The organism is Nocardioides panacisoli, from assembly GCF_019448235.1.
GTDB lineage: Bacteria > Actinomycetota > Actinomycetes > Propionibacteriales > Nocardioidaceae > Nocardioides > Nocardioides panacisoli_A.
The window spans coordinates 2,485,126-2,600,025 of sequence record NZ_CP080409.1 but is presented as its reverse complement, the minus strand read 5'-3'; the positions used below and the strand labels follow the sequence as shown (position 1 = coordinate 2,600,025).

Sequence of the window (114,900 nt, the reverse complement as noted above, 5' to 3'; positions counted from 1 at the left end):
GGCGTGGGCGACCTCGAGGCCGCCACCCGGGAGGCCGTGGCCGAGGCGGCGCGGACGCTGCCGGGCACGGTGGGCATCGTCGTCCCCGCCTCGCGTCGCGTGGAGGTCAACGGCTGGCTGGCCTCGTGGCCCGAGCTCGCCGACGACGCACCCAGCGCGGCACGGGCCGCGGCCGACCCCACGCTGGCGCCGTCGGGCGACGACCGCGTCGTCGTGCTGACCGGCCTGGACACCAAGGGACTCGAGTTCGACGGCATCGTGGTCGTGCGGCCCGAGGAGATCGAGGGGGAGTCGACCACCGGTCGCGCCACCCTCTACGTCGTCCTCACCCGTGCGACGCAGACGCTGACCACCATCAGCTGAGCCCGGCAGCCGAAGGCGGGGCCGTCGGTCGTCGAGCCGGTCGGGACCGCCGGCCGCCGGGAACATTAGGCTGCGCGCATGACCGCGACCACCTCCGCCCGGGACGCCATCGCCGCGATCCAGGAGTACGGCGCCTGGTCGATCATCCGCCGCTCCACCCGCGCCGGTGAGCGCGACACCGTCGGCGTGATCGGCGGCCGCCCGTGGGAGGCGGCCTCCCTGATGGACGTCCCGCTCGAGGACGGCGTACCCGATCCCGGCCGGCAGGCCGACCGCCTCGTCGCGGTGCCCTTCCGCCAGATCGCCGAGCGCGGCTTCGAGGTGCACGACGACGGCACGCCGCTGACGGTCGTCGACATCGACGAGGAGCACGAGTTCTCGGTGAGCGAGGTGATCGAGGCCATCGACCCGGTCGAGGTCGACTTCACCGACCGCGGCGGGTTCGACACCGACGACTCCGACTACGCCGAGGTCGTCGAGCGCATCATCCGCGACGAGATCGGTCAGGGCGAGGGCGCCAACCTCGTCATCGGCCGCACCTACCGCGCCGTCGTCGCCGACTGGAGCGCCGCCCGCGCGCTCGCGGTCTACCGGCGCCTGCTCGAGCGCGAGCGCGGCGCCTACTGGACCTTCCTGTTCTTCACCGGCGACCGCTACCTGATCGGCGCCAGCCCCGAGCGGCACGTCAGCGTCCGCGGCGGCGCGGTGCGGATGAACCCCATCTCCGGCACCTTCCGCGTCCGCCCGCCCGAGGGCGACGACCGGGCACTGGAGACGCGCCTGACCGAGTTCCTCGGCGACCAGAAGGAGATCTACGAGCTCTTCATGGTCGTCGACGAGGAGCTGAAGATGATGTGCGACATCTGCGACGAGGGCGGTCAGGTGCTCGGACCCTTCCTCAAGCCGATGACGCACCTGGTGCACACCGAGTACCTCCTCGCCGGCCGCACGCACCGCGACGTCCGCGAGGTGCTGCGCGACACGATGTACGCCGCCACCGTCACCGGCTCCCCGGTCGAGAACGCCTGCCGCCTCATCAAGGCCTACGAGCCCGAGGGCCGCGGCTACTACGCCTCCGCGCTGGCCCTCTTCGGCCGCGACGAGTCCGGCCAGCAGGTCGTCGACAGCCCCATCGTCATCCGCACCGCCGACGTCGACCTCGAGGGGCGGCTCAAGGTCACCGCCGGGGCGACGCTGGTGCGCGACTCCGACCCGGCGTACGAGGTGGCCGAGACCCACGCCAAGGCCGGCGGCATCCTCTCCGCGTTCGGGCTGGTGCCCCCGGCGCCCGCCCCCGAGGTCGACCTCGCCGCGCTCGCCGCCGACGAGGACGTGCTGGTCGCGCTCAACGCCCGCAACCAGCGGCTGAGCAGCTTCTGGCTCACCGACCAGGCGGGCACCCCGCCCGACCCTCGGCTGGCGGGGCTGAGCGCGGTGATCCTCGACGGCGAGGACGACTTCGTCAACATGCTGCGCCACCTCCTCGGTGTGCTGGGCATGACCAGCGAGGTCGTCCGCTACTCCGAGTACGCCGCCCGCGGCGCCGAGAGCATCGCTGGCCACGACCTGGTCATCGTCGGCCCCGGTCCCGGCGACCCCCGCGACGACACCGACCCCAAGATGCAGGCGCTGCGCTCGGCCATCGACGGGCTGCTCGCCGAGCAGCGGCCCTTCCTCGCCGTCTGCCTGGGCCACCAGGCACTGTGCCACCAGCTCGGCATCCCGCTGGCCTACAAGGACATCGTCTTCCAGGGCACCCAGTCCGCCGTCACCGTGGGCGGTCGCACCGAGCGCGTCGGGTTCTACAACACCTTCGTCGGCCGGGTGGCCGACGCGACCGGGGTCCCGACGCAGCTCCCCGACGGCGTCACCGTCGAGGCCGACCGGGAGACCGGCGACGTCAACGCCCTCGCCGGCCCGCACTACCGCGGGGTGCAGTTCCACGCCGAGTCGATCCTGACGCAGAACGGCTACGACATCGTCCACGACCTCGTCTGCGACGTGCTGCTCCCGAGCTGACCGGGACGGCACCGGGCTGATGGCGCGCACACCGGACGTCGTGGTCGTCGACCACCACGACTCCTACACCGGCAACCTGGTCCACCTCGTCGCCGGCGTCAGCGGCCGCCTGCCCACCGTGCTGCAGCACGACGAGTGCGAACCGGCCGACGTCCTCGCCCACGAGTACGTCGTCCTCTCACCCGGCCCCGGCCACCCCGCCGACCCGGACGACTTCGCCGTCGGGCGCGAGGTCATCCGCGACGGCAGCCGACCCCTGCTCGGGGTGTGCCTGGGCCTGCAGGGCCTCGTGACGGCGTACGGCGGCCGCGTGGAGCGGGTGCGTCCCGGCCACGGCGTGGACGCGGTCGTCGACCACGACGGCGCGGGGCTGTTCGCGGGGCTGCCGGCGGGCTTCCGGGCCGTGCGCTACCACTCGCTGGCGGCGGTGGCGCTGCCCGCGGAGCTGCGGCGTACCGCGACGGACCGGCTGAGCGGGCTGACGATGGGCGTCGCGCACGTCGACCGGCCCCAGGTGGGGGTGCAGTTCCATCCCGAGTCGATCCTCTCCGAGCACGGCGCGGCGCTGGTGGCGAACTTCCTGGGGGTGGCGGCATGAGCGACGTCGTCGAGGAGTTCACCCGCGTCGCGGCTCGGCACGAGCGCTGCTTCTGGCTCGACGGCGGTGGCGCTCGCGAGTGGTCCCGCCGGCGTTCGATCATCGGGTGGCTCGAGCCCGACGACGTGTCCCTCACCTACGACGCCGCCCGTCGCGAGGTCACTCGCCATGCGAGTGGCCGGGCCGAGGTGGTCGGCGACGACCCCTTCGCCGTGCTCGAGGCCGAGCTCGCCGCCGGCAGCCCCGACGACCAGTGGTTCGGCTACTTCGGCTACGCCGCTCGCCCCGACCTCCCGGCCGAGTCCGATCCCCACCTCCCCGACGCGGTCTGGATGCGCCCGAGCCATGTGAGGAGCTTCGGGGAGAGGGGTGGCGGGGATGCGGGGTCCCGCCCGGACACCCCTACGGTCGCAGAGCCCCTGCGCCACGCACGGCGCGAGGGTTCGGGGTCCGTGGCCGGTGGCGCGCCGCGCGTGTCTCCGGCGATGCTCCCCGGGGTGTCCGGGCGGGACCCCGCATCCCCGCCACGCGCCTACACCTCCGCCTTCGCCGCCGTCCAGGAGCACCTCCACGCGGGCAACTCCTACGAGGTGAACCTGACGCACCGGCTCGCCGTCGCGAGCGACCTGGCGCCGGCCGAGGCGTACCTGCGGCTGCGGGCGATCAACCCCGCGCCGTACGCCGGCTACCTCCAGCACGACGTGCCGGGCGCGCGGGCCCACCTGCTCAGCTCGAGTCCGGAGCGCTACGCGCTCGTCACCGCGGACCGGGAGCTGGAGACCAAGCCGATCAAGGGCACGACGCCGCGTGGTGCCACCGAGGCCGAGGACGCGGCGGCGCGGGACCGGCTCGCGACCGATCCGAAGTTCCGCTCGGAGAACCTGATGATCGTCGACCTGCTGCGCAACGACCTCTCCGTCGTCTGCGAGGTCGGGTCGGTGGCGGTGCCCTCGCTGATGCAGGTCGAGTCCTACGCCTCGGTGCATCAGCTCGTCTCCACGGTGCGTGGGCGGTTGCGCGGCGACGTCTCCACGGTGGCGGCGCTGCGGTCGCTCTTCCCGGCCGGGTCGATGACCGGAGCGCCCAAGCTGCGCACCATGCAGATCATCGGCGAGGTCGAGGACTCCCCGCGCGGGGCGTACGCCGGTGCGTTCGGCTGGGTGGCCGGCGACGGCCGCGCCGATCTCGGCGTAGTGATCCGCAGCCTGATGACCACCGGCGACGGGACCTACCTGCTGGGCACCGGGGGCGGGATCACCGTCGACTCCGACGCCGCCGAGGAGTACGCGGAGACCCGCTGGAAGGCCGACCGGCTGCTGCGGGCGATCGGCTGATCAGCTGACCCCGGCGTCGGTCGCGTGCTCGGAGAGCACCTCCAGCATGCGGCGTACGCCCTGCTGGAGCTCGTCGGCCCGGTAGGGCGCGGGGTCGACGACGTTGACGATCTGGATCAGGTCGCCGTTCTCGACGAAGCCGGTCAGCGACAGGTTCTGCCGGGTGCGGTCGACCACGATGCGGGCGTCGTCGGCGCCGGCCACCTCGGGCGTGCGGACGTCGGCGTCGTCGCCGGGCGCCATCTGCTCCCACGCCTCGTCCAGGGTGCCGCCGAACTGGAGGTACTCGGCGGTGATGACGGCATCGCCGTCGGTGTCGGGGCGGAAGCGACACTCGGGCTGGGTGGGCGTGCCGTTCTGCTCGGTCGTGCGCACCCCGAACTCCTGCTCCACCCAGTCGGCGTCGAGGGCGTCGCAGGGGTTCCACAGCGCGGGCTCCTCGGAGCTGGAGAAGTCCGGCTTGTCGCCGAGGTCCTCGCCGCAGCCGGCCAGCACGAAGGCCGCCGGGAGCAGCGCCCCGGCCAGGATCCGCCGCCTCATTCGGTTTCCCTCCCGGGCAGCCGCAGGACGAGCCGGGCGCCGCCGGCGGAGTTCTCCATCGCCTGGACCGTGCCGGAGTGCCGGTCGGCCACCTGCCGCACGATCGCCAGTCCCAGCCCCGAGCCCGGCAGCGTGCGGGAGTCGTCGGAGCGCCAGAACCGGTCGAAGATCCGCACCCGGTCGGCCTCCTCGATGCCGGGGCCCTGGTCGTCGATGGTGAGTACGCCGTCACTGAGGCGGGCGGTCACGGTGCCTCCTTCGGGGCTCCACTTCGCTGCGTTGTCCAGCAGGTTGGTCACGGCACGTTCCAGTGCCCACGCCTCGCCCACGACCCACCAGGACCGGGTGAAGACCTCGATCACGACGCCGGGGGCGCGGCGGCGTACGCGCTCGGCGGCGTGCGCCACGATGTCGGCCAGGTCGAGGGTCTCGACCTGGGCGCGGGCGGGCTCGTCGCGCGCCAGCTCGGTCAGGTCGCCGATGAGGCCGGTGAGCTCCTCTGCCTGGGCGCGGATGTCCTCCAGCAGGTCGGCGCGAGCCTGGGCCGGCAGCCGGTCGTCGTCGAGGGACATGGTGAGCAGGTCGATGTTGGTGCGCAGCGAGGTGAGCGGCGTGCGCAGCTCGTGGGAGGCGTCGGCGACCAGCTGGCGCTGCCGCACCCGCGAGGCGTCCAGGGCGGTCAGCATCTGGTTGAAGGCCGCGGCGAGGCGGGCGATCTCGTCGTCACCCTCCACGGGCAGCGCCCGCAGGTCCTCGGTCTGCGCGATCTCCTCGACCGAGGTGGTCAGGTTGCGCACGGGGCGCAGGCCGTTGCGGGCGACGGCCCAGCCGGCGAGGCCGGCGACGAAGACGCCGAGCACGCCGAAGGCGATGGTGACCCAGCCCAGCCGGGCGAGCACGCGGTCCTGGTCGCTGAGCGGTTCGGCCAGCACGAGGGCGAGGCCGTCGGCCTGCAGCGGGACGGCGGCCACGCGGTGGCGCTCGGAGGAGATGACGACGGTGCGGATGCTGACGTCGTCGTCTCCGCGCGCGACGGCGATCTCGGGTTCGCCGAGCTCCATCGTGGGGCCGCCGTCGAGCACCCGGGCCCGCCGGTCGGCGGTCACCACGGCGACGCGGAGGTCGGAGGCGCCCATCGACCACAGCTGCGGCACGCGGATTCCCGACACCGAGCTGACGCGTGAGGCGGACTCGGCGCGCTCGACGAGGGAGTCGTCGAGGCTGTCCTGCATCTGCACGCGGGCGGTGAAATAGGCGCCCACCGCGACCATGGCGACCGTCACGCCGACGGCGAGCGTGGTGAGGAGGATGACCCGGCTCGCCAGCGAGCGCCGGAAGGGCCACCCGGCGGTCCGTGGCCCGGCCGGACCGGCCGGCCCCGTCATGTCGAACTGGTCCGCAGCACGTAGCCCACGCCGCGCACGGTGTGGATCAGGCGCGGCTCGTCCTCGGCCTCGGTCTTGCGCCGCAGGTAGCCGACGTAGACCTCGAGGGAGTTGGCGGTGGTGGGGAAGTCGTACCCCCACACCTCCTCGAGGATGAAGGAGCGCTCCAGCACGCGCCGCGGCCGTCGGAGGAACATCTCCAGCAGCGTGAACTCGGTGCGGGTGAGCTCCATGGCGCGGTCGGCGCGGCGTACCTCGCGGGTGGCGGTGTTCATCGTCAGGTCGGCGAACTCGAGGACCTCCTCGTCCTCCTCGCCGGGAGCGACCCGCCGCAGCAGGGCGCGCAGTCGGGCCAGCAGCTCCTGCAGGGCGAAGGGCTTGGTGAGGTAGTCGTCCGCGCCGGCGTCGAGCCCGTCCACCCGGTCGCCCACGGCGTCGCGCGCGGTCAGCACCAGGATCGGTACGTCGCTGCCGGCCGTGCGCAGCGCCCGCGTCGCCTCGAGGCCACCCAGTCGCGGCATCATCACGTCCATCACGACCACGTCCGGCGCGATCGCGCCGATGCCCGCCAGCGCCTCGGCGCCGTCGTTGGCCAGGTGCACGTCGTAGCCGTTGAACTCCAGTGAGCGGCGCAGCGAGTCGCGGACGGCGCGGTCGTCGTCGACCACCAGGACGCGCGGCTGCTCACTCATGTCCCCATCATGACCGACGCGACTGAGGAACTCCTGAAGCGGCCGCGTCGCGCCCGGTGCCCGGTACGTCCGCTGCTGCAGCAGCGGTCAGAGGTAGCGCTCGGCGACGGTGGCGGCGCGGGCGGCGTACCCGCCGCCGAAGAGGCAGGCGTGGACCAGCAGCGGGAAGAGCTGGTGCAGGCCCAGGCGGTCCTCCCAGCCCTCGGCGAGCGGCGCGGCCTCGTCGTACGCCGCCACGACCTGCGGCAGCTGGGGGAGCCCGAACAGTGTGAGCATCGCGAGGTCGGCCTCGCGGTGGCCAGCATGGGCGGCGGGGTCGATGACGTGGACCCGGTCCTCGGTGCCCCACAGCACGTTGCCGTTCCACAGGTCGCCGTGCAGCCGGGCGGGCGGCTCCTCGGGCACGAGGTCGCCGACGCGCGCCGCGGCCCGCTCGATGGCGTCGGCGTGGGAGGCCGAGATCAGCTCCTTGTCGCGCAGCACCCGCAGGTAGGGCGCGATCCGCCGCTCGTTGTAGAACTCCGCCCACGTCGGCAACGGCTTGTTGTACAGCGGCAGCCGCGCGATGAAGCCGTCGGCCTCACCGCCGAAGGAGGCGGCGCCGGCGCCGTGCATCCGGGCGAGGGCGCGGCCGAAGCCGGCGGCCGCGTCGGCGGATGGGCGCGTCGTCTCGACCCACTCGATGACCAGCATCTCCGGGTCCACCGCCAGCACCTCGGGCACGGCGACACCGTCGGCCTCGGCGAGCCAACGCAGGCCGGCGGCCTCGCGCTCGAAGAAACCGGCCGGCGGGTGCGCGATGGTCTTCAGGAACGCGGTGCGGCCGTTGGAGAGCCGCAGCCGGAAGGCCGTCGCGACGTCACCGCCGGCGACGGGGGCAGTGGCGATGACCGAGGTCCCGAGCAACTGCTCGGCACGGTCGGCGACCACGGCTTGCCGAGCCAACTGGGACCTCCCGAGTGAGTCGGACTAGTTGGTGCTGGTGGAGCCCTTGAGGGCCTTGGGGACCTTGCGCCCGGTCTCGATGGTCTTCTCCGGGCCCTTGATCTGCTTCAGTTTACGGATCCCGAGCAACACCAGCAGACCGGTGATGAGCAGGTAGAACCCGGCCACGATCAGGAAGGCCCAGTGCAGGCTCAGGCCGTCGCCGTTCCAGTGGATGAAGTAGGCGGCGGCCACCGAGAGGATGATGATCATCAGCACCGCGAAGAACGCGGCGGCCAGCAGGAACACCGTGCCCATGCCACCCGCGGTCGCGCTGAACTTGAGCTCGGCCTTGGCCAGCTCGATCTCCTTGCGCATGAGGGTGGAGAGGTCGGTCTGCGCGTCCTTGATCAGCCGGCCGATCGTCGGCTCGTCGTCCTGCAGCCCGTTCGGGTTCGGTGCGGTCTGCTCAGCCATGGGTCCTCACGTGCTCACGCGTAGTGTCGTATGTCTCCTCGTGACCCTACAGAACCCGGGGCCCGCACGCCTGCGTCGGGCAGTCTGGGGTGCGATGCCCTAGGGTTTCTCCAGGAGCGCCGGGAAGTCTGGTCGGCAGTACGACGTCACGACCCATGAGAATTCAAGGAGCCTGATCCGTGCAGCCACCGACCCGATTCTCCGGCTCACTCTCCGCGCTGTGGAACCGCGGGCCCATCTGGACCGAGAGCAATCGCCCCTCCGCGCGGCTGATCGCCCGGCCGCTGCGCGAGTTCCTCCGCATCGAGGCATCGGGTTCGATCCTGCTGCTCATCGCCGCCGCGGTGGCGCTGCTGTGGGCGAACTCGCCGTGGGCGAGTGCCTATGACGACTTCTGGCACCTGAAGCTGTCGGTGGACGCGGGCAGCTTCCACATCGAGGAGTCGCTGCAGCACTGGGTCAACGACGGCCTGATGGTGATCTTCTTCTTCGTCGTCGGCCTCGAGATCAAGCACGAGTTGGTCCACGGCGACCTGCGTGACCCCAAGACCGCCTCGCTGCCGATCGTCGCGGCGATCGGCGGCATGGTGCTGCCGGCGCTGCTCTACATCGCGATCACCGGCGGCACCGACGCCAGCTCGGGCTGGGGCATCCCGATGGCCACCGACATCGCCTTCGCGGTCGGCGTGCTCGGCCTGCTCGGCCGGCGCATCCCCTCCGCGGCCCGCGTCTTCATGCTCACCTTGGCGATCGTCGACGACATCGGCGCGATCCTGGTGATCGCGGTCTTCTACACCGACGACCTCTCCATGCAGTGGCTCGCCATCGCCGGCGCCCTGCTCGCCCTGATCGTCCTGATGCGGATGATGAAGATCTGGGCCGTCCCGGCGTACGTCGTCGTCGGCGTCGCGCTGTGGTTCGCGGTGCTGGAGTCGGGCGTGCACGCCACGCTGGCCGGTGTCGCGCTGGGCCTGCTCACCCCCGCGACGGCGCTCCTCAACGAGTCGGTGGCCCGTGACTACGCCCAGCAGGCGCTGCGCGACCGCCATCTCAATGCCGACGAGCTGCACCGGCTGCGGTTCCTCCTCGGTGAGTCGGTGCCGATGGTCGAGCGGCTGCAGAACCGGCTGCACCCGCTGTCGTCGTACTTCGTGCTCCCCGTCTTCGCGCTCGCCAACGCCGGCGTGCAGCTCGGTGGCCTCGGCGAGGCGCTGTCCTCGGCCGTGGCGCTCGGCATCGGCGCCGGCCTGGTGATCGGCAAGCCGGTCGGCATCGTGCTGGCCTGCTTCATCGCCATCCGGCTCGGACTCGGCACGCTCCCGCGCCACACCACGTGGGCGCAGGTCGTGGGCCTCGGCTTCGTCGCCGGCATCGGCTTCACCGTGTCGCTGTTCATCGCGGGCCTGTCCTTCGGTTCGGACGACCTGACCGACAATGCCAAGATCGGCATCCTGTTCGCATCGGCCATCGCGGCCGTCGCGGGCACCGTCCTGCTGGCGACGATGTCGCCGCAGCCGCCGGAGCACGAGGAGGACGAGGACGATTCCGATGACCCAGCAGGCAGCACCGACCAGGAGCAGTCCCAGCCGAGCTGAGGACCCGGTACGCCGCGCCGTCGTGCGCGGCGGCGCCGTCGCGGTGGCGATGGTGCTCCTGCTGGTCGCTGCCGTGGTCGTCCTCCACTTCCTGGAGGAGGAACCCGACACCAGCTACGGGCTGACCGAGCTCGAGGAGCACCTCGCCCAGCACCCCGGGGTGCCGATCGAGCTCCCCGAGGCGTTGCCGCCCGCCTACGAGTGGCGTGGTGTGCAGGACTGGACCAAGCGCCGCGGTCGGGTGACCCAGCGCAGCTCGCAGTTCGCGCCGATCGACGCCGGGTCGGCGGCGCCGCTGGTGCAGGTGTGCGTGGAGCGCTCCAGGGCGGCGGGCCAGTGCCCGGTCGACGACGAGGGCATCCAGCGCTCCGACGGCGGGCGTCGCGTCATGATCACGTTCGCCGGCGGTGAGCCGAACGCCGACCAGCTGGAGTTCTGGCAGCGGGTGCCGCTGACCGCCGACCCCGCCGAGGTCGACTGGCTGGAGTGAGGGTCTCGACAGGCTCGACCACCGGGAGTGCGGCTCGACCACCGGGACCGCGGCTCGACCACCGGTCAGCCGTCGAGCACCGGGAACGACGAAGGGGCGCACCCGGGTGGGTGCGCCCCTTCGTGTCTCGTTGGTGCCCGTCAGGGCGTCAGTCGTCCGAGCCGCCCTTCATGCCGGTCTGGATCAGGTCCATGACCGAGCTGTCGGCGAGCGTGGTCACGTCACCCACCTCGCGGTTCTCGGCGACGTCGCGCAGCAGGCGGCGCATGATCTTGCCCGACCGGGTCTTGGGCAGCTCCGGCACCACCATGACCTGGCGCGGCGTGGCGATCGGACCGATCTCCTTGCGCACGTGGCCGCGGAGCTCCTTGACGATGTCGTCACCGCCGTCGCCGGCGGACTCCTTGAGGATCACGAACGCGCACACGGCCTGGCCGGTGTCCTCGTCCTTGGCGCCCACCACGGCCGCCTCGGCGACCTTGGGGTGCGAGACGAGGGCGGACTCGATCTCGGTGGTCGAGAGCCGGTGGCCGGAGACGTTCATGACGTCGTCGACACGACCCAGCACCCAGATGTGGCCGTCCTCGTCCCGCTTCGCGCCGTCACCGGCGAAGTAGTAGCCCTGCTTGGCGAAGCGCGACCAGTAGGTGTCGGCGAACCGCTCGTCGTCACCCCAGATGGTGCGCAGCATCGACGGCCACGGCGAGGTCACCACGAGGTAGCCGCCGCCACCGTTGCCCACCGGCTTGCCGTCCTCGTCGACGACGTCGGCCTCGATGCCGGGGATCGGCGTCATCGCCGAACCGGGCTTGCCGTCGGTCACGCCGGGCAGCGGGCTGATCAGCACCGACCCGGTCTCGGTCTGCCACCAGGTGTCGACGATCGGCGTACGGCCGCCGCCCACGATCTCGCGGTACCAGATGTAGGCATCGGGGTTGATCGGCTCACCGACCGACCCGAGGATGCGCAGGCTCGACAGGTCGTGGGCCTGCGGGATCTCCTCGCCCTGCTTCATGAAGGAGCGGATCGCCGTCGGCGCGGTGTAGAACAGCGTCACGCCGTACTGCTCGACGATCTTCCACCAGCGGCCGCGCTCGGGGCTGTCGGGCGTGCCCTCGTAGACGACCTGCGTCACGCCGTTGGCCATCGGGCCGTAGACGATGTAGCTGTGCCCGGTCACCCAGCCGATGTCGGCGGTGCACCAGTAGACGTCGGTCTCCGGCTTGGCGTCGAAGATCGCGGCGTGGGTGTAGGCGCAGCCGGTCAGGTAGCCACCGGTGGTGTGCAGGATGCCCTTGGGCTTGCCGGTCGTGCCGGAGGTGTACATGACGTAGAGCGGGTGCTCGGAGTCGAACGCCTCGGGGGTGTGGTCGGTCGAGGCGTTGCCGACCGCGTCGTGCCACCACACGTCCACCGACTCGTCCCACTCCACGTCCTGCCCGGTGCGCTGCACGACCAGCACCTTCTCGACCATGTCGGTCTTGGTGCGGGCCTCGTCGACGGCGGGCTTGAGCGAGGACGGCGAGCCGCGACGGTAGCCGCCGTCGGCGGTGATGACGACCTTGGCGCCGCAGTCCTCGATGCGCGAGGCCAGCGCGTCGGCGGAGAACCCGCCGAACACGACCGTGTGCGGGGCGCCGAGCCGTGCGCAGGCGAGCATCGCGACGACGGCCTCGGGGATCATCGGCAGGTAGATCGCCACCCGGTCGCCGGTCTTGACGCCGAGCTCGGTCAGCGCGTTGGCGGCCTGCGACACCTCGTCCTTCATCTGGCTGTAGGTGATGTCACGGGTGTCGCCCTCGGGCTCGCCGACCCAGTGGATGGCGACCTGGTCGCCCTTGCCGTTCTCCACGTGCCGGTCGACGCAGTTGTACGCCGCGTTGAGCTTGCCGCCCACGAACCACTTCGCGTGGGGCTTGCCGCTCCAGTCCAGCACCTGGTCCCATTTGGTGTCCCAGGTCAGGCGCTCGGCCTGCTCGGCCCAGAAGCCCTCACGGTCGGCCGCGGCGGCGTCGTACGCCTCGGCGGTGACGTTGGCGTTGGCGGCGAGGTCGGCCGGCGGTGGGAACCGACGGTCCTCGTGCATCAGGTTCTCGAGGGTCTCGGACTTGTCGCTCACTTCTCACTCCTGGCTCGTCGTGATGGTGGATGTGGTGCTCCGGGGGCGCCGGAGGTGGGTCCGTGGGTGCTGCTCGCGATCGTGTGGCCACGATGCGTAACAGTCCTCACACTAGGGGTCTCGAGGTTGGGCCACCACGGGTTGCATCGGGGTTGCCGTCCCGGCGCCGCCCGGCGGTTCCGGTGGGGGCCCGACATGCCGCTCGTCCCCCGGCGGCCTCCTCGACGACGGGGCCGTCGCGGAGAGGACCGCACGAGGGACGAGCAGCGGATGTCGGCGACTCCCCCGACTAGTCGGTGTCCTCCTTGGTGATGTCCTCGCCGGCGGCGTGCTTGGCCACCAGGTCGGTGTGGCCCGGGTAGCGGACCTCCTCGACCAGCTCCTGCATCGCCAGGGACGGCTTGGGCGTGAACTGCGAGACCACGATCGTGACCGCGAAGTTCACCAGCATTCCGAAGAAGCCGAAGCCGACCGGTGCGATGTCCAGGATCGGGTCGTTGCCCAGGAAGATCGGCGCGGAGGTCGAGGGCAGCGTCCAGATGAAGTAGAGCACCGTGATGCCGATACCGGTGGCCATACCGGCCGCCGCACCGGCTGCGGTGCACTTCTTCCAGAAGATGCCCAGCACGAGCGTCGGGAAGAAGCTCGCCGCGCCGAGTCCGAAGGCCAGGGCCACCACCTCACCGGCGAAGGCGGGCGGGTTGATGCCCAGGTAGCCGGCGAAGACCACCGCGACACCCATCGTGATCCGGGCGACGAGGAGCTGCTGCTTCTCGTCGGCCTTCGGGTTGATCCGCTTGTGGTAGACGTCGTTGGCCACCGAGGACGAGATCACCAGCAGCAGGCCGGACGCCGTCGAGAGCGCCGCAGCCAGACCACCGGCCGCCACCAGGCCCACGATCGGGGCCGGCAGGCCACCGATCTCCGGCGAGGCCAGCACGAGGATGTCGTTGTTGATCACGGCCTCGTTGCCACCGCCACCGAGGAAGTCGATGGCGCCGTTGCCGTTGGCATCGGCCACCGTGCCGCCGTCGGGACCGGTGATCAGCCCGACCTCTTCCCAGGTGTCGAACCACGACTGGTCGGCGAGGGTGCCGGCCTGGGAGGAGCTGAGGATGTTGAACTTCGCGAACGCTGCGACCGTCGGGGCGGTCGTGTAGAGCAGCGCGATGAAGAACAGCGCCCACAGCGCCGAGTAGCGGGCGGCGCGGACGTTCTTGGCGGTGTAGAACCGCACGATCACGTGCGGCAGGCCCGCCGTACCGAACATCAGCGTCGCCGTCAGCAGGAACATGTTGAGCTGGCTGCTGCCGGTCAGTGCAGCGGTGTACTCGGAGAACCCGAGCTCGGCCTGCAGCGCCTCGAGCTCGGCCAGGATCTGGCCGAAACCGATCTGCGGCAGGGGGTTGTCGGTCAGCTTCGCCGAGATCGCCACCGCCGGGATGATGTAGGCGATGATCAGGACCGTGTACTGGCACACCTGGGTCCAGGTGATGCCCTTCATGCCGCCGAGCACGGCGTAGAAGAACACGATCGCCATGCCGATCAGCACACCGATGGTCGTGTCGACCTTCAGGAAGCGACCGAACACCACGCCGACGCCGGCCATCTGGCCGGTGACGTAGGTGATCGAGACGACGATCGCGCAGACCACCGCGATCAGTCGCGCCGTCTCGTTGTAGCGGTCACCGACGAAGTCCGGCACGGTGAACTTGCCGAACTTGCGCAGGTACGGCGCCAGCAGCATCGCCAGCAGCACGTAGCCACCGGTCCAGCCCATCAGGAACGCCGACCCGTTGTAGCCGTTGTAGGCGAGTGCGATGAGGCCCGCCATGGAGATGAACGACGCCGCGCTCATCCAGTCCGCAGCGACCGCGGCACCGTTGGCCGGGGCGGGGATGCCGCCGCCGGCGACGTAGAAGCCCTTGGTGTCCGACACCCGGCTCGCGTAGGCGACGTAGATGTAGACGCCGAAGGTGAGGACGACGAAGACGAGCGTCCATGCTTGGATCTCGGTCACGACCCGCGCACCTCCTCCTCGTACTCCTCGACGCCGTACTTCGCGTCGAGCTTGTCCATGCGCCACACGTAGATGGCGATGAGGGCCAAGAAGACCAGGATCGAGCCCTGTTGCGAGAACCAGAACCCGAGCGGGAAGCCGCCGATCTCGACCCCGTTGAGGGCATCGGCGAAGAAGATCCCGGCCCCGAAGGAGACCAGGGCCCAGATTGTGAGTAGCACCGCCATCAAGGTCAGGTTGTGGCGCCAGTACTCCCGGCGCGCTTGCTCATCCATCGCATCCTCCGTGGGTGTCGGGTGAGCCGGGCAGGCGTCACGCGGACGTCCGCTCGGGTGAGACGAGATGAGCGAAACAAGGTGGCGCACGTCACGGCAAGGGGTGGGAGTGGTGCCGGTCACATCCTGCGCCGAGCGGCGTGGAGCATTCGCCGAATGGCCCGAACGGGTCGCATGACACGCGACATCCGGCCGTATCCGGCCGTTCGTCGCGCGTGACCGACCGTTGGGCGCGCCCCGAGGCGCGTCGGCGTACGACGAACGGCGCGGCGAGCGTGCCGACGGGCTCCCGCGGGGCCGTGATTCCGGTTACGGTCGCTGCATGAGCAGCCCCGCCGCCTCGAGCCGCCGCGTGAACCTCGCCGGGTCCGACCGGACCCGTCCCGCGTGGCACCCCGCCCGCAAGCGACTCATCGGCGCGGTGGTGCTGGTGATGCTGGGCTCCTTCCTGCCGTGGGTTTACCTGGTCGGGATTCCGGTTTCTGGGGCCGGGGGCCCCGGGTTGTGGACCTTCTACACCGGCACCCTCGGTCTCGCTGCTGTGTTGATGCCGTGGCCTCGCGTGGCTGCCGGTCATGCCGCGGTGATGTCGGCGGTGTGTCTTGTCCTGCCCTCGTGGCAGATCGGACACGTGTTGCAGTACGGCTTCGGCGGCTGGATGCCGGGACCGGGCCTGGTGATGGTGTTCTTCGGGGGGGTCGTTGCATTGCAATGTGCGTGGCGGCTGTTTCGGGGATCCGATTCTGAGTGAATCGTTCATTGACACCCACCTGCTCTGCCCTTAGTGTTTGTCCGCGATCGTGGTTGCCGACCCCGTGCGTTTCTTGGAGTCCGTGAGGCTGCGATTCTCAAATGCGCACTCGGGGAAGGAACTCGCATGGGGTCGGTACGGTTTGGAACGCGTATCGGGATTGCCGGGATCGCTGTTGCAGTTTCTGCACATGCTGCGCCGGCCATGGCTGAGCAGGACGCAGCGCGCCCGGCGGGTGATCCGTCGATCAAATCTGCCGTGGCGGCAACGTTCTCTCAAGCCCAAGTCGCGCGTGCACTGCGTCCGGCTGAGGCCGGCGTGAGCGGCTTGGAGCGAGCCGCGGTGGAACGCGAGATCGGTTATCAAGCCTTGACCCACGCCAAGCACGTGGGCCGGCGCGACCTCAGAGTCGGAACCGTCACTGATGGTGATCTGCAGGCGGTGGTGGTCGTACCCGATTCGAACGTCAAGGTGCAGTCCGTAACGGTGGGCGCTGGCGGAAGCTCTGGGCTGGGCGAGAAGTCGCCAAGGGAGATCGTCGCCTCCGTCGAGATGGCTGATGACCCCGCGAGGGTCCCGGCGTCGCAGTCCGGCCCCGGGATGGGATCGTGGCCACGTTGGGACAACAGTTTTCACTCCAGTGTGCGACTGCGGGTCTATTTCCGTGGCAACTACCTGGGCGACGGTGTATTTCAGACGTACCGCCGCAAGATGAAGGGCGAAACGAAACCCGTCGACTATTGGCAGATCTCGCGCCACGCAGTCGGTCGACCTCGAACGAGCGATGGATGGGGGTCGCCTCGGATCAAGAAATTGTGGGTTTCTCAGAACCTGACCGACGGCGCCCATAAATGGGCTCGTGAGTGGCTGTGGAAGCGCACCAAGCCCAAACAAGGTTGGAGTTCGTGCCGCGACGGTGTCGGTATTTCCGTCGGGCCTTTCACTTTCACTCCACGCGAGTGCAGTGAGTACGACGTGTGGACCGGACGCATCGGACACCAGCGAATTTCCTTCGATCAGGGCCGCCTCGTGCGGAAAGGGCAATATCACGCTGCCTACGTGTCGGGCTTCACGATGAGGGACGGGCACTTCCCGAACATGACCTGGTACGAATTCGTGACGATTCAAGAAGGCTACGACCAGAACTATTTCATCTGGAAGTGCAGGTCGAAGGAGCGAGGGCCCCAGAACAAGACCGCAACCAGGGATTGCCGATTCACCCGCGACGAGTGGGGTGGGCAGGTATCTAAGTGGGCCAGCTGATCGTAACGCAGCGGTGAGAATTTTCGCGGCGAACGGCCAACGCGCAGGGTCTCTTGGACTTGTGACGGAGGAGCTCTGATGCGGCGGTGGCCGCGCCGTGTAGCGCGGGTCGGGACCATCGCGATGGTGGTGTTGGCCGGGCCTGCGCTGTGGGCAGGCACTCAGGTCTTGGATGCTGACCGTCCGGCGCAGACTGAGCCCGCAACGGGCGGGCCGGCGTTCGGCGTTGCTCCCGAACGTTCGGTGTCCCAGTGGTGCGAGTCGCGTGTCGAGTCGGTGACGTGTTTGGCGAGCGAGCAAGGCGCGCAGGCGGTTGTCATTCACCCCCAGCGGAACTCTCGAGGCCTTGTCGTGTGGGATCCAGGTGGTCCGGGCCTTGGCCTACCGGATGCAGACGTGCCGCTCGACCTGATTGTGCCCGCGGCGATTCAAGATTTCGACGTATTGCTGATGGTTGAGCCCTGGGTGTATCGACCCCCGAGCACGCCGTGTCGCCGTGTCGCCTTCGACGGGAACCCGCGCGATGCGTGTGCGCTCGAACTCTTGGCCACCCGTGAGGAGGCGGTGACGTCGGCGATCCGGCTCGCCGAGGCTCAGCTCGACACGGATCTGGTAGGGGCATACCTACAGTCATTTGGCGCCACTCGTATGCAGGGTCTGCTCATGCCCGGCGGTGCAGTGCAGCCCGACTGGGCGGTGGTGCAATCACCCGCTCCGCCCAGGGGGACCTCGGCGCTTTCCCTGCTCAGGCAACGATCCGATGCGACTGTGGGAACACTCACGCGAGGGTGCGCGACGCCAGCGTGCAGGACGGATCGAGAGCGGGTACTGGATCGATGGACTCGCAACGGCATCGGAACCGAGGCCACCGGTCGGGAGATTGCACTCGGCGTGATTGCTCTGTCCACCTTGCCGAGCGACAACCGACAGGTACTCGACGAGGTTGGTGCGGCCTTGGATAGCGGGCAGATCTCGAGGTCGCTGGCGGGCCGGCTGCGACGTCTTGGACGCACCTACGAGCTGCGAGGCGCGAACGAGGTGAACCCGTCGCTCGTCGCAATCTGGGCTGATACGTGCCCCTGGTACACGAGTTGGCGCAAGGTCGCCGATCAGCGGGAGCCGCTCATGCGGGCATTCGCATGGGTGTTCCGCGGGTGCTCGGACGGACGTGCTCCCCTGCGGGGAGATGCGCGAATCACCATGCCGATGCTGGTCTTGAACAGCACCGACGATGCTGTGGCGCCGTCAGAGCTCCAGCAACGCTGGCTTGACCTCGCGACTCGCGCCGTTGAGATTGAGGGGCGGGGACACTTGTGGCGAGATCCCCAACGAGCAGCCCAAGTTGCACGATGGGTTGCCGACCAAGGCCCCGGCGAGGAGAGCCCGTAGGCGGGTCCGGAACGATTCCGGCATGCCCCGGCGGACAACGGACTGATCCGTCGCAGTGAAGTCGTGAGGACAAGTTGACCTCGGGGCCACGCGCACCGACCCCGGGGCGAAACGACCGGCTCCCACGATCGGACCATCCGATCCGTTCGAGGAGCCCCGATGACGACCACGACCACCCCGACCACCGAGTCCGCCGGGTCCACCGCGACCGCCGGCCCCGGAGCCGTGCCGCCCGGCGGCACCTGGCTCACGGACTGGCGTCCGGAGGACGAGGATTTCTGGCAGCGGACGGGGCGCCGCGTCGCCCGGCGCAACCTGGTCTGGTCGATCTTCGCCGAGCACGTCGGGTTCTCGATCTGGCTGTTCTGGTCGATCAGCGCGGCGCTGCTGGCCAGCGCCGGGTTCGACTTCAGCGCCGAGCAGCTCTTCTACCTCGTCGCGGTGCCCAACGCGGTGGGTGCCTTCATGCGACTGCCCTACACCTTCGCCGTCCCCGTGTTCGGGGGCCGCAACTGGACCGTGATCAGTGCGCTGCTGCTGCTCGTGCCGACCGTCCTGTACGCGGTCGCGGTGCAGAACCCGGACACGCCGTACTGGGCGTTCGTGGTGATCGCTGCCACCGCCGGCGTCGGTGGCGGGAACTTCTCCTCCTCGATGGCCAACATCAACGCCTTCTACCCAGCGCGCGCCAAGGGTCTCGCGCTCGGCATCAACGCCGCGGGCGGCAACATCGGCGCGGCCGTCATCCAGCTCGGACTACCGGTCATCGTCGGCGCGGGTGGCCTCTTCGGCATGGTGCGGGCAAGCGAGGGCGGCGTCCACCTCGAGACGGTCGCCTACCTCTACGCCCTGCTGGCCCTGGTCGGCGCCGCCGGTGCCCACTTCTTCATGAACAACCTCGCCGGTGCCCGGTCCACGGTGCGCCAGACCGCGGCCGTCGTACGCCAGCACCACACGCTGGTCATGTCGGTCCTCTACATCGGCACCTTCGGCTCCTTCATCGGCTACGCCTCGGCCATGCCCCTGGTGATCAAGCTGAACTTCTCCGTGGTCGACGACGGCGTCCTCACCGGCATCAACTTCGCCTGGTTCGCCTTCCTCGGCGCCACGGTCGGCTCGCTGATCCGGCCGCTCGGCGGCTGGCTCGCCGACCGGTACGGCGGCGCCCGGGTCAGCTTCTGCAACTTCCTGCTGCAGGCTGCCGGCACCCTGGGCATCCTCTGGTCGCTCTCCCGCCTGACGCCCAACCCGACCGCCGACCCGCAGGTCGCGATCGACAACGAGCAGTACTTCCCCGTCTTCCTGGCCATGTTCCTGCTGGTTTTCGCCTTCACCGGGATCGGCAACGGCTCGACGTTCAAGATGATCCCCGCCATCTGGCGCGCCGGCGCCACCGCCCGCACCGCGCCGGGGACCCCGGAGCGGGACGCCGCGGTGGCCCGCGCCACCGTGGAGTCCTCGGCCGTGGTGGGCATCGTCGCCGCGGTCGGGGCCTTCGGCGGCTTCCTGGTGCCGATGATGTTCGCCGCACCCTGGGTCGACGACAAGGTCGCCGCGATCAGCACGGCGTTCTGGATCTTCACCGTCTTCTACGTCGCCTGTGCCGCACTGACCTGGGCGATCTACCTGCGGCCCCGTTCCGCGATCGTCCGGGCGGCCGAGACGCGGATCTGACCGGCGGACGTCGACCTGTGAGGCGGTGAGGAGACCGTGACATCGCGGTCGTCGCCGACGGCCGGAACCGGAAATGCGGACCACGGAGCATGAGGACATGACCAGCGACGACACCGGTGCGACGACGACGCACTGCCCCTACTGCAGCCTGCAGTGCGGGATGAAGGTCGCGCCCGGCCGTCGCGGCGCGATCACGGTGCAGTCGTGGGAGGAGTTCCCCGTCAACGCCGGCGCACTGTGCCGCAAGGGCTGGACCGCCGGCGGCCTCGACCGGCGCGAGCGGCTCACCCAGCCCCTGGTCCGCGACCGACGGACCGGGGCCCTGCGCGCCGCCGACTGGGACGAGGCCCTCGACCTCGTCGCCGGGCGGATCCGCGCCCTGCAGGCGGCCCACGGGGCCGACGCCGTGGCGGTCTTCGGTGGTGGCGGCCTCACCAACGAGAAGGCCTACCAGCTCGGCAAGTTCGCCCGCGTCGCCCTGGGCACCTCCCAGATCGACTACAACGGCCGGTGGTGCATGAGCTCGGCGGCCAGCGCGAGCAACCAGGCGTTCGGCATCGACCGTGGCCTGCCGTTCCCCCTCGTCGACATCGAGCAGGCCGACACGGTCGTCCTCGTCGGCTCCAACCTCGCCGAGACCATGCCGCCGGCCGCCCGGCACCTCGACCGGCTCCGCGAGGCGGGGGGCCGGCTGGTCGTCGTCGACCCGCGCCGGACGCCGACCGCCGAACGGGCCGACCTCCACCTCCAACCCGTGCCCGGCACCGACCTCGCGCTCGCGCTCGGCGTGCTCCACCTGCTCGACGCGCGCGGGCTCGTCGACGAGGAGTACGTCGCGCGGCGTACCACCGGGTGGGAGGACGTACGCCGGTCGGCGACCTCGTGGTGGCCCGAGCGCGTCGAGCGCGTCACCGGCATCCACACCGCCGAGCTCGACGCCCTGGTCGACGTGCTCGCCGCGGACCGCGTGGTGGTGCTGACCGCGCGAGGCGCGGAGCAGCACGCCCAGGGCACCGCCACCGTGCTCGGCTGGATCAACGTCGCGCTCGCACTCGGCATGCCCGGCACCGAGCACGCCGGCTACGGCTGCCTCACCGGCCAGGGCAACGGGCAGGGCGGCCGCGAGCACGGCCAGAAGGCCGACCAGCTGCCCGGCTACCGGATGATCGACGACCCCGACGCCCGCGCCCACGTCGCCCGGGTGTGGGGCGTCGCGCCGGAGACGCTGCCCGGCAGGGGACGGTCGGCGTACGAGCTGTTGGACGCGCTCGGGCAGGACGACGGACCCCGTGCCCTGCTGGTCTTCGGCTCCAACATCGTGGTCTCCGCACCGCGGGCCGGCCACGTCACCGGCCGGCTCGAGGCCCTGGACCTGCTCGTGGTGTGCGACCTGGTAATGAGCGAGACGGCGGCGCTCGCGGACGTCGTCCTCCCGGTCACCCAGTGGGCCGAGGAGACCGGCACCATGACCAACCTCGAGGGCCGGGTCGTGCTGCGCCAGCAGGCGACCGCGCCGCCGGCGGGCGTCCGCAGCGACCTGGAGGTGGTCGCCGCGCTGGCCGAGCGGCTGGACGCGCCGGTCGCGTTCGGCACCGAGCCCGAGGAGGTCTTCGCCGAGCTCGGTCGGGCCTCAGCCGGCGGGCGGGCCGACTACTCCGGCATCGACTATGACGCCATCCGCGAGCGCGGCGGGGTCTTCTGGCCCTGCCCCGAGGGCAGCGAGGGCACGCCGCGGATGTTCGCCGAGCGGTTCCCCACCGCGACCGGCCGCGCGCGCTTCCTCCCCGTCGAGCACGGCGGTCCGGCCGAGCCGACCGACGCGACGTACCCGCTGCACCTCACGACCGGGCGGGTGTTGGCGCAGTACCAGTCCGGCGCCCAGACGCGCCGCGTGCGGGACCTGCCCGACACCGGCCCGTTCGTCGAGGTCCACCCGCTGCTCGCGCGCCGGCTGTCGGTCCGCGACGGCGACGACGTACGGATCGCGACCCGGCGGGGGGAGCTGGTCGCGCCCGCGCGCGTGGTCACCACCATCCGCCCCGACACGGCGTTCGTCCCGTTCCACTGGATCGGCGCCAATCGGCTGACCAACGACGCCCTCGACCCCTCCTCGCGGATGCCGGAGTTCAAGGTGTGCGCCGCGAGCGTCGAGGCCGCCGAGGGGGTCGCGCCATGACCCGCCACGTCGTCGTCATCGGCGCCGGGATGGCAGCCGTCCGACTGGTCGAGGAGCTGCGCGCCCGCGGGTCCCGGGACCCGATCACGCTCATCGGCGCCGAGGAGCACGCGCCGTACAACCGCATCCTGCTCTCGGCCGTGCTGGAGGGGACGCACCGTGCCGAGGCGCTGGCGCTGCGGCCCGAGGAGTGGTACGCCGAGCACGACGTCGACCTGCGGCGCGGCACCCGCGTGGTGCGGATCGACTGCGACCGCCGCGCCGTGGAGCTGGCCGACGGCTCCGAGGTCGCCTACGACGCGCTGGTGCTGGCCACGGGCGCCATCCCGACCCTCCCGCCGATCCGCGGGCTGGTCGACGCCGACGGGGGGCTGCACCCGGCGGTGCACGCCTTCCGCTCCCTCGACGACTGCCACCGGCTCGACGCCGCGGTCACCGAGAGGTTGAGTGCTCACTTCTTCCCGGTCGAGTCAGCAGTTGTTCCCGCCGGGCGGGGGGATGTGCCGACTCGACCGACGACAAGTGAGCACTCGACCGACGACAAGTGCCGACTCAACCCGCGCGCGGTCGTCGTCGGCGGCGGACTGCTGGGGCTGCAGGTCGCCCGGGCGCTCGCGGTCCGGGGGCTCGCGGTGGAGGTCGTCGAGGGCGGGGAGCACCTGCTGCGCAGCCAGGTCGGCCCCGACGCCGGCCGGGTGCTCGCCCGCAGCCTCGCCCGGCTCGGGACCGAGGTCTACACCGGGGCCCGCGTCGTACGGCTCCACGACCACGGCGAGGCGTCGGCCCGGCGCATCGGTGCCGAGCTCGACAACGGCCACACCCTCGACGCGGACCTGGTGGTGCTCACCGCCGGCGGTCGGCCCGCGACCGGGCTCGCCCGCGCCGCCGGGCTGGCAGTCGGCCGCGGCGTCGTCGTCGACGACCGCCTCACCAGCGTCAGCGACGACCACGTCCACGCGATCGGCGACTGCGCCGAGCACGCCGGGCACGTCCACGGCTTCGTGCCGCCCGCCTGGGAGCAGGCCACGGTCCTCGCCGACGTCCTCACCGGCGACCCGACGACGTACGACGGCTCGCGGATCGTGGCCCGGCTGCGCGCCACCGACCTCGACGTCGCCGTCCTCGGCGACCCCGAGCGCGAGGCACGCGCCGGCGGCGAGGTCGTGGAGGTCTCCAACCCCTTCCGCGGGTCCCACCGACGTCTCGTCGTCCGGGACGGCCGCATCGTGGCCGGCACGCTCGTCGGCGACCTGCGCCACGTCGGCCTCATCACCCAGCACTACGACCGCCGCACCGTGCTCGCCCCCGACGAGCCCGGCGACCTCCTGCTCCCACCGCCGCCCCCGACGGACGCCGCCCCCCTCGTGGACCTCCCCGACGACGCGGAGGTCTGCACCTGCGCCGGCGTGAGCGCCGGCGCCGTCCGGGCCTGCTCGGACGTCGAGCAGGCCCGGACCACCACCCGTGCGACCACCGGCTGCGGCGGGTGCACGGCCACCGTCCGCCAGCTCCTGGCCCAGCGCTGATCCCCACCGAGAGGAACCCCATGAGTCACCGCAAGCACCTGGTCGTGGTCGGCCACGGCATGGTCGGCCACCGGTTCGTGCAGGCAGCCATCGAGCGCGGCCTGACCGACACCCACGACATCACCGTCCTCGGCGAGGAGCCCCGCGCGGCCTACGACCGGGTCGGGCTGACGTCGTACTTCGAGGTGGGCGCGGAGGCGCTCTCCCTGCTCCCCGGTGGCGCGTACGACGACCCCCGGGTGACGCTGCGCCTCGGCACCGAGGTCGTCGCGATCTCCCCGCGGCAGCGGATCGTCACCCTCGCCAGCGGTGACGACGTCCCCTACGACGAGCTCGTCCTCGCCACCGGCGCCGCGCCGTTCGTCCCGCCGGTGCCCGGCCACGACCTCGACAACTGCTTCGTCTACCGCACCATCGAGGACCTCGAGGCCATCCGCGAGGCGTCGAAGCGGGCGCGCGTCGGCGCCGTGATCGGCGGTGGCCTGCTCGGGCTGGAGGCCGCGAACGCGTTGCTCCAGCTCGACGTCGAGACCCACGTCGTCGAGCTCGCGCCGCGGCTGATGGCGGTCCAGGTCGACGACGTCGGCGGCCGCACGCTCAGCCGGCACATCGACCAGCTCGGCCTCACCGTGCACACCGGTGCCATGACCGAGGCCGTCCTGGGACGGGGACGCGTGGAGCGCCTCGCGCTCAAGGACCGCAACCCGCTCGAGGTCGACCTCGTGGTGTTCTCCGCCGGCATCCGGCCGCGGGACGCACTCGCCCGCGCGGCCGGCCTGGAGGTGGCCGAGCGCGGCGGCGTGCTGGTCGACGAGACGCTGCAGACCTCCCAGCCCCACATCCACGCCATCGGCGAGTGCGCGGCCGTGCAGGGCACGATGTACGGCCTGGTCGCCCCCGGCTACGACATGGCCGAGGTGCTGGTCGACCGGCTGGTCGGCGGGGAGGGCCGCTTCACCGGCGCCGACATGTCGACCAAGCTGAAGCTGCTCGGGGTCGACGTCGCCTCCTTCGGCGACGCCCACGGCGAGACCGAGGGCGCCGTCGACCTGGTCTTCGCCGACGCCGTCGCCGGCGTCTACAAGAAGCTCGTCGTCAGCGAGGACGGCAAGCACCTCCTCGGTGGCGTCCTCGTCGGCGACGCGAGCCAGTACGGCGTCCTGCGCCCGATGGTGGCCGGGGACGGCCGCGACGGCATCGAGCTGCCCGAGAACCCCGAGGAGCTGATCCTGCCCGCCGGCCGCGGCGGCGCCGAGGTCGAGATGCCCGACAGCGCGCAGGTGTGCTCGTGCAACGACGTCACCAAGGGCGAGATCATCGCGGCGGTCGCCGAGGACGCGACCACCCATGACGGGGGACCCTGCACCGACGCGGGCTGCGTGACGGCCTGCACGCGTGCCGGCGCGACCTGCGGCTCCTGCAAGCCGACGGTGAAGAAGCTCGTCGAGGACCACTTCGCCGCCCTGGGGCGCACCGTCGACCGCTCCCTGTGCGAGCACTTCCCGCTCAGCCGGCAGGAGCTCTTCGAGGTCGTCCTGGTGCACGGCCACCGCAGCTTCGACGCCGTCATCGAGGCCCACGGCACCGGCCGGGGCTGCGACGTCTGCAAGCCGACCGTCGCCTCGATCCTGGCCAGCCAGCTCAACCACCATGTCCTCGACCGCGGCAACGACGTCCTGCAGGACACCAACGACGCCTACCTGGCCAACCTGCAGCGCAACGGCACCTACTCGGTCGTGCCGCGGGTGCCCGGCGGTGAGATCACCCCGGACAAGCTGATCGTGATCGGTGAGGTCGCCCAGGAGTTCGGGCTCTACACCAAGATCACCGGAGGTCAGCGCATCGACCTCTTCGGCGCCCGGATGGAGGACCTGCCCGCGATCTGGCGGCGCCTGGTCGACGCCGGCATGGAGTCCGGCCACGCCTACGGCAAGGCGCTGCGCACCGTGAAGTCGTGCGTCGGCTCGACGTGGTGCCGCTACGGCGTACAGGACTCGGTCGGCCTCGCGATCGAGCTCGAGCTGCGCTACCGGGGGCTGCGCTCACCGCACAAGCTCAAGGGCGGGGTGTCGGGCTGTGCCCGCGAGTGCGCCGAGGCCCGGAGCAAGGACTTCGGCATCATCGCCACCGAGAAGGGGTGGAACCTCTACGTCTGCGGCAACGGCGGGGCCACGCCGGCCCACGCCCAGCTGCTCGCCGGGGACCTGGACAAGGACACTCTCATCACCTACCTCGACCGGTTCCTGATGTACTACGTCCGCACCGCCGACCGGCTCGAGCGCACCGCGCGCTGGCGCGACTCCCTCGACGGCGGCCTGGACCGGATCCGGGAGGTCGTCGTCGAGGACGCCCTCGGGCTCGGCTCGGAGCTGGACGCGGCCATGGCCCGGCACGTGGACTCCTACTTCGACGAGTGGCGCGCCACGCTGGCCGATCCCGAGAAGCTGCAGCGCTTCGTGTCGTTCGTGAACGCGCCGGGCACGCCGGACCCCAACATCAGCTTCCGCGACGAGCGTGGGCAGATCGCCCCGGAGGAGTCCGACGGACCCGTGCTGCTGGGCTCCACCATCGCGGTGGGGGAGCCCCGATGACCGGCCCGTCGACGAGCGACGTCACCGCGCGGGCCGATCGGGTGCCGGAGGGCTGGGTGACCGTGTGCCCGTTGGACCGGATCCCGGTCGAGGGGGGCGTCACGGCGCTCGTCGACGGTGCCGCCGTGGCCGTGTTCCGCACCCACGACGACACCGTCCACGCACTGTCGAACTACGACCCATTCGGGAAGGCCTCGGTGCTGTCGCGTGGCATCGTGGGTACCCGCACCGTCGACGGGGAGGAGGTCGCGTTCGTGGCGAGCCCGCTGCTCAAACAGGCCTTCGACCTGCGCACCGGCACCTGCCTGGACGATCCCGAGGTCCGCGTCCCGACCTACGACGTGCAGGTCCAGCGCGGCTCGGAGAGGATGGTCCTCGTGGGACCACGAAGGAGGCAGCAGACGTGACCGACGGGCCGCCGGGGCCGCTGTCCGGATTCCGCATCGGGGTGACCGCGTCGCGCCGTTCGGAGGAGCAGATCTCGCTGCTGGAGCGGCGTGGGGCGCAGGTGATGCACGCACCGGCGCTCTCCGAGCACCCCAACTGGATCGACGAGGACGCGCTGCGCACGGCCACCCGCGGCGTACTCGACCAGCCGATCGACATCTTCCTCGCCACCACCGGCATCGGCATGCGGGCGTGGTTCGAGGCCGCCGAGCGGTGGGGGCTGCTCGAACCGCTGCTGGACAAGCTGGGCACCGCGGAGATCCTGGCCCGCGGCCCCAAGAGCGTGGGCGCGCTGCGCCGCCACGGCCTCCGCGAGCTGTGGGCGCCGGAGTCGGAGGAGTTCGACGACGTCCTCTCCCACCTGCGCGGCCGCGACCTCACCGGCCGGCGGATCGTGGTCCAGGAGCACGGCCAGTCCCTGTCGATGGCGGCCCACGCCCTGCGCCGCCAGGGCGCCGAGGTGACCACGGTCGCCGTCTACCGCGTCCTGCCCGCCGAGGACCCCGAGCCGATGTTCGCCCTGATCGAGCGCATCGTCGCCCGCGACCTCGACGCCGTCACCTTCACCGCGGCGCCCGCCGTCTCGGCACTGATGGAGGCCGCCGTCTCGGCCGGCCACCGCGACGAGGTCATCGCCGCCTTCACCGCCGACGTCGTCGCCTCCTCGGTCGGCCCCGTCACGGCCGCCGCCTTCGAGATGTGGGGCGTGCCCTCGATCTACCCCGGCCGCTCCCGCCTGGCCGCGATGGTCAAGCAGCTCGAGGCCGAGCTCCCCTCACGTGCGGTCGGCACCTCGCTCGGCGTCGCCGGCCACACGCTGCTGCTGCACGGTGACGACGTCCGGCTCGACGGCGCGGAGATCAAGCTCTCCCCGGCGCCGTACGCCGTGCTGCAGGCCCTGCTCGTCAACCCCGGCACCGTGGTCTCCCGTCGCGAGCTGCTCGCGGCACTCCCCTCGGGCACCGCCGGCTCCGAGCACGCCGTCGAGATGGCCGTCGCCCGGCTGCGTGCCGCGCTGGGCACGCGGTGCATCCAGACCGTCGTCAAGCGGGGCTACCGGCTCGCCGTCGACCCCGTCGGGACCGCCTGATGCTGATCACCGTCGCCCACGGCACCCGGCAGGTCGCCGGCAACGAGATCGCCGTCGCGCTGACCGCCGCGGCCGCCGAGCAGCTCGGCGAACCGGCGGTGGCGTCGTACGTCGAGCTCTGCGACCCGCTCTTCGAGGACGTCGTCGCCGGGCTGACCGAGCCCGCCGTGGCCGTGCCGCTGCTGCTCTCGACCGGCTACCACGTGCGGGCCGACCTGCCGCGGATGGCGGCCCGCGCCGGCGCCCCGGTCACCCTGGGCGGCGCCTTCGGCCCCCACGCACTCCTCGCCGCGGCACAGGTCGAGCGACTGCGGGAGGCCGGCGCAGCGCCGGGCACGCCCGTGGTGATGGTCGCGGCCGGCTCGCGCGAGCCCGCCGCGATGGACCACCTCGGCGAGGCGTGCGACCTGCTGGCCGAGGCCTGGGGGAGCGAGGTCCGCCTCGCGACGCTGGGCGGCCTCGGGGAGCGTCCCGACGCCGTCGTGCGCAGCGGTGACGTGGTCTCGCCCTACCTGCTCTCGCCCGGGTTCTTCCTCGACCGGGCCCGCGACGAGGCCCACGCGGCGGGAGCCACCGTGGTCGCCGACGTCCTCGGGGTCCACCCGCTGGTCGTGGACCTGGTCTGCCAGCGCGCGGGGGAGTTGCGTTCGTACGTGTGACCCCGGACCGCTGACGGCCCGGGGTCGCAGAGCCCCTGCGCCACGCACGGCGCGAGGTGTCGGGGTCCGTGGTCGGTGGCGCGCCGCGCGTGTCTCCGGCGATGCTCCCCCGGGCCGTCCCCGGCCCGGGGTCACACGCGCGGCGCCTCCCGGTGTCCCTCAGGTGAGCGGCTGCTCAGTTGGCGGGGTCCTGTCCGGGCCCACCCGGGTTGTTGAACAGGATCCGGCCCTCGCCGGCGCGGGGGTACTCCGCGGCGGTCACGGTGCCCGTGGCCTCCAGGAAGTTGCGCAGCGAGACCTGGTCGCCCAGCGGCGTCTGCGTCACCGTCACGCCCGGCACCTCGCTGAGGTCCGGCTGACCGTCACCGCCACCGGCGGAGAAGTTCAGCTGCGCGATGGTGGCCGTGCCCGACTGCGTGGCGCCGCCGTCGACGACCACCGTGCCGTCGGCCAGCACCAGGCTCTCCACGGTCCCGTCCAGGTTGATCAGCACCTCGGTGCCGTCCGAGACCTGGATGAAGCCGCCGTCCTCGGTGCCCACGCCGTCGTCCACACCGTTCTCGACGATGTCGCGGATGGTCTGGAACGGGACGTCCTCGGCGACGCTGAGGAAGTTGCCGAAGGGCTGCAGCGAGAAGGTGTCCGCGACGGAGATGTCGCCGACCGGGACGTCGAGGTCCTCGCCCCGGATGCCGCCACCGTTCATGAAGAAGACCTGCGGCGTCGACAGTCCCAGCTCGCTCGCCTGCTCGCTGGCGCCCGCGAGGTGGGCGTCGGCGATCAGGTTGCCGAGGTTCGCCTCACGCACGCGCTTGACGGCCCGCGCATTGTCGAGCACGACCTCGGTCGAGGCCACGACCTCGGCCTCGAGCTCGGCGCGGGCCTCGGCGACGGGCTCCTCGATGGTGCGCACGGCCTCGCGGTCGGGGCGGCTGGACTCGTCGACCACCTCGATGCCCGAGTCGTCGCCATCGATGTCGATCACCTCGCCCTTCCGGTCGAAGGTCACCTGCAGGACACCGACGTAGCGGTAGTTGCCCGGCGTGGTCACGACGGGGACGGTGTCGCCGTCGGCGTCCTCGGCCAGCTGCGGGTAGTCGCCGAAGATGTTCTCCTCGTCGCCGGGGACCAGGTCGTCGCCGGGCTCGGCGAGGATCTCGTCACCACCGCCGCCGATGACGACGTCGACGCCGCTGAGCGAGCCGACCAGGTCGAGCTCGCTCTGCAGGCCCTGCAGGTGGGAGACGAGGACGATCTTGTCCACGCCCTTGCGCTCGAGGCGGTCGACCTGGGCCTGCGCGATGCCGGCGAGGTCGTCGCCGATGCCGATGTCGCCGGGCGAGGAGACCTGGTCGAGCTCGTCGGTGGTCAGGCCGACCACGCCGATGCGCTCGCCACGCTCCTTGACGATGGTGCTCGGGACCAGCTGGTCCAGGTCCGCGGTCGAGGGCTCGGTGGAGAAGTCGAGGTTGGCCGAGACCAGCGGCAGGGTCTTGCGGCCGGACTGGACCGCCTCGGCGAAGTCGGCGAAGACACCGGGGCCGAAGTCGAACTCGTGGTTGCCGATGCCGAGCGCGTCGTACCCGACGAGCTGGACCGCACGCGCGTCGTAGTCGACGCCGGCCTCGTTGGAGGCCTCGCGGGTCAGGCCGGCGAGGAAGTTGTCGCCGGAGTTGAGGGTCACCACGCCCCGGCGGCGGGACTCGCCGCGGTCGTAGGAACGCTTGCCCGCCTCACGGCGCTCGGCGCCGACCTTGGTCACGAACCGGGCGATGCCGCCGTACTCGGCGCCGTCGACCTCACCGGGCAGCAGGCTGGACTCACCGTCGTTGTTGTGCAGGATCGTCAGCGTGAAGTCGCCGCGGCCCGAGTGGCGCTTGCCGTGCTTGCGGGACTTCTTGCCCTTCTTGTGGGCCTTGGACTTGTCGTGCTTCACGTGCTGCCCGTGGGCCTGTTTGCCCTTGCCGTGGCCCCGGTCGGCGGAGGCCACGCCGGCGGAGCCGGCGAGGAGCAACGAGACGCTGGCGACGATGGCCAGCAGCAGTCGGATGGATGGACGCAGCACAGGGGTCTCCCTCGAGTAGAACGGACGCGCTCAATCCTGCATCCTCAGGTGACGCTCAGGTGTCGCGCAAGGGAGCGGCGGCGAAAAAGGTGGGCGGCCACCCCCAGATGTGGGTATCCGTGCGGTCAGCGACGGCGTACGGCGCGGTGGGCCGTCACTGCGGTGCCCGCTCGGCGTCGAGGCCCTCGGGGGTGTGCAGCGAGACGAGGAACCGGCGGGCGTGGAGCGGACGGGCGCCCCGGGTGGCGAGCGAGGCGAGGATCATCACCGTGAAGGCCAGCGGGATGCTCCACGCCGCGGGGTAGCTCATGAAGGCGCCGGGCCAGCCGCCCGGGTCGGCGCCGGAGAGGTCGAGCACGGCGGCCGTGCCCGAGGAGAGGCCGCCCACGACGAGGCCCCAGATGGCGCCGGGGGCGGTCAGGCCGTGCCACCAGATGCCCAGCAGCAGCAGCGGGCAGAACGTGGAGGCCGCGACCGCGAACGCGAGGCCGACGGTGTGGGCGACGCCGATGTCGGAGACCACCAGCGAGACCGCCACCGGGATGGTGACGGCGATGACGGCCGCGACCCGGAAGTCGCCGATCGCCGAGCGCGACGACCCGCCGGTCCGCTCGCGCAGCCGCGAGGTCACGTCCTGGGTGAGCACGCCCGACACCGCGATCGCCAGCCCCGAGGCGGTCGAGAGGAACGCCGCGAAGGCGCCGGCGGTCACCAGTCCGGTCAGCACCTCTGCGCCGAAGCCCGACAGCATCAGTCGCGGCAGCTCGAGCACCAGCACGTTGGAGCGGCCGTCCTCGATGAGCTGGCCGCCGTAGATGCGGCCCAGGCCGGCGTAGACCGGCGGCCAGATGTAGAACACGCCCAGCAGCGCCAGCACCGCGAGCGTCGTACGCCGCGCGGCCCGGCCGTCGGGGTTGGTGTAGAACCGCACGACCACGTGGGGCAGCCCCATGGTGCCGAGGAAGATGCCGGCGATCAGGGAGTAGGTGGTGTACATCCCGATGCCGCCGTCGGTGTGGAACGGCACCGACCAGCCGTCGCTGCTGGTGCCGGTCGCACCGGGGGTGCCGTCGCCGAACCAGACCGCGAGCAGCACCATCGCCGGGACGAGCAGTGCGGTGAGCTTGAGCCAGTACTGGAAGGCCTGCACGAAGGTGATCGAGCGCATGCCGCCGGAGACCACGTTGACCAGCACGACCGCGCCGACGATGACGGGGCCGGCCCACTCCGGGGCGCCGATGGCGGCCTCGAGGGTGATGCCGGCCCCCTCGAACTGCGGCAGCAGGTAGAGCCAGCCGACGCCGACGACCAGCACCGAGCAGGTGGTGCGCACGGCGCGGGAGGCGAGTCGGGCCTCGGCGAAGTCGGGCAGGGTGTAGGCGCCCGACCGCCGCAACGGCGCTGCGACCAGCACCAGCAGCACGAGGTAGCCCGCGGTCCAGCCGACCGGGTACCACAGCATCCGGGCGCCGTCGACGAGCAGCAGACCGGCGATGCCGAGGAAGGACGCCGCCGAGAGGTACTCGCCGCCGATCGCGGAGGCGTTGAGTCGCGGGTCGACGGTGCGGGAGGCCACGAAGAAGTCGCTGGTGGTGCGGGAGAACCGCAGTCCCCACGTGCCGATCGCCAGGGTGACCGCGGTGACGAGCACGACCGCGACCAGCCCGGGCAGGGCGTCGGCACTCACGACCCCTCCCGCGGCGGGTCGTCGTCGAGGGGCTCCGGGCCCGAGCCCCGCACCAGGTCGAGGAAGTCCCGCTCGTTGCGCTCCACGCGGCGCACGTAGCGCCAGCCGAGCAGCACCAGCAGGGGATAGGCGACGCCACCCAGCAGCAGCCACGACACCGGCAGGCCCAGCAGGCGCCGGTCGGCGAGCTCGGGCCAGAGGTGGAACGACAGCGGGATCGTGCCCAGCGTCAGCGCCAGCAGTCCCAGCATCCGTCCGGCGAGCAGCAGCTGCTCGCGCAGCAGCGAGCGGAGGTAGAGCCCGCCCAGCGGCGTCTGCTCGTGCACGTCGCCCCAGCGGCTGCGCTGGTACGGCGCCTGGCTGGTCCGCCGCCGCGGTGCGGTCACCCGCACCCGCTCGAGCTTCTCCTCAGTCATCGCCGGCTACCTCCCACCCCGTGCTGGTCGAGCCGCCCGAGCCGTGGGCCTTGCTGGTCGAGCCGCCCGAGCCGCGGGCCTTGCTGGTCGAGCCGGCCGAGCGCCAGCGAGGCCGTGTCGAGACCCCCGCAACGCCCATGCCGGCTCGCTCACGACGCACCACCCGAGGCGCGGCGTACGAGCACGTCGCGCAGCTCACGGGTGTGGCGTCGCGCGACGGGCAGCTCGACGTCGCCGACCCGCACCGAGGTGCGGCCGCTCTCGGTGCGCACCTCCTCGACGTGGCCGAGCGAGACCAGCAGCGACCGGTGGATGCGCCAGAAGCCGTCGGCGCGCCACTCCTCCTCCAGCGTGGAGAGCGGCACCCGGACCAGGTAGTTCTCGCCGGCCGTGGTGTGGAGCCGTGCGTAGTCGCCGTGCGCCTCGACGTGGGTGATGTCGCCGCGGTCCAGGAACCGCGTGACGCCGCCCCGCTCCACCGGCACCTGGGTGTCACCGGCCGTGCGGGACCGGTCACTGCCGCTGACGATGCGCCGGATCGCCTCGGCCAGCCGCTCGCGTCCCACCGGCTTGAGCAGGTAGTCGACCGCGTCGAGGTCGAAGGCGTCGACGGCGTGCTGCTCGTGGGCAGTCACGAACACCACCGGCGGTGCCTGCTTGAACCGGCCCAGCACCTCGGCGAGCTCGAGCCCGCTCAGCCCGGGCATCTGGATGTCGAGGAAGACGCAGTCCACGTCGCTCTCGCGCAGCGTGCGCAGCCCCTCGGTCGCGGACTGGCAGCACACGATCTCGCCGATGCGGTCGTCGCCGCCGAGGAGGAAGGCGAGTTCGTCCAGCGCCGGCTGCTCGTCGTCGACGACGAGCACGCGCAGCCCACCTCGGTTCATCCTGCGCTCACCCCCGGCGCGAACTTGGGCACGCGCACCACGACTCGGGTGCCCGCTCCCGGTGCGGTCTCCACCACCAGACCGTAGTCGTCCCCGAAGGCTGCGCGCAGCCTCCCGTCCACATTGCCCAGCCCGACCGAGTCCAGCTCGGCGTCGCCGGCGAGGGCGCGGCGTACGCGCTCGGGCTCCTCGCCGCTCCCGTCGTCCTCCACCTCGACGACGCACTCGTGGCCGCGGTCGTGCGCGGCGATGCGGAGGTGGCCGGTCTGGTTGCCCTCCAGGCCGTGGCGTACGGCGTTCTCCACCAGCGGCTGGATGCACAGGAACGGCACCACCACCGGCAGCACCTCGGGCGCGACGTTGAGGGTGACCTGCAGCCGGTCGCCGAAGCGGGCCTGCTCCAGCAGCAGGTAGCGCTCGATGGAGCGCAGCTCCTCCGCGAGCGTCGTGTACTCGCCGTGGCGGCGGAAGGAGTAGCGGGTGAAGTCGGCGAACTCCAGCAACAGCTCACGGGCGCGGTCGGGGTCGGTGCGCACGAAGCTGGCGATCGCACCGAGGGAGTTGTAGATGAAGTGCGGGCTGATCTGCGCCCGCAGGGCCCGCACCTCGGCCTCGATCGCGCGGTTGCGGCTGGCGTCCAGCTCGGCCAGCTCCAGCTGGCCCGACACCCACTGCGCGACCTCCTCGGTCGCCCGCACCAGGCCGGCCGTGGGGATCGGCGAGAACGCCTGCACCGTGCCGAGGACGCGGTCCTCGACCACGAGGGGGCTGACCACGCCGCTGCGCACCTCGCACCCGGGCGCCTTGCAGGAGAGCCGGTCGCGGTCGATGGTGCGGGTGGCCACGTGGTCGGCCGACCCCTCCTCGCCCTCGATCATCTCCGCCGCGATCGCGCCCGCCTCGTCCTGGTGGTGGTGCCCCAGCCCGTCCCAGGCCAGCGCGGTTGCGGTGTCGGTCAGTGCCAGTGCCGGCGTACCGAGCAGGGAGCGCAGGTGCGGCGCGGCCCGGCCGGCGCTGTCGGGGTTGAGCCCCAGCCGGAGCGCCGGGGAGGCGAGCGAGGCCTGGTGGAGCGCGCGGAAGGTGGCCCGGTCGGTGTCGCTGCCGAGGTGGCCCCGGCGCCACCATCGGTTGTTGCGGGCCATCACCTGCTCATCGGAAGTCGATGAGGAGCATGCCGGAGTCGTCGTCGGTGGGCGGGTCGATGCTGCCCGTGTCCGTCAGGGCGTCGCGGCCGGTCTCCTCCGGCCCCGCGACCGCCGGCCCGCCGTCGCGGGCGGGCGCGGACTCCGTGGGTACGTCGTCATCGCCGGTGGGCCCGGCCTGCTCGGCCGGCGGCTGCGGCGGCAGCTTGGGCTCGGGGCGGATGCCGAGCGCGGCGCGGAAGCACTCGGTGACGTAGGGCAGCTGCATGCCGTCCATGCCGCGGCCGTACTCGTCGTAGAAGGCGACGACCTCGGCCACCTTGGCGGCCCGGTCGTCCTCGGGAAGCGTGGAGATGTTGGACCGCGACATGGCGAAGTCGCGGATCGTCTCCCGGTCCACGGTCTGCCAGTTCTTGAACTGGTGGTGCTCGATGGGGCCGAAGTAGCGCGAGGTCTCCAACTCCTTGCCGGGACCACCCAGCTTCTCCTGCTCGCCGACGATGCGGCCCAGGCGCTTGACCCACGGGATCCGCTCGTCCTTGACGTTCCACACCAGGGACAGGAAGCCGCCGCGCTTGAGCACCCGGGCGATCTCCGGCAACGCCAGCTCCAGGTCGAACCAGTGGTAGGACTGCGCCGCGATGACCACGTCGTAGCCGGCATCGGGTGCGGGGATCTCCTCCGCGCCGGCCTGGGAGATGCGCAGCTCGGGCAGCTTCTCCGCGAGTCGGTCCAGCATCGCCTCGTCGGGGTCGGTGGCGTGGACGTCGTGACCGGCCGCGACCAGCGCCTCGGTCAGCTTGCCGCTCCCGGCGCCGAGCTCCAGCACCGACAGCGGACCCTCGCCGACCAGCCAGTCGACGGCGTCGGCGGGGTAGGCGGGACGGCCGCGGTCGTAGTGGTCGACCACGACGCCGAACGAGGTGCCGGGCGGTTCGGAGGGAGTCATGATCCCTCAACGGTAACGGGTGGGACGGCCCGATCGCGTCACCCTGCGAGCCTCGGAACCGGCGGGTCAGGACACGGTCGGCCCGGCACGGCGGTCAGCGACGGGCGTCGACGAGGTGGCGGGTCGAGTGGGCCACGAACGGCTGACCGCCACGGAGCTGCTCGTCGAGGTCCCGGAGCGCGGTGTCGTACGCCGCCACCGAGAAGTCCGGCACCCACCACGGACACTTCCGCAGCGTCCACACGACCGCGCCGATGTCGTGGAACTCCATCCGGCACCGGGCGGTGCGGAGCGTCTCGACGACGAGTCCCGCACGCTCGGCGGCTGCGGCCTCGTGGTCGGGGTGGCGAGCACGGCGGGCCTCGGGGACCGGCCCCAGGAAGAACTCGATGAGTTCGAAGGCCGATGCCGGGCCGACGTGCTGCGCGAAGTAGTGGCCTCCGGGGACCAGGACGCGGTGGATCTCGTCCCAGTCCGGTCGGACCGGGTGCCGGGAGGTGACCAGTTCGAAGCTCCGCTCCGGAAAGGGGAGGGGGCCACCGTCGGTGGCGACGACCTCCACGCCGCGTGATCCCAGCAGTGCCCGTGCACGGTCGGCATTGGGCGCCCAGCCCTCGGTGACGACCATCCGGGCAGGGAGCGCGGCGGCCTCGGCCACGACCTCGCCGCCGCCGGTGTCGATGTCCAGCGCCGATGCGACGGAGCCGAGGCGCTCACTCAGGGCGCGTCCGTAGCCCCACGGTGGCCGCTCCTCCGTGGCGCGTCCGTCCAGCCATTCGAATCCCCAGCCGGTGACGTCGGCCTCCTCCGCCTCGGCAACCAGTTCCTCATACGCCCGCATCGGCGCATCGTGTCGCCGTACCCGACCGCGTCGCAACCGGGTTCCGGCGGGCTCGGATCCCGTTCGCCGCCGATGCGACGCCGCTGAGTAGCCTTCTCCGCGTGAGTGCGGACCCGTTGGAGTGGTTGGTGGGACTGGAGGGCGTGCCCTCCGGCTTCGCCGGCGCGCGTGACGGCATCGACGCGGTGCTGCGCGACCGGGGGCTGCGGCGTACGTCGCCGGAGACCACCGCCGAGTCGTTGCTGCGGGGTGCCCACGCCAGCGGCGTGCTCGAGGGTTCCGCCTCGGAGCTGGCCGAGGTGCGTGAGGGCCGCGGCGACGGCATCGCGGCCGACGCCGTGCGGGTCTCCACAGAGCTGCTCTCGCTGGTGCCGGTGGTGCGGCGTACGCCGCTGCAGGCGTTGGCCCGGCTGCACGCCGTGGCGGGCCGTGGGTCGTTGCCCGAGGAGCGGCTGGGTCGCCCGCGTGACGCGGAGTCGGCCGAGCGGCTGCGCGCCATCGCCATCCTGTTCACCACCGAGACCGAGGCGCCGGCGCTGGCCGTCGCGGCCGTGGTGCACGCCGAGCTGATGGCGGCGACGCCGTTCGGCTCCCACAACGGCATCGTGGCGCGCGCCGCCGAGCGGCTGGTGCTGGCCGCCCGCGGCGTGGACGAGAAGTCGCTGGTCGTGCCGGAGGCGGCGCACCTGGCGCTGCGGCCGCAGTACGAGTCCAATCTGCGGGGCTACGCCATCGGCGGCACCCCGGGCATGCACTCCTGGTTGCTCTACGCCACCGAGGCGTACGCCGCCGCCGCGGACGCGAGCCCGCTGCGCAGCGCCGCGGACTGACCCGGACTCACGGCCAGGCGCCCGGTCGGGCGGTGGCGAGGACCTCGCCCTCGGCGTCCAGGGCCTCCACGGCCAGGTAGGCCGCATCCGGCATCTCCGCGGAGGTCTCGAACCCGTCGCGGTCCACCACGGCCACCGTCTCGGCGCTGTCGGCGTCGTAGCCGGCGACGAAGCGCCACTGCGCGACCTCGGTGGCGCCGTTCCAGCTGGCGTGGCCGCGACCGTCGGCGATGGTGAGCTTGGGCCGTTCGGCGGGGCGGCCGACCCACTCGTCGAGGTAGGCGCGGTAGCTGATGCCGCCGGCGAGCTCGGCGTCGCGCAGCAGCTCGCCGTCGGCGTCGTAGTGGGAGTAGAAGGGCTGCGACCCCCAGCCGATGAAGACGCTGCCGTCCGCGAGCTGCTCCAGGTTGCCCTGGCTCTCCGACAGCCGGCCGTCGGGCGGGAGGTACTCGGTCACGATGGTCGCCTCGCCGCTCGCCTCGTCCACGTCGAGTCGCAGCCCGCGGGACTGCTCGCCGATCGCGGGCGCCGCCTGGTTGTCGAACAGGGTGATGGTGCCGTCGTCCTGCCGCTCGGCGTCGTGCTGCCAGGCGAAGTAGGCACCGTCGGCCATCTCGAAATCGCTGCTCCGTCCGCCGAGGATCCAGTCGAGGCCACCGTCCTCGCGCAGCACCCGGTAGACGGCGTGGGTGTTGCGCGCCGAGACGAGCAGGGCGTCGTCGTCCTCGGTCACGGAGTTGAAGTGATACGGGTCGTACGGCGCCTCCTCGGTGCCGGACTCGCCCTCGTCGGGGTCGATCTCGGCCTCGGAGTCCGAGAGCGGGATGTTGTCCAGTGCACTCCACCGGAACACCTCCCGGCCGGTGGCGACGTCGATCTCGTGGACGACCGAGTCGCGCAGGTAGCCCTCCGCCGGGCCGCCGAGGTCGGAGAGGTCCTGCTCGACGACGGGGTAGCTGATCAGCAGGGCGGTGCCGTCCTCGGTGAGCGTCATGTCGTGGAAGTCCGCGTGCGTCTCCGGCGTCGTGACGGTCGCGATCTCGCGGTAGCGCTGGTCCATCAGCACGAACTCGCCCTCGCCGTACCCGTACTCACTGGTGTCGCCACGCCACCAGGTCAGCACCGGCGCGCCGCGGTACTGCTGCACCCGCAGGTCATACGTCCACCGGGTGTCGCCCTGCGGATTGATCCAGACCGGGGCCCCGGCAGCGTCGACGATGACGGGGCCGTTCATCGGCGCGCCCTTCTCCCGCTGGTCCTTCACGCCGAGCAGCACCAGCGCCGAGGACGCCTCGCCGGCGCCCTCGCCGACGTCGGTGATGTCGATGCGTGGGGGCGTCAGGTCCGGCCGGGTCACGAAGTCCCAGGCGACCGGCTCCGCCGGCTCGTCGCCCTCAGTGCTGTCGCCGGTGCAGCCGGCAGCCGCCAGCACCAGGCCGGTCGCCGCCAGTGCGCGGGTCCACACCCTCCGGTACGCCATGACTCAGCATAGGCCGCCCGGCGCGGTCGGGACCCGGACCGACGTTGGTCGCCTCAGATCACGCCCTGGGCGAGCATCGCGTCGGCGACCTGGATGAAGCCGGCGATGTTGGCGCCGGCCACGTAGTCACCGGGGCTGCCGTACTCCTCGGCCGTCTCCAGGCAACGGTCGTGGATGTTGCCCATGATCTCCTCGAGCCGCTGCTCGGTGTGCTCGAAGGTCCAGGTGTCGCGCGAGGCGTTCTGCTGCATCTCCAGCGCGCTGGTCGCCACGCCGCCGGCGTTGGCGGCCTTGCCCGGCGCGTAGGCGACCTTGGCCTCGGCGAAGGCATCGACCGCCGCCGGCGTCAGCGGCATGTTGGCCCCCTCGGCGACCAGCTGGCAGCCGTTGTCGATGAGCGCCTTCGCCTCGTCGGCGTCGACCTCGTTCTGCGTGGCGCACGGCAGCGCGATGTCGCACGCGACCTCCCACACCGAGCCCTGGTCGCTGTGGTGGACCTTCGAGCCGCGCTGGTCGGCGTAGTCCGACATCCGGCCGCGGTCGACGAGCTTGACCTGCTTGAGCAGCTCCAGGTCGATCCCGGCCTCGTCGACGACGTACCCGCCGGAGTCGGAGCAGCCGACGACGGTGCCGCCGAGCTGGTGCACCTTCTCGATGGCGTGGATGGCGACGTTGCCCGAGCCCGACACCACGACGCGCTTGCCGTCGAGTCCCTCGTTGCTCGCCTCCAGCACGCGCTGCGCGAAGAACGCCAGCCCGTAGCCCGTCGCCTCGGTGCGGACCCGCGACCCGCCCCAGGACAGGCCCTTGCCGGTGAGCGTGCCGGCCTCGAAGCGGTTGGTGATCTTCTTGTACTGGCCGAAGAGGTAGCCGATCTCGCGCTGGCCGACACCGATGTCGCCGGCCGGGACGTCGGTGTGCTCGCCGATGTGGCGGTAGAGCTCGGTCATGAACGCCTGGCAGAACCGCATCACCTCGGCGTCGGAGCGACCCTTGGGGTCGAAGTCCGAACCACCCTTGCCGCCGCCGATCGGGAGTCCGGTGAGCGAGTTCTTGAAGATCTGCTCGAAGCCGAGGAACTTCACCGTCCCCAGGTAGACCGACGGGTGGAACCGCAGGCCGCCCTTGTAGGGGCCGAGGGCGGAGTTGAAGCCGACCCGGAAGCCGCGGTTGACCTGCACCCGACCGTCGTCGTCGATCCACGGCACCCGGAAGATGACCTGGCGCTCCGGCTCACACATGCGGCGGATGATCGCGGCGTCGGTGTACTGCGGGTGCTTGGCCACCACCGGTCCCAGGCTGCCCAACACCTCCGAGACCGCCTGGTGGAACACGTCCTCGTCGGGGTTGCGCTCGAGGACCTCGTCGTAGATGTCCTGCAGCTTCTCGTCCACACCGGTCACGGTGGCCATCCTCTCCTCGGGCTGGGTGCCCACGCTGCCATGGAAGCGGTGGCACCACGCGACGAGGTCGCCGGGACGGCGTACGACGGCCCGATGGCGACCGGGAACGGCCACCACCGGACCGGTGGGGGAGGTGAACGGTGCAGCGCGGCGTCAGCGCATGCGGATGGTGCGGACCTTCTTCGGCCCGCCGATCCGCTTCACGGTGAGCTTGAAGACGTCGGCGCCACGGGTGTTGCGGCGCTTCTTGTCCACGTCGACCTCGCCGTCACCGTCGGCGCGGTGCACCTTGTTGTGGAACGTCCGGCCGTCGTGGCGCAGGACCACCCGCCACTTGGTCCCGGGGCGGGCGTCGTCGAGGTCGACGTCGACCTCGAACCGGCCGTCGTCCTTCTCCACCTCGAAGTCCACCTCGGCCCCGGCGATGCGGAACTCGCGGTCCTTCTCGGGGCCGGCGCTGGCCGGCGCGGCGCCCAGCATGCTCACCGGGGCGGCGAGCAGGGCGGCGGCGCCGAGGGTGGCGGTGGCGCGTCGGATGCTGGTCATGGGGACTCACTCCTGGATCTCGGGTCTCGATGGCGACGCCAGTCTCCGCACGCCGGGTGAGTCCACCGTGAGCCGCTGATGAAGGAGTTCTCATGGAGCAGGGCTCGGCGCCCGGCCCCGCGTCGGCAGCGTGGCCTGCGTGGTCGTCTGCGTTCGGGGAGGTCTCGACACGCCGGTTCCGGCCTCGCGAGCTCGGCCGGACGACTGCTCGATCCGATCCCGGCTGCATGGCCCGCGTCGTCGTCTGCGGTTCGGGGAGGTCTCGGCACGCCGGTTCCGGCCTCGCGAGCTCGGCCGGACGGCTGCTCGACCTTGCCGCCGAGTCGCGACATCCCTCGTTCCTCGGGATGTCGCGGGCGGCAAAAATGCAGGTGGCACCCGAGTCGTTGGAAAGGCTCGAGTGCCACCGCCACACATGAGCCCTGGGCTACCAGGCGTGCTGTATCGAGCTGCGGACCCGGCTCTTTGCCGATGACCGTCACCCTGAAGAAGGGTTGATCGCCGCGTGGGTACCCGGCTCATGTGTTGCTCTGGAGTTCTGGGTCATGTCTACGCCTGCGCGCCCCCGGATTCAAGGCTTGTGTTTCGTCACCGGGGAGAGGATTCTGGCTGGTTGGGGCCGGTCGTCGCCGGCCCGCGATCACGTGGTCTCGCGACGGCGTACGCCGGCCCACACCGCGGCGCCCACGGCCACCACGCCGCCCACGGCCAGGGCAGCCAGCGTCGGCTTGGCCGGCGGCAGCGGGAGCCGGGTCTGCAACGCGACCGGCTTGGTGAAGAACAGGATCGGCCACTGCCGTTCCTCGGCGGCGCGCCGCAGGTCCTTGTCCGGGTTGACCGCGGCGGGACGGCCGACGGCCTCGAGCATCGGCACGTCGGTGACCGAGTCGCTGTAGCCGAAGCACTGGGTGAGGTCGTAGCCCTGTTCCGCGGCCAGGTCGCGGATCGCGGTCGCCTTCTCCTCGGCGTAGGCGTAGTAGCGGATGTCGCCGGTGTACTTGCCGTCCACGATCTCCAGCTGGGTGGCGACCACCCGGTCCGCGCCGAGGAGGGCCCCGATCGGCTCGACGACGTCGGAGCCCGAGGAGGACACGATCACCACGTCGCGGCCGGCGCGGTGGTGGCTCTCGATGAGCTCCATCGCCTCGTCGTAGACGATCGGCTCGACGATGTTGAACAGGGTCTCGGCAACGATCTCGCGCACAGTCTCCACGTCCCAGCCGGCCACCAGTTGCGACATGAAGCCGCGCATCTTCTCCATCTGGTCGTGGTCGGCGCCACCGACGAGGAAGACGAACTGGGCGTAGGCCGAGCGCAGCACCGCGCGTCGGGAGATCAGGCCGCCGGCCTGGAAGGGCTTGCTGAAGGCGAGCGCGCTCGACTTGGCGATGATCGTCTTGTCGAGGTCGAAGAACGCCGCGGTGGGAGCCGCCTGTCCACCCATGTCCTCATCGTAGGAGCCCGGTGTCCGCGACGTCGCACCACACGGGTGACGCGACGGGCCCGTTGTCGTCCACAGGACTGGTCGTGGCCGGCCCCGTCCACAGGTCCCGCGCCGGCAGCGGCGCCGTGGAGGTGGGCCGACGCAGGCTGGCGCCATGACCACGACCGAGCCCGACCCCACCGCGCCGCTGGTGGTGACCGCCGATGACGACCTGCTCGCCGAGCTGTTGCCGCTGGCCGCCGCTGCGGACGTCGTCCCCGTCACCACCCGCGAGGCCCACGCCGCGTTGCCCGCCTGGGGCCGGAGCCCCGCCGTGCTCGTGGGTGCCGACCAGGCCGACGCGGTGGCGCTCCTCGCGCCCGAACGTCGGGCCCACGTCTACGTCCTGACCCGGGGACCCGCCCCCGACGACCTCTTCCGCACCGCCCTGCGCCTGGGCGCGGACCAGGTCATCGACCTGCCCGGGTCCACCGAGTGGCTCACCGAGCTGCTCGCCGACCTCGGCGAGCAGGCTCCCCATCGCGGTCGGGTGATCGGGGTGATGGGCGGATCGGGCGGTGCCGGCGCCACCACCTTCGCTGCCGCGCTCGCGCAGCGGGCGGCGGCCCGGGACCAGGCCGTCGTCATCGACTGCGACCCGCAGGGCCCCGGCATGGACCGCGTGCTCGGCCTGGAGCGCGCCGAGGGCTTCCGGTGGGACGCGCTGTGCCGCACCACCGGTCGGCTCAGTGCCCGGTCACTGCGTGAGGCGCTGCCGCACCGGGGCCGGCTGCGGGCGCTGTCCTGGTACGCCGGCGAGGCCACCACGACCCTGCAGCCCTTCGCCGCGCGCGAGGCGCTGTCCGCCGCCCGCCGCGGCCACGGTGTCGTCGTGGTCGACCTGCCGCGCACCCCGGACCCCTTCGTCGACGAGGTCGCCGGGCGCTGCGACGAGCTGCTGCTGGTCTGCACTGACACCGTGCTCGGTGTCAGTGCGACCGCCCGGATGCGCCAACGCTTCGCCCACCATGCCGGACTCGGACTGGTGCTGCGCGGCGAGGCGCTGGCCGCCGCCGACGTGGCCCGCACCGTGCACGCACCGGTGCGCGTGCAGATGCGCGACCAACGGCGCCTGGCCGAGATCCTCGACCTCGGCGGCGGCCCCGCACCGACCCACCGCGGGCCGCTCGCCCGCGCCGCCGCGACGATCGTCGCCGCATGATCGGCGGCCCCGCCGCGTCGGCGCCCACCGCCCTCGTGGAGGAGGTGCGCCGTCGACTCGCCGACGATGCCGGCGGACTCACACCGCACCGGGTCGCCGAGGCACTCCGCGCGGCCGGGCGACCGGTCGGCGACGCCACCGTGCTCGCCGTCTACGAGTCGCTGCGGCGTGACGTCCTCGGCGCCGGACCGCTGGAGGACCTCGTGCGCCGGCCCGGCGTCACCGACGTGCTGGTCAACGGCCCCGGCCCGGTCTACGTCGACCGCGGCACCGGCCCCGAACCCACTGACGTCCACCTGCCCGACGAGGCCGGCGTACGACGCCTCGCGCAGCGGTTGGTCAGCAGCGGGGGTCGCCGGCTCGACGACGCCGCGCCGTACGCCGACGTCCGGCTGCCCGACGGCACCCGCTGCCACGCGGTGCTGGCGCCGCTGGCCCGGCCGGGCACCGCGATCTCGCTGCGGGTGCCGCGGCGCGGTGGGTTCACCCTCGACGAGCTCCTCACTGCGGGCACGCTCTGCCCCGAGACCCGTCGCTGGCTCGCTGGCGTGGTCGAGCGGCGGCTCGCGTTCCTCGTCACCGGCGGCACCGGCAGCGGCAAGACCACCCTGCTGGCCGCGCTGCTCGGCGCGGTGCCGCCCGAGGAACGACTGGTCGTGGTCGAGGACGCCACCGAGCTGCGGCCCGACCACCCCCACGTCGTCGGACTCGAGGCCCGGCCGGCGAACCTCGAGGGTGCCGGCGCGGTGGTGCTGCGTGACCTCGTGCGCCAAGCGCTGCGGATGCGCCCCGACCGGCTGGTGGTGGGGGAGGTGCGCGACGCCGCGGTGGTCGAGCTGCTGGCCGCGATGAACACCGGCCACGACGGTGGCTGCGGCACCCTCCACGCCAACGCACCGGCCGACGTCCCGGCGCGGATCGAGGCGCTCGCACTGGCCGCGGGACTGGCCCGGGAGGCGGCCCACAGCCAGCTCGGCGCCGCACTCGACGTCGTGGTCCACCTCAGCCGCGACCGCGCCGGTCGCCGGTGGGTGAGCCAGCTCGGCACCGTCACCCGGGACGCCGCCGGACTGGTGCGGGTCGTCCCGGCCGCCCACGTCGACGCCACGGGCGGGGTCACCTTCGGGCCCGGTGCCGACGCCCTCGCGGAGCTGGTCGGGTGAGGCGGCGGTGATGGTGGCGCTGTGCCTCGCCTGTGCGGGCCTCGCGGCAGCGTGTGCCGTGCCGCCGCGGGGGCTCGCCCGCGCATCCGGACGGCGTACGCCGGCACTGGCCGCTGCGGTCGTCGCGCTCGGTGTCGCCGGCGGATGGGCCGCCGACCGTCCCCGGCTGCTCGTGCTCGGGCTGGTCGGCACGGCGGTCGCCGCGGTCGGCCACCGGATGTGGCGGCAGCGGCGCGCCGACCGCGCCGCGGCAGGGGAGCGCGCCCACGTGGTCGCCGCCTGCGAGGGCATGCAGGCCGAGCTCGCCGCGGGTCAGTCGCCGGGGGCGGCGCTCGCGTCGGCGGCCGGGAGTTGGCCGCTGCTCGCGCCGGTCGACCGGACGGCCGCGGCGGGTGGGGACGTCGCCGCTGCGCTCCGGTCGGCCGCCGTGCGTCCCGGGGCCGGTGACCTCCGGTTGCTCGCGGCGGCGTGGGAGGTCGCCCACCGCACGGGCCACGGCCTCGCCGATGCCGTGGGACGCGTCGCGGCGGAGCTGCGGGCGACCGAGCGGACCCGCCGCATCGTCACCGGCGAACTGGCCGCGGCCCGGGCGACCGCCCGGCTGGTGGCGGCCCTCCCGCTGGTCGCACTCGCCATGGGCAGCGGGGCCGGCACCGACCCGTGGTCCTTCCTGCTCGGGCACCCCCTCGGCATCGCCTGCCTGGTCGCCGGCCTGGCCTGCGGGCTGGCCGGACTCGCCTGGATCGAGGCCATCGCCCGCGACGTCGACCGGACCCGCTGATGGTCGCGGTGGCCGTGGTCGCCGCGGGCCTCGCGGTGCTGCTCGCCGCGCCGGGAGCGGCCCGGCCACCGTCCGCGACGGCCGGGCGGCGCCCCGAGGCGGTCGACCACGACGCCCACGACCTGGGGCCGATCCGTCGGTGGCGGTGGGGGTGGGCCCTCGCCGCGGGGCTCGGCGCCGCCGCCTTCGTCGGCGGTGGCCCGGGCCTCCTCGCCGGCGCGGTGGCCGGTGGAGCGGTGGCCCACGTCGCCGGCCGGGTCGAGCCGCGCGGCGCACGACGCCATCGGGAGGCGGTGCGGCACGACCTGCCACACGTGGTCGCCCTGGTGGGCTCGGCGTTGGGGTCCGGTGCCGATCCGGCGGCCGCGATCTGGCTGGTGTCCCGGTCGCTGCCGGGGCCGGCTGCGGAAGAACTGGCCGCGGTGGCGGCGCGGCTGGAGTTCGGTGCCGATCCCGCGCAGGTCTGGGGCGACCTGGCGGCCGATCCCGCGCTGGGGCCGCTGGGTGCCACCCTGCTGCGCGCCCACCGCACCGGCACCTCGGTGGTGGCGGCCACGGACCGGCTCGCCGACGACCTCGCCGATGCGGCTCGCGGCGAGGTCGAGGACCGGGCGCGGGCGGTCGGCGTCCGTGCCGCGGTCCCGTTGGGGGTGTGCCTGCTCCCGGCGTTCCTGCTGCTGGGGATCGTGCCGTTGGTGGCGGCACTGCTGGGCGACCTCCAGATCTGGTGAGCACCGTGTCGCGCCGGTCGTGGTCCACAGCGGCCGTGCGGGGCACCCGGGCCTCCACAGCCCTCCCCGACCGGCGCGGCCCGGGCGCCTCCCGGCGGTTGGCTGCAGGGGACGGGCCGCAGCCGGCGGCCCCGGACCAGGAGGTGCACATGACACAGCGCGACGCCGACGACCAACGCGGCAACCCCAGGGACGAGCAGGGCATCACCACGGCGGAGTACGCCGTCGGCACGGCCGCGGGCGCCGGCCTGGCCGGGCTGCTCTACCAGCTGCTCACCGGCGGGTTCGGTGACCAGCTGTTGCGTCGGCTCTTCGACCACGTGCTCGGACTCCTCGGGCTCGGGTGATGCGCCGTCGTGAGCGGGGCGCGGTCACCGCCGAGCTGGCCCTCGGCCTGCCGATCCTGTGCGCGGTCACCCTCGGGCTGGTGTGGCTGCTCTCGCTGGGGGTCGCCCAGGCGCGGACCGTGGACGCCGCCCGAGAGACCGCGCGGGCGGTGGCACGCGGGGACGACACCGGGGCCGCTGTGGCGTTGGGGGAGCGGGTCGCCCCGGACGGGGTGTCGGTCGAGGTGGAGGCGGGCGGCGCGCGGGTCGTCGCCCGGGCCTCCGGGCGGGTGCGCGGCCCGGGCGGACTGTTCGACTTCCTGCCGGGAGCGGAGGTGTCGGCCGAGGCCGTCGCCGTCGCCGAGGACGCCGGTGCGGACTGAGCGCGGAGCGGCGACCGTGCTGGTGGCGGCGGTGATCGGCGTGCTGCTCCTGCTGGGTGCGGCACTGGGTTTCGTCGTCGGCATCGTGGTCACCCAGCGCCACGCCCAGTCGGCGGCGGACCTGGCCGCGCTCGCGGCTGCCGAGGCCGTCGCCGACGGGCGGGACGGGTGCGCTGCCGGCGCGACGATCGCGCGGTCCAACGGCGGCCGCCTCACGTCGTGCGAGGTCGCCGGCACCACCGTGACTGTGTCGGTGGCCGTCACCGGGCCCCGCTGGCAGGAGTGGTCGGTCGACCTGACTGCCGAGGCCCGGGCGGGCCCGGCCCCCTAGGACCCGAGCAGCACGTCGAGCAGCCGCACGGCTCCCGGCTTGTCGAGCGGGTCGTTGCCGTTGCCGCACTTGGGCGACTGGATGCAGGAGGGGCAGCCCGCCTCGCAGTCGCACGCCACGATGGCGTCCCTGGTCGCGGTGAGCCAGGACCGAGCGGTGCCGAAGCCCCGCTCGGCGAACCCCGCACCACCGGGGTGCCCGTCGTGGACGAACACCGTGAGCCGTCCCGTGTCGGGGTGCCGTGCGGTGGACACACCGCCGATGTCCCACCGGTCGCAGGTCGCGAAGAGCGGCAGCAACCCGATGGAGCAGTGCTCGGCGGCGTGCGCCGCGCCCGGCAGGTCGGCCTCGTCGAGCCCGGCGGCGGCCAGCGCCTCCTCGGGCACCGTCCACCACACCGCCGTCGTCTGCAACGTGCGGGCCGGCAGGTCCAGCGGCCACTCGCCGAGGACCTCGCCGGTGCCCGGGCGGCGACGCAGGTAGGAGGTCACCTGGCTGGTCACCTCCACGGTGCCGAGGCCGAGGTCGCAGCGTCCCCACCGCTCCTCGCGGGTCTGCGCGACGATGCGGATGTCGGTGACGTCGCGGGCGGTCGTGGTGTAGTCCACCTCGGTGCGGGTCAGGACGGCGACGTGGTCGTCGAGGTCGAGCTCGTCGACCAGCCAGGTGTCGCCACGGTGGACGTAGACCGCGCCCTCGTGGGCGGTCGCGTGCGCGCGGCCGCCGTCGACGGTGCCCACGACACGGCCGGTGGTCCCCTCGACCAGCTGCACCTCCCGACCGCCGCCGGACCGGATGTCGGCCAGGTCGGCCGCGCGCCGCCGGTCGGTCCAGAACCAGCCGTGGGGCCGCTTGCGGAGCAGGCCGGCAGCGACCAGCTGGTCGGCCACGGCGCGGGCGCTCTCGCCGAAGAGCGGGAGGTCCTCGACGGTGAGCGGCTTCTCCTGCGCTGCGGCACACAGGTGGGGTCCGAGCACGTAGGGGTTCTCGGGGTCGAAGACGGTGCCCTCGACCGGCCGACCGAGCAGCGCGTCGGGATGGTGCACGAGGTAGGTGTCGAGCGGGTCGTCGCGCGCCACGAACACCCCGAGGGCGCTGCCGCCGGTGCGTCCGGCCCGGCCGACCTGCTGCCAGAACGCCGCCCGGGTGCCGGGGAACCCGGTGACCACCACCGCATCCAGGCCGCTCACGTCGATGCCGAGCTCGAGGGCGTTCGTCGCGGCCATGGCCAGCAGCCGTCCGCTGCGCAGGTCTTCCTCGAGTGCTCGCCGCTCCTCGGGCAGGTAGCCCCCGCGGTAGGAGTCGACCCGCGCCGCCAACGCGGGGTCGACGTCGGCCAGCAGGTCCGACGCGCGTTGGGCGAGCTGCTCGACACCGCGCCGCGAGCGCACGAAGGCGAGCGTCCGTACGTCCTCCACGACCAGGTCCGCGACGAGGTCGGCGGTCTCGGCGGTGGCGGGGCGGCGTACGGGGGCGCCGTTCTCGCCGGTGTGGGAGGTCAGCGGCGGCTCCCACAGGCCGACGGTGAGCTCGCCGCGCGGCGAGGTGTCCTCGGTGACCGCCGCGACCTCGTGCCCGGTCAGCCGGGAGGCGGCGTACGCCGGATCGGCGACGGTGGCCGAGGCGAGGACGAACGTGGGGTCGCTGCCGTGCTCGGCGCAGACCCGCCGCAGCCGCCGCAGTACGTGGGCCACGTGGGCGCCGAAGACGCCGCGGTAGTGGTGGCATTCGTCGACGACCACGTAGTCGACGGTCCTGAAGAAGCGGTGCCAGCGCTCGTGGGCGGGCAGCAGCGAGCGGTGCAGCATGTCGGGGTTGGTGAGGACGTACTCGCCGTGGTCGCGGGTCCAGTCGCGTTGCTCGGTGCTCGCATCGCCGTCGTGGGTCGCCACGCGCACGTCGAGGCCCAGCCCCTCGATCGCCGCACGCTGGTCCTGCGCCAAGGCCTTGGTGGGGGCGATGTAGAGCACGCTCGCCCCGCGCCGGCCCCGCGGACCGCGCCCCTCGCGGATCGCGGTCAGCCCCGGCAGCAGGTACGCCAGCGACTTGCCCGACGCGGTCCCGGTCGACACCACGACGTGGCGGCCCGCGTGCGCCGCCTCGGCCGCCGCCACCTGGTGCTGCCAGGGCCGGCGTACGCCGCGCGCCGCGAGCGCGGCGACCAGGTCCGGGTCCACCCATGCCGGCCAGTCCGCGTACGTCGCCTCCCGCGCCGGCCGCACCTCCACGTGCGTCAGCCGCCCCTCCCGCCGCGCCCCCGACGCCAGCCGCTGCACCAACGCGGTCGGGTCGAGGTCGCTCACCACCCGATTGTCCCAAGGCGGCGGGAGCGATCCCCGGCCGACCGGGGATCGCCCACCTTGTCCGGCACTGCAGTGCCCGACAAGGTGAGCGAACGCAGGACAACCCCCGCGACCACCGCGCGACACGCGCGTGATCCACGTCACATCACCTGTGTGGCGTAGGCCACATTCTGCGTAGACTCCGGCGAACGACCCGGGCCCGCCATCGGCGGGCCCTCCCCTCAGTGCAGGAGGTTTGGCATGGCCGGGATCATCCCCGCAGCCGTCGAGGTCACCGGAGGCAATCTCGTGCTCGCGATCGTGGTGGCGGCCATCGCGATCGGGGCCCTGGTGATGGCGGCCCTGTTCCGCTCGGAGGTCCTCGCAGCCGGTGAAGGCAGCGAGAAGATGCGCGAGATCGCGCTGGCGGTGCAGGAGGGCGCGAACGCCTACCTGATGCGGCAGTTCAAGACACTCGGGATCTTCGCCGCGTTGGCGTTCTTGCTGTTGTTGGCCCTCCCGGCCGACGACTGGGTGGTGCGGCTGTTCCGATCGGTGTTCTTCCTCGTCGGCGCGGGCTTCTCCGCCGCGATCGGCTACCTGGGCATGTGGCTGGCCGTGCGCGCCAACCTGCGCGTGGCAGCCGCTGCCGAGTCCGAGGGCCGTGACCCGGCGATGAACATCGGCTTCCGCACCGGCGCCGTCGTCGGTATGTCGACCGTCGGCCTCGGACTGCTGGGCGCCAGCGTGGTGGTGATCCTGTTCCAGGACGACGCCGCGCACGTCCTCGAGGGCTTCGGCTTCGGCGCCGCCCTGCTGGCGATGTTCATGAGGGTCGGTGGCGGCATCTTCACCAAGGCCGCCGACGTCGGTGCGGACCTGGTGGGCAAGGTCGAGCACAACATCCCCGAGGACGATCCCCGCAACGCCGCCACGATCGCCGACAACGTGGGCGACAACGTGGGCGACTGTGCCGGCATGGCCGCCGACCTCTTCGAGTCCTACGCCGTCACGCTGGTGGCCGCGCTGATCCTCGGTGCACAGGCCTTCGGCGACAAGGGCCTGATCTTCCCGCTGATCATCCCGGCCATCGGTGCGATCACCGCCGTCATCGGCACCTACCTGTGCAAGCCGCGTCCGAACGAGAGTGGGCTGACCACGATCAACCGTGCCTTCTACATCTCCGCGGGCATCTCCACGGTGGCCTGCGTCGTCGCGGCGTTCGCCTACCTGCCGCGGGAGTGGATGGACCTCGGCACCGGCGCCGAGGCCGACCTGTCGCCGGCGATGTTCGCCGTCGGCGCGGTCGTCATCGGCATCGTGCTCGCCGCGGCGATCCTGGCGCTGACCGGCTACTTCACCGGCACCGACCACCGTCCGGTCAAGGACGTCGGCCGTACGTCGCTGACCGGCCACGCGACCGTGATCCTCTCCGGCCTGGCGGTCGGCTTCGAGTCGGCGGTCTACACCGCGCTGGTGATCGGCGCGGCGGTCTTCGGTGCCGCGCTGCTCGCGGGTGGCAACCTGGCGCTGGCCCTCTTCGCGGTCTCGTTGGCGGGCTGCGGCCTGCTCACCACGGTGGGCGTCATCGTCGCGATGGACACCTTCGGGCCCGTCTCGGACAACGCCCAGGGCATCGCGGAGATGTCCGGCGAGGTCAGCGAGGAGGGCGCGCAGATCCTCACCGACCTCGACGCGGTCGGCAACACCACCAAGGCGATCACCAAGGGCATCGCGATCGCCACGGCGGTCCTCGCTGCCAGCGCGCTGTTCGCGTCCTACACCCAGAGCGCGTTCGACGAGGTGGGTGACCGGTTCGGTGAGGAGCTGCTCAGCGGCTTCCTGGTCTACGACGCCAAGCTGATCGTCGGGGCCCTGCTCGGCGCCGGCGTGGTGTTCCTCTTCTCCGGGCTGGCGATCAACGCCGTCGGCCGCGCCGCCGGTGCGGTGGTCTACGAGGTGCGCCGCCAGTTCGCCGAGATCCCCGGCATCATGGAGGGGACCGGACGCCCGGAGTACGGCCGCGTGGTCGACATCGTCACCCGCGACTCGCTCCGCGAGCTCGCCACGCCGGGCATCCTGGCGATCCTGTCGCCGATCGCGGTCGGCTTCGGCCTCGGCGTCGGGCCGCTGGCAGGCTTCCTCGTGGGTGCGATCGCGACCGGCACGCTGATGGCGGTCTTCCTCGCCAACGCGGGCGGCGCGTGGGACAACGCCAAGAAACTGGTCGAGGACGGCCACCACGGCGGCAAGGGATCGGAGGCCCACGCGGCCACGGTCACCGGTGACACGGTGGGCGACCCGTTCAAGGACACCGCCGGCCCGGCCATCAACCCGCTGCTGAAGGTGATGAACCTGGTCTCGCTGCTCATCGTGGGCGCCGTCGTCTCGCTGTCCTACGGCGAGGGCGAGAACGACGTCGTACGGATCCTGATCGCCGTCGCCGCGGCGCTGGGCATCGCGGGCGCGGTGTTCATCTCCAAGCAGCGGTCGGCCACGATCACCGACGACGTGCCCGCCACCGACGCCGCCTGAGGTCGCCGAACGGGGGACGGAATCCCCGGTCAGCCGGGGGTCACCACAGTTGACCGGCATTGCAATGCCGGTCAACTGTGTGGACACCCGGTTGGCCGGGGATTCCCACGCCGACCGGACCCGTACCGTTGGGCCGTGCATCCCGACCTCGCCGCGCCGCTGCGCGATGCCCTGCTCCGTGCCGACTACGTCCACGACGCGGTGGGCGAGTTGCTCGGGGAGGAGGCCCACCGGGCGCTGCAGCGCAACGAGACGCTGCCGGGGATGCGGCGTACGGCGGACGGCAGCCCGTTGGCGACGCTGGTGCGGCTCTTCCTGCTGCAGCGACCGGTCAGTGCGGAGGCGGCCGAGCGCGCGCTGCCGGACCTGGTCGACCGGCTGGCCGCCGCCGGACTCCTCGAGCGCAGCGTGAGCGAGGTGGCCGCGCGGATGGACGTCCGCCCCTACGGCACCGCCGAGGGCGAGGACCTTTGGGTCGTCAGTGACCTCACGCCCGGCCTGGACGGCACGGCGACCACCGTCGGCCCCGACCACGTGTTGGGCATCAGCTCCGCCTCCACCTCGCTGGCCCAGCTGACGCTGCGCGAGGAGGTCGGCAGCGCCCTCGACCTCGGCACCGGCTGCGGCGTCCAGGCACTGCACCTCGCCGCTCACGCGGGCCGCGTCGTCGCCACCGACGTCAACCGTCGCGCGCTGGACGTCGCCCGCTTCAACATGGCGCTCAACGAGGTGGAGGACCGGGTCGAGGTCCGGGACGGCTCCTTCTTCGGCGCCGTGGCCGGGGAGCGGTTCGACCTGATCGCGACCAACCCGCCGTTCGTGATCTCGCCCGCCACCGGCGAGCGCCTGGTCTACCGCGACTCCGGGCTGCCCGGCGACCAGGTCGTCGAGCACATCGTGCGCACCGCCCCCGACCACCTCACCGACGGCGGCTGGTGCCAGGTGCTGGCCAACTGGGTGATCGCCGAGGACCAGCCGTGGGACGAGCGGCTCGGCGCGTGGCTGTCGACCGACTGCGACGCCTTCGTGGTGCAGCGCGAGGTGCTGGACCCCTCGGCGTACGTCGAGCTGTGGCTCAAGGACTCCGGCCACCACCCCAGCACCGGCGGGGACCCGGCGGAGTACGTCCGGCGCTACGACACGTGGCTGTCGTGGCTGGGGGACCAGGGCGTCGCCGGCATCGGTTTTGGCTGGATCAACCTGCGCAAGCACGCGGCGGGCTCGGCCACACAGGCCCCGACCACCCACGACCTGCTCGAGTGGCCCTACGAGGTCGAGAAGCCGATCGCACCCGCCGTCGCGGAGTGGGCCGAGACCACGGCGGCGGCCGTGACCACCGAGACCCGGCTCGCCACCCGCAGTGACGTGCGGCAGGAGACCCTCGGACCGGTGGGCGCGGAGGACCCGAGCACCATCGTCGTACGCCGCCAGCGCGGCCTGCGGCGCGCCCGGCAGGTCGACACCGTCCTGGCCGCCGCACTCGGCGCCTGCGACGGCGAGCTGAGCATCGGCCAGATCCTGGCGGCCGTCGCCCAGCTGCTGGAGCAGGACCCGGCCGAGGTCACCGAGCAGTACCTCCCCGAGGTCGCGGCGATGGTCCGCGAGGGCTTCCTCGCACCCGTGGACTGAGCCGGCCCACCGGGCGGACCCGCTCCTAGCCCACCAGTCGCTCGAGCACGGGGATCGCGACGCCGCCCACGGCGGCCGCGCCCACGAGCACGACGGCACCAGCGCGCGGGTCGGGCCGCCGCTCGACGACCAGGCTGCCGAGCAGCAGCGCCGTCACCACGGCCAGCGGCGCCAGCCCCAGTCGCTCCCCACCCACGAACGTCTGGAACAGGTGGAACGCCACGAAGAACGCGCCGATCGGCGCGAGCACGGTCGCGGCGTCCACGCGTGCGTCGCCGACGGGATCGGGTCTCCTCACGCTGCGCCACCCTAGGGCGCGAGAGGTCCGGGTCAAGGTCGCTCGACGCCGCCTGTGGACGACCGTGACCGGCCCGGTGGCGACCCGCCGGGTGGCGTGACGGGACTCACCGTGTTGATGCATGGGTCACAATCGAAGACGTGGCACAGGCAGGCTGGTACCCCGACCCGGCGGGGACGCCTGCGACCTACCGCTACTGGGACGGCTCCCAGTGGTCCTCGGTCACCACCTCCGACCCGGCCTCGCCGCCACCCGACGGCGGCGTGCTCCCGCCGCCCCCGTCCAGCGGTCCGGCGTACGGCGACGTCCCGGCCGACGACGGCGCCCCGGCCAGCCACCCGGGTGGCTACACGGGCGCGATGCCCGCCATGGCGCCGACCCAGGCCGGACCCTCCCGCGGCCGGCGCGGCAAGGTGCTGCTCGTCGGTGGCCTCGTGGTGGCGCTGCTGGCCGTCCTCGGCGTCGTCGCGGTGCTCGGCGTCCGCACCCTCGGCACCGTCGGCGGCACCAAGGTCAGCGACGACGTCCCGGCCACGGGGCCGGACCAAGGAGCGGGCGACCAGCTCGTCCCGCCGCCCGACGACAGTGACAGCCCGCCGCCCGGCACCCTCCAGCCCGGCCCGGCCGAGTGCCGCGAGGGCGCCCCGACGGTCTTCGGCGACCAGTCCGGCAACGGCCGCATCGGCAGCCACGGGCTGTCCATCCCCCGGGTCACCGACTACCAGGTCGACCCGCTGCAGTCCTTCGCCTTCACCTGGGCCTTCGACTTCATCCCGCAGGTGCAGCAGGTCGAGGAGGGCTGGGCGTCGGTCTACGGCGTCGGTGGCGTCGAGACCACGTTCGGCAGCCCCGAGGAGACCGCCGAGGCCGTGGTGGAGTGCATGACCAAGTCCCCGCTGCTCTACTCCGGCTTCACCGACCGCAAGGACCTGGTCAGCAAGAAGGTGAAGGTCCCGGGGGCGGAGTCGGCCTGGCGCATCACCACCGAGATCCGCGTCGACAACCCCGGCATCACCGTCGACGGCGACGTCGTCGACGTCGTGGTGGTCGACACCGGCAGCAAGGCGGTCTACGGCCTCTACACCAGCGTCGTCCCCATCGACGACCAGGAGCGGCTGGACCAGCAGAAGGAGGTCACCGGCGACCTCAGCGCCGAGTGATCCGCGTCCCACCACCAGCCGCGCGACCTCGGTCCCGCCGACCGCCCGATGACCTCTCGGGGCGCCATCTGGGGCCGTCGTCGTACCCTGCACTGCGAGTGCAGCACTCCCCGAACGCATCTGGAAGGTCCCCGTGGCACACAAGTTGGTCATCGTCGAGTCGCCCGCCAAGGCCCGCACCATCGGCGGGTACCTCGGCGACGACTACGTCGTGGAGTCCTCCATCGGCCACATCCGGGACCTCCCCAACAGCGCCGCGGACACGCCGGCCAAGATCAAGGACGAGCCCTGGGGCCGCCTCGCGGTCAACGTCGAGAGCGACTTCGAGCCCTACTACGTGGTGCCCAAGGACAAGAAGTCCCACATCGCCAAGCTGAAGAAGCTGCTCAAGGACGCCGACGAGCTCTTCCTCGCCACCGATGAGGACCGTGAGGGCGAGGCCATCGCCTGGCACCTCATGGACGAGCTCAAGCCCAAGAACATCCCCGTCAAGCGGATGGTCTTCCACGAGATCACCAAGGGCGCCATCCTCGACGCCGTCGAGAACCCCCGCGACATCAACGACGACCTCGTCGAGGCCCAGGAGGCGCGGCGCATCCTCGACCGGCTGTACGGCTACGAGGTCTCGCCGGTGCTGTGGCGCAAGGTGATGAGCGGCCTCTCCGCGGGCCGGGTCCAGTCGGTCGCCACCCGGCTGGTCGTGGACCGCGAGCGGGAGCGGATGCGCTTCAAGGTCGCCTCCTACTGGGACCTCGAGGGCACCTTCGACGCCGGCTCCGACCACGACCAGCGGATGTTCCCCGCCAAGCTGCACTCCATCGACGGCGCCCGCGTCGCCTCCGGCAAGGACTTCGGCCAGGACGGGCGGCTGACCGCCAAGGCCAAGGACGTCGTCCACGTCGACCGGACCAAGGCCGACGAGCTCGTCGCGGGCCTGGCCGAGGCGTCGTACGACGTCCGCTCGGTGGAGTCCAAGCCCTACAAGCGCTCGCCGTACCCGCCTTTCCGCACCACGACGATGCAGCAGGAGGCCAGCCGCAAGCTCGGCATGAGCGCCTCGGTGGCGATGTCGGTCGCGCAGCGGCTCTACGAGAACGGCTTCATCACCTACATGCGCACCGACTCGACCACGTTGTCGGGCTCGGCGGTGACCGCGGCGCGGGCGCAGGTGACCGAGCTCTACGGGGGCGAGTACCTCCCCGACCAGCCCCGCACCTACACCTCCAAGGTCAAGAACGCCCAGGAGGCGCACGAGGCGATCCGGCCGGCCGGCGACACCTTCCGGACGCCGGCCGAGACCGGCCTGACCGGCGACCAGTTCCGGCTCTACGAGCTGATCTGGATGCGCACGGTCGCCTCGCAGATGAAGGACGCCACCGGGCAGACGGTCTCGGTCCGTCTCGGCGGGCACTCCGCGGCCGGTGAGGACGTGGTGTTCTCCGCCTCGGGTCGCGTCATCACCTTCCACGGCTTCCTCAAGGCCTACGTCGAGGGCACCGAGGGCGGCAAGGCCAAGGACGACCAGGAGACGCGGCTGCCGGCGCTCACCGAGGGCGACCCGGTCAACGCCGCCTCGTTGGAGGCCGTCGGTCACGAGACCAAGCCGCCGGCCCGCTACACCGAGGCCACCTTGATCAAGGAGCTCGAGGACCGCGAGATCGGGCGACCCTCGACGTACGCCTCGATCATCGGCACCATCCTCAACCGCAACTACGTGTTCAAGAAGGGCACGGCGCTGGTGCCGGCGTGGCTGGCGTTCTCGGTGACCCGGCTGCTGGAGGAGCACTTCCCGCGCCACGTGTCGTACGAGTTCACAGCCGGCATGGAGGACGTGCTCGACGAGATCGCGGCCGGCCGCAAGGAGCGCGTCGACGAGCTGCGGGAGTTCTACTACGGCTCGGACTCGGTGCAGGGCCTGCACCCGCTGGTGACCGGCCTGGGCGACATCGACGCCCGGGCGATGGCGACCTTCCCCATCGACGAGGAGAAGGGCATCAACCTCCGCGTCGGCCGTTACGGGCCCTACCTGGAGCAGGTCGTCGGCACCAAGGACGACGGGTCGGAGGACTCCAAGCGCGCCAACGTGCCCGAGGACCTGCCGCCGGACGAGCTGACGCTGGAGAAGGCCACGGAGCTGCTGGCCAACCCCGCCGGCGAGGAGATCGACCTCGGCACCCACCCCGAGACCGGCAAGCGCATCGTGGCCAAGAACGGCCGGTTCGGTCCCTACGTCACCGAGAAGCTCGACGAGGACGAGGAGGGCACCGGCCAGACCAAGAAGGCCAAGCCCAAGGCCAAGACCGCCTCGCTGCTGAAGTCGATGTCACTGGACACCGTCACCCTCGAGGACGCGGTGAAGGTGATGTCGCTGCCGCGCGTGGTCGGCCAGGACCCCGAGTCCGGTGACGACATCACCGCCCAGAACGGTCGCTACGGGCCGTACCTGAAGAAGGGCACCGACTCCCGGTCGCTGGCGACCGAGGAGCAGCTGTTCTCCCTCACGCTGGAGGAGGCGCTCAAGATCTACGCCGAGCCCAAGCGACGCGGCCGGCAGGCGGCCGCCCCGCCGCTGCGCGAGCTCGGTGACGACCCCGCCTCGGGCAACAAGGTCGTGGTGAAGGACGGCCGGTTCGGCCCCTACGTCACCGACGGCGAGTTCAACGCCACGCTGCGCAAGGACGACACCGTCGAGGACGTCACGCTCGAGCGCGCTGCCGAACTGCTGGAGGAACGCCGCGCCAAGGGCCCGGCGAAGAAGGGCAAGAAGGGCGCCAAGAAGTCGGCGAAGAAGTCGACCAAGAAGTCCTCGGCGAAGAAGACCGCGAAGAAGTCCACGGCCAAGAAGGCGAGCAAGAAGACCGCCGCGAAGAAGTCGGCGGCCAAGAAGTCCTAGGACCTCGCACCGCTCGGAGGCAATCGTGCGTCAGCCCCGTCCGACCGGGACCGTTTTCCTCATCCTGGCCCTGGTGTTCGTGACCGTCGGGCTGGCCGGTGAGGCCGGTGAGGCCGTGACCTGGCTGGTGCTGGCCGGGGTGTTCGCGCTGATCGGCATCCTCAAGCTGCGACGCTCACCGGACAATTGATCCACCCCTTGCCGGTCGAGGCGCGAGCGCAGCGAGCGTGTCGAGACCACCGCAGCCGCGTCAATCACCCGAGCGCCGCGGCGAGCTCCTCGGTCCCGAGCCGACGGGTGGCGACGTAGTACAGTCGTGAGCCGGGTCCGACGGGCGCGGACCAGTCGGTGCCGGCGAGGGTGTCGCGGCCGTCGTGGACGGCCAGCAGCGTCGCGGCGTGGGTGCGGCCGAGCGCGGCGTGCCAGTCAGCGTAGGTCGCCTCGCGTACGCCGGCCGGCAGCACGCCGGAGAACGTGCCGGTGCCGCCGGGCTCGGCCAGCTGGGCGTAGACGCGTGCGATGCCGGGGTCCTGCAGCTCCTCGGTGACCATCCGCACGGCGTGCCACTGCACGCACTGCGCGTTGGGTGCGACCCGCTCGACGGTGCGGCGCCGGCCCAGGTCCCGCAGCCCGACCACGAGGTGCACCGCGGGCGCGGCGTGCTGGGCGGCGACGGTGAGGGTGACCGACTCGTCGTCGTTGCGGGCGTCGACCAGCACGTCGCTGGCGCGGTGCAGCGCCGCACGCTCGAGGACGTCACTCTCGGCGAGGTCACCGCGGACGAAGTGGACCCGGGACTCGGTGGGCATCGGGTCGGTGGCCGCCTGCTCGTCCCAGGCGCACAGCACCACCTCGCGGTGTGCGTCGTCCTCGAGCACCGCGGCCAGCAGCCGCTCGGTGCGGCCCGGCTCGTAGCCGAGGATCACGAGGTGGTCGGAGCCGGAGTAGGGGGTCTGTCCCTGCATGCGTCGTCCCTTGGCGTTCTCGATGAGGCCGGAGATCTGGGTGATGAGCACCGCGACGGTGGCGAGGCCACCGAGGATCACGTAGCCGCCGACCAGCTGGCCCGCGGGAGCCGTGGGGAAGAAGTCGCCGTACCCGACGGTCGTGGTGGTGACCAGGAACCACCACCAGTAGGTTTCGGGCTGCACGATGTCGCTGCCGGGCTGGGCCCACGCCATCAGCACCCAGCCGGTCACGAAGACGAAGAGCGCGAGCACGCTCGGCAGCAGCCACGCCGTGTGGGCGCTGGTGCGCCGCAGCAGGCGGGAGAGGAGGTGGGGCATGCCGGCTCCGATGGCCGTCGGGGGCGGTTACCCCACCGGAGCATAGACGCGAGGCGGCTGCCCGCCGGTCGGTGGTGGCACGTAGGTTGCTGGCGTGGAGTTTCCGGGTGCGTACGCCGACCGTGGCGTCTTCGTGTGCTTCGAGGGCGGCGAGGGTGGCGGCAAGTCCACCCAGGCCCGGCTGCTGGCCGAGCGGCTCGAGGCCGCCGGTCACCGGGTGCTGCTGACACGGGAGCCGGGGGGCACCGAGGTGGGGCAGCGGCTGCGCGACATCGTGCTGAGCCCCGAGACCGGCGACCTGGCCGACCGCACCGAGGTGCTGCTCTACGCCGCCGACAAGGCCGAGCACGTCGAGACCGTCGTGCTGCCGGCGCTGGCCCGCGGCGAGGTCGTCATCACCGACCGGTACGTCGACTCCACGCTCGCCTACCAGGGCGCTGGGCGAGGGTTGGGCACGACCGGGGTGGAGCAGGTGGCGCGCTGGGCGACCGGCGACCTGCGCCCCCACCTGACCGTGCTGCTCGACCTGCCGCCGGCCGACGGGTTGGGCCGCTTCGAGGGGCGCGACCGCATCGAGGGGCAGGGGCTGGAGTTCCACGAACGGGTGCGGGAGTCGTTCCGCGACCTGGCCGCCGCCGACCCCGACCACTACCTCGTGCTGGACGCACGCGGCGCGGTCGAGGAGATCGCCGCCGCGATCCACGACCGCCTGGCGCCGCTGCTGGAGGGGGCGACGTGACCGTCTGGGACCGCCTGGTGGGCCAGCGCCACACCATCGACTCGCTCCGCAAGGCCGTGGCCGGCCACGGCATGAACCACTCCTGGCTCTTCACCGGCCCGCCCGGATCGGGCCGGTCCAACGCCGCGGTCGCCTTCGCGGCCGCGCTGCAGTGCGAGCAGGGCGGCTGCGGCGAGTGTCACGCCTGCCACACGGTGCTCAACGACAGCCACGCCGACGTCGCCGTCATCCGCACCCAGAAGCTCTCCATCGGCGTCGACGAGGTCCGCGAGCTCGTGCGGCGTGCGGCACTGTCGCCGATGGGGGAGCGCTGGCAGATCCTCGTCGTCGAGGACGCCGACCGACTCACCGAGCAGGCCTGCAACGCGCTGCTCAAGGCGATCGAGGAACCCACCGACCGCACCGTGTGGATGCTCTGCGCCCCCACGGTCGAGGACGTGCTGCCCACCATCCGCTCACGCTGCCGGCTGGTGACGCTCAGCACGCCCACCGCCGCGGAGGTCGAGGAGTTCCTGGTCGGGCAGGGCGCGGAGGCGACCAGCGCGGCGTACGCCGCCCGGGCGAGCCAAAGCCACATCGGCCGGGCGCGGGCGCTGGCGTTCGACGACGCGGTGCGGGCGCGGCGCCAGGACGTGGTGGCGATCCCGGCCAGGCTGCGGTCGCTGGCCTCGTGCATGACCGCGGCGACCCGGCTGGCCGAGGTGACCCGGGCCGAGGCCGACGAGATCACCACCGCGCTGGACGCGAAGGAGAAGGCCGACCTCGACGCCTCCTACGGCGTGGTCGAGAAGGGGCGCCGCCCCAAGGAGTACGCCCCCGCCCTGCGGGAGCTGGAGAAGAACCAGAAGACGCGTGCCAAGCGACGCCACCTCGACATGGTCGACCGGGGACTGATGGACCTGATCTCGGTCTACCGGGACGCGATCGCGCTGCAGACGGGGGCCGAGTCGGAGCTGGTCAACGCCGAGGTGCGGGCCGACGTCGCTGAGATCGCGCGTGCCTCCACGCCCGAGCTCAACCTGCGCCGGATCGGCTGGATCTTCGCCGCGCGGGAGCAGATGTTGGAGTTCAACGTCCCGGTGGCCTTGGCGCTGGAGTCCATGATGGTGTCGTTGAAGGTGCCCGAGAGCGCCCACGTGTGAGACCCGAGGAGTCGGCTTGAAGAAACTCATCGTTGCGACCACGACCGTGTGGGTGCTCGTCGTGGCAGCGGCACTCTCGGCCGGCGTCCTCGTGCTGCGCGCCGAGGACTCGAGCGCGGACCCGGTCGCGGGGGAGGACAACGCCTCAGAGGGGTCGCCCGACGAGCTCGCGGAGTTCTACGAGCAGGAGATCGCGTGGGAGTCCTGCGGCGGCGGTGAGTGGCAGTGCGGCGATCTCACCGTCCCCGTCGACTACGCCGACCCCGACGGCGAGACGATCGACCTGGCCCTGTCGCGGGCCCGGGCGTCGGGGTCGGAGGAGGAGCGCGTCGGGTCGCTGGTGGTCAACCCCGGCGGTCCCGGTGCGCCCGGCACCGACATGGTCGAGGGCGAGCAGTCGCTGAACTACTACTTCCGCCCCGAGCTGCAGGCGGCGTACGACATCGTCGGCTTCGACCCGCGTGGCACGGGGGAGTCCTCGCCGATCGACTGCCTGAGTGATGAGCAGCTCGACGGCTACCTCGCCGAGGACCAGACGCCGGACGACCCGGGTGAGCGTGAGGAGTACTTCGAGGCCAGTGACGCGTTCTGGGCCGGCTGCGAGGACAACACCGGCGAGCTGCTGGGCCACGTCAGCACCAGCGAGGTGGCGCGCGACATGGACGTGCTGCGCTCGGCGCTGGCCGAGGAGCAGCTGCACTACCTGGGCTTCTCCTACGGCACCCGGCTCGGCTCGTACTACGCCGAGCTGTTCCCCGAGAACGTCGGCCGGTTCGTGCTGGACTCGGCGGTCAACCCCGAGCTGGACTTCATCGAGAACTCGATGAGCCAGGCGCAGGGCTTCGCGCGTGCCTTGCAGTCCTACGTGCAGGCGTGCGTCGACGGCAACGAGTGCTTCCTCGGCGACTCCGTCGAGGAGGGCCTGCAGCGGATCGACGCGCTGTTGGAGCAGGTCGACGACGACCCGCTGCCGACGCAGCAGGGCCGCGAGCTGGAGCCGGGGTACGCCGTCCTCGGCCTGATCACCCCGCTCTACAGCGAGGACAACTGGCCGCTGCTGGACCAGGGCCTGCAGCAGGCCTTCAACGGCGACGGGTCGACGCTGCTGGCGCTGGCGGACTTCTACGCCTCCCGCGAGGAGGGCGCCTACACCGACAACTCGGTCGAGGCGATCGCGGTCATCAACTGCCTGGACGACCCGAGCGCGATCGAGCAGTCCGAGACCGAGGACTACATCGACCAGTTCCGCGAGGTCTCACCGACGATCGGTGAGATGTGGGCGTGGGGCCTGTCGGGGTGCGGTGGCCTGCCGGTGGAGCCGGCCGAGGAGCCGCTGGACGGTGTCACCGCGGCTGGTGCGGAGCCGATCGTGGTGATCGGCACGACCAAGGACCCCGCGACGCCGTACGAGGAGGCCGAGGCGCTGGCCGACCAGCTCGAGTCCGGTGTCCTGCTGACCCGCGAGGGCGACGGCCACGGCGGCTACACCTCCGGCAACGACTGCATCGCCGATGCCGTCCACCAGCTGCTCGTCGACGGCGAGGCCCCCGCCGACGGCACCACGTGCTGACCTGACGCGGCCTCCCCCGCCGAGACCTCGGTGGGCCCCGGTGGTCGAGCCTGTCGAGACCCCTCGACCTCACCGGCGCGACCGACCTTGCTGGTCGAGCCGGCGTACGGGATCGGCCTTGCTGGTCGAGCCGGCGAGCGCCAGCGAGCCGTGTCGAGACCCCCTGGAGCCGCCCCTCGGGTGGCGACCCCTCTCAGGCCGTGACGACCGGCTGGCCGGGCTCCTTCGGGTAGGTCGGGTACTCGATGCCGGAAATGTACTGCACGGTCCGCACGACCTGGCAGGAGTAGCCGAACTCGTTGTCGTACCAGACGTAGAGGATCGCGCTGTCGCCGTCGACGATGGCGGCGTTGCCGTCGATGATCGAGGCGGCGCGCGAGCCGATGAAGTCGCTGGAGACGGCGTCGGTGGCCTGGGTGTAGTCCAGGTTGCGGCTCAGCGGCCCGGTCAGTGAGACCTCCCGCAGGTGGTCGAGGACCTCGTCGCGGGTGGTCTCGCGCTTGAGCTGCAGGCTCAGGATCGCCATCGACACGTCGGGGGTGGGGACGCGGATGGAGTTGCCGGTGATCTTGGCGTCGAGGTTGGGCAGGGCCTTCTTGACCGCCGACGAGGCGCCGGTGGCAGTGAGCACCATGTTGAGCGGCGCGGAGCGGCCGCGGCGGTCGGCCTTGTGGTAGTTGTCCAGCAGGTTCTGGTCGTTGGTGAAGGAGTGCACCGTCTCGACGTGCCCGCGGATGATGCCGTACTCGTCCTCCATGGCCTTCAGCGGCGGGACGATGGCGTTGGTGGTGCAGGAGGCGCAGGAGAGCACCTTCTCGTCGGCGTCGGTGTCGAGGTGGTTGACGCCGTGGACGATGTTGGGCACGTCGCCCTTGCCGGGCGCGGTGAGCAGCACCTTGTCGATGCCGGGACGAAGGTGGCCCGACAGGCCCTCGCGGTCGCGCCAGATGCCGGTGTTGTCGATGAGGATGGCGTTGTCGATGCCGTACTCGGTGTAGTCGATCTCGGCCGGGGAGTCGGCGTAGATGACCTGGATGACATTGCCGTTGGCAATGATCTGGTTCTTGTCCTCGTCGATCTTGATGGTGCCCTTGAACTGGCCGTGGATGGAGTCGCGGCGCAGCAGGGAGGCGCGCTTGGCGAGGTCGTCCTTGCCGGCGCCGCCGCGGCGTACGACGACCGCGCGGGGACGCAGGCCGCGACCGGAGCCGGCCTTCTCGATGAGGAGGCGGGCGACGAGCCGGCCGATGCGGCCGAAGCCGTAGAGCACGACGTCGCGGGGGCCCTGGCCGACGGGCTTGTTCTCGCCGATGATCCCGGCGAGGGCCTCGGCGGTGAAGTCGGTGACGGAGAGGTCGCGGTCGTCGGCGCGGTGGGCCGCGCGGAGGGCCGCCAGGTCGATCTTCGCGGCGCCGACGTCGAGGTCGGCGAGGGCCTGGAGGAAGGGAAGCGTGTCGTGGACGCCGAGCTCGCTGCCCTCGATCTGGCGGGCGAAGCGGTGCGTCTTGAGGATGTCGATGACGCCCTTGTTCATCAGCGGGCGGCTGTGGAGAAGGATCGTGACGCCCTTCTCGCGGTGCAGCTTGCCGATCAGCGGGATCATCGCCTCGGCGATCTCCTCGCGGGCGTTCCAGTTCTTCAGCGTCTCTTCGGTCGTCGACACGTCGTTCCTCGGGGGCGCGGTTCATCGTCCGGCGCACCGGACGGCGGGCACGGTGATCCTAGGGACTGGCCCGCTGTGCTACGTAATCGTGTCCACCGAGACGCTGATTACGTCCCCGGCCGGGTCCGTCCGTATACTTCCGCGGGTTGCCCACGTGGCAGCGCGCCGCCTTAGCTCAGTCGGTAGAGCGATTCACTCGTAATGAATAGGTCGCCGGTTCGATTCCGGCAGGCGGCTCAAGAAGTGGCCCTGACCTGCGGAAACGCGATGTCAGGGCCACTGTCATGTCGAGCGGAGCGTCCAAGAGGCGAGTTTGGGGCGAGATATCGGCCCTTTCGGGTGCGGTGCGCCGCCAGCTGCGCCGGTCCGGACTACGAACGCGGGCTTTGCTCCTGCTGTCAGACGTCAGCCGACTGGGTGATGCCTTCGAAGCGCGGGCTCGTCCCGCGGTAGCGGCACTCGCGGCGGATAGACACACCCTCTGCATCGCGGAGAATCGCGGCACACCCGGACGTCGACAATCGAGGCGAACCTTCACAGTTCGGCGTGTATGCCAACGCCCAGTCCAGCTTTCGAGCTTCGAGCACTGCGGACTAGACAACCTTTTCGGTGGCCCTGAGGACCGCCCGCCCGAGGTCCGTAAGTGGATCCGGTCTCGGCGCGATGGTCCGTATTCGACATCCCATCGCGACGCCGGCGCCAAGAGAGGGCGGGCGTCGACCCGTACTACGGGTGGCTCCGGGTTGCTTGGACCGGATCGCGGAACTCGTCGACATGTTGAATGCTCAACCGATAACGTGAGGTCGGCCGCTCGGTTAGAAGGTTCCCGAGTGGCTCCACCTCTGGTGCTCGGACTAGGCCGCAGCGACCCCACCGCTCTGGGGGGACGGCGGGAGCGCTGCGGCCACGTGGGGATCCCATTCGGCGACGCCGTCTCACATGCCGCCCGACGGTCGCCGTCAAAAACGGTCGAGTCCCCGCAGCTGCGGCGGTTAGCCTGCCGGAGCCATGAGAACCAGCCCGCCCACCAGTTCAGTCGACATCCGCCCAGAGGTCCCCGCCGATATCGACCAGATTAAGGCAGTCGTGACCGCTGCTTTCCTTCTCGCGGATCACTCAGCCCCACCCCTCCGGCCGGGTGGGCCTCCTGCAGAGGTCGACTTACTGAACTGGCTGCGCAACGACGCGGGCTGGCTGCCGGGCTTGTCGCTCGTCGCCACCCACGGGGACCAGGTCGTCGGTCACGTCGTTGCCACCCGAGCACACATCGGTGATGCGGCCGCGCTCGGCCTGGGCCCACTCAGCGTTCATCCCGACCACCAGCGCACCGGAGTCGGCAACAGACTGATGCGCGACCTGTTGCTGCGAGCCGAGACAGCCGGTGAGACTCTCGTCGCCCTACTCGGGGACCCGACCTACTGCGCACGATTCGGCTTTGTCCCGGCGCAGGAGTGTCGAATCGAACCTCCCGACCCAGCCTGGGGCGACTACTTCCAGGTGTTGCCCATCGGCACCGGTCAACACCCCACCGGCCGCTTCGCCTACGCGGAGCCGTTCGACCGCTTGTAGACGACATCGCTCGCGCACCCGAGTCGACCCACGCCCGGGTCCGTCGCTCCGTCGCGAACGGTGGCAATGTGAGCGGTCAGAGCCCTGTACGCATGACCCGCCGACGCAAGGGCAAGCGGACACTTGGGCAACCGAGAGCGCCGCCGGTCCGGGTGCCGTAGGTGGATGGGCTCGCGGCGCGTACCAGTGGCCGATCGGCTTCCTGCGAGTTCACGATCCGGCGGCTCGTGAACGCCAAGCGAGTGCACTCGTCGCCGCCGACAATGGCGTCCAAAGAGCTCGCTCGACCGGCGATCGGGACGCGCCATTCGCAGCCGTGCCGATTCCCATGAAGATGCTCTGGGCCTTGAAGGCGCAGCTTCGAGTCCTGGGCGAGCCGACATCGCGGACGATGGCGGCTACCCCGGTTCCTTACCCGACTGCTGCCACTCCGCTGATCGCACTAGGTGCCCGGGCAGAGTGCCGCGACGGGTCCCGCCGTATGCCGCGCGGCCCCATGGGGCTCCAGAAGCGAGAGCGACCTGGAAGGCACCGAAGACGAGCAATGCTGCAGCTGTCGCCTCTTCGGCACGGCTCCTGTCCATGCCAGAGACGCTACAGCGTTTGATCGCGGTGGAGAGCCCGACAGTCGCCGGTGGATGGAATGCCTGTCAGCGATGGGCTCGCGCGGCGAGCCCATGGATAACTGGGTCGCGCCCGCAAACGCTTGGCAGCAAATGCCCCCGCAGCCGGAGCCCTGTGCGTAGTTGAGGTGGTGCGTCGCCGGCTGAGCTTGTTGGATGGCCACTGACAACGAACGCGATGCGCGTATGCCTATGCCCCGCGCTCGCCAGCCTCGAACGCGGCCATGAACTCGTCGTGGAGCGTGCGCAGCGTGTCGGCTGCTCCCGATGCGAGCGCGATGTCGGGTGCGCGGTCGATAACCTCGTACGCGATGGCGACCTTGCCGAGCGCGATCTCGTTGTCCTTGACCCACTTCGCTATCGAGCGCCCGGCAGTCTGGGACGACTTGAAGATGCGTGCGTTCGGTCGCGGGGCGTCCTTCGAAAGCAGGGTGTCCACGACGTCAAGCAGAAAATCCCGGTCGAGCAGGTCCTCGATAGAGTTCCCCTTCGGCAGGGACTTCAGTCGCGACTCAGGCACCTCTCGCTCGCGGAGATTGGCTAGGTAGTCCGACCCATCCTTATCGCCGTCGGTGAGGTAGATGACGCGCGCGGCTACCTCCTCGACATCGAGTCCGTGACCTTGCGAGTGGGAGAGGCCCGGTGCTACCTGGTATGGCAGGTCCTCTAGGGCGGTCGCCACTCGGATGAGCGTGGGCAGCAGGATCATCTCTGACGCGCCTTCACCGAGCACGGCCCAGCGGCAGCGCGAAAAGGCTGCGGCACCGGCACCCATGGCGTAGAGCAACGGACCGAATCCGGGCTCTTGGTTCGTCCAGAAGTGGGACTTGATCTCGCTTTGCTCGCCGTGCCGTTCGAGCAGCCGGATGCCAGTGCCGAGGTCACTGGGCAGGCACGCCGGGGAGTGCGTGGTGTACCAGACCTGGGTGGCGTCGATCTGCTTCAGCAGGCCCCCGACGAGGTCTGCCTGAGCGTCGGAATGGAGGTGTAGCTCGGCCTCGTCGATCAGCAGGATCGGTGGGATCTCCAGTTCCTGCGACCCCAGGAACACAGCGAGCGTCACGAACGCTCGAAGGCCCTCGCTGCGCTCTTCGATCCTCGTGTACCGCCTCGTGTCCAAGTCGATGACGTGGGTCTGGAGACCGTTCTCATTCACGTCGATGTTCACCGAGACGTTCGACTGGTTCCACGCTTGGCCGAAGAACTCGTCGAGTCTACGGTTCGCCGCATCTAGCTGGGTGCGCTTCTCGCCGGAGTCTTCGTCCGTGTGCGCATTCCAGACCGCCGCGATGTTCACCTCAGCGATGGCGAGAAGGTTCCTGATCGCAGAAGGCATCTTGGGGCGGTTCGGCGGATCGACTGGCGTAACAGTCGGGAGGATGCGGTCGTCCTCCCGGAACAGAAGGAAGGTCGGGATCCGGTCGCTCAGGAGGTCGATGCCTTCGGTCTCCGGGTGTGGCCGCGAACCGATCGTGGCAGCGGCTCGGATCAGGCTCGCCGTCTTAGCGTCGCGAGGGTTCTTGCCGCGCGGAGACGGTACGTCCAGCCACTCGGCGAGCGACTCGGCGGCACGCTGGTCGTCGGCGTCCCAGTCCTCCTCTGGCTCATTGAGCCGCTTCTCGACCTTCGCGAACCAGACCTCTGGTCCGTGTTCCTCGTCGTCCTCGTCTCGCTCGACGCCCTCTTCGGCGATCTGCTTCTGGAGTCGCTGCTGAGCGCGTTCTAGGGCCCTGGCGGCGGCCTGGAACGGGGCGGGGTCGCGCCGCGGGTCGCGCGGGTCGCGGAACTTGGTGACGAGTGTGCCGTCGACCTGCTTCCAGATGCCGATGGTCGCGGGCGTCTCGTCAAACCCGAGCGGCGCGATGAGTCCGATCTCTTCGTCGCCGAGGGTGAACTCGGCGCCCACGACCCACCCCTGGTCCTTCTTCTTGGTGCGGGCCTTGTCCAGGGTGCTCAGCGGCGTCGTGCCGTCCTCCGTGAGCCATTCCAGGCCCGTCAGCACGGAGGACTTGCCGGACTCGTTCTGCCCTACGAAGGCAAGTAGGTAGGGGCTTACGTTGCAGTCGGTCTCAGCCAGCCGCTTGTAGCCCTCGAACATGATCCGCCGGCACCGCATCCGCTTCATCAGTAGTTCTCCCTGACGCATAGGTCTTGCCGAACAACGTAAAGTCAAGTGGGCTCACACGTCGCAGGACCGCAGCGGTGGGCTCCCACCAAGGGCCGCGACTCCAGTCCCCTTGCGTGATCGTCACATGCGAGACCGTTCCTGACATTGTTGTGTGCGTGGGCCATCCTGCCCGAGCACAGTCGCCGCGCCGGGCAGTTCCGGGGACCCGGGGGCGTCTCGAAGGAGGAACGAGGCGCAGTGTCACAGGAATCGGCGGCCGCCCGGCATCGTGCCGCCGAACGTGTTGCCTTTGCGTACTTGGTCTCCCGGCTTCCCGGTCGAGGAGCCGTGAACCGTCACCCGTGGTTGTGGTTCGAGTCTTGTGTTCGAAAACGCATTGTGGGCCGTTCTCGGGTACACGACCGGCCTCACGATCGAGCTCCCGTCCCGTAAGCGGGACCTCCATCGAGATCGACCAGGTCGGCAACCCGATCAGCGGGACCGCGCCCGGCGGCGATCCCGTAGGCCCCGTCCGCCAATCCGTCCCGGGACTGGGACGGCATACGGGACGGGGTTACACGCGCGAAGCGGGTCCATTTACGCGGTATGGGGCATGCGCCTAACTAGGACCGCGCTCCGATTGTCGTTCGCGGTTGGCCTGTGGGGCTCAGTCCTGTCTTGGTCTCTCCTGTTCCGCCGTGAAGAGGGCTCGGGGGTCGAGTTTGTGGATGCCGTCGTCTTGGACGTAGTGGCGGCGGGTGACTGCTTGGTCGCTGTGGCGTAGGAGGTCGCGGGCGGCCTCGAGGTCGAGGGTGCGGTCGGCCTTGGTGCCGAGTGTGTGGCGGAAGGTGTGTGGGTGGACCCACTCGAGGTCGGTGCCGCGGACGCGGTCTCGGAGCATCCTGCGGAAGTTGGCATGGGTGACCGGGCAGCCGGTGCGGGTGGCGAACACGAACCCATCTGCTGACGCGCCAGATGTTTGGCGGCGTTCGGCGAGGACGTCGACGGCTCGTTCGTGGAGCGCGATGACGTGGATGGTGCCGGACTTGGTGGGTCCGAGCTGCATGCCGTCGGTCCGGCCGTCCTCGGCGAGGTTGTGGCGGACGGTGATGGCCGGGACGGCGGCGTCGAGGTCGATGTCGTGCCAGGTCAGGGCGAGGAGTTCGCCGATGCGGACCCCGGTGTAGCGCATGAGGACGAGACCGTGCCAGAGGACGTCGCTGGCGCCGTGGCCGGTGTGGTGCCAGTGCAGGGCCATGTCGATGAGCCGGTCGGCTTCGTCGTCGGTCAGGGCCCGAGGTGCTGGCTTGGCCTTCTCGGGCGGCTTCGTGCCCTCGAGTGGGTTGTGGCCATCGGTGCGGAACCCTCTGTCGGCGGCGAAGGCGAGCAGCAGCTTGAGCACGTTGCGGGGCTGGTCGCCGCGCAGCGGGATGCGCTGACCGTGTTCGTCGAGGCGGTGGCCGCCGGCCTGCCAAGTGCCGTCGGGGGTTCGGTGGCCGGGGTGCCGGGCGAAGAGTTCGTCGTGGAGCACTGTCTGGGCGCGGGCGCGGGTGATGGCGTTGATCTGGTCCTGGCCGAGGATGGGGGCGAGGGCGCTGCGCCAGGTGCGGCGGTACTGGTCGATGGTCGAGGCCCGCCGCCGGGTTCCCTCCAGTGAGGCGAACCAGCGTTCGGCCACCTCGTCCAGGGTGAGCTCCCGGTCGGTCGCGGGCTGCTGGCGGAGGAGTCGTTCGCGTTCTTGTGCGATGCGTGCCAGGGCGAGGTCGGCGCACTCGGACTTCGACATCGCCTTGACCGTGGTGCGGTGGTAGGTGCCGACGTCGTCGCGCCACCGCACCCGCACCCGCCAGAGCCGGTCCTTGACCTGGACGGGCCGTACGTCGCCCACGCCGCCGGGCGGGATCGCGTGGCGGGCCATCAGGCTGCCCCGTCCATGAGTGCGGCCCAGTAGGTGGCGTAGGCGGTGCGGGTGTAGAAGACGCGTCCGCCGACGCGCACGTACTTCGGTCCGGTACCGCGGGCGCGGTAGTTGGCCAGGGTCTTGGTGGAGACGCCGAGTGCTTCGGCGACCTGGTCGGTGGTCAGCAGTTCGCTGACCGACGGGATGGCCGGCACGGCCTGCTCGCTGTCGCCGGACCGTTCGATGTGACTCTGTTGGTTGTCCATGTCCGGTGACATGCGTAGATGGCGACGAACCGGCGGACCCCGTGGCTCAGCAGCGGACGACGGGAGTGGAACCAACAGCGGATGCGTGAGCGAGACCGCGGCGATATTCTCGGATCAGAGAACACCGGCGTACGGGGCGGGAGGTGTGCTGGTGGCTGGGGTCAGCGAACTTGATGTCGACCAGCGGGCGGTCGTGGAGTCTCTGCGTGCGGCGGTCCGGGCCAGTGGTCTGACCCAGCAGGACTTCGCGAGGGCTGTGGGTACGTCGCCGTCGCGGTTGTCGGCGTATCTGCACGGTGACACCGCTCCGTCGGCGCGGCTGTTGGTGAAGTTCCAGCGGATTGGCACCGCGCTGCATGCGGCACGTCAGGAGGGTGTGCCGACGGCGTTGGACGCGGGGACGTCGTTGCGTCGTGCCCTTGAGGTGTCGACGCGTCCCTCGGGGGTCCTCCGGTTCGCGCTCGAGGCGCGCGATCGGTTGCGCGACACCCTGGAGAACCGTCCCCACCTGATTGATGCCTGGGATGCGAAGCCCATGGTTGGCGAGGAGCGGTGGGGCACCTTGTTGGCTGTGTTGGTTGCGCACGAGTTCACCGCCGCTGGCCGGTCGGCGCCGTGGTGGACGTCGGTGGACCCGCTTGCGGTGGCGTGGTTCCCCGCGCGTGGTCGCCTGAGCGAGGGCCAGGTTCGTGAGGTGACGCCCGAGTGGTTGGCGGTCGCGAACATCTGGCTGGCCGCCTCCGCCCTGGAGGTCGCATGAGGCGCCCGTGGCTGTGCCCCAGCTGTGCACCGGAGGCGGTTCCTGAGCCGTGTTGGGCTCCGGGCCCGTTGAAGGAGCTCGACGCCGGTTCGGTGGTCGACCTGCTCCAGACACTCCACGACCGTCTCTTTGCCCGTTCGGCGCGGGTGGGTCTGTACGTCGTGGGTGGTGCGGCGATGCTGCTGGCCCACGGCCGGCAGCTCGGCACTGGTGATGTCGACGTCGCCGGCTCGACGCCGGCTACGGATGAGGTGGCCCGCGACGTCGCGATCGAGCGTGGTCTGGCGATGGGGTGGCTCAACGCGGCCGCCGCGCCGTGGGTGCCGCCGAGTCCGGAGTGCGCTCAGGCGCGCCCCGGAACGGAAGGTTTGACGGTCCATGTGGCGCCACCGCGTCACCTGCTGGCGATGAAGCTCGCCGCCTGGCGCCCCAAGGACGAGGAGGACCTGGTCGACCTGCTCCAGGCCTGCGACCTCAGCACCGCCACTGCCGAGGAGGTCGCCGACGTCTTGTATGAGGTCTACACCGTCGAGGACTCCCTGCCGGGTTTGCTCTCGGTGCCCGGATCCGACCCGGAACAGACCCGAGTCGAGGCCGTGGCCCGGGCACGAGACGCCCTCGCCCTCCTCTGACCCGCCCGGCTCGGGCGCGCCGGCGCCATCAGGCGTGTCTACGCCCCGGGGCCGGGTCCGCCAGCCTGAGCCCTGGTGAGGCGGGCGAGTTCGGCGCAAGTGCCGTCTTGGCGTCGAGCGTCGCCGGTGGCGGGGAGGGTGAGTGTCGCGGGGTACATGGCCTGGGTCCAGTAGGAGAAGGTGTCCAGGTCGAGGTCGGCGGGGTAGGTGTGGATGGCCCAGCCGTGCGCGACCTTCGCGTCGTCGGCGTACTGATCGGGTTGCCTGACCAGTGCCACCGTCCAGTCGAGCAGTAGCCGGTCGGGGTGCTGCTTGTCGTATACCCCGCAGATGCTGACCGTCGCGCAAGGTCCAGATCCCGTAGTGGGAGCCGTGCACCAACGGGGCAGGCCGATGGGGAGCGCGGTCCCAGTACGCGGCCGTTCCCGGACACCGCGGACCCTCTGCGCTCCACGGGTAGCGTTCGACCTCGCGTGAAGGGCGCGGTCGTCGAACACCGACCAGCGACCGCCTCGGTGCCGGTCTCTGACCACAGATCGAGCGTGCCGCGGATCGTCAGTGTGTCGGGTGCGTTGTCCTCGCCCATCACCGTGGAGCCCCCACTCAGGCGCGGGCGCGACGGCTCAGTCTGTAGTCGTACCCAGGGGCAGGAGCGTGCCGAGCGCGATCTCGAGTTGGGCGATTTCCTTGAGCGTCATGAACCGCTGGCCGCTGCCGATGTTGGCCAGAGTGGAGGTGCTCATCTGGGTACGCCGCGATGAGGCGGGGTCCTCGGGGTCCCAGGCCAACTCGGCGCGGTGGGAATAGCCGAGCGCGGGGAGCTTGACGTTGATCCGATGCCAGATGGCGTCCTGGATCTGGCTGGCTCGTAGGAACGCGGCCCACATCTGTCGCTCGGCGGGATCGGCGCTGGAGTAGCCGGTCATCTCGGCCAGGTCGATCCATCGCTGTTCCGAACCTGTGTCGGGTTGCCAGATGCCCCATCGTAGGCCGCTGACAAGCCAGTCCTTCGGCACGTCCGGCCTCCGCATGGGCGTCACGGTAGGTGTGCGGCCGGGTCTGACCGGCCATCATCGCGGCGTGCTGAAGCAACCTCACGTAAACATGATTGCACATCATGTATAGGTGATCTATGGTGTGCGTCAGGCGGTGCATGCAGACGACTGCCAGCAAGCGCGCGCCAGAGGAGGTGACCCGTGACGGGCTTGGTTGAGTTCCTCAGTTCTCGGTTGGCTCGGGATCTGCGGGTGGTGGGGTGGACCGTTGATGAGCTGGCGGATGCGGGGGATGGGGTGACGCCGGACATCGCGGGGAGCTACTTCGCGGTGTTCTCGCCGGCGCGGATGCGGGTCGATCGTGAGGAGCGGCTTGCGGTGGTCGAGATGCATGCCTCGCCCCAGCAGCGTGAGCGTCTGTGGTGCTGTCCGGCCGATGTCGATGTGGAGGAGTGCCCGTTGCTGCTGTCGATGGTGAGGGCCTACATGGATGACAAGGATTTCGACATGGACTGGGGGACGCCGTGAGCAGGACGACGAGTGAAGTGTCTGGGGAGGGCCTGGGTGGGGAGGACTGGTTCTTCGCCCGGGTGGAGCGACGGTTGGCACAGCTGCCGATCACCGATGTCGACGAGCGGGCCCGCTGGGCGCTGGTCGATGACGCGATCGATGCGTGTCGGGGGAATCCGGTTCCGGTGTGGCTGAGTAGCCCGGAGGCCCACGCCGAGCTGATCCACCGGCTGCGGTTCGTGCTGGGCCCGCAGGTGTCGGCCGGCACCTTGGCCGAGGCCGATGCTGCGCAGGAGCGGCTGGGTGAGGAGCTGCTGGCGATGGGGATGTCGCGGCGAGCACTCGGCCTGGACGACACGCGCTGATGCCGCTCGTGGGCGTCCAGGCGGCATAGGACTCATCGACCAGCACCACCAGCTAGGACACCCCACGGGTGCCCGGGCCGAGGAGAGGTATCGCAATGAGTGAGAACCACGGCGGCGACGGGCCCGCCGAGCACGAGCACGAGCACGGACTCGACCATGACTCCAAGTCCGGGACTTCTGCGTCGGTCGATGACCCCGGGGTGCCGGTGGGGGAGCGGTGCCAGTTGTTGCAGCCGGGCGATGGCGGCCGGTGGCTGGTCACCACCCAGGGGTCGACCCACATCTGGGACCTGGACGCGTGGACCTACACACGCATGCCGGGTGCACACAGTCGCAGCGGAGCGTTCGTGCAGGACCAGGTCGCGAACCCCATCACCCGGGTGGAGCGGTGGCCGCGGGTGAATAAGGCCTCGCTGGTGTGGTTCAACGATGCGACGCATCCGCACTACGTCGAGCAGTGGCGCCAGTCCTCGACCATCGTCAGCATCGAACGGCTCCCCGACCGCCCGCCGCCGCGGGCACCCGAGATCGACGAGCAGGGCCGGGTGGTGGTCGCCAACGGCGCCCTGGGTGGGGTGCATCCGTCCGGCGTGTGCGCTGAGAACGCCTGGGGCTGCTGGATCCATCGACCGCTCCCGCATCCGTTGGACCACGCGCCGGTCTACTGGCGCGAGGACAAGAGCACCGCCGAACGCCACTGTTCTCACGGCATCGGCCACCCCGACCCACAAGACAGTGCGTACGCATGGTTCGTCCATGGGCGGGACGTGACCGTGCACGCCTGCGATGGGTGTTGCCGGCCCGGCCCGGCGTGGCTGAAGGACCTGTGGTGAGGATGCGGTATCCGCGTTCGTGCATGGTGTGTGGCCCGTTGGGGTGGACCACCTGGACAGCGACGACGGTCGCGGAGGCGATCGAGCAGTACCAGGAGGCCTACCCCGGGCACGAGGTCCACGCGGCCGGCTGGAGCACCGAGGTGCCGGTGGTCTCGAAGGGCCTGTGGAACGTCGAGGTCGAGGTGAGGTTCGCCCTGGTGCGTCAGGTTGCCGCCGACACTCCCGAGGAGGCCGCGCAACAGGCACGGGCCCTGGGTGACTACGGCCACGCGGTGGAGTCGGGCGACCAGCCGGACCGGGTCGAGGTGCTGCGGTGCCACATCAGCCGCTGACCTCCAGGAGGGTCGTGCTCACCGCGACTTGTCGGTGGCGTGCCACGGGAACCCGGGCCATGGCGGCTTGCGTTCGCGCAGTGCGTCGGTGAAGGCGTAGTGGCGGCGGCCGCCGGCGCGTGGGTCGTGCAGCCAGCCGATGGTCATCTTGTTCTCTGCCACGGTCGTGCCGAGGACGGCGAGGGTGAGGTTGCGGACCCGACGCCACCGTCGGGGCGACATGGCCCTGGCGATGTAGAGCTCCTTAAGTGCGATCGCACGCAGTGCGATGTTCGCGGGCTGTGCGGCGGCCTCGATGACGTCTTGAGGCGACAGGACGCCCTCGGCGACGGCGATCAGGTGCTCGGCCCGGAGTCGCCGGGCGGCGACTGCTGCGGCACGTGCCCGGGCAAGGTTGCCGGAACCGGGGTGCGGGAGCGGGGCGTTGTTGACGGTCGTCTCGGGACGGCGTTGGCTGCCGGGCCCGGACGGGATCGCGACGGGTCGACGGTCGTGGCAGGTGCCCAGCAGGCGGGCGGGGAAATGTGGGTGGCCGGCGACGCCTTGTGTGGTCGCGACCGGACGGCCTCCGGCGGCGTCGGAGCGTCGGGTGGACAGCACCACCGGCCGGCCCGCCTCCTTGTGGAGTGTCCGGGCCGCGACCCGGTTCGGGTCGATGCTCACCCGGCTGCGGATGTGGTGCGGGGTCTGGCCCAGCATCGCCGAGGCGGGGACGATGCTGCACACCTCGACGTCCTCTTCTGGGGTGAACGGGTACAGGTCGACATCGCCCACCGAGGCCGGTGCCCACGCTCGGCGGTGGCCGACGGGGGCGGCGGCGGTGAGGGTCGTGAAGTCGGAGGTGGCGGTGAGTGGTGCGGGGAACCAGTCGTGCCAGTGGGCGGCGAACATGCGCTCTGCAACATCGCGGGAACCGGACTTCGCGACCGCGGCGGCGAGGTTCTTGTAGATCTCGTGCTCGGGCCAGCGAGCGGCCTTCTTCCGCATCCCGACCAGGCGGCCAGCGGCGAGGAAGATGACCACGATCCCGGTCCGTTTCATCGGCGCCTCGGCCAGCAGTCGTGCCCACCGTTCGACCTTCTTGTCGAACGCCCTACCGGTGGTGGCGGTCAGCTCGATGCAGATCCGCATCCCGTCGTTGCGGACCAGCACCAGGTCCGGTCCGCCCTTGGGTGGGGTGCATCCGTGCAGGGGCGGCACCAACGAGGAGAACCCCGACAACCGGGGCCCGACCACGGTCGCGATCGAAGGCAGCGCGGCTGCCCGCAACCCCAGTTCTGCGGCCAGTACGTCGTGGCGCGGGTTCCCGTCGCCCGACGGAAGATCGTGGCCCCCCGAGACCGCCAACCACTCCGCACCGGTGAGCAGGTGCCGCTGCGCATGGACCGCATCCAGATACCCGAGCTGGTACATCGCGGCCGCCCGTCCGGCATCGGCCAAACCCTGCCCGGGGAGGGGTGAGTTGATCCGGACCAACTCGTTGACGAACAGCGTCGCGACCAGTCGACTGCGCGGATCGGCCAACCGGACATCACCCACCAGCGCGGCTGCCTGATTCGACGTCAACGCACCCCAACACACCAACGCGCCCAGCAGGTTCAACGCCGCCGCCCGGTCATTGGAATCCAGCAGGCTCGGCATGTCCCGGGCCCGTTCCGGCGCATAGGCGCGTGGCAGCCGGGCCCCGATCCTGGCCGCTGTCGCACGGGCCGTGGGGTAGTCCACGCCGGAGGGGATCCGGCCGCTGCTGCGGAAGATCTCGTAGTAGGGATCCAACGCCACCTCGGTCACCAGCCTCCGGTCCAACCGGGTCGGCGGATGCAGCCCCACCGACACGAGTCGGGACTCCGCGGCAGGCGTCTTCGGTTCGTCGGCGAAAGGAGAGAGGGTCATGCCAGTTCACATGCGCAGATACCGGGACTACCGGCGACCAAGCACCCCGAGACGACGAAACGACCGTTGATTCTGGACCCGTATACGCGATCGGCCGCACAGAATCCGGCCCAGAATCCCCAGTCAGCCCGCCCGTTGGTCGCCGCCCCCTTCGGCTTCGCCGAAGAGAAGCCACCACGAGAGCAACGAGACCACGACCAGCAACCAGCCCCTCACGCACGCCACGAAACACACAACGCCAACCACCACGACCACAAAGCCGCACCACCACGAGAACACCACGACACACCCAGAGAAGCACCACGACAACACAGCGCCAGCGACCCGACCACACCACGCAACACGGCGAGCGCAGCGAGCCTCATCAGTATGGGCATCTCGGCTCCGGACACCTCCCAGTTGCGCCTGGCGGCGAGCGGAGGGGTGGTCGTCGCAATCCAGAGATGTCCTCGTCGGGGGTGTGCGGTAGTCCCGCTGACCGGTAGTGCGCCGTCGGCGCCGGTTGACGCGGCGTAGCGTCCCGGAGCATGGCGACAGAGGACATCGCAGCACTGCAGCGACTCAAGTACCGCTACCTGCGCACGCTGGACACCAAGGCGTGGGACGAGTTCGCCGCGTGCTTCGTCCCGGACGCGACCGCCGACTACAACGGCCTGGCCTTTGACGACCGCGACGCGCTGGTCGCCTACATGCGGAAGAACATGAGCGAGGGCGTGCTGACCATGCACCACGCCCACCACCCCGAGATCGACCTCGACGCGAGCGACCCGGACCGCGCGCGCGCGACCTGGTACCTCCACGACAAGGTGATCGTCAATGCGTTTCGTTTTGCGCTCGAGGGCGGGGCGATCTACACCGACCGCTACGTCCGCACCGCCGAGGGCTGGCGGATCCAGCACACCGGCTACCGACGGACCTTCGAGCTGACCTGGAACCTCGACGACCCTGGCGGTGCCACGGTGCACGGTCCCGAGGTGCGCTCACGCTTCTGAGTCAGACCGCCGGATCGGTCTTCGGGGGTGTGGACACGATCCGCGAGGTGAGCTTCGAGGGGTCAGATCGACACCGTGGTCTCTGCGAGGAGGGACCGCGCTGCTGCATCACCATCAAGACCGCGCGTTGTGCGATGGACCGTGCGCCAACCATGGGTGGTCCGGACGAACTCGAAGCGGTTTGCGCCGATGCGTGCCACGACTGGACGACCCTGGTGCTGCACCAGTAGGACCGATTCGCACACGGCGACGGCCCGATCACCGTCTACTGTGACGTGGGCAGGGCCGAGGAAGTGGCAGCACCCTTTGCCGATGAGCCCTTGGTGCGCATCGGAGCGCACCATTGCCTCGATGTCGGCCCGGCTGGCCATGTAGTAGTCGTCCACGTCATAGATTCCGTCGTCGGTCCACAGCGCCCCGACGCGGGAGGCCTCGCCCGCGTCGACCAAGGGGCCGTACGACGCAACGAGACGCGAGATCTCCTGCTGGTCCTCCAGACGTTTGAGCCTCTCTTCCAAGGCTTCAATTCTGGCCTCGTTCCCGCTCACGAATCCTCCTTGAACTCTTCGGCGATACCGGCCAGAGCCTCCAGCTGTTCGACGTAGTGCGTCGCGGACTCAGCCGCGATGTGGACGGTGGCAATGGTGGCGCCAGCTGCGCGCGTGCGACCGAGCCGACGGTGCACGGTGTCGGGATCGTCGGTCGGGTCCATGGGTCGACCGGCGCCGAGAACGACATCGAATCCTTCTGGCAGGTCGACGTCATCGAGCATCTTCCGCAAGGTGTCGTGGGGGAGCCCGAAGGGGACCCAGCCATCGCCGTGTTCGCGTGCCCTGCGCAGGCTGCGGGCCGAATGGCCACCGATCCAAAACGGTACACGCGGCTGCACCGCATGGGGCTCGACGACCAGCCCCTCGAAGCTGAAGTGTGGGCCGCGATGTTTCGGTAGTCGGCGGCCCATCGAGTTCCGCAGCGCGGCGAGGGCGTCGTCGGCGACGTCGCCACGGCGGCGCCATCTCGCGCCGAGCAAGTCGAACTCCTCCTCGATCGATCCGACACCGAGTCCCAGGACGAGGCGTCCACCGCTGAGGGCGTCGAGCGTGCCGTACCGCTTGGCGACGGCCAACGGGTGGTGGTAGCCGAGCACGAGAACCTGCGTCGCGAGTCGGATCTGTTGGGTGCGGGCGGCGAGGAAGCTCAGCGTCGCGAGTGGGTCCCAGTAGGTACCCCCTCGTTCCTCGGCGAGCTCGACGGGCACAGCCACGTGCTCGGAGCAGGTGAGATGGTCGAACCCCAGTCGGTCCGCGGCGTTTGCAATTTCGGCCAACTCGGCGATGCCGGCGTCGCTTTCCCACGACGAGCAGAATCCCGGTAGAGCGGTCACGATCGGACTGGTGATGCCCAGACGCACGGCGCGTCCTCCCTTCGCTGATGGTCACCATCCCATCGATCAGTTGCGGTCGCAGTCGGCCTTGGTCCCACTGACCGGAACTGAAACGAATTTCAGAATCGTATGGTGGCCGGTCGGTCGCGGTGTTACCGTCGTCACTAGAATTCATTTCAGTGACCGGAGTTTCCGGGAGGCCCAATGTCGATCCTGACGATGCCAGCAGCGCCACAGACGCGAACGCTCCCGCCTTCGATGGTCGAGCGCATGACGCTCATCATCGACCGCTTCCGCGATCGCGAGACCCGGCTGACCTTGGAGGAGGTCGCGCGGTCCACAGGGTTGCCACGCTCCACTGCGCACCGGATCCTCGACCAGCTCGTGCGGCTGGAGTGGCTCGACCACTCGGCCCACGGCTATGGTCTTGGACGCCGTTCCTTGGTCTTGGGTGGTCGCGGTGGCACCGATGACCTACGCGCCGCAGCGTCACCCCATCTCCACGACCTGCTGCTGCGCACGGGAGCAGTGGTGCACCTGGGAGTCCTCGACGAAGGCCGCGTGCGTTACTTGGACAAGCTTGGCGGCCGGTTCGCTGCGAACGTGCCATCCCGAGTGGGATCGACCGCACCTGCCCATTGCACTGGACTCGGCAAGGCGATGCTGGCGTGGCTGGAACCCGAGGAGGTCGAGGAATTGCTCGGTGGCCAGCCGTTGGTCCGCACCGAGGCCACCATCAACGGTCCGGCAGCACTGCACCGCGACCTGGCTCGCGTCCGCAGTCGCGGCGGTCTTGCGCTCGAGCGGGGCGAGTGTGTCCCGGACATCGCCTGCCTCGCCGCCGCGATCCGTGGGCCTCGGGGGCCGGTGGCTGCGGTCTCGGTCGTGGCGCGTGCCGGATCCACGCTGGAGCGGGTGGGACCGGTCGTACTGGACACCGCCCGCCGGATCGGGGTCGACCTGTTCGGCGAAATCCCTGGTATCCGTCGCGATCAGTGCCGGGCGCGCGGGATCGCCGTCACTGGCTGAAGGATCCGCGGGCCTCCTACGGCACGAGGCGTCTCATCACCTTCTCCGTCGCTCGGACCAAGGCTGATCGATCCTGATCCATCCGTCGGGCCACCAGTTCCTCGTTTCCGCTCACGACGTGCACGGGTCCCTTCCCGAGCGCCGCCAACCCCTCTCGTGCGACATCGGCCGGTTCGCTGATCTGCAGGCCGGGGAGGTCGAAGTCAAGGCCAGCACGCTCCATTGCGGGCGTTCGTGTCACACCCAGTACCAGTTGGAGAACGTCGACGCCTTGGTCGGCGAGCTCCGCCCACAGCCCCTCGACGAAGATCCGCCCGAAGGCTTTCGTTCCGCCGTACACGCTCTCGGTGGAGGTGCCGACGTAGCCCGCGAGTGATCCAACCACCAAGATGCCGCCGCGACCACGCTCCCGCATGGGCTGCCCGTAGCGGTGCACCAGGGCAAGCATGGCGCTGATGCCGAGATCCACGACCCGACGGAAGCCGACCAGATCGCGATCGAGGAATCGGCCGCCGTGGCTGTTCGCTCCGGCGTTGTGGATCAGCAGCCCCACCTCCACGTCGGCGGTGGCGGCAGCGATCTCTGCCACGGCCGCAGGGGCGGTGAGATCGACTGCGATCGTGCGGACCTGTCCGCCGTGTCGCCGTACTGCGGCGGCTGTCTCCTCGAGGGGCCCGGGGCGGCGCGCCACCAGGACCAGATGGAAGCCATCAGCGGCGAGTTGATCTGCCAGGGCGGCGCCGACGCCCTCGGAGCCTCCCGCGATGAGCGCCCACGGGCCGTACTGCTTCACGTCGGTCACGAGTGTTCCTCGGGGGAGTCAGTGTTGGACTTGAGCGGATCGCCGGACTGCACCTCAAGCCGTCCGTCGACGGCCGCCTCCCGCAGCGATGCGGCCAGTGCGGCGCACCCCGGGAAGGAATGTCGATTCGGGCGGTCGGTGTCGTACGCTGTGGCGCGGCGTTCCTGGCACCGACCGAGAGCCGCGGCACTCCACTGGATCGAGGTCTGGTCCCAACTGCTCTTGCGTGCGGTTACGAATGCACCACACATGCCACACGCGACGGGCTGCATCGCCGCATCCTCGAGTCGCACGTCGGCGCGCGCAGGCGGTCCCAACACGGCTCAACCCTGTAGCGTCTGTCGCGCAGCGAGGTTCTGTGCGACCTCGGCGCGCCAAGCTTCATTGGGGCGACTGGTGTCGATCTCGAACTCGAACCGGTCCGTCATTTCCTCAGACACATCGGCGGCATCGACGTAGAACTGCTGGTACCACCGTCGCAACTGGTAGACCGGGCCGTCCTCTTCGCACAGCAGCGGGTTGTCGACGCGGGCCTTGGAGCGCCAGATCGCCACGTCCTGCTCGAAGCCGTACTTGATGAACTTGCCGGTCTTGGCCGCCATCGCTTCGGCGTCTTCGTCGCTGATGCCCTCCTTCTTCTCCACGATGATTCCGTACTGGAGGACGAAGGAGTTCTCGTCGATTGGGTAGTGGCAGTTGATGAGGATGGTGTCGACATCGAGGTCTTCGTAGTGGTACGTGACCTCGTCGATCATGAACGAAGGACCGTGATAGGCGGCCACGGACGTCGTCCCGAGCACCGCCGGGTTGTTCTTGCTCGACGTTGTCGGGCGCACGTCTTCCCGACCTGATCCGTTCATGTACTGGTGCGCGGTCGTTCCCTCGAAGACGTTCTTGAAGTAGGTGGGGAAGGAGTAGTGGACGTAGAAGAAATGCGCCATGTCCACCACGTTGTCCACGATCTCGCGGCAGTTCGCACCTTCGATCACGGTCTCGTACCAGAGCCAGTCGGTCCAACGATCGTCCGTGGCCTGCGGGATCGGGGGGATGGTGACGTCGTCTGGCGGCGGCTTGCCCTCCGGGTCGTTCCACACGAAGAGCATGCCGTCCTGCAAGAGTGTGGGCCACGCTGCCGTGCGGGCACGCAACGGAACGCGACGGGCGTAGGGAATCTGCTTGCACCGCCCGTCGCCGCCCCACCGCCAGTCGTGGAAGGGGCACGCGATCTCGTCCCCCTTCACCTGCCCCTGCGAGAGGTCACCGCCCATGTGCCGGCAATAGGCGTCGAGCACGTGCACCACACCGTCGCCTCCCGCGAAGACCACCAACTTCTGCCCGAAGGCATTGACCTGGTGGGGAGTCCCATCGGCGAAGTCGCGTTCGAGGCCCAGGCAGTGCCATCCGCGGGCGAATCGACGCGGTCTCGTGTCCACCTCGATGTGTCGTATGGCGTGCGCGGTTCCGCTCATCTCGCCCTCCCGTTTGCGGTGCTCGTCGATGCTCTCGCGATTCTGGGCCCGTGCGCCGGACGCGGGCTGCTGTCATCCCACTCAGCGGTAACGTGGCGAGGCATCAAATCCCGATGCCACACAGGATGGGCAGTCTGAGCGAGGATCCCACCCATCCGACCCATAGGAGGCGCGCGTGCCGCGTATCGCCCAGCCACGGCCACCGGCAGAGCCCCAGTCGGCCGAGCAGAAGGAACGGCACCGACGAATCCTCCGGGCAGCTGGACGGCTAGGTGCCGAACACGGCTTGGACCGGATGCAGATGAACGACGTGGCCCGCGAGGCCGGCGTCGCCATCGCCACCTTGTATCGCTACTTCCCGTCCAAGACAGACCTCTTCGTGGCCGTGTTGCACGCGCAGATCGATCACCTCCACGCGGGCAAGGTCGCGGACCCGGGCCGCGGCGATCGTGCCGCCACGGTGGCCGACGTGCTGGTCGCCGCCGGGCGGCGCATGTTGGAGCGCCCACGACTGGCCATGGCCATGCTGCAGTCCAACAACACCGCTCAGTTGCAGGGCGGACAGGAGCACACCGCCGCCAATGCCGCGTTCCACGAAGTGCTGCTGACCGCGCTCGGCGCGACACCCGATCCGACCGGCGAGGACTACCGCATGGTCCGCATCATGGAGCAGACTTGGTACGGCATCCTTGTCTCGGTCCTCAACGGGCTGGTCGACCAGGCGCAGAGTGAGGCTGATGTACGCCTCGCCGCGCGACTCCTGCTCGGGCCCCGCTACGACGGGACCGCGGAATGAACGGGCAGCGGAATCGCACCGTGGCCGTGACCGGCGCCGCCTCGGGGATCGGCGCCGCCACGGCCGCGCTGCTGCGTGAGCGCGGCGACCGGGTGGTCGCGGTGGATCTCCACGATGCCGATGTGTGCGCGGACCTGACCACGCCAAGAGGACGTCGCAGCGCCGTCGAGCAGGTCACCGAACTCGCGAACGGACCACTGGATGGGCTCGTCACCTGCGCCGGCCTGAGCAGGGCCGGAGCCCCCCAGGTCAGTGTCAACTACTTCGGCACGACCGATCTCGTCACCGGCCTGCGGCCGGTGCTGGCGGCCTCGTCCGCCCCGCGCGTGGCCCTCGTGGGCTCCATCGCCGCGACACATCCCCACGACGCAGACCTGGTGGCCGCGTGCGTCGACGACAACGAGGACCACGCGCACACTCGCGCCGAGGAACTGGTGGCGGACCGACGGCCGCATGACATCTACCCTTCCACCAAGGCGGCATTGGCGCATTGGCTGCGCCGCACGGCCGTGACCGAGGAGTACGCCGGAGCGGGGATCGCCCTCAACGCGGTGGCTCCCGGCGTGGTGCTGTCGCCGATGACCGCAGAACTGGTCTCCGATCCGAAGTGGCGCGCAGTGATGGACGCCGCCGTCCCCATGCCACTCGGCGGATACTCGCCACCGAAGGCCATCGCCCACGCGTTGCTGTGGCTGATTGCTCCGGAGAACACCCACATGGCCGGTCAGATGGTCTTCGTCGACGGTGGCGCCGAGGTGATCACGAGTTCACCGCGGTGAACCGCCGCCTCCGACGTCGACCTCCGAGGCGACTCTACGCGGCTCAGAAGTGAGCCTGGCCCCCGTCAAGGGGGATCGTTGCGCCGGTGAGGTATCCGAAGTCGGGTCCCACCAACGACACCACTGCCCGGCCGATGTCGGACTCTGGGTCGCCAATGCGACGCATCGGGATGCTCGCCACGAACTCCTCGGCCTCCTCGGGGTGATTCTCGGTCCACCACCGGATGCCGGGTGACATCGCATGCGGCGCGATCGCATTGACTCGGATCCGATCGCCGGCCCATTCGACCGCGGCGGTGCGGGTCAGGGACCGCAGCGCCGACTTGGACGCGGCGTAGGAGCCGTAGTTCGTCGGATCCCAGCGCACCATCGCCGAGGTAACGAGATTGACGATGGACCCGCCTCCGGCCGCGACCAGGTGCGGATGAGCGGACTTCATGAGCGCGAACGCAGCGAAGGGCCCCGCCACGAAGCCCTTGGTGAAGTTCTTCACGCTCATGTCCAATAGCGGCATCATCACGCCGTCGTAGGCGTTGTTGACCACCACATCGAGCCGCCCGAAGTCGGTCACAATCTGGTCGACGAGCTCGGGGATGGCATCAGTGTCAAGCAGGTTCGCGACGTACCCCTCCGTCCGGACGCCGCGCTCGCGCAACAGGCCGCAGGTCGTCTCCAACTTCTCCGGCGTACGACCGACGATCGCGATGTCGGCGCCAGCATCGGCCAATGCCAGCGCGATGCCCTGGCCGACGCCTTGCCCGGCGCCGGTGACGATCGCGACCTTGCCCTGCAACGGCTCCATCCGTGATTCCTCCTTGCGGTGCGTTCGCCTCATCGTCAACCGCGTGTCGGCTCTTGTCGGGGCGCGATCCCGGTGAGCGGGAGAGACGCCGCTCACTTCTGTTTCGAGCACGAATACTCGCCCGCGTTCAGCCGGAGTCGAGAGGTGACCACCATGACCACGCAAGACCGATACGCACAGGACCCAGCCGCGGCAGCGCGCGCGATCATCGAGAAACTCACGGGTCCGGGTGGGGTGAGCGAGTTGCGGGTCGAGGAGGTCCTCGGTGCGCCGGTGCAGGTGTTCGCCCAACGTCACCACGCGCTCCACGAGGTGCTCGCCGCATCCGTGGCACACGGTGACCGCCCCTACTTGGTGACACTCGAAGGTCGGCTGAGCTTCGCGGAGCACGCGCAACGTGTCTCGTCCTTGGCCGAGTCGTTGCGCCGCGATTACGGCATCGGCAAGGGCGACCGCGTGGCCATTGCTGCCGCGAACAGCCCGGCGTGGATCGAGTCGTTCTGGGCCATCGTCTCGATCGGTGCGGTGGCTGTCGGGTGCAACGCCTGGTGGTCCGCGCGCGAGCTGGTTCACGCCCTGGAGCTCACCGAGCCGGCGCTGGTGCTTGTCGACGCGAAGCGTCGCGCCGTCGTCGCAGAGCTTCTGGGTGGGTGTCCGGCCCCGGTCACGGACCTGGAGGATGAGCACGAACGACGCGCGACCACCTATCCGCACGCGCAGCTCCCTAGCGCAGAAGTCGCCGAGGACGATCCCGCCGTCATCCTCTTCACGTCTGGGACCTCGGGCCGGCCCAAGGGAGCGGTCCACACTCACCGCAACCTCTGCTCGGTGATCGGGTTCCACCGACACAACGACGCTCTCGCCGCCGCCTTCGGTGATCCCGTCGCGCCAGAGGACAAGGTGTACCTGCTCGCCATGCCGCTATTCCACGTGGGCAGCCTGCACAACCTTGCGGTGCCGCGGCTGGCGAATGGGAGTGCGGCGGCGATGCACCTGGGGGCTTTCGATCCTGCCCGGGTTCTCCAACTCGTCCAGGATGCGCGCGTCACTCACTGGGGCGCAGTGCCGACGATGGCGAACCGACTGCTCGAATTCAACGGTGTCGCTGACTACGACACGTCCTCGTTGTACGCCTTCTCGCTGGCGTCCGCGCCGTCGTCCCCATCGTTCCACGCCCGACTGCGTGACCACCTGCCGTTCGCCGGCGCGTTGGTCGACAGCTACGGACTCACCGAGTCCTGCACCGCGGTGGCAGTGGCCAACCCGGTGGACATGGTGGAAGCTCCCGGGACCCTCGGACGCCCGATCATCGGTGTGGAAATGGAGGTGCGTGACCCGCTCGGTCGACGACTCGCTCCCAGTGAGGAGGGCGAAGTGTGCGTCCGGAGCGCCTACAACATGCGGGGCTACTGGCACAACGAGGATGCCACCCGCGGGGCCTTTGACGATGCCCGATGGCTGCACACCGGCGACCTGGGAACCATGGACCGGCAGGGACGCGTTCGGCTCTCCGCTCGTCGATCGGACCTGATCATCCGCGGCGGTGAGAACGTCTACCCGGCCGAGGTCGAGCACACCCTGGCCGAGCACCCTGCGGTGGCCGAGTGCGTAGTCGTGGGGACCGATCACCATGACCTCGGACAAGAGGTCGCCGCTGTCGTGGTCCCGCGCGACGCCGACGTGGACCCCGCCGCACTTGAACGGGAACTGATGGCCCACGCAGGAGCGGAGCTCGCCCACTACAAGGTGCCCACACGGTGGCGGATCGAGGCGTCGCCGCTTCCGCGCAACGCAACCGGCAAGGTCGTCCGCCCAGCGATCATGCTCTGATCGCTCACTTCCTGAGGAGTTCCCGTGGCACCCACATCCACGCCGCCCGACGTCTTCGCACCGGGTCGGCTCGGACCGGTCCAGCTGCGCAATCGAACGATCAAAGCCGCGACGTACGAGGGGCTGAGCCACCGCGGCCTCGTGACGAGAGACCTGGTCGACTTCCACGTGCGCTACGCGCGGGGTGGTGTCGGGATGACCACTGTGGCGTATCTTGCGGTCGCCAAGGACGGCAGGACAGACCGCCACCAGATCCACTGGACCGACGAGTCGCTGCCGGGCCTGCATGCCCTGACCGAGGCCGTGCATGCTGAGGGCGCCGCGGTCTCCGCGCAGATCGGCCACGGCGGCCCGGTGGCGGAGTCACGGGGCAACCGTGCTCCCGCGCTCGCGCCCAGCCGACGCGTGAATCTGATCGCGATGAACACCTCCCACGAAGCGAGCCGCGCAGACCTGATCCGCGTGGTCGACGCCCACGGCGAGGCGGCCCGCCGCGCGGTCGCGGTCGGCTTCGACGCCGTCGAGGTGCACCTTGGCCACAACTATCTGGCCAGTGCCTTTCTGAGTCCGAAACTCAACCGTCGCAGGGACGAGTACGGCGGTCGCCTGCGCTATCGAGCACGGCTCGCACGCGAGATCATGCGGGCGGTCCGCGACGCCGTGGGGGACCGCATCGCGATCGTGGCCAAGGTCAACATGGACGACGGCGTTCCCGGCGGGTTCTGGCTCGACGAGGCGATCCCGGTCGTCCAGTGGCTGGAGTCCGACGGCACCGTCGACGCCGTGGAGATGACCGCAGGCAGTTCCCTGCTCAACCCGATGTACCTCTTCAAGGGCGACGCGCCGCTGGAGGAGTTCGCAGGCGTCATGCCGCAGCCGATCCGAGCCGGCGTCCGCACGGTCGGACCACGCCTGCTCAAGACCTACCCGTATCGGGACGGCTACCTGCTCGAGGACGCACGTCAGATCCGGGCTGCGGTCGACCTTCCGATGATCCTGCTCGGCGGCATCACCGAACGACGGATCATGGAAACGGCGATGGCCGACGGATTCGACTTCGTCGCGATGGGGCGAGCGTTGCTTCGTGAGCCGGATCTCGTCAACCAGATTCAAGCAGATCCGACGGCACGGTCACTGTGCATCCATTGCAACAAGTGCATGCCCACCAACTTCACCGGCACTCGCTGCGTGCTGGTTGACCGCGAGACGACCCGTAGTAGCGATTGGGGCACACCCGCGGCCTATGTCGTCGCCCTGCCCGACCCAACCATCCGCCGCGACAATGACGCCATCCCGAGCGACTTCCGGTGAGTGGGACAGGTCACATCGGACCGCACTCGTGGGTGTCACATTGCCACTCGTGGTACGCCGAGTCCTGACTGCGGGCGCGGAGTTCGTCGCGGTCCTCCTCCTAGTCAGCGCGGGGGTTTTCCTCCTGGTCAGCATGGTGCCTGGGGACCCAGCGGTCGCAGTACTGGGGGAGGGACGCACCGCGGAAGAGTATGCCGAACTGCGTACCGACCTGGGGTTGGACGAACCCATCCACTTGCGCTACCTCGACTGGCTCGGTGGAGCTGTGGCCGGTGACTTGGGCACGTCCTTGGTGCCACCTCAGACCGCGGTCAGCGAGCGGATCCTCGCTGCGTTGCCGGTGAGTCTTGAGCTGGCGCTCCTTGGGATCACGCTGGCCCTCCTGATCGCAGTGCCGATGGCAATGTGGTCGGCGTACCGCCAGGGCGGCCGCAGTGACCGGATGATCAGCGCCACCACTTTCGGGTTGCTTTCAATGCCGTCGTTCCTTCTGGGACTCCTGCTGATCGCGGTGGTGGTGAACTCGTTCGGCCTGCTGCCTCGCAACGAGTGGGTCCGACTGTCGGACAGCGTGACGGGCAACCTCGAACACGCCCTGCTGCCTGCCCTGACCATCGCGCTCATGGAGGCCGCCATGTTCACCCGAATCTTGCGCAACGACCTCGCCAACACGCTGACCGAGGACTACATCCTCGCGGCGCGCGCCCGCGGAATGCACCCGCTTCGCGTTCTGGTCAGCGATGCGTTGCGGCCGTCCTCCTTCTCTCTCGTCACTGTGCTGGGACTGAGCATCGGGCGACTGGTCGGCAGCACCGTCATCGTCGAGTACCTCTTCGCGCTGCCCGGCATGGGCAAGCTGGTCATCGAGGCCGCGAACCAAGGGAACTATCCGGTCGTGCAGGGGGCCGTACTGGTCATCGCCGTCGTCTACGTAGCGAGCAACGCGCTGATCGACCAGTCCTACGGATTCCTCGACCCCAGGACGCGTCGTGCTCGCGCCTGATCCCGGCCGCGCCACCGCCACCCGTCGCGGACTCTTGAGCGTCGGGGCGCTCCTGCTACTGATCGGTGCTGGTCTCACCGCATGGGCCGTCACAACCGTCGCCCTGATCGGTGTGGCCCGTGCGACGTTGGGGGTGGTGGGAGTTCTGGCCCTCATCGCCGGTCTCGGACGCGTCGCGCATGCAGTTCGGGGCCGCCACGTCGACGTGGTGCTCTGCCTTGGAGTGGTGTGGCTGGTGCTCGTGGTCGGTGCCGCCGTCCTGGCGCCGTGGCTCCCCCTCGCCAACCACGACGACGCGGTCGCCGGGCTGCGCGAGCCGATCTTTGCCGAACCCGCCCTCGGATCCGAGCATCCGCTAGGCACGAACAACTACGGTCTCGACGTCCTCGCACGCACCGTGTTCGGCGCAAGGACATCGATCACGGTGGCCATCGTCGCGGTGTTGTTGGGTGCCGTCGTTGGCGGAACCGTCGGCATCGTCGCCGGCTTCGTGCGCGGGGGTGTGGACCGTGTGGTGGGGGTGGCGGCCAACGCCCTGCTCGCCGTACCTCCGCTGATCCTGCTCATCGCCCTCGGAACGGTGCTCGAGCCCAGCCTGCGCAGCATCTCCTTCGCACTCTCGCTGCTGACCGTGCCCAGCATGGTGCGGCTGGCGCGGGCCAACACCATCGCCGTTGCTGAACGGGAGTTCGTGCTGGCTGCACGAGCATTGGGCGCTCACCGGCTGCGATTGCTCGCCCGCGAGGTTCTGCCCAACGTAGTCCTGCCGATGCTGTCGTTGTCGGTGGTGATGATTTCGGTGCTGGTCGTGGCCGAAGCGTCGCTGTCCTTCCTCGGCATCGGGATCCAACAGCCTCAGCCCACCTGGGGAAACATGATCGCCGAGGGGCAGGGCGGTGTGATGGAGGAACACCCGTTCATCGTGGTGATTCCCGGTGTATGTCTCTTCCTCACGGTCTTCTCTGTGAACCTGCTGGGCGAGAAGGCCCAGGAGCACTGGAATGTCAGGAGCGCCAAGCTGTGAATCTCCTATCCCCGTCCGCTCCCGACTCCACGCTGCTCGAGATCAAAGACCTCCGGGTTGGATTCCACACGCCACGTGGCGAGGTCCGTGCGGTGGACGGCGTCTCCTTCAGCGTCGCCCCCGGAGAGATCCTAGGTCTGGTGGGAGAGTCCGGATCAGGCAAGTCGGTCCTGGGGCGGGCAGTCATGGGGCTGGTCGGCACCGACGCCCGGACAACCGTCACAGGCTCGGTGAGGCTGGGTGGCCGAGACGTGCACGCGCTCGACGACCGCCAGCGGCGCCGGCTGTGGGGACCGGAGATAGCAATGATCTTCCAAGATCCGATGACCTCCCTCAACCCGGTCAAGCGCATCGGCACTCACCTCACCGAGACACTGCGGCGACACGAGCGCTGCAGCCGACGGCAGGCGGTCGAGCGAGCGAGCGAGCTGCTCCGTCAGGTCGGCATCCCCGAACCTCGGCGGCGCCTCGACCAATACCCTCACGAGCTGTCCGGAGGGATGCGGCAGCGCGTCATGATCGCGATCGCCCTTGCCTGCGACCCGCGTCTGCTGATCGCGGACGAGCCCACTACAGCTCTCGACGTCACCGTCCAGCGCCAGATCCTCGACCTGCTCGGGCGACTCGTCCGCGAACGCCACATGGCGATGATCCTGATCAGTCACGACCTCGGCACCGTCGCCGGGCGCACCGACTGGGTGCAGGTCATGTACGCCGGCGGAATCGTCGAGACCGGGCCCACGAGGGCGGTGTTCGGCCAGCCGGACCACCCCTACACCGAGGCACTGCTCGCCTCCATCCCGCGGTTGCAGGATCCGCCTCACACTCTCCTGCGAACGATCGACGGGACGCCGCCGGACCTGATGGCTCCTCCCGAGGGATGCCGATTCGCGCCGCGCTGCGGAAGCTGCGACGAGCAGTGCCGGACGGAGGCGCCGTTGCTCCAAGTCGGTGTGATGCCGCAACGCCAGGTCGCCTGTCACCATCGACGCCTCGACCCGACCGTGTCCACGCCCCCCGTGTCAGTGTCCGGAGGAGGTCTGCATGGCCGGTAGCGGCACCGCACACCTGCGGAAGGAGGCCGAGCGCGCACTCGTCGTCGACGACCTTGTCGTGGAGTTCCCCGTCAAGCGGGGAACGGTCCACGCGGTGTCCGGACTCAACCTCGACCTGCTGCCGGGAGAGACGTTGGGGATCCTCGGCGAGTCGGGCTGTGGCAAGTCCAGCGCCGGGCGCGCGATCATGCAACTGCCGCCACCGACCTCGGGAACGGTCGGCCTCGGCGACATCGAGCTCACCGGGTTGTCGGAGTCGGCGATGCGCACCGCGCGCTCACGGATGCAGCTGGTGCTCCAGGACCCGGTTTCCGCACTCAATCCCCGACGACGTGTCAAGGACCTCGTGGCCGAGGGTCTCGCCATCTGGGGCTGGGGTGATCGGTCCGGAACCGAGCGGGAGACCTTCATCGACGAGCTGTTGACATCGGTCGGGCTGGACCCCCGCACGGTGCGTGACCGAAGGCCGCACGAACTGTCCGGCGGCCAGTGCCAGCGCGTCTGCATCGCCCGTGCGCTCGCGCTGGATCCCGACGTACTGATCTGTGACGAGCCGGTGTCGAGCCTCGACGTCTCGGTGCAGGCGCAGATCTTGAACCTGATCGAGGAGACTCGACGGCACCGACACCTCAGCATGCTCTTCATCGCCCACGACGTCGCCGTCGTCAAGAACATCAGCGACCGAGTCCTCGTGATGTATCTCGGCAAGACCTGCGAGGTGCTACCCGCTGACGGCCTCGAACACCACGCGACCCATCCGTACACCCGCCTGCTGCTCGATTCCGTGCCCAGCGCAGATGACGCTGACCACGATCCTGAGCCCGCGCCGGCGGTCGATCTCCCCTCGCCACTGGAGCCACCCTCGGGATGCCGTTTCCGCACTCGATGCCCATGGGCCACCGAACGGTGCGCGGTCGAGGAGCCCGAACTCCGTGAGATCCGTTCGGGCCACTACGTCGCCTGCCATCACGTGAAGGAGATTCCGTGACCTATCCCGACGCCATCGCCACGGCCGCAGCCATCCGTGATGGGGAGGTGTCGGCACGCGAGGTTGTGACCGAGGCCATCACCCGAATTGAGAAGCACGACAGCACCCTGAACGCCGTCGTCGCCCAGCGGTTCGAGGAGGCACTTGCGGAGGCAGCCGGCGATCTCCCGGACGGGCCACTGCGCGGCGTGCCGATCCTGATCAAGGACCTGGGTGCGCAGGTCGCCGGCCTCCCGCTGACTCGCGGCAGTCGGCTCTGGGCCGACAACGTGGCACCAGTCGACAGCGAGCTGGTCCGCCGCTATCGAGCCGCCGGCATGGTTGTGCTTGGAACCAGCAACTCGCCCGAGCTGGGCAAGAACGCCAGTACCGAGCCGCTGCTTCACGGGCCCACGCGCAACCCGTGGGCCACGACCCACTCGTCGGGCGGCTCGTCGGGCGGAGCCGCGACCGCGGTCGCCGCCGACCTGGTGCCGGTGGCCCATGGCAACGACGGGGGTGGATCCCTCCGGATCCCCGCCGCCGCGTGCGGGTTGTTCGGACTCAAGCCCAGCCGTGGGCGGGTCACCTCCCACCCCTTCGCGACGACGTTGGCTGCCCCACTCTCCGTCAATCACGTGGTGACCCGCACCGTGCGAGACAGTGCGCTCCTGCTTGACCTCTCCTGCGCACCGCTTCCCGGCGATGCATTCGCAGCGCCGACGTCGGCCACCCCCTTCGTGCACCAGACCACTGCCCCACGGACGGGCCTCCGCATCGGGCTCGTCACCCGACGCGCCGACGGCGGCACGGTCGATCCGGTCGTGGTCGACGCCGCGCGGCGTGCCGCCCGGGCCTGTGAGACCCTCGGGCACCATGTCGAGGAGGTCACATTCCCCCACGACGCGGAGCAGATGATGAGCGGATTCGCGACCCTGATGGGGGTGTCACTGCTGGCAGACGTCGAGCACCGTCTGACCGAGCTCGGCCGCGACTTGGTAGAGAACGATCTCGAGCCCTTCACACGACTCATGCTCGATCACTACCGAGCCACGATGACGCCTACGCAGGTGTACGACGCCCACGTGGCCCTTCAGCGAGCCGGGTGGCAACTCGGCACCGCGTTCTCGCGACTTGACCTCCTGCTGACACCGACCCTCCCACTGCCGGTGCCGACACTCGGCGTGCTCGACACCAGCGACCCGGCAGTGATGTGGGAGCGCGGCGGCGACTTCTCGGCCTTCACCGCGGTCGCCAATGCCACCGGTATGCCGGCCATGTCCGTGCCCTGCGGCGTTGATCATGCGGGAGTACCCCTGGGAGTGCATTTCATCGGTGACCTCGGCACCGAGGGCACCCTTCTCGGGCTGGCGTGTCAGCTCGAGCAGGCATTGCCGTGGCCGCTGGTGGCGCCCGCGTACGCCTGAACGCCACGCGAACAGAGAAACCCCAGAGGCCCGGCGCCCCCAGCGCGCCGGGCCTCTGTGGTCATGTGCTCGGAGTCAGCCCTTCCAGGCATCTCCGAAGAGCATGATCAACTCCGAAGTCGTGGTGATGCCGTGGACGTCCTCATTCCACGGGAAGAAGAAGGCACCTGCACCCATCGCCACTCCGGGAACGGTGTCCTGCCACAACTGGTTGATCTGTTCCAGCAGGTCCTCCGCCTCGTCGCCCTCGGCGGTCTGCAACTCTGCGATGAGTTTGTCCATCTCATCATTCCCATAGCCCGAGGGATTCTGCGGCGACTGGCTGTTCATGTTCGTCGCCAACCGGGAGTAGGGGTCCTCGTCCGGGATGCTCATCGCCGACACGGCAACGTCGTAGTCGTGCGTGACGTAGATACGCTGCGTCTGGTCAGCAACGTTGCGCAGCAGATCGGTCTCGACCTCGAATCCAACCGCCTCGAGCATTCCCTTGATCGTCACGGCGCCGGTCTGGGAAGCCTGATCGGATTGACCGATGTAGGTCAGCTTCCCGTCATAGCCGTCCGCCTTGGCCTCAGTGAGCAGCTCCTCCGCCTTCTCGGGGTCGAACTCTGAGGTCTCGACCTCGGTGTAGTACGGCGCGTTCGGCGAGTAGATGTTGCGACTTGGCAACCCGGCACCGTTGCTGACGCGATCGAAGTACACTTCGGGATCGATCGCGTGGTTGATCGCCTGTCTCACTCGGACATCAGAACCCGCACTGCCCTCACGGTTGTTCAGCCAGAACATGGCCGAGAGGCCGTTGGGCACCATGATCCCCGCGAAGCCATCGCGTCGCGCTTGCTCCACGGTCTGCGGCGCTCGCACGTTTGCCACGTCGACACTGCCGTCATCCAGCGAGCTCAGCCGGTCGTCGTCGCTTCCGAGCCAGACGAATCGGAGCCCGTCCAGGTGGGGCGCGCCGTTCCAGTAGTCCGTGTTCGCGGCGAGCAGGAGCTCTTCGCCGGGCTGGTATTCGTCGAGGGTGAACGGGCCAGCCCCGATTGGGGTGAACTCCTTCTGGTCCTTGGCGTACGCCGCGGGTGCCATGATCATGCCGGGACCACTCGCGAGCATGTTGGGGAACGTGGTCCACGGGCGGTTGAGCGTGAACACCACCGTGTCCTCGCCCTGCGGGTCCATGTCCTTGATGTTGCTCGCCAGCAGCAGAGTGTTGTAACCAGCCTGCTGCATGTAGTAACCGATGCTGCCGACCACGGCGGCCGCGTCGAGAGGAGTGCCGTCGGAGAACGTCACGTCCTCGCGGAGCCTCAACGTCCAAGTCTGATTGTCGTCGGAGTCCAGCGACTCCGCCAGCCACGGTTCGAAGGAGTCCGAGGCTTGGTCATAGCGCATCAACACGTCATACACCGCCGCGAGTGCGTTGCCGCCGGCAGCGCCGTTCGGGATGGTCTGAGTGGGGTCGAGGCTGCGCGCCTCGGAGTAGTCGGCGATCGTGAGCGTTCCGCCTGTCTGAGGTTCGCCCGGGTCTCCCTCCACGCCGACCACGCCAGCGGTGTAGATGTCGGACTTGGACATCTCTGAGGTGTCCTCCCGGTCCTCACCGCCCGAACTGGCGCATCCGGCCGTCAACAGCGCGGTGGCTACAAGGGCCGCGACACCGGCCCGTGGCATCAAGCGTTTCCTCATCGATCCTCCAGTGAGTATGGCCCCGAACAGCCCGGGATCTGCCGGGAAGGTGTGTCGCGCGTCACGCTAGGAGCGTGCCGATCGAGTACCGGAGCTCACTCCCACTCACCGGGAGCAGTGCGCGCACCCCAGGAGGAACGTCGACCACGAGGCGGCCACGCTTCGCCACTCTCAGATGTCCAGGTGGGAGAAGGCGGCATCGACAGCCACGGCGGACAGCCGTGGGTGATGGCGCGCATCCAGCCCCAGCGATCGCGTGTGCTCGGCAATCCCGGACAGTGTGGTGACCATCATTCCGGGCAGTTGCTTCACCGTTTCGATCAGCTGCTCCAGGAGCATCGCCCGGCCGGGTCGCCCGCTCAGGAACGGATGGTTGGTCAGCACGAAGCAACCGCGCTCTCGATGGAGCGCCTCCGCCTCGAGTTGCCACATCTCGCGCACTTTCGCGGGTGACTCGATCACACCGCTACCGGTCCAGCCGGGGTAGAAGGCGTACTGCTCCCAGTCGTCGAGCGCCCAGTCAACCGGTACCTGCACGATCGATGCTCCCGTGGTGCGGGCGCAGGCCATCTCATAGGGCCGGTCCCCGTCCAACAAGCTTGAGTCGTAGAGAAACCCCCGCTCGTGCAGCAGGTCGGCTGAGTGCCAGTTGAGCTCCCACCACGGAGCGCGGTAGCCGACCGGTCGAACATCGGCGACGTCTGCGAGGGCCTGCAGTCCGCGATCCAACACTGCCGCCTCTTGGTCCTCGGTAAGCGTTCCCATCGGTTCGTGTGCGTATCCGTGGTGGGCGATGTCGTGACCGCCGTCGACGATCCGGCGCACGGTGTCCGGATAGGTCTCCGCCGTCAACCCTGGCACGAAGAACGTGGCGAGGACGTCCTGGCGACGGAGGATTTCGAGCAGCCGGGGCACTCCGACGAGCGGTCCGTAGGACTGGTGCGACATCAACGACATGCGGGTGGCGTTGTGCCGATCCGCAGCCAGCGCACAAGACTCCGCGTCAACCTCGAAGGTGAAGCTCGCTGCCGCCTGCACGCCGGGCGGCCACGTGAACTAAATCGCCATGAACCCTCTCTACCGGGTTCCGGCGTGAAGGTCGAGAGCTCCGGACGATGCGGCTACACTGCACCCATGGGTGCCCGTCACAGAGCTGGTCAAGCTGATGTGACGCTGCTGCCTGCCCATGTTCCTTCCGGTGCGGTTTTGCTTGCGCTGGAACTCAGCCGCGAGGCTCGCGGCATCACCGGTCTCGACGTGCTACGCCGCAGCGTCGACCGCGCTCCGCCCCGCTGACGTTTGCCATTCGTGTCAGCAGGGGTGTCGTGAACCGGCACCTCCAGTCTTCTTTTTCTGCCCTCATCTGGGCGCGCGCCGCGCTCGGCGCCCGCCCAGGTAGGGGCGTGCGTGGAGGTAATAGAGAAATGAATCAGGGCGTAAAACAGTCAGTCTTCAACCGGTTCGAGCTGCAGCGAATCGATGGTGACCTGCGGTTGATCGAGATCGAACGGGCGAAGCAACTCTTGGGCATCACTGCAACGGATGAAGTGTCGGCGGCGTACCGGGAGACCGTCGCCGCGATGGTGGATGAATTGCGTCTTGCCCGACGTCGGATCGAGGACGGAACCTACGGTCAGTGTCGTCAATGTGATCGCATCATTCGTCGGGAGCGACTGGAGTGGCGGCCCTGGGCCACGACTTGTACCGAATGCGCGGCGTGCAGCAAGTTGCAGCACTGATGGGATCGCGTCTCGAGTGCGTCGCTCCTGCGTCACCGCGACGCCGAGCAGCAAGGCGCAACTCTGGTCGCGGTCCAGCGCCGGACAGTAAGTACCTGGCGGGCACACTCTGGGCACACCTGGATGTCAAGATCGGCCGGGATCGGTGCACATCGCGCGTCTCGCAGGCGTGGCTTCCCGCCTGAGAGCGGCATGACGTCTCTCTACGGATCAGAAGGTTTGGGGTTCGAATCCCTACAGGCGCGCAGCACGACGAAGCCGCAGGATCAGCCCGCTGACCTGCGGCTTTCGTCATGTCGGGGCCGGTGATGGTGGGCCTTCGCCGCCGCGATGCAATGGGCCGGGCGACCTGCCACCACCACGACGACCCCGGGAGCAACGATGACGGAGCCACCGGTCGAGGGTCCCTCGATCCTCGTGACGGCGGTGCCGAGCAGCAACGACGGCACTTCTGCTCTCTCGACGCTGATCGACGACCTCGCGGCACGCTGCGCGCAGGCGATCGAGGAGGTCGGCGGTCACGTGGTGTGGCTCGACCTCGACGCCACCACCAGCCTCGATGGCGCGGTGGAGGAGTGCGACGGGGTGCTGCTGCTCGGCGGCGGCGACGTCGACCCCCTCGTCTACGGCGACACGACCCGCCACCCGAAGCTCTACAACGTCGACCTGCGTGCGGACGTCGTCGACGTCGGCCTCGCACGCGCGGCCCGGGCCGCCGGCGTACCGACGTTGGCGGTGTGCCGCGGGATGCACGTCGCCAACGTCGCGCGCGGCGGCACGCTGGTCCAGCACCTGCCCGAGACCGCCGTCGCGCACCGCGGCGCCGACGATCCGATGGTCGACCACGACGTCCACCTCGCCGCGGAGTCCGTGCTCGCGGCCACGCTGGGACATCGCGACCCCCGCGTGCGGTCCGGGCACCACCAGGCGGTGGACCGCATCGGCGACGGTCTGCTGCCGGTCGGGTGGGCGGCGGACGGCGTGGTCGAGGCATTGGAGAGCACCGACGGCCACCTGCTGGCCGTGCAGTGGCACCCCGAGGACGTCGCGACCGACGGTGACCACCGGCGCGCCGTCTTCGGGTGGCTGGTCACCGCGGCCGGCGTACGCCGTCACGCACGGTCGACCGACGGGGGCTCCGACTGACGTCCGCGCCGGCCCGTGGGGACGGTGGCAGCGACGTCAGTGGTCCTCGCCCCAGTTGGCGACGACCACGGCGATCGGCGGGATGACGGCCGCCACGACCGACATGGCCACGGCCGCCTCGGTCGACCACATTCGGACCAGGTTCCACGCCAGCAGGATCAGGGCGAGGCACACACCCATCAGGGCGAAGTACCAGCGCTGCCGCCGGCGCAACCGGTCGCCCTGCGAGCGGCGTACGCCGCTGATCGAGAAGAGCGGACGTCGTGCCATGCCGTCCAGCCAACCACCTCACCGGTGGCGGCTCGGCGGCTCAGGACGCGGCGCCGCCGGGATCGGCCTGCTCGAGCGCGATGTCCGAGGGGTGCGTCGCGAGCGGCGTGACGGTGATGTCCATGTAGGGGAAGAGCGGCAGCCCCGAGAGCAGGTCGTGCAGCTCCTCGTTGGACTCCACGTCGAGGATCGACACGTTGGCGTACTCCCCCACGACCCGCCACAGGTGGGGCCACTTGCCCTCGCGTTGCAACTGCTGGGCGTAGGCCTTCTCGCGCGCGACGATGTCGGCGCGCTCCTCGGCGGGCAGGTCGTGGGGGATCCGGACGTCCATCCGGGCGTGGAACAGCACAGGGGCTCCGATCAGTCGCGGGTCGGGTCGAGCACGAAGCCGTAGTCGACGGTCTCGCCGCTGTCGGTGGTGGTCGGCGCGAGCATCAGCTCGGGCTTGACCGCCGAGGCGATGTCGTCGTCGTTGTGCTCGTCGCCGGGGAAGTAGAGCTGTGCGGTGAGCAGCTCGTGGCCGGGGGCAGACACCTTCACGTGCAGGTGGGCGGGCCGCCACGCGTGCCAGCCGGCGGCGGCGATCAGCTTGCCGCAGGCGCCGTCGGTGGGGATCTGGTACGGCGCGGGCCTGATCGTGGTGATCGCGAACCGGCCCTCGTCGTCGGTGGTGAAGGTGCCGCGCAGGTTCCACTCGGGCAGCCCGGGTGCGAACTGGGAGTAGTAGCCGTCGGAGTCCGCGTGCCACAGCTCGACCACCGCGCCGCCCAGGGCGGAGCCGTCGACCGAGGTCACCTGGCCGGTCCAGACCAGCTCGGTGCCGTGCTCGTCCTCGCGCATCGGGATGGTCCCGTCGGCGCCCTGCTCGGGTGCGTTCGGCACGTAGAACGGGCCCTCGATGGCGCCCTTGTTGCCCTCGCGGTGCTCGGTGGCGACCTCCTCGACGGCGTGCTCGACCCACACGTCGAGGAACAACGGCCACTCGCCGTCCTCGCCGACGCTGATGAGCCAGGACTTCAGCGCGTTGTACTCGTCGTAGGTGACCTTGTGCCGGCGCACCGTGGCGGTGACGGCCTCGATCACCTCACCGGCGAGCAGGTCGACCCGCTCCTTGGGGGTGTCGGCGACGCCGGAGGCCTTGTCGCTGCGGAACCGTGCGGTGGCCGAGGCGCCGGAGTCGGCGGCCTTGGGGTTGGTGTCGGTCGTGGTGGTCATCGTCTCGTTCTCCTCGGGGTTGGGTCGGTCGTTCGTGGTCGGTGGTCAGCGGTCGGTGCGGTAGTGGGCGAGCTTGTCCTCGTCGATCTCGACGCCCAGGCCGGGTCCCGGGCGCACGGCGAGGTGCCCGTCGTGGATCTCCAGCGGCTCGGTCAGCAGGTCGTCGCTCATGTCGAGGAAGTTGGAGAGCTCGCCGGCCCGCTGGGACGTCGAGCGGTACGCCGCGCCGAAGGCGACGGTGCAGATCGAGCCGAGCTGGCCGTCGATCTGGTTGCCCATCACCACCTCGATGCCGAGGCCCTCGGCGAGGTGGTGCACGCGGCGGGAGTAGGTGAAGCCGGTGCGGGAGGTCTTGATGCTCACCGCGGTCGCGGCGCCACCCAGGATCTCCCGCGTGACGTCGGCCGGCGTCACGGCGGACTCGTCGGCGATGAAGGGGACGTCGCACTGCTGCACGAGCCACCGCCTGCCGAGCACGTCGTCGGCCGGGCACAGCTCCTCGGCGAAGAGCAGGCCGAGGTCGCCCATCTCGTGCATCGCCCGCGCCGACTCGGCCGGGGACCAGCCGCGGTTGCCGTCGACGTAGAGCTCGACGTCGTCGCCGAGGCCCTCGCGCAGGGCCCGCACGACGGCGGTGTCGAGATGGAACGGCTTGCGGCCGACCTTCACCTTGAAGGTCGCGATGCCGTAGCTGTCGCGCATGCGCTCGGCCTCGGCCACCATGGCGGCCGGCTCGTCGAAGCCGAGCATGTGGGAGACGCGCATCCGGTCGGTCCACCCGCCGAGCAGGTCGGTCATGGGTACGCCGAGGGTGCGGGCGAGCGCGTCCCAGACGGCCATGTCGATCGCCGACTTGGCGACCGGGTTGCCCACGGTGCGGCCCATGTGCCCGGCGATGACCTCGCGTTCGAGGACGCTGCTGCCGATCAGGTGGGGCGCGAAGAGATCCTCGATCACGTTGATGACGCCGGCCTGGGTCTCGCCGTAGGTGAAGGGTCGCGGCGGGGCGTCGGCGATGCCGACCACGCCCTCGTCGGTGTGCACCCGCACCAGCACGTGCTCGGCGGCGGTGACCTCGCCGCTGGCGAACCGCAGTGGCTTGGTGTAGGGGATCGCGTAGGGGATCGCCTCCACCTGCGTGATCTTCATCGGGCTTCCTCCAGCAGTTGGTCGGTGGGGTGGGTGAAGAGGCCGGCCCGCTCGAGCGCGGCGAGCACGGACTGCACGAGCTCGGAGGGCTCGTTGCGCCACGCGAGCGCCAGCTCGACGGAGCCGGCGTCGGCGACGTCGCGGAACACCACCCCGTTCAGAGGCAGCGCCCGGGCCGAGGCGGGCACGAGCGCCACTCCCAGGCCGGCGGCGACGAGGGCGAGCAGGACCGCGGTGCCGGGAGCGGTGTGCTCGCGGTGGGGGGTGAAGCCGGCGTCGCGGCAGGTCCGCACCACCGCGTCGTTGACCGCGGAGTCCTTGTTGGCATAGAGCACGAAGGGTTCGGGACGGAGGTCGGCGACCGCGACGGCCGGCTCGGCGACGAGGCGGTGGTCGGCCGGTGCGGCCAGGATCAGCGGCTCGACCTCGATCAGGCGCGAGGACAGGTCATCACCGGTCGCCGGCGGCCGCATCACCCCGAGGTCGAGGGTGTGCTCGCGCAGCCCCTCGCACTGGGCCGGGGTCAGCAGGTCCGCGTGGACCTCGAGCGCCACGTCGGGGAGCTCGCGCTGCAGGATGCGCGCGACCGCGGGCAGCTGGGTGTACGCCGCGGTGCCGGTGAACGCGATGCGGGCGAGGCCACGCCGGCCGTCGGCGACGCGGCGTACGCCGGTGACGCTCTGGTCGACGGCCCGGAGGACCCGCTCGGCCTCCTCCTGCAGGAACTCCCCGGCCGCGGTGAGGCTGACCTGGCGGGTGGTACGGGTGAAGAGCGGGGCGCCGAGCTCCTCCTCGAGCTGCCGGATCGCCTGGGACAGCGCCGGCTGGGCCATGTGCAGGCGTTCGGCCGCGCGGCCGAAGTGGCAGGTCTCGGCGACGGCGGCGAAGTAGCGCAGGTGGCGCAGCTCCATGAAGTGCTCCTCGTGTCGTCCGGACCTGTGGCGTCGGTCACGCCCGCAGCGATTGATTCACGGTACGTACCGGTATTCAGTCAACACAAGGTCCGAATATTGATCGATTCATCGGCGTGATCAATCAATCAGACGCTGGGTCAGGACTAGGCATTTGCCTCGTGTGACGGTCGCCACACGTTGCCACGGTGGTGCGAACCGAACGACCTGGAGGAATCGATGACCGAGACGCTGGACCACCTGGAGACCGTGCTCGCCGACGCCGTGGTCGAGGACCCGGCTGCCGGCGTCTACCGCGCCAATCGACGGATCTTCACCGACGAGGAGATCTTCGAACTGGAGATGAAGCACATCTTCGAGGGCAACTGGATCTACCTCGCCCACGAGACCCAGCTGCCGAACCCGGGCGACTACTTCACCACCTACATCGGGCGCCAGCCGGTGGTCATCACCCGCGCCAAGGACGGCGAGCTCCACTGCCTGATCAACGCCTGCGCGCACCGCGGCGCGATGCTGTGCCGCCGCAAGACCGACAACCGCACGACCCTGACGTGCCCCTTCCACGGGTGGACCTTCCGCAACGACGGCACCCTGCTCAAGGTCAAGGACCCCGAGGGGGCCGGCTACCCGGCATCCTTCGACACCGACGGCTCCCACGACCTCACGAAGGTCGTGCGGTTCGACTCCTACCGCGGGTTCCTCTTCGGCAGCCTCAACCCCGACGTGGTGCCCCTCGAGGAGCACCTCGGCGACACGACGACGGTGATCGACATGCTCGTCGACCAGTCCCCGGACGGGCTGGAGGTGCTGCGCGGGGCGTCGACGTACACCTTCGACGGCAACTGGAAGGTGCAGGCCGAGAACGGTGCCGACGGCTACCACGTGAGCGCGGTGCACTGGAACTACGCGGCGACCACGTCGCGTCGTGACACCGGCGAGTCGAAGAACCAGACCAAGACGCTCGACGCCGGTCAGTGGGGCAAGTCCGGTGGCGGCTACTGGTCCTACCCCAACGGGCACCTGTGCCTGTGGACGTGGGCCGGCAACCCCCAGGACCGCCCGCTGTGGGACCAGATGGATGCGCTGAAGGAGAAGTTCGGCGACGCCAAGGGCGAGTTCATGGTCAAGGGCTCCCGCAACCTGTGCCTCTACCCGAACGTCTACCTGATGGACCAGTTCTCCACCCAGATCCGGCACTTCCGCCCGATCGCGCCGGACAAGACCGAGGTCACGATCTACTGCATCGCGCCCAAGGGGGAGAGCAAGGAGTCCCGGGCCTGGCGCATCCGGCAGTACGAGGACTTCTTCAACGCCTCGGGCATGGCCACGCCCGACGACCTCGAGGAGTTCCGCTCCTGCCAGTTCACCTTCCGGGCCACCGCGGCCCCGTGGAACGACATGAGCCGCGGGTCCGAGCACTGGCTCGACGGTCCCGACGAGGTGGCCGAGACGCTCGGCATGACCGGCGTCATCTCGGCCGGGATGCGCAACGAGGACGAGGGCCTCTACCCCGTCCAGCACGGCTACTGGCGCTCGGTGATGCAGGACGCCGTCGCCAGCGAGAAGGGAGAGCAGGCATGACGACCACCGAGAGCGTCGAGCAGTTGGGCAGCACGCTCATCACGCAGAACGACATCGAGCAGTTCCTCTACCGCGAGGCCCGCTACCTCGACGACCGCGAGTTCGAGAAGTGGCTGGAGTGCTACGCCGACGACTGCGAGTACTGGATGCCGTCGTGGGACGACGACGACCGGCTCACCGAGGACCCCCAGACCGAGATCTCGCTGATCTACTACCCCAACAAGGGTGGCCTGGAGGACCGGGTGTTCCGGATCCGCACCGAGCGCTCCGGCGCGACCTCGCTGCCGGACCCGCGCACCAGCCACAACATCAGCAACGTCGAGGTGATCGAACGCCGCGGCGACCTGGTCGACGTCCGGTTCAACTGGCACACCATGTACTTCCGCTACCAGACGGTCGACCCGTACTACGGCACGTCCTTCTACACGATCGACTTCTCGGGGGAGTCGCCCCTGATCCGTCGCAAGGTCGTGGTGCTGAAGAACGACTACATCCACCACGTCGTGGACGTCTACCACTTCTGATCCCGCAGCCGAGACCACTGCCGACGAATCCGGAGACCACCCGCCATGAGTCACCAGGTAGCCCTTGCGTTCGAGGACGGCGTCACTCGCTTCATCGACTGTGACGACGACCAGACCGTCGCGGACGCGTCGTACCGGGCCCGCATCAACATCCCGCTGGACTGCCGCGACGGCGCCTGCGGCACCTGCAAGTCACTGTGCGAGTCCGGCGAGTACGACGGTGGCTCCTACGTCGAGGACGCCATGACCGAGTCCGAGGCCGCGGCCGGCTACGTGCTGACCTGCCAGACGAAGCCGAAGTCGGACCTGGTGCTCCAGATCGCCAGCACCTCGGCGGTCGCCAAGACCCGGGCCGCGACCTACACCGGCACGCTGACCCGGCTGGACCGGCTCTCGCCGACCACGGTGGCGATCACCGTCGAGACGCCGGACCGGTCCGACCTCGCCTTCCTGCCCGGCCAGTACGTCAACATCGCCGTGCCGGGCACCGAGGAGACGCGGTCCTACTCCTTCAGCAACGGACCGGGGGAGGAGGGCCTCTCCTTCCTGGTGAAGCTGACGCCGGGCGGGGCGATGTCGGACTACCTGACCGAGCGCGCCGCGGTCGGCGACGAGATCACCTTCACCGGTCCCAACGGCAGCTTCTTCCTGCGCGAGGCCGAGCGTCCGGTGCTGCTGCTGGCTGGCGGCACCGGCCTGGCGCCGATCCTGTCGATCCTGCGCCAGCTGCACGCCGACGACAGCGCCCGGCCGGTCCACCTGGTCTACGGCGTGAGCTCGGACGACGACCTGGTCGAGCTCGACGCGATCCGCGCGCTGGCCGACGGGATCGACGGGCTGACCTGGGACTACTGCGTCGCGGACCCCGACAGTCGGGCGCCCAACACCGGCTACGTGATGGGACTGATCGACGCCGAGCACCTCCACGGCGGCGACGTCGCGGTCTACCTCTGCGGTCCGCCGCCGATGGTCGAGGCGGTGCGCACCCAGTTCGCGGACGCGGGCGTGGAGCCGACCGGCTTCTACTACGAGAAGTTCGCGCTCTCCGGCGCCTCCGCCGCAACCGTGCCCGAGGAGTCGGAGGACCCGTTGTCCGAGGAGTCCCCGGCGACCGACCAGCCCGCGCCGGCAGCGTCCGAGCCCCGCGACCGGCCGGGCCCCGAGGCCGGCGTCGCCCCGCCGGCGCTCGCCGGAGTCATCGGTCTCGCCGGGGAGGGCCGCGCGCTGATCGGGCAGGTGGTCCTGCCGGTCGCCGACCCGTCCCCGGTCGGTCCGGGCGCCGTGCCGGACCGGGAGGCCGAGGTCGCCACCGCCCGCTGCGTCATGGGCCAGACGATGTGCGCCCCGACCGGTGAGGGCCCCGTGCTCGCACTCGACGAGGGCGAGCACCCCGTGGCCGACCCCGACGCGCGTGCGGTCATCGGCCAGCCGATGCTGCCGGCGCCGGCGGAGCCCGCGCACCCGACCGACACCCCGGTCCCGTCGGACCGCGAGGCGCCGGGACAGTACGAGATCGGTGAGGAGCACCCCTCGGTCCACGAGTCCGACGCGATCTTCGAGGCCCGCGAGGCCCTCGAGCTCGGCGCCGTCGAGCTCACCATCGGCCGGCTCTCCTCCTCCCAGCTGGCGGGCTACCGGCTGCTCGCCGAGTCGACCCTGACCCACGTCGAGGGCGATCGCTTCACCGACGCCGCGGCGTACACCGAGTCCAACGCGGCCTTCCACGACTACTTGTTCACCCTCACCGGCAACGAGCACCTGTTGCAGGCCTACCGGGCCCTCGGGGTGCAGGGCCACATGGAGGAGGTCCTGCGCCACGCGACCTGGTGCCACCCGCGGTGCGCACGGGACCACGTCGAGATCGTCGACGCCTTCGCCGCCGGCGACCGTGCGACCGCGCGCCGCCTCGTCGCCGAGCACGGTGAGCGGTCCAAGCTGACGATGCGGCGTGCGATGGCCGACCAGCAGGGTCGGCTGCGCCCGGCGTACGTCAGCCCCGGCCGGTACGACGGCCAGGTCGTCCTCGTCACCGGGGCCGCCCAGGGCATCGGTGAGGCCGTCGCCCGCCGGGTCAGCGCCGAGGGCGGTGCCGTGGTCCTCGCCGACCGCTCCGACCTGGTCCACGGCGTGGCCGAGGAGCTCGCCGGCGCCGGACGCGAGGCGCTGGCGGTCACCGCCGACCTCGAGCAGTACGACGGCGCCACGACGATCGTCGACCTGGCCCTCGCCCGCTTCGGCCGGGTCGACGTGCTGGTCAACAACGTCGGCGGCGCCATCAACTTCAAGCCGTTCACCGAGTTCACCGACGCCGACATCCGCGCCGAGGTGGACCGGTCGCTGATGACCACGCTGCACGCCTGTCGCGCGGTCCTCCCCGGGATGGTCGCCCGCGGCCGCGGCGTGATCCTGAACGTGTCCTCGGCCGCCACGCGCGGCATCCACCGGATCCCCTACTCCGCAGCCAAGGGTGGCATCAACGCCATCACGGCCTCCCTCGCGATGGAGTACGCCGAGGCGGGCATCCGCGTGGTCGCCACGGCGCCGGGCGGCACCGAGGCGCCCCCGCGCCGCATCCCGCGGGGTACGCCGGAACCCGGGTCGGACCGCGAACGCGCGTGGTTCCGCGCCCACATCGACCAGACGCTGGAGTCCTCGTTGATGCACCGCTACGGCACGCTCGACGAGCAGGCCGCGGCCATCACCTTCCTCGCCTCACCGGAGGCGTCCTACATCACCGGCACCGTGCTGCCCGTCGCCGGCGGCGACCCGGGCTGACCACGTGGGCCGACCCGCCCGGCCCACCCCACCGCGTCCCGGGACGAGGATCCCGGGCGATCCATCCACCCCGACACCTCCCTGGAGTCCGTCATGTCCGAATCCAGTCGGCTCAGCGGCCGCACCGGCGATCACGCCCTCGGCCGCCGCAGCCTCATCTGGGTCGTCACCCTGTCGACCCTCGCCCTGATGTTCGACGGCTACGACCTGGTCGTCTACGGCACCGTCGTGCCGACCCTCCTCGACGACCCCTCCCAGCTCGGACCGATGACGGCCGGCGAGGCCGGGGCGCTGGGCAGCTACGCGCTGGTCGGCGTCCTCGTCGGCGCACTCACCGCCGGTGCGGTGGGTGACTGGATCGGGCGTCGCCGGGTGATGCTGGTCAACCTCGCCTGGTTCTCGCTCGGCATGGCGGCGACCGCCGTGGCGCCGACGGTGCAGGTCTTCGGGGCCTTCCGCTTCCTCACCGGCGTCGGCGTCGGTGCCCTGGTGGCGACCGTCGGCGCGCTCGTCGCCGAGTTCGCGCCCCAGGGCCAGCGCAACCGGCTCAACGCGATCGTCTACAGCGGCGTCCCCGCCGGTGGCGTGCTCGCCGCCCTGATCGCCCTGGTCGTGCCCGACTCCGCCGGGTGGCGCCCGCTGTTCTGGATCGGTGCCCTCCCGCTGGTGACGTTGCTGCCGCTGGCATGGGCGAAACTGCCCGAGTCGCCGAAGTGGCTGCTGGCCCGCGGACGCGTGGCCGAGGCGCAGGCGCAGGCGGCCCGCACCGGCATCGACCTCCCCGTCGACGCCGCCGCCCCCGGCGCGGAGCGCGGCCACGTCGGGTTCGGCGCGCTGGTCCGTCGCCCCCTGGCCTGGCCCACCCTCCTGCTCGGCACGATGAGCTTCGGCGGACTGCTGCTCACCTACGGCCTCAACACCTGGCTGCCGAAGATCATGCAGGACAACGGGTACGGCGCGTCGTACTCGATGACGTTCCTGCTGGTGCTCAACCTCGGCGCCATCGTCGGCGGCCTGTGTGCCTCCTTGGTGGCCGACCGGATCGGCGCCAAGCGGGTGGTGGCGAGCACCTTCGTCCTCGCCGCGCTCACCCTGGCACTGCTGCCGCTGGACCTGCCGCTGGGCATCCTGCTGGTCGCCGTCGCGATCGCCGGTGTCGGCACGATCGGCACGCAGGTGCTGATCTACGGCCTGGTGTCCAACTACTACCCCACGCGGGCCCGGGCGGCCGGCGTCGCCTGGTGCGCCGGCTTCGGTCGCCTCGGCGGCATCGTCGGCCCGATCCTCGGCGGCGTGCTGGTCGGAGCGGGCGTGGGCGGCACCACCGCGTTCTACCTGTTCGGCGGGATCTCGCTGGTGGGTGCGCTCGTCACCTCCTTGGTGCCCGGCGTCGGCCACGACGAGGAGGCCGCCTCGAGCCCGGCAGCCCCGCGGTCGGACTCCTCTACCGTGAGCGTGTGACGGGAGCAACGCTCGTGGGTCGAGAGGCCCCCCTCTCGGACCTGGCGCAGGGCCTGCGCCGGGTCCGCGAGCGCGGGCCATTGCTGACCGTCCTCACCGGTCCGCGGGGCGTCGGGCGGAGTGCGGTGCTCGACCGTCTCGCCGACCAGCACGACGGCGTCGTCCTGCGCGCCACCGGCCTGCCGTGGGAGGTCGAGCGGCACGGCGGCGTCGTGGACCAGCTCCTCGGCGTCCCGGATGCGGCCGGGGCGACGGACCCCGGGGCCGTGGCCGACCACCTGGCCGACCATCTGGCCGACCGCCTCGCCGCCCCCGACGCCGTGGCGCTCGTGCTGGTCGACGACGCGCAGTACGCCGACGCCGTCTCGCTCCGGGCGCTGGTGAGCCTGGTGCGCCACCGGCCCGACGCCACCGGGCTCGTCGTCCTCGCCACCCCGTCGACGCCACCGCCCACGGCGGCACCCGATGCCGTCGAGCTGCTCGCCGCGGTCGCGGACCGCATCGTGCTGGACCCGTTGGACATCGCGGCGGTGGTGGCCGTCGCAGCAGGGCGGGGGGTGGCGCTCACGCCGTGGGTCGCGGAGCGACTCCACCGCCACACGACGGGGCTGCCCGGCGCGGTCGTCGCACTGCTCGAGCAGCTGCCCCGCGCGACCTGGGACGGCCCCCATCCGGACCTGCCGGCACCCGCCGCGGTCACGGCCCGGGTGCAGGAGCGACTGGCACGCCTCGACCCGGTCGCGCGGCACCTGGTCGAGGCCGCCTCCGTGCTGCGCCACGACGACTCGCTCGCGGCCGCCGTCGAGCTCGGCGGCCTCGCCGCGGAGGACGTCTGGCCGGCCGTGGCGGCGGCCGTGGCCGCCGACCTGGTGCGGCTGTCGGGCCCGACCGGCAGCCGCCGGGTCGCCCCGGTCGACCCGATGGTCGCGGCGGCCGTCCTCGACGGGATCGGCGCACCGGCTGCGGCCGCGCTGCACCGTCGCGCCGCCGAGGTGGTCCACGAGCCGACCGCCGCGTTGCGGCACCGCGTCGCCGCCGCGCCCACCCCCGATGCGGACCTGGCCCACGAGCTGGCGCAGCTGGCCGAGGAGCGCGCCGCCGCCGGGGCGTGGGGCGATGCCGCTGCCCTCCTGACCGACGCGAGCCGCCTCACCGAGGACCGCTTGGACCGCGAGTCCCGGCTGACCCGTGCCGTGGACGCGCTCGTCGGCGCGGGGGAGGGTCGCAGGGCGGCCGCCCTCATCCCCGAGATCGAGAGCCTGCGCGAGACGCCGCTGCGCAACGCCGTGCTGGCCTACCTCGCGATCCTGCGCGGCCGCGGCAACGAGGCGGCGTCGCGGCTGGCCCGGGCGTGGGACCTGGTGAACCCGGAGCGGGAGCCCGACGTCGCCGCGCTCATCTGCCAGCGCTACGTCCTGCACGCACTCTCGCGATGCCGGTGGGAGGAGCTGGTCGGCTGGGCCGACCGCGCGATCGACCTCGTCGCGCCCGACCATCCGGCGGGGACCGAGGCGGCCGCGATCCGCGGGCTCGGGCTCGTCGCCTGCGGGCGCGGCGAGGAGGCCGAACGCGCCTACGCCCGACTGACCGAGCAGGTGCCGCACGGCGCACAGGCCCAGCGGATCAAGCTCGGCTCCGGATGGCTCCACCTCGCCCGCGACGAGGTCGACGACGCCCGGTCCGAGCTGGAGGCAGCCGTCCCGACCGACCACCTCGGCGGGTCGTCGCGGATCTCGCTGTGGGCCCGCGGCTGGCTGGCCCGCACCCAGTTCCTCACCGGCGAGTGGGACGACGCACTGCGCACCGTCTCCGAGTCGCGCGGTCACCTGGAGTCGAGCGAGATCGTGCTGGCGCGCCCCCTCTTGGACTGGACCGCGGTCCAGGTGCATGCGCTGCGCGGCGACCTCGACGCGGCGCGAGTGGCGCTGGCCGACGCCGAGGCAGCGCCGCAGGACTACGCCGTCATGCGCGTGCCCACGGCGCTCGCCCGGGCGGCGTACGCCGAGGCGCGGGCCGACCACGACGGCGTCGTCCGTGCGCTGCGACCGCTCACCACCGCCTCGCTGGCCGAGTCGGTGGCCGAGCCCGGCTACTGGCCCTGGGTCGGCCTCTTCGCGAGCGCCCTCGTCGCGGACGGCCACCCGGACGAGGCCGACGAGGTCCTGCGCCCCCACGAGGAGCGCGCGGCCGCCCAGGGGCACCGCTCGACCATCGCGCGACTGGCCCGGGCGCGGGCCGGCTGGCACGCCGCCGCGGGCGACCTCGACGCCGCGCGCGCGTCGTTCGAGCACTCGCTGGACGCGCTCAACGGGCTGCCGTTGCGACTGGACCGCGCACGCACGACCTTCGCCTACGGACAGGTGCTCCGCCGGGCCGGGAAGCGCCGCGAGGCGGACGGCCTGATCTCCGCGGCGCGCGACCAGTACGTCGCGCTGGGCGCCACGACGTACGTCGCCCGGTGCGACCGGGAGCTCAAGGCCGGTGGCGTCCACGCGGTCCGCGCCGATCGCGGCCCCGCCGACCTCACCCCGCAGGAGGAGGCGGTCGCCGACCTCGTCGCGAGCGGGCTGTCCAACAAGGAGGCGGCGGCGGAGCTCTACCTGTCCACCAAGACCGTGCAGTACCACCTGACCCGGATCTACGCGAAGCTCGGCATCCGCTCCCGCACCGAGCTCGCGGCCGGCCGGAACGCCGCATCGGGGGTGGCCGACCGTGACGACGACTGACCGGACCGAGTCCGGTACGCCGCGCGGAGCCCTGGGCGCTCTGCGTGCCCTGCGACGCGACCTCGGTCCCGACGAGCTCGGCAACGGCCTGGTGGGACTGCTGTTCTCGATCACCGGACCGGTGGCGGTGATCCTGGCGGTCGCACGTACCGGCGACCTGCCGCAGTCGGTCGTGGCGTCGTGGATCTTCGCGGTGTTCGCGCTCAACGGCGGCCTCACCATCGTCGCGGCGCTGGTGCACCGGCAGCCGCTGTGCTTCTTCTGGACGATCCCGGGGACGGTCCTCGTGGGCCAGGCCTTGGCCTCCGGCCTGCGGTGGTCGGAGGTGGTCGGCGCCTACGTGCTGACCGCGGCGCTGGTGCTCCTGGTCGGGCTCACCGGCCGGGTGGACCGGGTGATGGGGCTGCTGCCGATGCCGATCGTGATGGCCATGGTGGCGGGGGTGTTCCTCCAGTTCGGTCTCGGACTCGTCACCGCCGTCGGACACGACGTGGCCGTCGCGGCACCGATGGTCGTGACCTTCCTGCTCTGCACCGCGGTCCCGGCGATGGCTCGCCGGGTCCCGCCGATCCTGGCGGCCCTCGTGGTCGGGGCGGGGGTCGTGCTGCTCGCCGGGCGCCTCGACCCGGCTGCGGCGTCCGGCGACTGGGTCGTCACACCGGTGTGGCAGGTCCCCGAGTTCACCGGAGCGGCGGCCGCGGAGCTCGTCGTACCGCTCGCGATCACCGTGCTCGTCGTCCAGAACGGGCAGGGGATGGCCGTGCTGCGCGATGCCGGACACCGGCCGCCGATGAACCAGGTGACGCTCGCCTGCGGGGTGCTGTCCTTCCCGACGGCGCTGCTGGGTGGGGTGTCGACGTGCCTGACCGGGCCCACGAACGCGCTGCTCACCGCCTCCGGCGACCGCGACCGCCACTACGCGGCCGCGGTGTGGTGCGGACTGCTCGCGATCGGGTTCGGCATCGTGGCGCCCGGGATGGTGCGGTTGATGTCCGCGACGCCGACGGCGTTCGTCGCCGTGCTCGGCGGGCTGGCGATGCTGCGGGCGCTGCAGGGGGCGTTCACCACCGCGTTCTCGGGACCGTTCGGCACCGGTGCGCTGCTCTGCTTCCTGGTGACCGTCGCCGATGTGACGGTGCTCAACGTCGGCGCCGCCTTCTGGGGCCTGGTGGTGGGCCTCGCCGTGTCCGCCCTGCTCGAGGCCGACGACTTCCGCCGCCGCTAGGCCCGACGCCGCCGATCAGGCGGGGAGCCGGTCCCGCACCGGTGCGCCGGTGCGGGCCGCGACCTCGTCGAGCGTGACGCCCGGGGCGAGCTCGACCACGCCGAAGTGGTCGCCGCCCACGTCGAGCACGGCGAGGTCGGTGATGACGCGCGAGACGACGGCCCGCCCGGTCAGTGGCAGCGTGCACTCCTCGAGCAGCTTCGGGTCGCCCTTCTTGGTCACGTGGTCCATCAGGACGATGACCCGCTCGGCACCGCTGACGAGGTCCATCGCGCCCCCCATGCCCTTGACCATCGCGCCGGGCACCATCCAGTTGGCGAGGTCACCGTTGACCGCGACCTCCATGCCGCCGAGGACGGCGACGTCCACGTGGCCGCCGCGGATCATCGCGAAACTCGTGGCGGAGTCGAAGAAGGAGGCGCCGGGCAGGGTGGTGACGGTCTGCTTGCCGGCGTTGATCAGGTCGGGGTGCACCTCGTCCTCATACGGGAAGGGGCCCACCCCGAGGATGCCGTTCTCCGCGTGCAGCGTGACCGTGGAGTCCGCGGGCAGGTGGTTCGGGACCAGCGTGGGCAGGCCGATGCCGAGGTTGGCGTAGCCGCCGTCGGGCAGCTCCCGGGCGGCGCGTGCCGCCATCTCGTCGCGCGACCAGGCCATGTCAGTTCCTCTCCGATCCGGCGGCGGCCGAGGGCCGCTCGCCCCGCGTCGTTCGCTTCTCGATGCCCTTGCGGGCGGCCTGCTCCGCGGTCAGCGGCAGGACCCGCTGCACGAAGATCCCCGGCAGGTGGACCTCATCGGGCCCGATCTCGCCGACCTCGACGACCTCCTCGGCCTCGAGGAGGGTGAGCCGGCCGGACATGGCCGCGGGCAGGTTGAAGTTCTGCGCGGCGGCGTGGAAGACGGCGTTGCCGGCGCGGTCGGCCTTCGCGGCGCGCACCAGGGCGACGTCGGCCACGATCGACTCCTCCAGCACCATCTCCCGGCCGTGGAAGGTGCGGACCTCCTTGGGCTCCGAGGCCGCGGCGACGCTGCCGTCGGGGTGGTAGCGCCACGGGAGCCCGCCCTCGGCGATCGGCGTACCGACTCCCGTCGGGGTGAAGAACGCGCCGATGCCGGCGCCGCCCGCACGCATCCGCTCGGCGAGCGTCCCCTGGGGCGTGAGCTCCACGGTCAGCTCGCCGGAGAGGTACTGCCGCGCGAACTCCTTGTTCTCGCCGACGTAGGAGGCGATCACCCGGCTGATCCTGCCCGCCTCCAGCAGCAGGCCGAGCCCGGCACCGTCGACGCCACAGTTGTTGGACACCACCGTCAGGTCGCAGGCGCCCTGGTCCAGGAGTGCCTCGATGAGGTGGGTGGGGATGCCGGCGAGCCCGAACCCGCCGACGGCCAGCACGGACCCGTCGGCCACGTCGGCGACGGCCTCCGCCGCGCTGCTCACGGTCTTGTCGGTGCTCACTGCTGCTCCCTGAGGTGGTCGATGACGGCCGGGGTGATCGTCCCGGGCTGTTGGGCGTTCGCGAGGTGGGCGGCATCGGGTACGACGAGCAGTCGCCCGTGCGGCACGGTCTCGGCGATCTCGGTGAGGTGGGGCGGTGGCGTGGCCGGGTCGTCGGCGCCGGCGATGGCCAGCGTGGGTGCCTGGATGCGGGGCAGGTCGGGCCGCAGGTCCATCCCGGCGATCGCCTCGCAGCACGCGGCGTAGCCCTCGGCCGGCGTCGCGGCGACCATCTGCTCCGCCGCTCCCCGCTCGGCCGGGTGGGACTCGAGGAAGCCCGGGGTGTACCAGCGTTGGACGACTGCCTCGGCCACGGCCGCGGCGCCCCCCGCCCGCACGGTGGCGGCGCGGTCGGTCCAGGAAGAGGCGGGGGAGAGGTGGGCGCTGGTGCACAGCACCACCATCCGGTCGACGCGGTCCGGCGTACGCGCCGCGACCCGCATCGCGGTCATCCCGCCGAGGGAGAGGCCCACCAGGTGTGCCCGGGCGACGTCGAGCCGGTCCAGCAGCGCGGTGAGGTCATCGGCCAGGTCGTCGATCGTGGCAGGACCGTCGGGCACCGGCGACCGGCCGTGGCCACGGGTGTCGTAGCGCACGACCCGGAAGTGCTCGGCCAGGGCGTCGGCCTGCGCGTCCCACATCGCGTGGGTCGAGCCCAGGCTGTTGGAGAGCACCACGACGGGGGCGGACTCCGGGCCGCTGAGGACGTGGTGGACGTCGACGGCGGCCATCAGGCGACCCGCTCGAAGACCGCGGCGAGACCCTGGCCGCCGCCGATGCACATGGTCTCCAGTCCGTAGCGCGACTCACGGCGCCGCATCTCGTGGGTGAGCGTCGCGAGGATGCGGGCGCCGGTGGCGCCGACGGGGTGGCCCAGCGAGATGCCGGACCCGTTGGGGTTCAGGCGCTCGTCGGTGGCGTCGATCCGCCACTCCCGCAAGCAGGCGAGGACCTGGGCGGCGAAGGCCTCGTTGAGCTCGATGACGTCGATGTCGTCGAGCGTGAGGCCGGCGCGCTCGAGGGCGGCGGCGGTGGCGGGCACCGGACCGATGCCCATCACCTCGGGGCCGACGCCGGCGACCGCCCAGGACCGCAGTGCGACGAGCGGGCGGAGTCCGCGGCGCTCGGCCTCGTCGCGGGTCGTCACGACGCACATCGCGGCGCCGTCGTTCTGCCCGCTCGCGTTGCCGGCCGTGACCGTGGAGGCGGGGTCGAGCTTGTGCCGCACGGCGCGCAGGCCGGCGAGCTGCTCCAGCGTGGTGTCGGGGCGCGGGTGCTCGTCACGGTCGACGACGGTGTCCGGGCGGCCCCGGCGCCCGGGGACGGTGACCGGCAC

The 114,900-nt window shown here is 70.8% G+C and carries 104 protein-coding genes and 1 tRNA gene (2 of these 105 cut by a window edge); 60 read left to right on the top strand and 45 right to left on the bottom strand.

The window, feature by feature from the left end:
• The 4 genes from KUV85_RS12575 to KUV85_RS12560 all read left to right on the top strand — a co-directional run.
• Positions 1-363: the end of a HelD family protein gene (locus KUV85_RS12575; protein ID WP_219960240.1), read on the top strand. 1,830 nt of this gene lie to the left of the window's left edge; only the last 363 of its 2,193 coding nucleotides appear in the window; its start codon lies off the left edge, out of view; its stop codon occupies positions 361-363.
• 78 nt (positions 364-441) lie between these two features.
• A complete protein-coding gene (locus KUV85_RS12570; RefSeq protein WP_219960239.1) occupies positions 442-2,382 on the top strand; it encodes an anthranilate synthase family protein in 1,941 nt (646 codons plus the stop codon).
• A 19-nt stretch (positions 2,383-2,401) separates the two neighbouring features.
• Complete coding sequence (locus KUV85_RS12565; RefSeq protein WP_219960238.1) at positions 2,402-2,980, top strand: anthranilate synthase component II; 579 nt, start codon at positions 2,402-2,404, stop codon at positions 2,978-2,980.
• Positions 2,977-4,314, top strand: coding sequence for an anthranilate synthase component I family protein (locus KUV85_RS12560; protein WP_219960237.1), 1,338 nt, complete (start codon positions 2,977-2,979; stop codon positions 4,312-4,314). The genes KUV85_RS12565 and KUV85_RS12560 overlap by 4 nt, the downstream gene beginning before the upstream one ends.
• Here KUV85_RS12560 and KUV85_RS12555 read toward each other — a convergent pair whose 3' ends face one another.
• From KUV85_RS12555 to KUV85_RS12535, 5 genes are all read right to left on the bottom strand, one after another.
• A complete protein-coding gene (locus KUV85_RS12555; RefSeq protein WP_219960236.1) occupies positions 4,315-4,854 on the bottom strand; it encodes a hypothetical protein in 540 nt (179 codons plus the stop codon).
• On the bottom strand, positions 4,851-6,239 hold the full coding sequence (locus KUV85_RS12550; RefSeq protein ID WP_219960235.1) for a HAMP domain-containing sensor histidine kinase: 1,389 nt from the start codon (positions 6,237-6,239) through the stop codon (positions 4,851-4,853). The genes KUV85_RS12555 and KUV85_RS12550 overlap by 4 nt, the downstream gene beginning before the upstream one ends.
• Positions 6,236-6,931 carry a response regulator transcription factor gene (locus tag KUV85_RS12545; RefSeq protein ID WP_219960234.1) on the bottom strand — a complete coding sequence of 232 codons (696 nt, stop codon included), beginning with the start codon at positions 6,929-6,931 and terminating at the stop codon, positions 6,236-6,238. Before KUV85_RS12545 ends, KUV85_RS12550 begins: the two co-directional genes overlap by 4 nt.
• Positions 6,932-7,018: 87 nt before the next feature.
• Complete coding sequence (locus KUV85_RS12540) at positions 7,019-7,876, bottom strand: fructosamine kinase family protein (protein ID WP_219960233.1); 858 nt, start codon at positions 7,874-7,876, stop codon at positions 7,019-7,021.
• A gap of 24 nt (positions 7,877-7,900) precedes the next feature.
• Entirely contained in the window at positions 7,901-8,332 is a 432-nt protein-coding gene (locus tag KUV85_RS12535) for a phage holin family protein (protein WP_219960232.1), read from the bottom strand.
• Positions 8,333-8,511: 179 nt separating this feature from the next.
• On the opposite strand from KUV85_RS12535, the gene nhaA reads away from it, so the two are divergent.
• Together nhaA and KUV85_RS12525 are read left to right on the top strand one after the other, a co-directional pair.
• The gene (gene nhaA / locus KUV85_RS12530) at positions 8,512-9,927 is read left to right on the top strand and encodes a Na+/H+ antiporter NhaA (protein WP_219960231.1); all 1,416 of its coding nucleotides are present in this window, start codon (positions 8,512-8,514) and stop codon (positions 9,925-9,927) included.
• Complete coding sequence (locus tag KUV85_RS12525; protein ID WP_219960230.1) at positions 9,881-10,417, top strand: hypothetical protein; 537 nt, start codon at positions 9,881-9,883, stop codon at positions 10,415-10,417. The genes nhaA and KUV85_RS12525 overlap by 47 nt, the downstream gene beginning before the upstream one ends.
• A 148-nt stretch (positions 10,418-10,565) precedes the next feature.
• Here KUV85_RS12525 and acs read toward each other — a convergent pair whose 3' ends face one another.
• The 3 genes from acs to KUV85_RS12510 form a co-directional block, all read right to left on the bottom strand.
• Positions 10,566-12,503, bottom strand: a complete 1,938-nt coding sequence (acs, locus tag KUV85_RS12520; protein WP_219962901.1) for an acetate--CoA ligase — start codon at positions 12,501-12,503, stop codon at positions 10,566-10,568.
• A 322-nt stretch (positions 12,504-12,825) separates the two neighbouring features.
• Entirely contained in the window at positions 12,826-14,556 is a 1,731-nt protein-coding gene (locus KUV85_RS12515; RefSeq protein ID WP_219960229.1) for a sodium:solute symporter family protein, read from the bottom strand.
• Positions 14,553-14,831 (bottom strand): DUF4212 domain-containing protein, encoded by a 279-nt coding sequence (locus KUV85_RS12510; RefSeq protein WP_219960228.1) that lies wholly within the window; start codon positions 14,829-14,831, stop codon positions 14,553-14,555. Before KUV85_RS12510 ends, KUV85_RS12515 begins: the two co-directional genes overlap by 4 nt.
• A 322-nt stretch (positions 14,832-15,153) precedes the next feature.
• On the opposite strand from KUV85_RS12510, the gene KUV85_RS12505 reads away from it, so the two are divergent.
• The 10 genes from KUV85_RS12505 to KUV85_RS12460 all read left to right on the top strand — a co-directional run bounded on the left by KUV85_RS12505 (position 15,154) and on the right by KUV85_RS12460 (position 28,397).
• Positions 15,154-15,582, top strand: a complete 429-nt coding sequence (locus KUV85_RS12505; RefSeq protein ID WP_219960227.1) for a hypothetical protein — start codon at positions 15,154-15,156, stop codon at positions 15,580-15,582.
• Between the two features lie 204 nt (positions 15,583-15,786).
• Positions 15,787-16,845: a hypothetical protein gene (locus KUV85_RS12500; protein ID WP_219960226.1), complete on the top strand. Its 1,059-nt coding sequence runs from the start codon at positions 15,787-15,789 to the stop codon at positions 16,843-16,845.
• 396 nt (positions 16,846-17,241) lie between these two features.
• The gene (locus KUV85_RS12495; protein WP_219960225.1) at positions 17,242-18,234 is read left to right on the top strand and encodes an alpha/beta fold hydrolase; all 993 of its coding nucleotides are present in this window, start codon (positions 17,242-17,244) and stop codon (positions 18,232-18,234) included.
• Between the two features lie 159 nt (positions 18,235-18,393).
• Positions 18,394-19,908, top strand: a complete 1,515-nt coding sequence (locus KUV85_RS12490; RefSeq protein WP_219960224.1) for an MFS transporter — start codon at positions 18,394-18,396, stop codon at positions 19,906-19,908.
• 97 nt (positions 19,909-20,005) lie between these two features.
• On the top strand, positions 20,006-22,084 hold the full coding sequence (locus KUV85_RS12485) for a molybdopterin oxidoreductase family protein (RefSeq protein WP_219960223.1): 2,079 nt from the start codon (positions 20,006-20,008) through the stop codon (positions 22,082-22,084).
• Positions 22,081-23,610, top strand: a complete 1,530-nt coding sequence (locus tag KUV85_RS12480; RefSeq protein ID WP_219960222.1) for an FAD-dependent oxidoreductase — start codon at positions 22,081-22,083, stop codon at positions 23,608-23,610. The genes KUV85_RS12485 and KUV85_RS12480 overlap by 4 nt, the downstream gene beginning before the upstream one ends.
• Positions 23,611-23,630: 20 nt before the next feature.
• A complete protein-coding gene (gene nirB, locus KUV85_RS12475; RefSeq protein ID WP_219960221.1) occupies positions 23,631-26,201 on the top strand; it encodes a nitrite reductase large subunit NirB in 2,571 nt (856 codons plus the stop codon).
• Positions 26,198-26,608: a nitrite reductase small subunit NirD gene (nirD, locus tag KUV85_RS12470; RefSeq protein ID WP_219960220.1), complete on the top strand. Its 411-nt coding sequence runs from the start codon at positions 26,198-26,200 to the stop codon at positions 26,606-26,608. The genes nirB and nirD overlap by 4 nt, the downstream gene beginning before the upstream one ends.
• Positions 26,605-27,738 (top strand): uroporphyrinogen-III synthase, encoded by a 1,134-nt coding sequence (locus tag KUV85_RS12465; RefSeq protein ID WP_219960219.1) that lies wholly within the window; start codon positions 26,605-26,607, stop codon positions 27,736-27,738. Before nirD ends, KUV85_RS12465 begins: the two co-directional genes overlap by 4 nt.
• Positions 27,738-28,397 (top strand): sirohydrochlorin chelatase, encoded by a 660-nt coding sequence (locus KUV85_RS12460; RefSeq protein WP_219960218.1) that lies wholly within the window; start codon positions 27,738-27,740, stop codon positions 28,395-28,397. Before KUV85_RS12465 ends, KUV85_RS12460 begins: the two co-directional genes overlap by 1 nt.
• Positions 28,398-28,572: 175 nt before the next feature.
• Here the strand turns inward: KUV85_RS12460 and KUV85_RS12455 are convergent, their stop codons facing one another.
• The 7 genes from KUV85_RS12455 to KUV85_RS12425 all read right to left on the bottom strand — a co-directional run bounded on the left by KUV85_RS12455 (position 28,573) and on the right by KUV85_RS12425 (position 36,384).
• Positions 28,573-30,462, bottom strand: coding sequence for a bifunctional metallophosphatase/5'-nucleotidase (locus tag KUV85_RS12455; RefSeq protein ID WP_219960217.1), 1,890 nt, complete (start codon positions 30,460-30,462; stop codon positions 28,573-28,575).
• A 154-nt stretch (positions 30,463-30,616) separates the two neighbouring features.
• A complete protein-coding gene (locus tag KUV85_RS12450) occupies positions 30,617-32,149 on the bottom strand; it encodes a cation acetate symporter (protein WP_219960216.1) in 1,533 nt (510 codons plus the stop codon).
• On the bottom strand, positions 32,146-32,565 hold the full coding sequence (locus KUV85_RS12445) for a hypothetical protein (protein WP_219960215.1): 420 nt from the start codon (positions 32,563-32,565) through the stop codon (positions 32,146-32,148). The genes KUV85_RS12450 and KUV85_RS12445 overlap by 4 nt, the downstream gene beginning before the upstream one ends.
• 149 nt (positions 32,566-32,714) lie before the next feature.
• Positions 32,715-33,452 carry a LytR/AlgR family response regulator transcription factor gene (locus tag KUV85_RS12440; protein WP_219960214.1) on the bottom strand — a complete coding sequence of 246 codons (738 nt, stop codon included), beginning with the start codon at positions 33,450-33,452 and terminating at the stop codon, positions 32,715-32,717.
• Positions 33,449-34,594 carry a sensor histidine kinase gene (locus KUV85_RS12435; RefSeq protein WP_219960213.1) on the bottom strand — a complete coding sequence of 382 codons (1,146 nt, stop codon included), beginning with the start codon at positions 34,592-34,594 and terminating at the stop codon, positions 33,449-33,451. Before KUV85_RS12435 ends, KUV85_RS12440 begins: the two co-directional genes overlap by 4 nt.
• A 7-nt stretch (positions 34,595-34,601) precedes the next feature.
• Positions 34,602-35,543, bottom strand: coding sequence for a class I SAM-dependent methyltransferase (locus KUV85_RS12430; protein WP_219960212.1), 942 nt, complete (start codon positions 35,541-35,543; stop codon positions 34,602-34,604).
• A 94-nt stretch (positions 35,544-35,637) separates the two neighbouring features.
• The gene (locus tag KUV85_RS12425; RefSeq protein WP_219960211.1) at positions 35,638-36,384 is read right to left on the bottom strand and encodes a class I SAM-dependent methyltransferase; all 747 of its coding nucleotides are present in this window, start codon (positions 36,382-36,384) and stop codon (positions 35,638-35,640) included.
• Positions 36,385-36,485: 101 nt separating this feature from the next.
• Between KUV85_RS12425 and KUV85_RS12420 the strand changes: the two genes are divergently transcribed.
• Positions 36,486-37,214 (top strand): hypothetical protein, encoded by a 729-nt coding sequence (locus KUV85_RS12420; protein ID WP_219960210.1) that lies wholly within the window; start codon positions 36,486-36,488, stop codon positions 37,212-37,214.
• A gap of 7 nt (positions 37,215-37,221) precedes the next feature.
• On the opposite strand, the gene KUV85_RS12415 is transcribed toward KUV85_RS12420, so the two are convergent.
• The 4 genes from KUV85_RS12415 to KUV85_RS12400 all read right to left on the bottom strand — a co-directional run bounded on the left by KUV85_RS12415 (position 37,222) and on the right by KUV85_RS12400 (position 42,087).
• A complete protein-coding gene (locus KUV85_RS12415) occupies positions 37,222-38,694 on the bottom strand; it encodes an arylsulfotransferase family protein (RefSeq protein ID WP_219960209.1) in 1,473 nt (490 codons plus the stop codon).
• A 53-nt stretch (positions 38,695-38,747) separates the two neighbouring features.
• Positions 38,748-40,088, bottom strand: coding sequence for an NADP-specific glutamate dehydrogenase (gdhA, locus tag KUV85_RS12410; protein ID WP_237690287.1), 1,341 nt, complete (start codon positions 40,086-40,088; stop codon positions 38,748-38,750).
• A 162-nt stretch (positions 40,089-40,250) separates the two neighbouring features.
• On the bottom strand, positions 40,251-40,643 hold the full coding sequence (locus KUV85_RS12405; protein WP_219960208.1) for a hypothetical protein: 393 nt from the start codon (positions 40,641-40,643) through the stop codon (positions 40,251-40,253).
• A 640-nt stretch (positions 40,644-41,283) separates the two neighbouring features.
• Positions 41,284-42,087 (bottom strand): HAD family hydrolase, encoded by an 804-nt coding sequence (locus tag KUV85_RS12400; RefSeq protein WP_219960207.1) that lies wholly within the window; start codon positions 42,085-42,087, stop codon positions 41,284-41,286.
• Between the two features lie 154 nt (positions 42,088-42,241).
• Between KUV85_RS12400 and ssd the strand changes: the two genes are divergently transcribed.
• The 7 genes from ssd (at position 42,242) to KUV85_RS12365 (ending at position 47,003) form a co-directional block, all read left to right on the top strand.
• Positions 42,242-43,288 (top strand): septum site-determining protein Ssd, encoded by a 1,047-nt coding sequence (gene ssd, locus KUV85_RS12395; RefSeq protein WP_219960206.1) that lies wholly within the window; start codon positions 42,242-42,244, stop codon positions 43,286-43,288.
• Positions 43,285-44,451, top strand: coding sequence for a TadA family conjugal transfer-associated ATPase (locus tag KUV85_RS12390; protein ID WP_219960205.1), 1,167 nt, complete (start codon positions 43,285-43,287; stop codon positions 44,449-44,451). Before ssd ends, KUV85_RS12390 begins: the two co-directional genes overlap by 4 nt.
• Positions 44,420-45,232, top strand: coding sequence for a type II secretion system F family protein (locus KUV85_RS12385; protein ID WP_219960204.1), 813 nt, complete (start codon positions 44,420-44,422; stop codon positions 45,230-45,232). The genes KUV85_RS12390 and KUV85_RS12385 overlap by 32 nt, the downstream gene beginning before the upstream one ends.
• Complete coding sequence (locus KUV85_RS12380) at positions 45,232-45,963, top strand: type II secretion system F family protein (RefSeq protein WP_219960203.1); 732 nt, start codon at positions 45,232-45,234, stop codon at positions 45,961-45,963. Before KUV85_RS12385 ends, KUV85_RS12380 begins: the two co-directional genes overlap by 1 nt.
• A 149-nt stretch (positions 45,964-46,112) precedes the next feature.
• The gene (locus tag KUV85_RS12375; RefSeq protein ID WP_219960202.1) at positions 46,113-46,310 is read left to right on the top strand and encodes a DUF4244 domain-containing protein; all 198 of its coding nucleotides are present in this window, start codon (positions 46,113-46,115) and stop codon (positions 46,308-46,310) included.
• On the top strand, positions 46,310-46,672 hold the full coding sequence (locus KUV85_RS12370) for a TadE family protein (protein ID WP_219960201.1): 363 nt from the start codon (positions 46,310-46,312) through the stop codon (positions 46,670-46,672). The genes KUV85_RS12375 and KUV85_RS12370 overlap by 1 nt, the downstream gene beginning before the upstream one ends.
• Entirely contained in the window at positions 46,662-47,003 is a 342-nt protein-coding gene (locus KUV85_RS12365; protein ID WP_219960200.1) for an Rv3654c family TadE-like protein, read from the top strand. The genes KUV85_RS12370 and KUV85_RS12365 overlap by 11 nt, the downstream gene beginning before the upstream one ends.
• Here the strand turns inward: KUV85_RS12365 and KUV85_RS12360 are convergent.
• Positions 47,000-49,306 (bottom strand): DEAD/DEAH box helicase, encoded by a 2,307-nt coding sequence (locus tag KUV85_RS12360; RefSeq protein ID WP_219960199.1) that lies wholly within the window; start codon positions 49,304-49,306, stop codon positions 47,000-47,002. The genes KUV85_RS12365 and KUV85_RS12360 overlap by 4 nt on opposite strands.
• A 240-nt stretch (positions 49,307-49,546) precedes the next feature.
• Between KUV85_RS12360 and KUV85_RS12355 the strand changes: the two genes are divergently transcribed.
• Positions 49,547-51,820, top strand: a complete 2,274-nt coding sequence (locus tag KUV85_RS12355) for a sodium-translocating pyrophosphatase (RefSeq protein ID WP_219960198.1) — start codon at positions 49,547-49,549, stop codon at positions 51,818-51,820.
• A gap of 135 nt (positions 51,821-51,955) precedes the next feature.
• Positions 51,956-53,449, top strand: a complete 1,494-nt coding sequence (locus tag KUV85_RS12350; protein ID WP_219960197.1) for a DUF7059 domain-containing protein — start codon at positions 51,956-51,958, stop codon at positions 53,447-53,449.
• Positions 53,450-53,474: 25 nt separating this feature from the next.
• Here KUV85_RS12350 and KUV85_RS12345 read toward each other — a convergent pair whose 3' ends face one another.
• Positions 53,475-53,747, bottom strand: a complete 273-nt coding sequence (locus KUV85_RS12345) for a hypothetical protein (RefSeq protein ID WP_219960196.1) — start codon at positions 53,745-53,747, stop codon at positions 53,475-53,477.
• A gap of 140 nt (positions 53,748-53,887) precedes the next feature.
• On the opposite strand from KUV85_RS12345, the gene KUV85_RS12340 reads away from it, so the two are divergent.
• The 3 genes from KUV85_RS12340 to KUV85_RS12330 all read left to right on the top strand — a co-directional run bounded on the left by KUV85_RS12340 (position 53,888) and on the right by KUV85_RS12330 (position 57,990).
• Positions 53,888-54,907 carry a DUF2510 domain-containing protein gene (locus tag KUV85_RS12340; RefSeq protein WP_219960195.1) on the top strand — a complete coding sequence of 340 codons (1,020 nt, stop codon included), beginning with the start codon at positions 53,888-53,890 and terminating at the stop codon, positions 54,905-54,907.
• Positions 54,908-55,040: 133 nt separating this feature from the next.
• Positions 55,041-57,800 carry a type I DNA topoisomerase gene (topA, locus tag KUV85_RS12335; protein ID WP_219960194.1) on the top strand — a complete coding sequence of 920 codons (2,760 nt, stop codon included), beginning with the start codon at positions 55,041-55,043 and terminating at the stop codon, positions 57,798-57,800.
• Positions 57,801-57,825: 25 nt separating this feature from the next.
• Entirely contained in the window at positions 57,826-57,990 is a 165-nt protein-coding gene (locus KUV85_RS12330; protein ID WP_219960193.1) for a hypothetical protein, read from the top strand.
• A 64-nt stretch (positions 57,991-58,054) separates the two neighbouring features.
• Here KUV85_RS12330 and KUV85_RS12325 read toward each other — a convergent pair whose 3' ends face one another.
• Complete coding sequence (locus KUV85_RS12325; protein WP_219960192.1) at positions 58,055-59,086, bottom strand: potassium channel family protein; 1,032 nt, start codon at positions 59,084-59,086, stop codon at positions 58,055-58,057.
• A 94-nt stretch (positions 59,087-59,180) separates the two neighbouring features.
• Here KUV85_RS12325 and tmk point away from each other — a divergent pair, with 94 nt between their 5' ends.
• From tmk to KUV85_RS12310, 3 genes are read left to right on the top strand one after another with little or no spacing between them, the layout of a single operon-like run.
• A complete protein-coding gene (gene tmk / locus KUV85_RS12320) occupies positions 59,181-59,825 on the top strand; it encodes a dTMP kinase (RefSeq protein ID WP_219960191.1) in 645 nt (214 codons plus the stop codon).
• Positions 59,822-60,967, top strand: coding sequence for a DNA polymerase III subunit delta' (locus tag KUV85_RS12315; RefSeq protein ID WP_219960190.1), 1,146 nt, complete (start codon positions 59,822-59,824; stop codon positions 60,965-60,967). Before tmk ends, KUV85_RS12315 begins: the two co-directional genes overlap by 4 nt.
• 16 nt (positions 60,968-60,983) lie before the next feature.
• Positions 60,984-62,537, top strand: coding sequence for an alpha/beta hydrolase (locus KUV85_RS12310; RefSeq protein ID WP_219960189.1), 1,554 nt, complete (start codon positions 60,984-60,986; stop codon positions 62,535-62,537).
• A 193-nt stretch (positions 62,538-62,730) separates the two neighbouring features.
• Here the strand turns inward: KUV85_RS12310 and KUV85_RS12305 are convergent, their stop codons facing one another.
• Positions 62,731-64,200 carry a glyceraldehyde-3-phosphate dehydrogenase gene (locus tag KUV85_RS12305; protein WP_219960188.1) on the bottom strand — a complete coding sequence of 490 codons (1,470 nt, stop codon included), beginning with the start codon at positions 64,198-64,200 and terminating at the stop codon, positions 62,731-62,733.
• 164 nt (positions 64,201-64,364) lie between these two features.
• Between KUV85_RS12305 and KUV85_RS12300 the strand changes: the two genes are divergently transcribed.
• Together KUV85_RS12300 and KUV85_RS12295 are read left to right on the top strand one after the other, a co-directional pair.
• Positions 64,365-64,437, top strand: a tRNA-Thr gene (locus tag KUV85_RS12300).
• Positions 64,438-65,208: 771 nt separating this feature from the next.
• A complete protein-coding gene (locus tag KUV85_RS12295) occupies positions 65,209-65,769 on the top strand; it encodes a GNAT family N-acetyltransferase (RefSeq protein WP_219960187.1) in 561 nt (186 codons plus the stop codon).
• An 813-nt stretch (positions 65,770-66,582) separates the two neighbouring features.
• Here KUV85_RS12295 and KUV85_RS12290 read toward each other — a convergent pair.
• The 3 genes from KUV85_RS12290 to KUV85_RS12280 all read right to left on the bottom strand — a co-directional run bounded on the left by KUV85_RS12290 (position 66,583) and on the right by KUV85_RS12280 (position 70,677).
• On the bottom strand, positions 66,583-68,517 hold the full coding sequence (locus KUV85_RS12290) for an AAA family ATPase (protein WP_219960186.1): 1,935 nt from the start codon (positions 68,515-68,517) through the stop codon (positions 66,583-66,585).
• Positions 68,518-69,166: 649 nt separating this feature from the next.
• A complete protein-coding gene (locus tag KUV85_RS12285; RefSeq protein ID WP_219960185.1) occupies positions 69,167-70,417 on the bottom strand; it encodes a tyrosine-type recombinase/integrase in 1,251 nt (416 codons plus the stop codon).
• The gene (locus KUV85_RS12280) at positions 70,417-70,677 is read right to left on the bottom strand and encodes a helix-turn-helix transcriptional regulator (protein WP_219960184.1); all 261 of its coding nucleotides are present in this window, start codon (positions 70,675-70,677) and stop codon (positions 70,417-70,419) included. The genes KUV85_RS12285 and KUV85_RS12280 overlap by 1 nt, the downstream gene beginning before the upstream one ends.
• 73 nt (positions 70,678-70,750) lie before the next feature.
• Here KUV85_RS12280 and KUV85_RS12275 point away from each other — a divergent pair, with 73 nt between their 5' ends.
• Both KUV85_RS12275 and KUV85_RS12270 read left to right on the top strand, forming a co-directional pair.
• Positions 70,751-71,425 carry a helix-turn-helix domain-containing protein gene (locus KUV85_RS12275; protein ID WP_219960183.1) on the top strand — a complete coding sequence of 225 codons (675 nt, stop codon included), beginning with the start codon at positions 70,751-70,753 and terminating at the stop codon, positions 71,423-71,425.
• Between the two features lie 68 nt (positions 71,426-71,493).
• Positions 71,494-72,057 (top strand): nucleotidyltransferase, encoded by a 564-nt coding sequence (locus tag KUV85_RS12270; protein ID WP_219960182.1) that lies wholly within the window; start codon positions 71,494-71,496, stop codon positions 72,055-72,057.
• A 38-nt stretch (positions 72,058-72,095) separates the two neighbouring features.
• Here the strand turns inward: KUV85_RS12270 and KUV85_RS12265 are convergent, their stop codons facing one another.
• Together KUV85_RS12265 and KUV85_RS12260 are read right to left on the bottom strand one after the other, a co-directional pair.
• Positions 72,096-72,335: a hypothetical protein gene (locus KUV85_RS12265; RefSeq protein WP_219960181.1), complete on the bottom strand. Its 240-nt coding sequence runs from the start codon at positions 72,333-72,335 to the stop codon at positions 72,096-72,098.
• Between the two features lie 345 nt (positions 72,336-72,680).
• Positions 72,681-73,088 carry a hypothetical protein gene (locus KUV85_RS12260; RefSeq protein ID WP_219960180.1) on the bottom strand — a complete coding sequence of 136 codons (408 nt, stop codon included), beginning with the start codon at positions 73,086-73,088 and terminating at the stop codon, positions 72,681-72,683.
• A gap of 165 nt (positions 73,089-73,253) precedes the next feature.
• Between KUV85_RS12260 and KUV85_RS12255 the strand changes: the two genes are divergently transcribed.
• The 4 genes from KUV85_RS12255 to KUV85_RS12240 all read left to right on the top strand — a co-directional run bounded on the left by KUV85_RS12255 (position 73,254) and on the right by KUV85_RS12240 (position 75,095).
• Positions 73,254-73,580: a DUF6221 family protein gene (locus KUV85_RS12255; protein WP_219960179.1), complete on the top strand. Its 327-nt coding sequence runs from the start codon at positions 73,254-73,256 to the stop codon at positions 73,578-73,580.
• On the top strand, positions 73,577-73,927 hold the full coding sequence (locus KUV85_RS12250) for a hypothetical protein (RefSeq protein WP_219960178.1): 351 nt from the start codon (positions 73,577-73,579) through the stop codon (positions 73,925-73,927). The genes KUV85_RS12255 and KUV85_RS12250 overlap by 4 nt, the downstream gene beginning before the upstream one ends.
• Before the next feature lie 95 nt (positions 73,928-74,022).
• Positions 74,023-74,760 (top strand): hypothetical protein, encoded by a 738-nt coding sequence (locus KUV85_RS12245; protein WP_219960177.1) that lies wholly within the window; start codon positions 74,023-74,025, stop codon positions 74,758-74,760.
• A gap of 2 nt (positions 74,761-74,762) precedes the next feature.
• Complete coding sequence (locus KUV85_RS12240) at positions 74,763-75,095, top strand: hypothetical protein (protein ID WP_219960176.1); 333 nt, start codon at positions 74,763-74,765, stop codon at positions 75,093-75,095.
• A gap of 18 nt (positions 75,096-75,113) precedes the next feature.
• On the opposite strand, the gene KUV85_RS12235 is transcribed toward KUV85_RS12240, so the two are convergent.
• Positions 75,114-76,988 carry a hypothetical protein gene (locus KUV85_RS12235; protein WP_219960175.1) on the bottom strand — a complete coding sequence of 625 codons (1,875 nt, stop codon included), beginning with the start codon at positions 76,986-76,988 and terminating at the stop codon, positions 75,114-75,116.
• A 527-nt stretch (positions 76,989-77,515) separates the two neighbouring features.
• Here KUV85_RS12235 and KUV85_RS12230 point away from each other — a divergent pair.
• Complete coding sequence (locus tag KUV85_RS12230; RefSeq protein ID WP_219960174.1) at positions 77,516-77,980, top strand: nuclear transport factor 2 family protein; 465 nt, start codon at positions 77,516-77,518, stop codon at positions 77,978-77,980.
• Positions 77,981-78,042: 62 nt separating this feature from the next.
• On the opposite strand, the gene KUV85_RS12225 is transcribed toward KUV85_RS12230, so the two are convergent.
• Together KUV85_RS12225 and KUV85_RS12220 are read right to left on the bottom strand one after the other, a co-directional pair.
• Positions 78,043-78,528, bottom strand: coding sequence for a nuclear transport factor 2 family protein (locus KUV85_RS12225; protein ID WP_219960173.1), 486 nt, complete (start codon positions 78,526-78,528; stop codon positions 78,043-78,045).
• The gene (locus tag KUV85_RS12220) at positions 78,525-79,391 is read right to left on the bottom strand and encodes an LLM class F420-dependent oxidoreductase (RefSeq protein ID WP_219960172.1); all 867 of its coding nucleotides are present in this window, start codon (positions 79,389-79,391) and stop codon (positions 78,525-78,527) included. Before KUV85_RS12220 ends, KUV85_RS12225 begins: the two co-directional genes overlap by 4 nt.
• Positions 79,392-79,634: 243 nt before the next feature.
• On the opposite strand from KUV85_RS12220, the gene KUV85_RS12215 reads away from it, so the two are divergent.
• On the top strand, positions 79,635-80,393 hold the full coding sequence (locus KUV85_RS12215; protein WP_219960171.1) for an IclR family transcriptional regulator: 759 nt from the start codon (positions 79,635-79,637) through the stop codon (positions 80,391-80,393).
• Positions 80,394-80,409: 16 nt separating this feature from the next.
• On the opposite strand, the gene KUV85_RS12210 is transcribed toward KUV85_RS12215, so the two are convergent.
• Both KUV85_RS12210 and KUV85_RS12205 read right to left on the bottom strand, forming a co-directional pair.
• A complete protein-coding gene (locus KUV85_RS12210) occupies positions 80,410-81,195 on the bottom strand; it encodes an SDR family NAD(P)-dependent oxidoreductase (RefSeq protein WP_219960170.1) in 786 nt (261 codons plus the stop codon).
• A gap of 323 nt (positions 81,196-81,518) precedes the next feature.
• On the bottom strand, positions 81,519-82,664 hold the full coding sequence (locus KUV85_RS12205) for a Rieske 2Fe-2S domain-containing protein (RefSeq protein ID WP_219960169.1): 1,146 nt from the start codon (positions 82,662-82,664) through the stop codon (positions 81,519-81,521).
• A gap of 175 nt (positions 82,665-82,839) precedes the next feature.
• Here KUV85_RS12205 and KUV85_RS12200 point away from each other — a divergent pair, with 175 nt between their 5' ends.
• Both KUV85_RS12200 and KUV85_RS12195 read left to right on the top strand, forming a co-directional pair.
• Entirely contained in the window at positions 82,840-83,460 is a 621-nt protein-coding gene (locus KUV85_RS12200; RefSeq protein WP_219960168.1) for a TetR family transcriptional regulator, read from the top strand.
• Positions 83,461-83,480: 20 nt separating this feature from the next.
• Positions 83,481-84,239, top strand: a complete 759-nt coding sequence (locus KUV85_RS12195) for an SDR family oxidoreductase (RefSeq protein ID WP_219960167.1) — start codon at positions 83,481-83,483, stop codon at positions 84,237-84,239.
• 43 nt (positions 84,240-84,282) lie between these two features.
• Here the strand turns inward: KUV85_RS12195 and KUV85_RS12190 are convergent, their stop codons facing one another.
• Positions 84,283-85,041, bottom strand: coding sequence for an SDR family NAD(P)-dependent oxidoreductase (locus KUV85_RS12190; protein ID WP_219960166.1), 759 nt, complete (start codon positions 85,039-85,041; stop codon positions 84,283-84,285).
• 153 nt (positions 85,042-85,194) lie between these two features.
• On the opposite strand from KUV85_RS12190, the gene KUV85_RS12185 reads away from it, so the two are divergent.
• Genes KUV85_RS12185 through KUV85_RS12155 form a run of 7 tightly spaced genes read left to right on the top strand, consistent with a single transcriptional unit; the run spans position 85,195 to position 93,658 of the window.
• Positions 85,195-86,871 carry a class I adenylate-forming enzyme family protein gene (locus KUV85_RS12185; protein ID WP_219960165.1) on the top strand — a complete coding sequence of 559 codons (1,677 nt, stop codon included), beginning with the start codon at positions 85,195-85,197 and terminating at the stop codon, positions 86,869-86,871.
• Between the two features lie 24 nt (positions 86,872-86,895).
• The gene (locus KUV85_RS12180; RefSeq protein ID WP_219960164.1) at positions 86,896-88,182 is read left to right on the top strand and encodes an NADH:flavin oxidoreductase; all 1,287 of its coding nucleotides are present in this window, start codon (positions 86,896-86,898) and stop codon (positions 88,180-88,182) included.
• Between the two features lie 49 nt (positions 88,183-88,231).
• Entirely contained in the window at positions 88,232-89,185 is a 954-nt protein-coding gene (locus tag KUV85_RS12175) for an ABC transporter permease (RefSeq protein WP_219960163.1), read from the top strand.
• Positions 89,172-90,209 (top strand): ABC transporter permease, encoded by a 1,038-nt coding sequence (locus KUV85_RS12170; RefSeq protein ID WP_219960162.1) that lies wholly within the window; start codon positions 89,172-89,174, stop codon positions 90,207-90,209. The genes KUV85_RS12175 and KUV85_RS12170 overlap by 14 nt, the downstream gene beginning before the upstream one ends.
• Positions 90,206-91,264, top strand: a complete 1,059-nt coding sequence (locus KUV85_RS12165; protein WP_237690135.1) for an ABC transporter ATP-binding protein — start codon at positions 90,206-90,208, stop codon at positions 91,262-91,264. The genes KUV85_RS12170 and KUV85_RS12165 overlap by 4 nt, the downstream gene beginning before the upstream one ends.
• Entirely contained in the window at positions 91,254-92,252 is a 999-nt protein-coding gene (locus tag KUV85_RS12160; RefSeq protein WP_425299346.1) for an ABC transporter ATP-binding protein, read from the top strand. Before KUV85_RS12165 ends, KUV85_RS12160 begins: the two co-directional genes overlap by 11 nt.
• Positions 92,249-93,658 carry an amidase gene (locus tag KUV85_RS12155; RefSeq protein WP_219960159.1) on the top strand — a complete coding sequence of 470 codons (1,410 nt, stop codon included), beginning with the start codon at positions 92,249-92,251 and terminating at the stop codon, positions 93,656-93,658. Before KUV85_RS12160 ends, KUV85_RS12155 begins: the two co-directional genes overlap by 4 nt.
• Before the next feature lie 75 nt (positions 93,659-93,733).
• Here KUV85_RS12155 and KUV85_RS12150 read toward each other — a convergent pair whose 3' ends face one another.
• Together KUV85_RS12150 and KUV85_RS12145 are read right to left on the bottom strand one after the other, a co-directional pair.
• Positions 93,734-95,233, bottom strand: coding sequence for an ABC transporter substrate-binding protein (locus tag KUV85_RS12150; RefSeq protein ID WP_219960158.1), 1,500 nt, complete (start codon positions 95,231-95,233; stop codon positions 93,734-93,736).
• A 282-nt stretch (positions 95,234-95,515) separates the two neighbouring features.
• Positions 95,516-96,382, bottom strand: coding sequence for a polysaccharide deacetylase family protein (locus KUV85_RS12145; RefSeq protein WP_219960157.1), 867 nt, complete (start codon positions 96,380-96,382; stop codon positions 95,516-95,518).
• A gap of 96 nt (positions 96,383-96,478) precedes the next feature.
• Here KUV85_RS12145 and KUV85_RS12140 point away from each other — a divergent pair, with 96 nt between their 5' ends.
• The 3 genes from KUV85_RS12140 to KUV85_RS12130 all read left to right on the top strand — a co-directional run bounded on the left by KUV85_RS12140 (position 96,479) and on the right by KUV85_RS12130 (position 98,229).
• On the top strand, positions 96,479-96,640 hold the full coding sequence (locus tag KUV85_RS12140) for a hypothetical protein (protein WP_219960156.1): 162 nt from the start codon (positions 96,479-96,481) through the stop codon (positions 96,638-96,640).
• Positions 96,641-96,669: 29 nt separating this feature from the next.
• Positions 96,670-97,083, top strand: coding sequence for a TraR/DksA family transcriptional regulator (locus tag KUV85_RS12135; RefSeq protein WP_219960155.1), 414 nt, complete (start codon positions 96,670-96,672; stop codon positions 97,081-97,083).
• Positions 97,084-97,464: 381 nt separating this feature from the next.
• On the top strand, positions 97,465-98,229 hold the full coding sequence (locus KUV85_RS12130; RefSeq protein WP_219960154.1) for a gamma-glutamyl-gamma-aminobutyrate hydrolase family protein: 765 nt from the start codon (positions 97,465-97,467) through the stop codon (positions 98,227-98,229).
• Positions 98,230-98,265: 36 nt separating this feature from the next.
• Here the strand turns inward: KUV85_RS12130 and KUV85_RS12125 are convergent, their stop codons facing one another.
• Genes KUV85_RS12125 through KUV85_RS12105 form a run of 5 tightly spaced genes read right to left on the bottom strand, consistent with a single transcriptional unit; the run spans position 98,266 to position 101,777 of the window.
• Positions 98,266-98,499, bottom strand: coding sequence for a DUF3099 domain-containing protein (locus tag KUV85_RS12125; protein ID WP_219960153.1), 234 nt, complete (start codon positions 98,497-98,499; stop codon positions 98,266-98,268).
• Between the two features lie 40 nt (positions 98,500-98,539).
• Positions 98,540-98,851, bottom strand: a complete 312-nt coding sequence (gene catC, locus KUV85_RS12120; RefSeq protein ID WP_219960152.1) for a muconolactone Delta-isomerase — start codon at positions 98,849-98,851, stop codon at positions 98,540-98,542.
• 11 nt (positions 98,852-98,862) lie between these two features.
• Positions 98,863-99,717, bottom strand: a complete 855-nt coding sequence (gene catA, locus KUV85_RS12115) for a catechol 1,2-dioxygenase (protein WP_219960151.1) — start codon at positions 99,715-99,717, stop codon at positions 98,863-98,865.
• A gap of 45 nt (positions 99,718-99,762) precedes the next feature.
• Positions 99,763-100,866 (bottom strand): mandelate racemase/muconate lactonizing enzyme family protein, encoded by a 1,104-nt coding sequence (locus tag KUV85_RS12110; protein WP_219960150.1) that lies wholly within the window; start codon positions 100,864-100,866, stop codon positions 99,763-99,765.
• Entirely contained in the window at positions 100,863-101,777 is a 915-nt protein-coding gene (locus KUV85_RS12105) for a LysR substrate-binding domain-containing protein (RefSeq protein WP_219960149.1), read from the bottom strand. The genes KUV85_RS12110 and KUV85_RS12105 overlap by 4 nt, the downstream gene beginning before the upstream one ends.
• 219 nt (positions 101,778-101,996) lie before the next feature.
• Between KUV85_RS12105 and benA the strand changes: the two genes are divergently transcribed.
• The 6 genes from benA (at position 101,997) to KUV85_RS12075 (ending at position 112,069) form a co-directional block, all read left to right on the top strand.
• Positions 101,997-103,358 (top strand): benzoate 1,2-dioxygenase large subunit, encoded by a 1,362-nt coding sequence (benA, locus tag KUV85_RS12100; protein ID WP_219960148.1) that lies wholly within the window; start codon positions 101,997-101,999, stop codon positions 103,356-103,358.
• Positions 103,355-103,882: a benzoate 1,2-dioxygenase small subunit gene (gene benB / locus KUV85_RS12095; RefSeq protein WP_219960147.1), complete on the top strand. Its 528-nt coding sequence runs from the start codon at positions 103,355-103,357 to the stop codon at positions 103,880-103,882. Before benA ends, benB begins: the two co-directional genes overlap by 4 nt.
• 45 nt (positions 103,883-103,927) lie before the next feature.
• On the top strand, positions 103,928-106,657 hold the full coding sequence (gene benC / locus KUV85_RS12090) for a benzoate 1,2-dioxygenase electron transfer component BenC (protein ID WP_219960146.1): 2,730 nt from the start codon (positions 103,928-103,930) through the stop codon (positions 106,655-106,657).
• A gap of 93 nt (positions 106,658-106,750) precedes the next feature.
• Positions 106,751-108,118, top strand: a complete 1,368-nt coding sequence (locus tag KUV85_RS12085; protein WP_219960145.1) for an MFS transporter — start codon at positions 106,751-106,753, stop codon at positions 108,116-108,118.
• Positions 108,115-110,844 (top strand): helix-turn-helix transcriptional regulator, encoded by a 2,730-nt coding sequence (locus KUV85_RS12080; RefSeq protein WP_219960144.1) that lies wholly within the window; start codon positions 108,115-108,117, stop codon positions 110,842-110,844. The genes KUV85_RS12085 and KUV85_RS12080 overlap by 4 nt, the downstream gene beginning before the upstream one ends.
• On the top strand, positions 110,831-112,069 hold the full coding sequence (locus KUV85_RS12075) for a benzoate/H(+) symporter BenE family transporter (protein WP_219960143.1): 1,239 nt from the start codon (positions 110,831-110,833) through the stop codon (positions 112,067-112,069). Before KUV85_RS12080 ends, KUV85_RS12075 begins: the two co-directional genes overlap by 14 nt.
• Before the next feature lie 15 nt (positions 112,070-112,084).
• Here the strand turns inward: KUV85_RS12075 and KUV85_RS12070 are convergent, their stop codons facing one another.
• The 4 genes in view from KUV85_RS12070 to KUV85_RS12055 are tightly spaced (at most 1 nt apart) and all read right to left on the bottom strand, a layout consistent with a single transcriptional unit that may run on beyond the window.
• On the bottom strand, positions 112,085-112,726 hold the full coding sequence (locus tag KUV85_RS12070) for a CoA transferase subunit B (RefSeq protein WP_219960142.1): 642 nt from the start codon (positions 112,724-112,726) through the stop codon (positions 112,085-112,087).
• 1 nt (position 112,727) lies between these two features.
• On the bottom strand, positions 112,728-113,525 hold the full coding sequence (locus KUV85_RS12065; protein ID WP_219960141.1) for a CoA transferase subunit A: 798 nt from the start codon (positions 113,523-113,525) through the stop codon (positions 112,728-112,730).
• On the bottom strand, positions 113,522-114,295 hold the full coding sequence (gene pcaD, locus KUV85_RS12060; RefSeq protein WP_219960140.1) for a 3-oxoadipate enol-lactonase: 774 nt from the start codon (positions 114,293-114,295) through the stop codon (positions 113,522-113,524). The genes KUV85_RS12065 and pcaD overlap by 4 nt, the downstream gene beginning before the upstream one ends.
• A protein-coding gene (locus KUV85_RS12055; protein ID WP_219960139.1) for an acetyl-CoA C-acetyltransferase crosses the window boundary here: on the bottom strand, positions 114,295-114,900 show its final stretch. It continues 609 nt past the right edge of the window; 606 of the gene's 1,215 nt are visible here — the last part of the coding sequence; its start codon lies beyond the right edge, outside the window; the stop codon is at positions 114,295-114,297. The genes pcaD and KUV85_RS12055 overlap by 1 nt, the downstream gene beginning before the upstream one ends.

Bases quoted from the DNA above. Each gene is read 5' to 3' on its own strand.
- KUV85_RS12570 (WP_219960239.1), top strand. From the start codon at position 442: ATGACCGCGACCACCTCCGCCCGGGACGCCATCGCCGCGATCCAGGAG.
- KUV85_RS12565 (WP_219960238.1), top strand. From the start codon at position 2,402: ATGGCGCGCACACCGGACGTCGTGGTCGTCGACCACCACGACTCCTAC.
- KUV85_RS12560 (WP_219960237.1), top strand. From the start codon at position 2,977: ATGAGCGACGTCGTCGAGGAGTTCACCCGCGTCGCGGCTCGGCACGAG.
- KUV85_RS12555 (WP_219960236.1), bottom strand. From the start codon at position 4,854: ATGAGGCGGCGGATCCTGGCCGGGGCGCTGCTCCCGGCGGCCTTCGTG.
- KUV85_RS12550 (WP_219960235.1), bottom strand. From the start codon at position 6,239: ATGACGGGGCCGGCCGGTCCGGCCGGGCCACGGACCGCCGGGTGGCCC.
- KUV85_RS12545 (WP_219960234.1), bottom strand. From the start codon at position 6,931: ATGAGTGAGCAGCCGCGCGTCCTGGTGGTCGACGACGACCGCGCCGTC.
- KUV85_RS12535 (WP_219960232.1), bottom strand. From the start codon at position 8,332: ATGGCTGAGCAGACCGCACCGAACCCGAACGGGCTGCAGGACGACGAG.
- KUV85_RS12525 (WP_219960230.1), top strand. From the start codon at position 9,881: ATGACCCAGCAGGCAGCACCGACCAGGAGCAGTCCCAGCCGAGCTGAG.
- acs (WP_219962901.1), bottom strand. From the start codon at position 12,503: ATGCACGAGGACCGTCGGTTCCCACCGCCGGCCGACCTCGCCGCCAAC.
- KUV85_RS12510 (WP_219960228.1), bottom strand. From the start codon at position 14,831: ATGGATGAGCAAGCGCGCCGGGAGTACTGGCGCCACAACCTGACCTTG.
- KUV85_RS12505 (WP_219960227.1), top strand. From the start codon at position 15,154: ATGAGCAGCCCCGCCGCCTCGAGCCGCCGCGTGAACCTCGCCGGGTCC.
- KUV85_RS12500 (WP_219960226.1), top strand. From the start codon at position 15,787: ATGGCTGAGCAGGACGCAGCGCGCCCGGCGGGTGATCCGTCGATCAAA.
- KUV85_RS12490 (WP_219960224.1), top strand. From the start codon at position 18,394: ATGACGACCACGACCACCCCGACCACCGAGTCCGCCGGGTCCACCGCG.
- KUV85_RS12485 (WP_219960223.1), top strand. From the start codon at position 20,006: ATGACCAGCGACGACACCGGTGCGACGACGACGCACTGCCCCTACTGC.
- KUV85_RS12480 (WP_219960222.1), top strand. From the start codon at position 22,081: ATGACCCGCCACGTCGTCGTCATCGGCGCCGGGATGGCAGCCGTCCGA.
- nirB (WP_219960221.1), top strand. From the start codon at position 23,631: ATGAGTCACCGCAAGCACCTGGTCGTGGTCGGCCACGGCATGGTCGGC.
- nirD (WP_219960220.1), top strand. From the start codon at position 26,198: ATGACCGGCCCGTCGACGAGCGACGTCACCGCGCGGGCCGATCGGGTG.
- KUV85_RS12460 (WP_219960218.1), top strand. From the start codon at position 27,738: ATGCTGATCACCGTCGCCCACGGCACCCGGCAGGTCGCCGGCAACGAG.
- KUV85_RS12445 (WP_219960215.1), bottom strand. From the start codon at position 32,565: ATGACTGAGGAGAAGCTCGAGCGGGTGCGGGTGACCGCACCGCGGCGG.
- KUV85_RS12440 (WP_219960214.1), bottom strand. From the start codon at position 33,452: ATGAACCGAGGTGGGCTGCGCGTGCTCGTCGTCGACGACGAGCAGCCG.
- KUV85_RS12435 (WP_219960213.1), bottom strand. From the start codon at position 34,594: ATGGCCCGCAACAACCGATGGTGGCGCCGGGGCCACCTCGGCAGCGAC.
- KUV85_RS12430 (WP_219960212.1), bottom strand. From the start codon at position 35,543: ATGACTCCCTCCGAACCGCCCGGCACCTCGTTCGGCGTCGTGGTCGAC.
- KUV85_RS12425 (WP_219960211.1), bottom strand. From the start codon at position 36,384: ATGCGGGCGTATGAGGAACTGGTTGCCGAGGCGGAGGAGGCCGACGTC.
- KUV85_RS12415 (WP_219960209.1), bottom strand. From the start codon at position 38,694: ATGGCGTACCGGAGGGTGTGGACCCGCGCACTGGCGGCGACCGGCCTG.
- KUV85_RS12405 (WP_219960208.1), bottom strand. From the start codon at position 40,643: ATGACCAGCATCCGACGCGCCACCGCCACCCTCGGCGCCGCCGCCCTG.
- KUV85_RS12400 (WP_219960207.1), bottom strand. From the start codon at position 42,087: ATGGGTGGACAGGCGGCTCCCACCGCGGCGTTCTTCGACCTCGACAAG.
- ssd (WP_219960206.1), top strand. From the start codon at position 42,242: ATGACCACGACCGAGCCCGACCCCACCGCGCCGCTGGTGGTGACCGCC.
- KUV85_RS12390 (WP_219960205.1), top strand. From the start codon at position 43,285: ATGATCGGCGGCCCCGCCGCGTCGGCGCCCACCGCCCTCGTGGAGGAG.
- KUV85_RS12380 (WP_219960203.1), top strand. From the start codon at position 45,232: ATGGTCGCGGTGGCCGTGGTCGCCGCGGGCCTCGCGGTGCTGCTCGCC.
- KUV85_RS12375 (WP_219960202.1), top strand. From the start codon at position 46,113: ATGACACAGCGCGACGCCGACGACCAACGCGGCAACCCCAGGGACGAG.
- KUV85_RS12370 (WP_219960201.1), top strand. From the start codon at position 46,310: ATGCGCCGTCGTGAGCGGGGCGCGGTCACCGCCGAGCTGGCCCTCGGC.
- KUV85_RS12355 (WP_219960198.1), top strand. From the start codon at position 49,547: ATGGCCGGGATCATCCCCGCAGCCGTCGAGGTCACCGGAGGCAATCTC.
- KUV85_RS12325 (WP_219960192.1), bottom strand. From the start codon at position 59,086: ATGCCCCACCTCCTCTCCCGCCTGCTGCGGCGCACCAGCGCCCACACG.
- KUV85_RS12295 (WP_219960187.1), top strand. From the start codon at position 65,209: ATGAGAACCAGCCCGCCCACCAGTTCAGTCGACATCCGCCCAGAGGTC.
- KUV85_RS12290 (WP_219960186.1), bottom strand. From the start codon at position 68,517: ATGAAGCGGATGCGGTGCCGGCGGATCATGTTCGAGGGCTACAAGCGG.
- KUV85_RS12285 (WP_219960185.1), bottom strand. From the start codon at position 70,417: ATGGCCCGCCACGCGATCCCGCCCGGCGGCGTGGGCGACGTACGGCCC.
- KUV85_RS12280 (WP_219960184.1), bottom strand. From the start codon at position 70,677: ATGTCACCGGACATGGACAACCAACAGAGTCACATCGAACGGTCCGGC.
- KUV85_RS12260 (WP_219960180.1), bottom strand. From the start codon at position 73,088: ATGCGGAGGCCGGACGTGCCGAAGGACTGGCTTGTCAGCGGCCTACGA.
- KUV85_RS12245 (WP_219960177.1), top strand. From the start codon at position 74,023: ATGAGTGAGAACCACGGCGGCGACGGGCCCGCCGAGCACGAGCACGAG.
- KUV85_RS12240 (WP_219960176.1), top strand. From the start codon at position 74,763: ATGCGGTATCCGCGTTCGTGCATGGTGTGTGGCCCGTTGGGGTGGACC.
- KUV85_RS12235 (WP_219960175.1), bottom strand. From the start codon at position 76,988: ATGACCCTCTCTCCTTTCGCCGACGAACCGAAGACGCCTGCCGCGGAG.
- KUV85_RS12230 (WP_219960174.1), top strand. From the start codon at position 77,516: ATGGCGACAGAGGACATCGCAGCACTGCAGCGACTCAAGTACCGCTAC.
- KUV85_RS12215 (WP_219960171.1), top strand. From the start codon at position 79,635: ATGACGCTCATCATCGACCGCTTCCGCGATCGCGAGACCCGGCTGACC.
- KUV85_RS12205 (WP_219960169.1), bottom strand. From the start codon at position 82,664: ATGAGCGGAACCGCGCACGCCATACGACACATCGAGGTGGACACGAGA.
- KUV85_RS12190 (WP_219960166.1), bottom strand. From the start codon at position 85,041: ATGGAGCCGTTGCAGGGCAAGGTCGCGATCGTCACCGGCGCCGGGCAA.
- KUV85_RS12185 (WP_219960165.1), top strand. From the start codon at position 85,195: ATGACCACGCAAGACCGATACGCACAGGACCCAGCCGCGGCAGCGCGC.
- KUV85_RS12160 (WP_425299346.1), top strand. From the start codon at position 91,254: ATGGCCGGTAGCGGCACCGCACACCTGCGGAAGGAGGCCGAGCGCGCA.
- KUV85_RS12150 (WP_219960158.1), bottom strand. From the start codon at position 95,233: ATGTCCAAGTCCGACATCTACACCGCTGGCGTGGTCGGCGTGGAGGGA.
- KUV85_RS12140 (WP_219960156.1), top strand. From the start codon at position 96,479: ATGGGTGCCCGTCACAGAGCTGGTCAAGCTGATGTGACGCTGCTGCCT.
- KUV85_RS12130 (WP_219960154.1), top strand. From the start codon at position 97,465: ATGACGGAGCCACCGGTCGAGGGTCCCTCGATCCTCGTGACGGCGGTG.
- KUV85_RS12125 (WP_219960153.1), bottom strand. From the start codon at position 98,499: ATGGCACGACGTCCGCTCTTCTCGATCAGCGGCGTACGCCGCTCGCAG.
- catA (WP_219960151.1), bottom strand. From the start codon at position 99,717: ATGACCACCACGACCGACACCAACCCCAAGGCCGCCGACTCCGGCGCC.
- KUV85_RS12110 (WP_219960150.1), bottom strand. From the start codon at position 100,866: ATGAAGATCACGCAGGTGGAGGCGATCCCCTACGCGATCCCCTACACC.
- KUV85_RS12105 (WP_219960149.1), bottom strand. From the start codon at position 101,777: ATGGAGCTGCGCCACCTGCGCTACTTCGCCGCCGTCGCCGAGACCTGC.
- benA (WP_219960148.1), top strand. From the start codon at position 101,997: ATGACCGAGACGCTGGACCACCTGGAGACCGTGCTCGCCGACGCCGTG.
- benB (WP_219960147.1), top strand. From the start codon at position 103,355: ATGACGACCACCGAGAGCGTCGAGCAGTTGGGCAGCACGCTCATCACG.
- benC (WP_219960146.1), top strand. From the start codon at position 103,928: ATGAGTCACCAGGTAGCCCTTGCGTTCGAGGACGGCGTCACTCGCTTC.
- KUV85_RS12085 (WP_219960145.1), top strand. From the start codon at position 106,751: ATGTCCGAATCCAGTCGGCTCAGCGGCCGCACCGGCGATCACGCCCTC.
- KUV85_RS12070 (WP_219960142.1), bottom strand. From the start codon at position 112,726: ATGGCCTGGTCGCGCGACGAGATGGCGGCACGCGCCGCCCGGGAGCTG.
- pcaD (WP_219960140.1), bottom strand. From the start codon at position 114,295: ATGGCCGCCGTCGACGTCCACCACGTCCTCAGCGGCCCGGAGTCCGCC.